Below are 113,610 nucleotides of genomic sequence, written 5' to 3' on the forward strand. Positions count from 1 at the left end.
CAAACCCAAGCTGGCCCGTCGCTTTCACCGACATCGGCAAATCTCCCGCTTCAACAGCAGGGAATCACAACCAGCCAATTTCGCAACAGTCCCCATGAAGGGGAGGGAAGTCCAGAAATTGAGAAGCTCTTGGTTCGACCTAGTGCTTCAGCATGTGCTTGATGTCGCGCATCTGGTCGTGGCCGGACTTGACCGAGGTCCAGGCCTTTTCGATCGCGGCGCGGGTCTGGGGTTGGACGTCGGTGTCCTGCAGGGCCTTTTCGAACTTGGCCTTGATGTAGTCCTCGCCGGACTCGACCTCGTTGACCACGGCTTCGTCGCCCTTGGTCAGGCTGTCCTTCAGGTTGACGAAGGCGCGGTGGGCGGCAGCCAGGATGGTGCCGTCGTCCTTGGCCTCGCCGCCCAGCCGGCGGACCTCGTCCTGCAGCTCCGAGGCCACCGAGCGGCGTTCCTGGGCGCGTTGCTGGAACAGGGTCTTGAAGCGGACGCCGTCGGCGTCCTTGGCGGCTTCGGCATAGCCGTCGGCGCTGTCGATGGTGGTCTCGACCAGGCTGTTGACGAGCTTGATATGGTCTTCGTTGGTGTGGGTCATGGCGGCTCTCCGTCCATTGGGGGATCGGCTAACGCGGGGCGGCGACGAAAGGTTCGAAGCGGGGCCTTACTTGGCCAGCTTGGATCCGAAGAAGCTCCAGGCCGTGGTGGCCGCGGCGATGGCCGGGGCGCGGGTGCGGCGGTTGATCAGCAGGGCGGCGATGACGCCGGCCCCGAGAACAGCGATGGCGACGGGCACCTTGTAGCCGGCCAGGGTGACCTTGCCCTGGGCGTCGGGCCTCAGGGCGTAGTCGGCCGGCGGGGTCGGCGCGTAGGGATCGGCGGGCGCCTTGTTGAACAGACCCGAGACCTTGTCGGACAGGGTGGCGAGCAGGCCTTGCCGCGCGGCGGCGGGCGTACCGTAGGAGGCGTCGTAGGCGGCCATGGGAAGCTCCTTGGAAAGTGGAAGCTTCGATAACGCGGGGCTGCCTGGGTTGATCCCGCACGGTCCCCGTCGGCGGATCGACCGGCGACGGGGACGCGGTGATCGCTAGCGCAGGCCGCCGGAGACGACGATCACCTCGCCGGTCACCCAGCCGGCGTCGGCCGAGGCCAGGAAGGTCGCCACGGGGGCGATGTCGGTCGGCTGGCCCAGGCGGCCCAGCGGCGTCTGGGCGACCAGGTGCTTTTCGAAGTCGGTGCCGATGATCCCGGCGTCATGGACCCCTTCGGTCTCGGTGCCGCCGGGGCTGATGGCGTTGACGCGGATGTTGCGCGGGCCCAGCTCCTTGGCCAGGATCCGGGTGATGGCGTTCACCGACGCCTTGGTGGCGGTGTAGACCGAGGCCGTCGGCAGGTTCAGCTCCACGGCGTTGGAGCTGATATTGATGATGCTGCCGCCCTGCGGGCCGAACTGGCGGGCCGCCTCCTGGCTGGCCAGCAGCAGGCCCAGCACGTTGGTGTCGAACTGGCGGCGGAATTCGTCCTCGGTCACCTCGTCCAGCGGGGCGAAACGATAGACGCCGGCGTTGTTGACCAGCACGTCCACCGCGCCGAACGCGGCCTTGGCCTCGGCGAACAGCCGGGTCACGTCGGCCGCCTTGGACACGTCGCCCTGCACCGCCACGGCCTTGCCGCCGGCGGCGACGATCTCGGCCACCACCTTGTCGGCGCCGTCGCGGCTGGTGGCGTAGTTGACCACCACGTCCGCGCCTTCGGCGGCCAGCGCCTTGGCGATACCGGCGCCGATGCCCTTGGATGCGCCGGTCACCACGGCGGTCTTGCCCTGCAGCTTGCTCACTTGAACTCTCTCCATCGCCCGAGGCATCAGCGCCCGATCGGGTCGATTCGACATTTAGATAATCATCTAATCGTTTCAAGGGGGCGAGGAGCGGTGAGTGGATGGTTCCGCGTCAGATCTCCGCGAGCTGGGCCAGGTAGGCGTTGAGGACGTCGCGCTGCAGCACCAGGAAGGCGAACTTGCCTTCGCGGACGATGCGGATCAGGCCCGCGCTCTCCAGTTCCTTCATGTGGTGCGACAGGGTGGCGGCGGTGATGGGCAGGGACTGGGCGATGCAGCCGCAAGCAGTCGGCGCGCTGTTGGCCCCGATTTCCTTGAGGATCTGCACCCGGCGCGGCTCGGCCAGGGCCTTGGCGATCAGGGTGACCTGTCGCTCGCTCAGCGGGGCGGCCGTCTGGGTGTCCATGATCGACATATGACGACGGCAGGCGGTGGACGCAACGCCGAGGGCGGGAGGGGCGCCGTCAGTCGGGCGTCTCGCGCCCCATCACCGCCCCGACATGGGCGATGCCCAATTCCCGGGCCCGGGTCGCCTGTTTGTGCCGCTCGGCGTAGCGGGCCTTGGCCTCGTCGTCGCGGGCCTCGTGGCAAGCAGGGCAGGAGACGCCTTCGACATAGTGCGGGGAAGCGCGGTCCTCCAGGCCGACCGGCATGCGGCAGCCCCGGCACAGGGCGTGGGTTCCCGGCGCCAGGCCGTGGCCCACCGCCACCCGCTCGTCGAACACGAAGCACTCGCCCCGCCACAGGCTCGCATCGGCCGGCGTGGTCTCCAGATAGTTCAGGACGCCGCCCTTCAGGTGGAAGACCTCCTCCACGCCTTCGCTCTTGAGGAACGCGGTCGACTTCTCGCAGCGGATGCCGCCGGTGCAGAACATCGCCACCTTGGGCGGCGCAGCGGCCGGGTCCCAGGTCTGGCGGAAGGCGTGGAACCAGGCCGGGAAGTCGCTGAAGCTGGCGGTCTTCGGATCGACCGCGCCCTCGAACGTGCCGATCGCAGCCTCGTAGGCGTTGCGGGTGTCGATCACCACCACGTCGTCCCGGGCGATCAGGGCGTTCCAGTCGGCGGGCTCGACATAGGTCCCCGCGTTGTTGGCCGGATCCAGGTCGCCGGCCCCCAGGGTGACGATCTCGCGCTTGATCCGCACCTTCATGCGGTGGAACGGCATCGTCTCGGCGTCGGCGAACTTCAGCTCCAGCGTCTCGCAGCCGGGCAGGGCGCGGATGTGGTCCAGCACCTGGTCGATGGCGTCCGGCGTCCCGGCGATCGTGCCGTTGATCCCCTCGCGGGCCAGCAGCAGCGTGCCCTTGACGCCCAGGCCGCAGCACAGCTTCGACAGCGGCCGCATGACGGTCAGCGGGTCGGCGAAGGTGGTGAACCGATAGAGGGCGGCGACGCGGAAGGTCATGAGGGGCTGATAGGCGCTGGACGCCAAATCCTCAAGGCGGGCTTCTCAAGCGCGACTGGAACTATCGCCGGACGTGGTGGTTAAACCAGCATGAGCATCCTGATCGTCGTCCTCGTCGCCCTCGTCCTGCTTGGCCTGGCGCTCTACGCGGTCCAGCGCAGCCCCATCCCGTCGCCGGTCAACTGGATGATCCAGCTGGTGCTGATCGTGATCGCCATCTGGTTCATCGGGACGCGCGCGGGGTTCTTCCACTAGCTGGACGTTCAGCCCGCCAGCGCCGCCGCGTCCCGCTGGATGCGCGCGACCATGGCCTTCAAGCCGTTCGACCGCTGCGACGACAACGCCTCCGACAGGCCCAGCCGCGCCATGGCGGCGGCGGCGTCGAAGTCGACGATGTCCTTGGCCGGGCGTCCCGAATAGAGCCGCAGCAGGATGGCGATCAGGCCGCTGACGATGTGGGCGTCGCTGTCGCCCCGGAACGTGATCGTGCCGTCGGCCTGGGGCTCGGTCACCAGCCAGACCTGGCTGGCGCAGCCGCGCACCTTGTTGGCCTCGGAATGCTCGGCCTGGCTGAGCGGGGCCAGGTCCTTGCCCAGTTCGATCACGTAGCGATAGCGCTCTTCCCAGTCGCCGAGCAGTTCGAACTCGTCGGCCAGTTCGTCGAGGGCGGCGTCGATGGAGCGTTGCATGGCGCGGGACTTAGTGCGCCGGGGCGAAAAGGGAAAGGCCCCTTAGAACCGGGCCCGTGCCGTCGAGGGGCGCGACGTGGTGTCCGGCAGGGTGACGATGGCGGTGAAGCCATGGCCCGGCGTGGATTTCAGCCGCAGGCCGCCGTCCATCGCCCGGGTCAGCAGGTCGACGATCGGCAGGCCCAGGCCGGCGCCCTCCGACGCGCGGGTCAGGGTGGCCCCGCCCTGTTCGAACGGGCGGATCAGCCGGGGCAGGTCGGCCGGGTCGGCGCCTTCGCCATGGTCGCGGATCTCGATCTCGACCAGCCCGCCGCCCGTCTGCCGGGCCTCGACCACCACCAGCCCGCCCTGCGGCGAGTGGGTCAGGGCGTTCTGCAGCAGGTTGCTCAGGATGGTGCGCAGGCCCCGGCCGTCGGCCCGCAGGCTGGGCAGGGTCCCGGCCTCGGGCACGACGATGCTGACCCCGCGGGCGTTCGCCTCGCCGCGCAGCTGCAGGATCACGTCCTCGACAGCGTCGTCCAGGTTCTCCTCGCCCAGGTCCAGGTCGGTGACGTGGCCTTCCAGGCGGGCGATCTCGACGATCTGGTTGACCAGACGCAGCAGCTTCAGGCCGCTCTCGTGCACCAGGCTGGCGTATTCCTTGTACTGCGGCGCGCCCAGGGGGCCGTAGAGCTCGCAGGACAGGATCTCGGAAAAGCCGATCACCGCGTTCAGGGGGGTGCGCAGTTCGTGGCTGACCATGCGCAGGAACGAGCGCTTCTGGTCGTCCAGCGCCTGCTTGCGCCGCGCGCGCGCCGCCGCCCGCCGGAAGGCGGTGGTCTGAGACATCAGGCCGGTGTCGGCGCCGGCGCTCTCGCGCGGCGTCTCGGCATGGCCCGACGCATCGGTGATCGCCGGTGGCGACATCAGGGACTCCCGGACCTTCTGTCCGTAACTTCGATGGACCAGGATGAACCAAGGCGCTTACGAATCCGTTTCCGTCCACAAGAAGCTCTGGCGTTAACGATCGCCCGCCGATTGTGCGGCCTTGGGCCGGGGGGCTCGCGGCGTTAAGCTTCGACGACGAAGACTCACCGGAAGGGATTCTCGCGGCCTTGCCCATCGACGGCGCCTCGTTCCAGACCGGCCTCGGGCCGGGCCAGGCCTCGTCTCCGACGGGGGCCTTCGGCGCGGCGCATCTGTGGCGGCTGGGCTGGCTGGCGACCGTGATCTTCGCGACCGGCGCGGCGGCCTTCACGCCCGGCGTGGTCGGATTGCCGGTCTGGTTGGCCCTGGCGGCCGGCGCGGTCCCGGCCCTGGCCGCCCTGGCGGTGGGCGATCGACGCGACGAGCGGCTGCAATCCCTGATCCTGGTGCTGTGGGCCACCTGCGGCGCGGGTGCGGCGGTGGTGACTGGCGGCGTCTCCGGCGCGATGAGCGCCTGGATCCTGGCCCCGGTGGCGGCGGCTTCGACCCTGTCCTCCCCGCGACGGCTGGCCGAGGGCGCCAGCCTGGCCCTGATCGGCGGCGCGGTGGCGGCCCTGACCCAGCTGTCGGGCCTGGCGCCGCCCGCGCCCACGGGGCCGCTGGCCTTCGTCCTCGGCTTCCTGTCGGTGGCGACCGTCGGGGTGGGCCTGGCCTCGGGCCTGATCCTCACCCACCGCCGCGCCGGCGAGCGCGACAGCCGTCAGGTCAGCGAGCTGAACACCCTGCAGACCCTGGTCGACGGCGCGCCGCAGCTGCTGCTGGTGGTGGCCAGCGACGGCCGGGTCCGGACCGTGCGCGGGGCCGCGCCGCGCGGCGTGGCGACGGCCAACCTGGCCGACGGCCTGGCCTCCGCCGCCGTGGCCGGCGACCGCCAGAAGGTCAGCGCCGCCTTGGCGACCGCGCTGGACGCCGGCGAGGCCAGCGTCACCTTCGCCCCGCTGCTGGACCCGACCCGCACCGTGTGCCTGGACCTGCGCCAGGTCTCGCCCGACCTGCTGGTGGGCGTGATGCGCGACGCCACGCTGGACAAGGCCCGCGAGACGGCCCTGCGCCAGGCCCGGGCCGAGGCCGAGGGCCTTGCGGCCGGCCGCGCCCGCTTCCTGGCCAATATGAGCCACGAGCTGCGCACGCCGCTGAACGCCATCATGGGCTTCTCCGACATCATGCGCGCCCGGATGTTCGGGCCCCTGACCGACCGCTACGGCGAATATGCCGAACTGATCCACGAAAGCGGCGGCCACCTGCTGGACCTGATCAACGACGTGCTGGACATGTCCAAGATCGAGGCCGAGCGGTTCGAGCTGCAGCGCGGCGAGTTCGACGCCCGCGAGGCGGTGACGGCGGCCATGCGCCTGCTGCGCGTCCAGGCCGACGCGGCCGGGGTTCAACTGCGCGGCGTCCTGCCGCCGGACGAGCTGGAGGTCGACGCCGACCGCCGGGCCCTCAAGCAGATCGTGCTGAACCTGCTGTCCAACGCCCTGAAGTTCACGCCGCGCGGCGGCCAGGTGATCGTGACGGCCGACGGCCACGACGGCGAACTGGAGCTGGTCGTCGCCGACACCGGGGTCGGGATTTCTCCCGAGGACCTCGAGCGCCTGGGCCGTCCCTACGAGCAGGCCGGCGGCGTCGACCAGCGGGCCAAGGGCACGGGCCTGGGCCTGTCGCTGGTGCGGGCCTTCGCCCGGCTGCACGGCGGCGAGATGACCATCGAGAGCCGCCTGGGCGCGGGCACCAGCGTCTCGGTGCGCCTGCCGGTGCTGCTGCGGGCCTCGCGTCCGGCCATGGAGGCCCCGCTGCTGGAGCCGGCGCCCGAACCGCCGGAAGAACCGGAACTGGGCCCGAACGTCGTGAAGTTCGCGCCGCCGAGGTGATCCTCCCCCAAAGGGGGAGGATCTTCGCGAACTACCGCAAAAACGCTCGTCCTGCCGCGAAATCCCCGACCTCCACATAGGCCCGTCGCACCACGTCCACGCCGCTGCGGCTGGTGAACACGAACTCGACGGTCGCGGCTTCGCGCGGGTCCAGGCGGTTCATGGCGTCGGCGGCCTCGCGGGGGAAGCGGAACGACAGGCCCGTCTTGGCGCCGGCCGGCAGCAGGGCGAGGGGCGCCATGTCGCGGGTCTCGGCGGCGAACACCCGGCTGGCGTTGCGCGGCGCGGCGTTGGCGGCCAGGCCCTTGGCGTTGCGGGCGTTCAGGTAGGGCCCCTGGGTGCGCAGGGTGTCGCGCACGACCAGGCGCGCGGCGTAGGGCTGGGCGTCGTCGGCGAAGGTCGCCACCGCCAGCATGTCGTTGGACCGTCCCGACAGGCCGAACACCAGCCGGTCGCGCCCAAACCCCGCCGGCTGCGAAAGCCGCCAGACCGGGATGGTGGCCGACACCGAGCGGTCGGCCTGCCAGGTCGCGCGGTCGCCGGGATAGGTCATCCGCTGCAGGGTCGAATAGCCGTCGAACGCCTGGCGCACGCGGCCGGCGGCGGTCTGCAGGTCGCGGGAGCCGCAGGCTGCGGCGCCGGCCTTCGCCCGGGCCCGCTGCTCTACCGCCTGGACCTGGACCTCGCTGGCGCCCGAGCGCAGGGTCGCGCCGCGCGCCTGGGCGCGGGCGGCGTCCAGGGCCGAGCCGACGGCGGGCCTGAACAGCCGGCAGCGGGCGTCGGCCGAGGTCATCAGCGTGCGTTCGTAGAGCTGGTCGGCGGCCGTGGCGGCATGGGACGCGCTCGACGCGCCGAACCCGGCGGTCATGACAAAAGCCCCTAGCCACCGCGCCATCAAAACCCATAGAGCCTTTCTCCTTCGAACGAGGTTCGAAGGGGACAAAAAGGCTCTACAGTAAGGATCCGAGCGCGCGCTGGCGCGCTTGGGGGTCTTTCTTGACGTCATGATCTCGTATTCTGCGAGAGCGGTTTCAGCAGGCAGCCTTAGGGCGCCGAGGTTGCGGTTCGGTTAGCGATGCTTCTTTCGACGGATATCTGGGTCGGCGCGCTTATCCGCCGCGCGGAGCTGGGCGGGGCCTTCGCCATGGTGGCCCGCAAGGGCGATCCGCGGGCCGGGGCCGTGCTGGTCAAGGCCGTCGACCGCCGCGCCAACACCGCCAGGCTCTACAGCGAGGCCACGCGCGGCGACGGCGAGCGGTTCTGGATGCAGCCGGTCCGTTCGGACTTCGAGCCTGACCTCGACGCCTACGCCGAACGCGCCGCGCGGATCGACCCGGACATCTGGGTGGTCGAGATCGAGGACCGCGAGGGACGGCACTTCCTGACGGAGCCGGTGGAGGGGGAACGGGGCTGACGCCCTGAAACTTCCCGACGACCCACCAGCCGTTGTCATCCCGGAAAGCGCGTAGCGCTTGTCCGGGACCCAGGTGAACCGCACCGCATCAGCCCAGTCCCCTGGGTCCCGGACAGCCTCTGCGAGGCTTCCGGGATGACATCGGATTCAGGCTTTCGACGACTGCCGTAGAAGCGGTTGAACCCCGCTCACTCCCGCCGGAACGTCGCCACCAGGACGTCCCGCCGCGCCGGAGCCCCCGCTTCCAGCGGATGGATCGCCGTCACGCCGTGCATCACGCGGTGGTCGTCGAGGAAGACCGCGTCGCGCGGGCGCTCCAGGGTGAAGGCGCCCAATTGCGCGCCGTCGTTGGCGAAGATGTCTGTGACGCCGCTGGCGACGTTGCGGCGGTCGACCAGCATGACGATCACCCAGTCGACGCCGTCGCGGTGGGCGCCCTCGGGCGTGGGCAGGCCCGTCTCGCCGTCGGCCGCCTCGATGCGGAACTGGTGCAGCTCCACGTGCCAGCTGCGCGGCGGATCGACCGTCAGCGGATGGAACAGCGCCAGCCCCGCGCGAAGCAGGTTCTGCGTCACCGAATGCTGGGCCACCTTGTCGAGCACCGGCTCGAACCAGCGCTGCACCCCGCCGTTCAGGCCGTTGTAGTCGCGGCTCTGGTAGTGCGGCTGGTGCGGCTTGCGGACGATCCCGTCAGAAGAGTCCGGGCCAGGCGAGGCCGAGAAGGCCGCGAACCGCCGCCGGCGATAGCGGCCGCCGTCGGCCATGAAGCGGTCCAGGCCCAGGTCGTTCCAGCTGTCGGCGAAGGCCTTCCAGCCGGCCACGGCGTCGGGGCCGAGCAGGGCGTCGGTTTCGGCGGGGGCGACCCGGCGGAAGCCCGTGTCGTCCAGGGCCGCGGCGATTTCGCGCACCAGCTCGTCGGGCAGGGTCTTGTCAGGGGGAATCAAGCTTTGCCTCCAGCGGAACGAGGTCTCCAGATGGGGCCCCTAGGCCCGCGCGCCAAGCCATGATCGCGTCCCGGAGGTTGCCTGGACGTCTCATATCCCGCCGCGTTAACCGTCCTCCTAAACCGGAGCGAAAGCTCGATGCGGCAGGGTGACGCACGGCTTTCCTTTCGCGCCGATTCCCGTCCGCCGCCGCCAGGCCTCAGCAAGGTTCCGATGCTCTTCCTGCTCAACGACGTCGTTCTCAGCCTCGACGCGGCCGAACTGGCCCCGCCGCTCACCCGCGATCGTTTCGCCAAGGTGTCGCTGAACTACGTCGGCAAGCTGGGCCAGGAACTCTATGCCGCCGAGCCGCTGCTGCATCACAAGGATCTGGAGAAGGCCCAGCGCCTGGCCGCCCTGATCATCGCCAAGGCGCCGGACGTCAACGCGGCCCTGTTCATCGCCCCGTCGCGCGGTTGCCTGGTCGACCAGGTGCAGGTGCGTTACGCCCAGCTGGGCCTGGAGATCATGGGATCGTTGTTCGAGCGCCAGAAGGCCGGCGCCCTGAGCAATGTCGAAGCCGATCGCCAGGTCTGGCGCCGCCTGGCGGCTTGACGGCCACACCGCACGCGCCGAGGCCGGCTTCGACTGGCCGCCTTCGAAAGGCGCCTCCTTTGGGGCCGTGCTCCGGCCCGGAAACCCTGATCGCCTAAAGGAGCAGGTCGATCAGGCCGAACAGCCAGCTCAGCATCATCGCCACGATCACCAGGCCGGCGAACGCGACGCCCAGGCAGAGCGCGTTACCTTGGGGGGTGCAGGCGCCGCGCTTGTGACGCGGCTCGTGGACCATAGCCATTGTCGTTTCCTCTTTCGCGGCGCCCCACTTGCCGGAGGCTGGTCCGCAGTAAGCTCAGCATGACTCTAAAACCCTACACTGACTAGGGTCGTTCCCGCATTTTCGTAGGCCAAGTATGGGGCGTGACGCCGCAGCCGCGGCGCGTCGCCGACAGCTTGGCGGCGCGCCGTTTTCCGCCCTTGCTTCGTCTCTCGCTCGCCGGCATGTTCAACGCGACGTTGTGGGGGAGCGTGAGATGAGCCGGAAGGGCCTCTCGATGGGGCGCAAGGCCCTGATGGGTTTTGCGGCGGCGGCCTTGCTGACGGCCGGGGCGCCGGCCAGGGCGGAATGGCTGCGGGCCGAGAGCGACCACTTCGTGGTCTATGGCCGCAGCGACAGGTCGGTGCGCGAGTACGCGGCCATGCTGGAGGATTTCGACTCCCTGCTGCGCCGGCTGCACGGACGGCCGGAGGACGAGGTCACCCCGCGCAAGCTGCCGGTCTACCTGGTCTCGAACCTCGGGCAGCTGAGGCGCGTGATCCCGAAGGCCAAGGAGGGCATGGCCGGCGTCTATCTGTCGTCCGTGCCCGAGGTGTTCGTGGTGGCGATCCGCGATGGCGACGAATTCGACCAGAACAAAGGCGACGACACGGTGCTGCACGAATATGTGCACCACTTCATGCTGCAGTACTATCCCAGCGCCTATCCGGCCTGGCTGGTCGAGGGCTACGCCGAATATTACATGACCGCCGACCTGGCCAAGACGCGCATGGTGGTGGGCGGGGTGAACCGCGGCCGGGCCTACAGCCTGACCCAGCCGGGCGGCTGGATCCCCATGGAGGACCTGCTGAGCAAGCGTCCTGGCGCCCTGAAGGAGCGCGACGTCTACGCCTACTACGCCCAGGCCTGGCTGCTGACCCACTACATCCTGTCGGACCCGGCGCGGCACAAGCTGCTGAGCCGCTATCTCGAGCTCGTACGCGACGGCAACGATCCGGTGAAGGCGTGGGCGAAGATCTATGGCGACGATCCCGAGGGCCTGCGCCGCAAGCTGCAGACCTACATGAACCGGCCGATCCCGGCCGGGGCGCTGCCGCGGACGGGCTCCGCGGATCCCGTGATGACCGTGACCCACCTGCCGCCGGGCGCCGACGACCTGATCCTGGAGGGCCAGCGCCTGAAGCTGGGCGTGGCCAAGGACGACCGAGCCGAGACCCTGGCCGACATCCGCGCCGCCGCGGCCAAGCGGCCGAAAGAGCGCTTCAGCCAACTGATCCTGGCCAAGGCCGAGACGACGTTCGGCGACCGCAAGGCGGGCGAGGCGATCCTCGAGGAACTGCTGGCCGCCGATCCCAAGGACGAGGACGCGCTGGTGGCGCTTGGCGAAAGCCGTCTGGCCGCGGCTCCGGACGACCCGGCCCAGCGCGCCGCCGCCTTCACCCAGGCCGGCAAGCTGTTCGCCCGGGCCTTCAAGGTCAATCCGGACAACCCCGAGACCCTGCACGGCTATGCCGAGGCCCACGGCCTGGAGCCGCTGACCGACGCCATGGTCGATATCCGCGTCCGGGCGGTGGTGCTGGCGCCGCAGGTGGGCCACCTGCGCCTCGACGCGGCCAGGGCCCTGATCCAGATCAAGGACCTGGACCTGGCCCGCACCCTGCTCAATCCGCTGGCCAGCAGTCCGCACGGCGGCGGCGAGGTCGAGGCGGCCCAGGCCATGCTCAAGGACATCGAGGCCAAGGCCGGCCCGGGCGACAAGGCGTCCGACGGGGCCAAGTCCACCGACAAGGCGTCGGCAGAGGGTGACAAGGCGGCCTCGGGGAGCTAACCCCCGGGGATGAGCACCTCCCTCGCCCTCGAGGCCGCGCGTCGGCGCACCTTCGCGATCATCAGCCACCCCGACGCCGGCAAGACCACCCTGACCGAGAACCTGCTGCTGGCCGGCGGGGCGATCCGCGCGGCCGGCGCGGTGCGGGCCCGCGGCCAGGCCCGCCGCACCCAGTCCGACTGGATGAAGATCGAGCGCGAGCGCGGCATCTCGGTCAGCGCCAGCGTCATGACCTTCGACCACGACGGCCTGATGTTCAACCTGCTGGACACCCCGGGCCACGAGGACTTCTCCGAAGACACCTACCGCACCCTGACGGCCGCCGACGCCGCGATCATGGTGCTGGACGCCGCCAAGGGCATCGAACCCCAGACCCTGAAGCTGTTCGAGGTCTGCCGCCTGCGCGACATCCCGATCATCACCTTCATCAACAAGATGGACCGCGAGGCCCAGGACCCGTTCGAGCTGCTGGACGAGGTGTCCTCGAAGCTGGCCCTGGACCCGGCGCCGCTCTACTGGCCGGCGGGCTCGGGCGGACGGTTCAAGGGCATGCTCGACCTGCGCGGCCAGAAATTCATTCCCTACGCCAAGAAGAGCTCGACCGACGAGGAAGGCCATCCCGACCCGGTGGCCCTGAAGTCGAACGCGGTGGTGCAGTACCTCGACCCCGAGGAGCTGGCCGAGGTGGAAGAGGGGGCCATGCTGGTGTCCGAGGCCGCCAAGCCGTTCGACGTGCAGTCGTTCCTGGAAGGCCACATGACGCCGGTGTTCTTCGGTTCGGCCCTGCGCCACTTCGGCGTCAACGAACTGCTGGCCGGCATCGGCGCCTACGCCCCGCCGCCGCACCCGGCCAAGGTCAGCAAGGCCGGGGTCGACACCCACGTGGCGCCCGGCGACAGCGAGGTCTCGGGCTTCGTGTTCAAGGTCCAGGCCAACATGGACCCCAACCACCGCGACCGCATCGCCTTCCTGCGCCTGACCAGCGGCCGCTTCACCCGCGGCATGAAGCTCAAGGCCCAGAACACCGGCAAGGCGATGAGCGTCAACGCCCCGATCATGTTCTTCGCGTCGGACCGCGAACTGGCCGAGGACGCCTTCGCCGGCGACGTGATCGGCATTCCCAACCACGGGGTGCTGCGGGTCGGCGACAGCCTGTCGGAGACCGGGACCCTGCGCTTCGCCGGCCTGCCCAACTTCGCCCCGGAGATCCTGCGCCGCGTGCGGGTCAAGGATCCGCTGAAGGCCAAGCACCTGAAGAAGGCGTTGGAGGGCCTGGCCGAGGAGGGCGTGACCCAGCTGTTCCGGCCGATGATCGGCAGCTCCGACTTCATCGTCGGCGCCGTCGGCCAGCTGCAGTTCGAGGTCATGGCCGACCGCCTGGCCAACGAATACGCCCTGGACTGCATCTTCGAGGCCGCCCCCTACGCCGAGGCCCGCTGGGTCAACGGCGAGCGCGCCGACGTCGAGGACTTCACCAACAAGCACCGCTCGGCCATGGCCCACGACATCGACGAGCAGCCGGTGTTCCTGGGCAAGTCTTCGTGGGAGATCGGCTATGTCGCCGAGCGCTATCCGAAGGTGCGGTTCGAGCGGACCAAGGAGCGGGGTTAGGGCGGTTCGCCAGATCGGCGGCGTGAGGCGCTGTCACGATCATCGTCGCGAACCTTCTCCAGAAGGCTTTCGATGAAATCGAGGACGACCTTTCGGCGAACCACAAGCGCCTGAGGTTCATATCCAGAATGGCTTCCACTCAGCCTTCTGGCTGGGGCGGTCGGAATACAGGGTGCGCGCTTCGCTCAGGTCATCAAGCGTCCGGTTGTCGACATGGGCGCATGCGGCCTCCATCGCCGCATCCCGGCCGGCCGTCCAGTCCGCGAATCGGAGCGGGACCAGGACGTCGGGCATGGTCCAGATGCGCTTGTCCAAGGGGTCGGAGTCGAACCAGGGGAGGGTCGAGACATAGGCCGGGAACCCGTCGGCCTGGAACGGCATGGCGTCGCCGTAGTGGTTGGGCGCGCCGCCGCTGGGTTCGCCCACGAATACCGCCCAGGTCTCCCGCTCTATCCGCGAGGTCAGGTTCTGGGCTGCGGAAAAGGTCTTCCCGCTGGTGAGCACGTAAAGGCCGCCGGGCCGGTTGAACCGGGACCGCTCGAGGCGCCGCCTCAGGCCCTCGCCCATGAAATTGTTGCCGCCGTCGTTACGGCGCAGGTCCAGAACGACACGTTCGATCTCAGGGGTTTCCATCGCCGCAAAGGCGTCGCGCACGAAAGCCAGGATCGAGTCGCGCTTGTCGCTCAGGCGATCGAAGGCGATGACCAGCACCTTGCCGTCTGCATGGACGAAGTTGGCCTGGGCGCCCGGCCGCCAGGCCTCGACCGGCCAGAGCTTGCGTGAAAGCGCGACCAGCGCATCGCCGCCATCCGGACGCGGCGTCAGCGCGACCTTGACGACTGACCCCTCGACCTCCGCTTCGAGGGTGACCGGCGCTGACACAGCTGCCGGCCCGGCCAGTCGCGCCCCGCGCAGGACCGCGGGCTTCAGGGCGAGGCCGGCGTGGTGATAGGCCCCGGCGGCGTTGTTGGCGGGCCATACGGCTGCGAAGGCGCGCAGGACCTGCTCGACGGCGACCCCGTCGACCCGCACGATCCGGCCGCCCAGCAACGCCGCGCCCTCCGCCTTGGCGGCGGTGACGTAAAGGCCGTCGAAAAAGGGGCTGGCTGTGATCGGCAGGTCGAGGTCGAAGCCTGGGAGCTTGATCATATGCGTGTAGATGGTCGTGTGTCCGTCGCGGAACCAAGCCAACCGAGCCACGAGGCCCATGACCCAGGCCTCCGTCGTCAGGCCATCGGCTTCGGCCGCGAGCCTGTCCCAACCCGACCGCCACGCCGGATCCGCGGCGGCTTCCCACCCGCGCGGGTGGGTCGTCTCGGCGTATTTTTGCAAGCGACGAGCCTCCGCGCGGCGGAGTGCGGGGACCGGGGCCGCCGCCAGCGCTGCCGGAGCCGGAGCCGCCAGGCCGCCGGATAGCAGAAGGGAGAAATTACGCCGTGTGATCATTTGATCAGTCTATGCATGAGCGGCTTTGGCGCGGTACTTAAGGTTCGTTAACGATCGGAAACCACCCTGGGGACGGGCGATCCGGGGCCTTCCTTGATCTCGCCCCAGCCCTGTCGTTCAATCCTGCGCGCCTCCAGGGCTACGGCGGCTTGAGCAAACGCCCTCACCGACGCAAAGGATCGGCTTCCAGGGCCTTCAGGCGGTCATAGACATGGCTGATCTCGACGTGCTCCCGCTCGGCCTCCATGGCCCAGACCCGGGCGGCGACCTGCCTGGCCTTGGCCAGGTCGGACGCCTCGCCGCCCTTGCGCGCGTATCTGTCGAGCCAGGACGCGGCCTCGACCGTCCATAGCTTGGCCTTTTCGTGCTGGGTGGCGCGGAGCGTGCGATCCTCCAGCGTCTCGTGGACGGTCTGGATCGCCGCGACCGGATGGCCCGTCGCGCGCAGGTGGGCAGCCAGGGCCACGGCGATGTCGCCCCACGGCTCGTCCCGGGACGAGGCCAGCCGTCGCCAAACCTTGGCGACCTCGACGGCCTGGTGATGGAGATCGTTGCGCTTGAGGGCGAAGAACTGTCGTTCGCGGGTCTGCTTGTCCGGCAGGAGGTCCTGCCGCCGCGCCATCTCGGCGGCGTGCAGCGTCGGGACGTCCGACGACGACACGCTGAACGGATAGCCGGGGCCGAGGTCCCGCCTCATCTCGGCCTCCCGACGCTCATGCGGCGCCACGAGCGCCTCGATGGCGGCGATCAGGGGGCTGTCGTCTGGGACGTGCAGCCGGCCATTCCGGACCAAGCCCAACGGCACCCGCACCACGCCGTCAGGGCCGTCGCAAATGAGCGACAGGTTCGGCGCCACGCCGGTGATCGACAGCAGCTCCTCGTGCTGGCCGTCGTCATAGTCGCAGCCGACCAGCAAGGCGTGGTCGGAGGACTCCGCCTTGAGCCAGCGCTGGACGAGGTCACCTGCGATTTCCCGGTTCATGGCTGGTCCTCGGAAAGCATGGGCTCGGGATCGGGCGAGAGTTTCAGGAACCCCGCCAGTCGCCCGCTCCTGTCGTCCTGCAGCGCGATCTTCAGTACGCAGTAGGCGCGACCGAGCGGCAGGCGGAACAGCACCGATTCCAGCGCCTGCTCCTGGGTCAGCGCGGCCACGCTGTCGAAGATCGCGATGTAGCGCAGCGCCTGGTGTTTCAGCCGCTTGCCCGCCTCGCCGTCGAAGGCCTCGATGATGCGCCGGGGCTGGATGATCAACTGAGCGAAGGCGGTCCGGTCGCCGGCGTCATAGGCCCTCTGGTAGACTTCCAGCTTGCCCTGGCCGCCGCCCTTCTTCTCCTCCACGACGAGCCGCGCGGTGATGGCGATCGTGCGCGCCTGGGCCCCCAGGTCGCCGCGCGCCAGGTCATAGGCGTTGAGCAGTTCCTGGCTGCGCGCCTGCCGCGCCTGGATGTTGGCGGCATAGGCGATGAAGGCCAGGGCGGCCGCGCTGGCGACCGCGCCGAGGAACTCCGCCAGGTGCTCGCCCATCCAGTCGTCCTTGGACGCGGCCGATTTCCAGGCCACGAAAACCAGGGCTGCGACAGCGATGGCGACAAGGCCTAGGCGCCAGACCAGGGGCAGTTCACGCATACACGGACTCTCGCGCTCGTCGCGCCCCCGTGGCCAACGCCATTCAAGCGTGGCGAGACACCCCCGGGGTCGCGGATCTTCCCAATGCACCTCATGATGTAGGGCGGGTCAAGAGCGACACCCTGGGGCGACCTGGGAAGTCCGCCTTCATAGCCAAGGCGCCTTGCGTCACTCCGTCCAGAAGGTCGTAGGCCCGCTTCAGAGCACCGCGTAGTAGTCCAATGCCGCTTGCTCCACGCCGCGGGCCGGCTCGGCCATCGCCACAGCCTTGCTGTCCATCACCGTCTTGAACGCCGTCTTGAACTTGGCCATCTCCTCTGGCGTGCCGACCGAGACCCGCACGGCGTTGGGCCAGATCGGCCAGGTGCGGCCGATATAGACGTTCTGGGCCTTCATGGCGGCGATCACCGACTTGCCGTCGCGGCCGGTGTCGATCATGAAGCAGTTGGTCTCGGGCGCGCCGATGACCTTGTAATTGTTGGCCTTCAGCCAGGCCAGGGTGTCGCGGCGGGTGTCGCCGATGATCTTCTTGCGGGTCGGGACCAGGGTCGGGTCCTCCAGCGAGGCGCGGGCCGCGGCCGAGCCGGTGATCGGCATGGCGTTCTGGCCGAACGGCGCCAGCTTGGCCAGCAGGTCGGGCCGTCCGACCGCGAAGCCGCAGCGGATGCCGGCCATGCCGTAGATCTTCGAGAAGGTCCGCAGGACGATCAGGTCCTTGCCGGCCGCCACCATGTCCAGCACGTCGCCGGCGTCGGACAGGTGGATATAGGCCTCGTCGACCAGCAGGATCGAGCCGGCCGGTTTGTTGTCCAGCGCCCAGACGATGTCCTGCTTGGCGGTGGTGGTGCCGGTCGGGTTGTTGGGGTTGCAGATATAGATCACCCCCGCCTGCGGGTCGGCGGCGACCATGGCCTTGACGTCGTGGCCGTAGTCGGCGGCCAGCGGCACCTTGACCACCTTGGCCTGGCTGGTCATCGCCGCCCGCATCCCGGCCTCGTAGGAGGGGTCGGCGGTGACGAAGCTGCGGGTCGGCGAGGTGAAGGCCAGCACCGCATAGTGCAGCGGCTCGGACGACCCGGCATAGACGGCGATGTGGTCTTCCTTCAGGCCGTGCTGGGCCGCGAAGGTCGAGACCAGCATGGCGGTCTCGCCGTTGAGGTCGTAGCGGCCGCCCAGCGGGGCGACGCGGACAATGGCGTCGCAGGCGGCCTTGGACGGACCCAGCGGGTTCTCATTGGCGTTGATCAGCACCGCGCCGGGCGGCGGGGCGTTGGGGCTTTGACCGTGCAGGGCCATGCCCGAGGGCGGGGCGGCGCCCGTCTGGGGGGAGCTGGTCTGGGCGGCCTGGGCCAGGTGGGCCTCGGTCAGGATCGGCGTCGCGGCGGCCAGGGCGGCGGCCCGTAGAAACGATCGGCGGCCCATGGCCAGCCTGTCCGACTTTTGCGTGTCCATCGTCATCCCCACTCGGGCCCATCCCACGCCGGCCCTTCGACGGGCTCGGCGGAGCCAAGGACAAGCCCTACGCCGCCGGGGCGCAAGGCGTTGCGCGGCTGAAAAGGCCAACCGGCCGCGCCTGCCCACGCCGAGAGCAGGCCTGCCTCGCGGTGGCCAGCCTCGCTGGCGGCGAGCGCCCTTGTCATTCCGGCGCGGCCGCGAAATGAGTGTCCCCTCGTCGATTCCGGAGCTTGCCCATGTCCGCCACGTCCCTCGCCATCGGCTTGGTCGCCCACGACGACAAGAAAGCGGCCCTGGTCGACTGGGCCGTGGCGCACCAGGCGTTCCTGTCCCGGCACAGGCTCTACGCCACCGGCACCACGGGCGGGCGGATCCTGGACGCCCTGCCGGACCTCGACCTGACCCGCCTGAAGAGCGGCCCGCTGGGCGGCGACCAGCAGCTGGGCGCGCTGCTGGCCGAGGGGCTGCTGGACATGCTGGTGTTCTTCGTCGACCCGCTGTCGCCCCAACCGCACGACGTCGACGTCAAGGCGCTGATCCGCATGGCGACGCTGGCCGACGTGCCCTTCGCCTGCAACCCGGCCACCGCCGACCTGATCGTGGCCGGGCGGTGAGCTTCACGGCGATGTGAGCCGCGACGGGAGGCTTCGCAGGTTGCGAGCAATCTAAGGGTGTGTAGCGTGAGTGGTTCGCGGAGGACTGTTCATGAAGACCCTGATGACCAAGCTGCTCGCCGGCGCGCTGGTGACCGCCTCGCTATTCGCCTGGGCCGAGCCGGCCTCGGCGCGGCGCGTCTTCGCCGTTCAGGCCCAATACTATTCCGGGCCGGACTACAATCAGCTGGTCGGCGAGGTTTATCGCGACTGCGACGGCAATGGGTCGCAGTGGGGCGTGCGCACGCCCTACGTGATCCGCGAGACCACGGCCTGTCCCTAGACGCGCGCCTCTAGCCCGGAAACTTCAGCAGGTTCGGCCTTGGGATCGCGGCCTTGAACGTGCCGCGGGTCTTGGCGGTGTCGAGGCCGAAGTCGGCCCAGGCCTTGAGGAAACCGGCGGCGGGAGCCGTGTCCGGCAAGGGCGACAGGGTCAGCAGCGGACGGGCGGCCAACAGCTTGCGGGCGGCGGTCCAGGCTTCGGGCTCGGCCATGGCGTAGGCCCCGTCGCTGGCCACCAGTTCGGCGGCCAGGACCGGATCGGCGAAGTGCAGGGTCACGGCCGCGTCGGCCGGCAGGCCGGGCAGGGCCGCCAGCGCTTCGATCACCGCGGTCAGCGCCATCCTGGCCCCGCCGACCCGCCGCTCGCCCCCGGCCGCCCCGGCCAGGGTCCCGTCGGCGTTGCGGCGCACATGGGCCCAGCCGCCATAGCCGGGATCGGGTTTGCAGAGCGAGGCGGTCCAGAGGACGACGGAGGCGGTCATGGCCCCTGTTTAGAGACGGGGTCGAAGGCTGGCCAGAGGGGAGGGCGGGCGTCGTGACGAACGGCGTTTGGCGAGGCATGCTCCGCGCCGAAGTCCCTTCCCGTCGCCGAGTCGGAGCGCGCCATGCTGGATCTCGTCCTCGCCGTCCTGCACCACCTGCTGATCCTGTCGATGGCTGGCTTGCTGGCCGTCGAGCTGGCCCTGGTCCGCCCAGGCGTCGGCGGCGCGAGCCTGAAGACCCTGGCCGTGATCGATGTAGGCTATGGGACGACGGCGACCTTGATCGTGGTGGTCGGCGCCGGCCGGGTGTTCTTCGGCGCCAAGGGCTCGGCCTTCTATCTGGAGAACCCGGTGTTCTGGGCCAAGATCACCGCCTTCGTGGTGGTGGGTCTGCTCTCGGCCTGGCCGACCGTGACGATCCTGAAATGGCGCAAGCAGGCCACGGCCGACCTGGCCTTCGCGCCCTCCACCGGCGAGGTGGCGAGGATCCGCCGGATGATGGGTCTGGAGCTGGCCGTCTTCGCCCTGATCCCGATCTTCGCCGCCGCCATGGCGCGCGGCTACGGCCTCTAAAGCCTCGCGAGCCGGCTGTCGGGCGTGCGCTGGGAAGCGCCGCCAGAACAGAAGGTAAACCCGATCTTAAAATCTATGGTTAACGTCATTTTCATTTCAGTGAACAATGTTCTAACCTCTGCGGCCGCCCGCATGGTCCAATAAGGATCCATTAAGCAAGAAGTGTGCCAATCCGGCCCAAAAACAGGGGTTTTGGCGCTATTGAGGAACGAAGTGTAAACGCGCTGCAAATATTTATGGTTAACGCCACCTTAAGCTTCGTTAACCACTTGTTAAACGCGTTGGCTCCGGCTTTGCTACGAGGGCGTTGAACCCTTGCCGGACGTCCCGGCCCGGGACGTTCCGTGTCCGGAGTACGCAGCGATGTTCGATTTCGGTCGTGACCTGAAGAGGCTCTTTGGAGTCGACGCCGGGGCTCCCGCGCGGGCCGCGGCGCATCGCGACGGATTGACCGGCGGCGACACCTCGCTGCTGGAACTGCTGGACCTGCGCCTGCTGGTCAACGAGGCCCGCTCGGCCGATGTCGCCGCCGGCCGGATCGGGGCCAAGGACCGCGGTCACCGCCTGCTGGAAGCCGCCGTCGTCTGGCGCGAGCTGGCCCGCCGCTCGGGCGACGCCGCCGCTCTGCGCAAGGGCGCGGCCCAGGCCGAGGCCGCCGCCAAGCTCTTCGAAGCCGAACACAAGCTGGAATGCCTGGCCGCCGCCCGCTGCGAACAGGCGACCCTGGCGGTGCTGGGCGCCGACCTGTTCGGCGACGAGGGCCTGCACGCCGCCGCCGGCGCCACCCTGACCCTGGCCAAGACCGCGCCGGGCCACCGCTGCGCCATGGTCGAGGCCCTGCTGGCCGGACTGGAAGGGCGCGTGGCCCTGGGCGCAAACGACCTGGACCGCGCCCTGGCCGCCGCCGAGGCCTTCGAGGCCCCGCTGCGGGGACTGTCGGCCGCGCGCCGCGTCAAGGGCGGGGCCTCGCGCCTGCTGCTGGCTGACCAGCGCGCCGCTCGCGTGGAACTGCTGCTGTCCTGCGCGGCCCGGCTGAAGGACCGCGCTCTGACCGAGGTGGCCCTGGCCGAGGCCAAGGAGGCCGAGTCGGGCCTGGATCCCGACTTCGAACCCCTGGCCTGGTCGCGGCTGGAGTCGCTGCGCGGGACCGCCCTGGTGCAGCTGGGCGAACTGGACGGCGAGATCAACTTCATCGCCGACGGGGTCGAGGCCCTGGCCCAGGCGCTGGAACCGGTCACCGCCGACCACAGCCCGATGGACTGGGCCCGGGCCCAGGCCGCTCTCGGCGCCGGCCTGCAGGCCATGGGCGAGGCCACGACCTCGGAGCGCTGCTTCGAGCGGGCGGTCACCTGCTACGACCGCGCCTCGCACATCCTTAAGACCCAGCCGGCCCTGGCCCTTCGCGCCGTGGTCGCCAACAACCGCGCCCTCAGCCTGGCCCGCTGCGCCGAGCTGACCGCTGACCTGGCCGTGCTGGACGCCGCCGAGATGGCCTTCAAGGCCGAACTGGCCGCGACCCCGGGCGCCCGCGACCCGGCCGCCTGGGCGGTGATCCAGATGAACCTGGCCCGGCTCTACGAGGCGCGGGTCGACATCACCGGCCGCGACGACGGCCGCCTGGATCGGGCCGCCACGGCCCTGGCCAGCGCCTTCGACATCTTCGCCGAACTGGGCCTGCGGTCGCTGACCGATCTGGCGGCCCAGGGGTTGCAAAGGGTCAAGCAGGCGCACGCCGCCTGACCCAGAATGAAACCGGACGGTCCCGAACGGGCCGGACCCTAAGACCAGTAGGGAAGACCCAGTGATCGCTTCGTTGCTCGCCGCCGCCGCTGTCTCGATCGTTCCGACCCCGATCGCCCAACCGGCCGTCACCCAAGTTAATAACGTCCAGCCGCAGATCGCCGAGGCGCTTCTCAGCTGCATGGTCAAGCGCGACGGCGGCCTGACGGATTGCTCGGTGCAGAGCGAGTTTCCGGCCGAGATGGGCGTGGGCAAGGCGGCCCTGACCATGGCGTCCCAGTTCCAGGTCGACCTGATGGGCCCCGACGGTAAGAGCCGCGCCGGCTCGTTCATCGACGTCCCGGTCCGCATCCGCATCCGCTAGAGCATCGCGCGGAAAAGTGGATGCCGGTTTTTCCGCAAAAGCGATGCGAAAAAAAATCTAGAGCAAGCCGTGCGATTCCTACATCGCGCGGCTTGCTCTAGCCAAGGCTCGACCCGAAGCGCGACGCGGCCTAGCTTGGCGGCGCGGTGTTTCGGGGGCGACATGGGCGAGAGTTTCAAGGACGTGGACGTCTCGCGGGCGCTCTACCTCGTCCTCTATCTGTTCATCGTCATCATGGGGCTGCGCGGCCTGCCGTCGGCGATCCGTCGCCGGATCGAGCCGCCGCGCTGCGAGACCTGCGAGACACCGGTCGACACGAACGCAGCGCCGCTCGGCCCATGGGGCGGCTGGACCTGCGGCGCCTGCGGCGGCCCGATCGAACCGACACGCGAACCCGAACCACGACCCGGCCTGAGGGGCTGGGTGGACCAGTATCCCTGGGCGGTGCATGGCGCGGTCTGGGGCCTGCTCGTCTGGGTCCTGCTGACTGGCCGGGACCTGTGGATGCACGAACCGATCCCGAGTTGGCCGACCCTGCCGCTGACGGTCGCTGGCGGCCTCGGCGTCGGCTGGCTGCTGACCCTGATGCACCGTCGGCGCGGCTAGGCGCTCGCCGCAAGCCGGGCGTCACCAGTTTGGCGGCGGACGATCGTCAATCGGCGCGGGCGGGGGATCGTAGCGGTCGTCATAACGCTGCTCGTCATAGCGGTCGCGTTCGCGGGCGTCGTCCCAGCGCCGACGGTCGCGCTGATCCTGGTCCCAGGCCGCGCGGCGCTCGCGTTCGCGCCGGGCCTGCCGTTCCTCCTCCCACCGCTGCTGGGCGAGTTCGTCGCCGCTTTCGGCGCGGTCGCGGTCCCACCGGTCCTCGGTTGGCTCGGTCGACGGCGCGAGATCTTCCTCTTCGTCCGGCTGCGCGACCTGGGCCGGCGCCGGGCGCACGAGAGGCGGAGCGGGCGCAGGTGTCCCGGCGAACAGCGCCTCGCGACCCTTGGCCATGGCCTGGGCCGCCTCCGGCAGGCCCACGTCCAGTGGACCGGCGCGAGCGACCGACGTCTTGGGCGGCTCGACCACGCGGATGCGCAGGCCGTCGTCGCCGGCCGCCTCGGCCGGCGGATCCGGACGTGTCAGGGCGGGCCAGACGGCCATCCCCAGGGCGACCGTCGTCACGGTCGCGGCCACGGCGACGCTGGCGGCCAGAGCGGTCTTGTTCTTGGGCAGGTCCACTAGGGCGCTCCGGAAACGGAAGGCCCCTCGACGGAAAGGGAACGGGCGCCGGGCGGCGACAGTTCCGCGCGGGCCTCGGCGGCGCCTTAAGCCGCCGCCACGTCGCCCGTCGTGCGGCGCATGCGCCAGAAGCGGATGGTGCGCAGGGCCGCGTCGCGGGGCAGGGCGGCGTAGAGCTCGCCATAGGCCTTGGCCTTGCCCATGGCGTTGTCGCTGGGGTCGAGGATCAGCAGGGCGAAGGTCAGGAACAGGGCGCGGTCGAAGTCGGCCGCCTTGCAGACCACCGACAGGGCGTCCAGCTCGCGGCGCTCGATGATCTTGCGGGCGGTGTGGAAGTCGATGTCGGCCAGCTCGGCCAGGGCGACCAGGAAGATCGTGGTGCGGTTGGCGCGCAGCATGCCGACCAGGGCCTGGGGCGTGATGGCGCCGCGAGCCTTCAGGGCGACGATCTCCTTGACCGCCGCGTCGTAGTCGGCTGGCAGGGCGCCGTCGCTGGCGGCGACGCGGTTGCGGCCGGCCTTGAGCGCCGCGTCCAGGATGGCCGGATCGACATTGGCGTTGCGCTCCATGATCCGGTCGCGCAGGCGCGCCTCGGCCACGAAGTACATCTCGTTGAGCAGGTCCATCGGCAGGGCCTGGCGGTCGATCACCGCCTCATGCAGCTCAGGATTGGCCGCCGCGCGGTCGACCGCCGCCTCGTGGGCTTGGCGCGACAGCACCGCGCCCTCGTTGCGCAGCAGCACGCCCAGGGTGGTGTCGTCGCCACGCTGGACGATGGCGTCGGACACCAGGCTGGGCACGACCGGACGCTGCGAGATGGCCCGCAGGTGGTCCTGGCCCTGGGTGCGGGCCACGTGCAGCAGGTCAGCCTCGCTGAGCTGGGGCGCGCCTTGCAGGATCGGGCGGGCGACGGCGATGCTGTCGCTGGCCAGGGTCCGGGTCAGGGATGGCGGCGGGGCGGCGCTCGCGCCCAGGCGCTCGGCCAGCTCGATGCGCACGGCCTCTTCCATCTCGCCGGCCAGCTGGCCCATCACGTCGTCGAACAGGCCCAGCTCGACGTCGCCGTGGCCCTCGACGGTGAAGAACAGGTCGGTGACGCCGCGCAGCAGCTCGCGACGGCGCGAGCTGGACGGCTCATCGGCCAGGGCGATGAGGTCGTGGAGACGCGACTGGATCAAAGGCCTTCGTTCCGGGTCTTGGCGCGACGGGTCGCGCTGTCGTCATCGTCGTCGCCGCGCGCGCCGGCCGCCAGCCAGTCGGCCGAGCCGTGCGCCGGCGCGGCGTCCTCGGCTGGCGCGGACGCTGCGTCGGTGGTGATCAGCACCTGACGGTCGGGACCGGCGGGCGGGATCGGGTCGGGGGTCAGGCCGGACTCGCGGGCCACCGAATAGAAGCGGGCGCCGGTCACGCCGGGGCTGGCGGCGGCCATCTGGCGGGGCGGCGGAGGCGCCGCCGCCGGAGCCGGTGCGGGCGTGGCCGCCTGAACGCGAGCCGGCGCGGCTGTTGGGGTTGGAGCCGGAGCGGAAGCGGCGGTCGCCATGCGGACGCTGCGATAGCCCGACCAGTCCCTGGCGGGGCCGGGGGTCGCGGCGGCGACCGGCGCCGGGCGCGGCGGGGCGTAGAGGCTGGTCGGCAGGGGCTTGGCGCGGGCGGCGGGCGCAGGCGGCGGCGCCGGCACCGGCGTGTAGGCGACGGGCGCGACAGGCCTGGGCGGCGCGGGCGGCGCATTGTAACCGGCCCAGGCCGCGACTGGCGCGGGTTGGGCGGGCGCGGACGCGACGGGAATGGAAGCGGCGACATCGGCCGAAGGCTGGCGCTTGTTGGCCCAGCTCAGCATAGGACCGTCGTAACGCACGACGGGGGTGGCCGCCGCGATGGCGGGGGCCTGGCGAGGCGTGGTCGGACCGTAGCGGCTCTCGCGCGCCCCCTCGGCATGGGCGGGCGCGGCGACGCAGAACAGCACGGGCAGGAGCAGGGCGAGACGCATGAACCGGTCCGACAGTGCGCGGGATCGGTACGATTGATAGACGTCGGGACTTAATCTTGACCTAACGCCGTCGGCTCTCGCCGGAAGATTGTGGGTTTTATGTCGAGTTTTCGACATGGGTCCGCGGCTCAGCGGCCGCGCCACCAGGCCAGCAGGCGGCGTTCGGCCAGGCTCAGCACGCCGTGCAGGGCCACGCCCAGCACAGCCAGCACCGCCAAGGCGGCGAACACCCGCGCGGTCTGCAGGCGGTTCGAAGCCTCCAGGATCCGCCAGGCCAGGCCCTGGTTTCCGCCGGATCCGGCCACGAATTCGGCCACCACCGCCCCGACCACGGCCAGGCCGGCCGCCACCTTGTGGCCCTCGAGCAGGGCCGGCACGGCCGAGGGGAGGCGCAGCCGCCACAGCCGCTGGGTGCGACGGGCGCCATAGAGATCGAACAGCCGCGCCAGGTCCGGATCGACCGCCTTGAGGCCGGTCAGGACGCCCGAGAAGATCGGGAAGAACGCCGCCACCGCGGCCAGGGCGACCACGGCGCGCTGCGGATGCTCGATGCCGGCCCAGATGGTCATCAGCGGTCCGATGGCCACCAACGGCGTGACCTGCAAGGTCACGGCGACCGGGCGCACGGCGTCCTCGACCGTGGGGTTCAGGCTGACCGCCAACGCCAGGCCGCAGGCCAGGACGCTGGCCAGGGCCAGGCCGACCAGGGCGGTCGACAGGGTGTTCCAGGCGCTGGCCAGCAGCAGCGGCCAGCCCTCGGCCAGGGCCGTCCCGATCGCCGAGGGGGCGGGCAGCAGATAGACGGGGAGGGCCAGCAAACGGCAGGCGGCTTCCCAGAGGGCCAGCAGCAGGACGATCAGGATCAAGGGGGCGAGGAGGCGGGTCATCCGCGACAGACCCTCCCCCTGTGGGGGAGGCGGCCCGAACGGGCCGGAGGGGGGAGTGATCTCGCGTCAGGCGTATCCCCCCACCGATCGCTGCGCGATCGCCTCCCCCACGGGGGCAGGGCTATCGCATATGAAGAACGAAAGGTGGACGGCCTGAGCCGTGCGTCCAATCGAGACCAAAAAGGCAGGCTCGTGAGTCTGTTTGGATTCGTTTTGTTCGCCTTTTGGTAGAGCTTGCCTCGATCCAACGCGGGCTCTCGATAGGACGAATCCATATGCGATACCCCTGCCCACGGGGGGAGGGCCTCTTCGAGCCAGGCGCTCATGCCGCGACCCTCTCCGCCAGCAGCCGCGACACCTGCTCCGCCGTCTCGCGGAACGCGGCGGTGGTGCGAAAGCCCGGCGGGCGCGCGACGGGGCCCTCGACCGCCACTTCGCCGATGATGCGGCCCGGTCCGGCGCTCATCACCACCACCCGGCGGGCCATGTAGACGGCCTCCTCGACATTGTGGGTGACGAAGACCACGGCCGGCGCCAACTCGGCGGCCAGCACCAGGACGTCGTCGGCCAGGGCGCGGCGGGTGATCTCGTCCAGGGCCGCGAACGGTTCGTCCAGCAGCAGCAGGCGCGGGCGGGTGACGAGGGCGCGGGCCAGGGACGCGCGCATGGCCATGCCGCCCGACAGCTGGGCGGGCCGGGCGTTCTCCGCCCCCTTCAGCCCGACCTTGGCCAGGGCGTCGACCGCCTGGGCGCGGGCGTCGGTCCTGGGCGTCCCGGCCAGTTCCAGCGGCAGGGCGACATTGGCCGCCGCGCTCATCCAGGGGGCCAGGGTCGGGGCCTGGAACACCACCGAGGTCTGGCCCTTGCCGGCCGCGCGGGTCACGGTCCCGCGGGTGGGGGCCTCCAGCCCAGCCAGCAGCCGCAGGGCCGTGGACTTGCCGCAGCCCGACGGCCCGACCAGGGCGACGATCTCGCCGGGGCTCAGCGCCAGGTCGACGGGACCCAGCGCACGGCCGCGGCCGGGATAGTCGACCTCGACGGCCGAAAGGCTGGCCAGCACGCCCGTCACTTGCGGCGCAGTTCCAGGATGAAGAGCGTCGCCCCGAGCAGGGCGAAACCCAGCTTGAAGAGGCACACGCCCCAGAAGATGGCGGGACTCCTGGCGCGTTCGACCACGCCGAGGTTGCGCAGGCGAACCTCGCCGGTCCAGAGCGAAAAGGTCAGCCACCCGCCCATGAACAGGGCCAAGCCGAGCATCAGCAGGGGATCGCCAGCGTGATGAGGGGCGGCGGGGTCCATGGCGGCTACTGGCCTTGAGGCAGGAACTGCAGCGTGTAGGCGCTCTTGTAGTCCATGTCCTTCGGATAGACCCCCTGCTCGGACGCCACCTTGAAGAACTCGGCCCAGCGCGCGTCGTCCATCCGGCCCACGCCCTGGCGTGGCACGATGCCGTACGAGCGCATCTTCTCGCGGGCCTGGTCCAGGACGTCCTGGCTCATTTCCGGATTGTCCTTGAGGATCAGGGCGTCGCCCGGCTTGGGATCGCCGTAGAGATAGCTGGTCCAGCCGGCCGCGGTGGCCTCGACGAAGGCCTTCACGGCCGCGGGGTTCTTGTCGATCAGGGCGGTCGGGACCAGGGCGAACGAGGCGTAAGCCGGATAGCCGTCATCGGCCAGCAGGAAGACCTTCGGGGTGACCTTGCCCTCCTTCTCGATCAGGTAGGGCTCGGAGGTGGCGTAGCCCTGCTGGACCACCGACTTGTCGGCCAGGAAGGGCGCGGCCGAATAGTTGTACTTGCGCACCTGGTCGTCGGTGAAGCCGTGCTTGGCCTTCAGCCAGACCCAGAAGGCGGTGATCGAGGCGTCCGACAGCAGGATCGGATGGCCCTTCATGTCGGCGATGGAATTGATGCCCTGGCCCTCATGGGCGATCAGCACCTGGGGGTCCTTGTCCATGAACGCGGCGACCGCTTTGACCGGGACCTTCTCCTTGGCCAGGTTCAGGACAATGAAGCTGTTGGAGCCGACGCCGACGTCGACCGCGCCGGTGGCCAGCAACTGGGGCACGTTCACGCCCGGGCCGCCCTGGATCAGGGTCACGTCCAGGCCGCGCCTGCTGTATTCGCCCGTCGCCAGCGCCTGGTAGTAGCCGCCCAGCTCGGCCTCGCCCTTCCAGTCGGTGGCCAGCTTCAGCGCGGTGCGGCCGGGGGCCTCGGCCGCCTCCTTCTTGGCCGGCGCGCAGGCGGCCAGGACGGCGCAGACGGCCAGCACGGCCAGGCGCAGGATCTTCATCGTCGTCTCCCCGAGGTGCGGGGCGGAGGTTAGTGGGGGAGGCAGGGCGTGGGAAGCCCAAGTTCCTCCCCCTTTGGGGGAGGCGGCCGAAGGCCGGTGGGGGGAGTTTTAGGTCGTCGATCCGGGTGGGGTCCTGCCGAACACTCCCCCCTCCGTCGGCTTCGCCGACACCTCCCCCACAGGGGGAGGACCTTTTACCTTCGCGCCAGCCACCGGCTGACCTTGGCGTACAGTACCTCGCGCTGCACCGGCTTGGCCAGGTGGTCGACCATGCCGGCGGCGTAGCAGCGCTCGACCTGCTGGGGCAGGGCGTCGGCGCTCATGGCGATGATCGGCACGTCGCCGATCCCGCCGTTGAGCGCCTTGATGGCCCGGGTGGCGGCCAGGCCGTCCATCTGCGGCATGTGGATGTCCATCAGGATGATGTCGAAGCCGCCGCGCGCCGCCTTGGCCACCGCCTGCTCGCCGTTGTCGGCCGTCTCGACCTGGCAGCCGACCAGGGCCAGCAGGGCCGCGCCGATTTCGCGGTTCATCGGGTGGTCGTCGACCAGCAGGATGCGGGCCGCGCCGGGGGCGGCCGCTGGCCGGGGCTCGCCGGCGTCGTAGGCCTCGACCTGGGGCGCCTGCAATTCCAGCCAGAAGGCCGAGCCGTGGCCTGGGGCGCTGTCGAAACCGATCCTGCCGCCCATCAGCTCGACCAGCGCCTTGCTGATCGCCAAGCCCAGGCCGGCGCCGCCATAGGGTCGGCTGGCCGAGCTGTCGACCTGGCTGAAGCGCTGGAACAGCCGGCCCTGCCGCTCGACGGGAATGCCGACACCGGTGTCGATGATTTCGAACTTCAGCCTGTCCTCGAGCTCGCCGGGCTCGACGGTCAGGCAGGCACGGATCCGGCCGGCCTCGGTGAACTTCACCGCGTTGTTCAGCAGGTTCAGCAGCACCTGGCGCAGGCGCAGGCCGTCCAGGTCGTGCAGGCCGCCCACCGGGTCGACGACCTCGACCTCGACGGTCAGTCCCTTGTTCTCGGCCTCGGGCCTGACGATGCCGACCGCGTCGTGCAGCACCGCCGCGGCCGAGGTTGGCTGGAACAGCAGCTCGACCTGGCCCGCCTCGACCCGCGAGAAGTCGAGGATGTCGTTGACCACGGTCAGCAGGGCCGTGCCGGCGCTATCGATCAGGCCCAACTGGCGGCGCACGTCGGCCGGCAGGTCCTGGCGTTCGACCAGCAACTGCGAGAAGCCCAGCATGCTGTTCAGCGGCGTGCGGATCTCGTGGCTCATGGTGGCCAGGAACTCGGTCTTGGCCTCGTTGGCGGCCAGGGCGCGGGCGCGGGCGGCGCGGGTCAGCTGCTCGCGGCGCACCAGCAGGCGGCGCAGGCGCTCCTGCTGGGCCAGGGCCAGGCCGGCGGCCAGGCTGGTGACGAACAGCACGCCGACGAACACCTGGACCAGCCGGTTCTGGTGGGCCTGGGACCAGCCGGTCTGGATCTGCGAGTTCCACAGGCCGTTGACGGTCAGCGGGATGGCCACGCAGGCGACGATCAGCGAGGCCAAGGCTGCGCCGCGCGGACCCAGGCGGAAGGCGACCAGCAGGGCGACAGGGAACAGGATGAACGGCGCAGGCACGCCCTTGGCGTGGAACACCAGCGCCGACAGGGCCGCCACCAGCAGGGCCAGGCCCAGCTGTTCCAGCACCGGGCGCTGGAAGGCGCGGCGATGCTCGCCGTCCAGCAGGACCAGCACGGCGGGCAGCACGATCGCCATGCCCAGCACCCCGCGCACGAACCACTCGGTCAGCACGATCACGAAAGGCAGGCCTTGGGTCAGGGCCAGAACGGCGGCGGCGATGAGCGCCATGGCCAGGGTGACCGGCGCGGTCAGGGTGGTCAGCAGGGCCAGCTGCCGCATGGTCCGCACCCGCGGCGGACCGCCGAAGAAGCGCCGGGTCACCCACCAGATCAGCACGGCCTCGCCGGCATCGACCAGGGTGTAGAGGACCGCGCGGCCCAGGCCGTCGCCGACCATCAGGTCGATGGCCAGGTGGCTGATCACGGCGACGGCCGTCAACATCGCGCCGCGGCGAGGGTTCAGCAGCAGCAGTCCGCCCGCCAGCAGGGCGTTCGTCGGCCACAGGGTGGCTATGTCGAGCGCGTTGCGGGTCAGGAAGTCGCTGAACGCCTGGCTGGCCAGCAACGCCATCGCCAGGACGAACAGGATACGATCCTGTCGCCGCTGTTCCTGATAGGCGACGTTAGCCTGCATGGGTGTTCCCGATCCCCGGACGGGAGGAATACGCGAACGGGGCCTCTGCGGTTCTCCGATACGCGGCGCTGTGACGCTTTGCCGCATCCTGGGGTGCAGCGCAATCCCGTCACGGTTGCGCTCCCCAGACCGCGGCGGGCCGACCTGGATGTCGGAGGCCAGTACCGGGTCGGTGGGAGCCAGGGCGCCGCCCAGCAACCGGGCCAAGGCCGGTCCAGACCGTGCACGCCCATCAGCGTCACCGCCAGGATCCTGAGCAACGCCCGGCGCGCCCGGGCCGAACTTGCGCCGACCGAACCCAGCGGCGCCGCTGGGCGTTATGGCGCTGGGCCATCGGGTCCAAGCAGGAGCGTCATGGACAAGCTGTTCGCCAAGTTCGCCAACGCCACGGCGCGTGCCACGGGCAGTCCGCAGGCCTTTCTCGTCTGCGTTCTGGTGGTTCTCGCCTGGGCGGCCAGCGGGCCGGTCTTCAAGTTTTCCGAGACCTGGCAGCTGGTGATCAACACCGGCACCACGATCATCACCTTCCTGATGGTGTTCCTGATCCAGAACACCCAGAACCGTGACGGCGCGGCGGTCCAGACCAAGCTGGACGAGCTGATCCTGACCTCGGAAGCCGAGAACGACTTCATGGGCATCGAGACGCTGACCGAGAAGGAACTGGCGGTCATGCACGCGCGCTGCGTCGAGCACGCCAAGGTCGCCCAGGAGCGTCTCGACAAGGTGTCGGCCGTGCGCGAATCCCGCAGGAACGCCCAGGCGGCGCCCAAGGCCAAGCGCGCCCGGCCCAAACGCCCGCCGCCGGCCAAGAACGCGCCGGCGCGGCGGGTGAAGACGAGTTCCTAGGCTTCGGACCGCTCTGGAGGGCGCGGCGTAGTCGCTACTTCTTCTCCAGTAGCAACTGCCCCTGCTTCTTGACCTGGCCGGTGATCTTGCCGGCGATCACGCCCAGCAGGCCGGGCAGGACGATGTCCATCCGCACCGACTGGTCGAACACCGTCAGCACGCCGGAGATCGGCTGGCCCATGGCCTGGGCCGAGAAGGTCAGGGCGTCGCCCGCCCACGCCTTCTGAACGTCCTTGACCATGCCGCCCGTCTGGCTGAGCAGCTGGCCGAACCCGTCCTCGATGCGGCGACGCGCTTCGGCGGCCCCCAGTTGGTGGGGAATGGTGATGGTGACCGGCCTGCTCATGCGCCAGGCGCTCCCTGTCTTCTTGCCCGGGGATCTAACGCCCGTGGGCGACATATGGGGGCGAACAGCCATGGTTCATACGTCCGGACCTGACGTATCGAGGGGCGAAGGTCTGGTCATCCAAGGAGGACGCCATGACCGACATCGCCATGCCCAGCCTGTTCCAGCCCCAGTCCCGCTCGGTCCGCTTCACGCGTCCTGGCCGTCCAGGGGGCGTGTTCGGCGCGCTGAACTACGCCGGCGTGCTGCTGGTCTGGGCCGCGCTGTTCGTGGTGCGGCCGGCCCTGGCGATGCAGGTGTTTCGCGAGCGCCGCGCGGACTCGCCGATCCGTCGTCGCCACTAGCCAAACCGGCCGGACGGTGGGATTCCAGGCGGATGCAGCGCACCGTCTCGATCGCCCATGTCAGCCACCGCCTGAAGGCTCCGTTCCGCATTTCGCGCGGGGTCAAGACCGCCGCCGAGGTGGTGGTGGTCGAGATCGTCGAGGGCGAGCTGATCGGGCGCGGCGAGAGCGTGCCCTACGCCCGCTATGACGAGACGGTCGACAGCGTCGTCGTCCAGCTCCAGCCGGCCGCCCAGGCCCTGCGCGAGGGCGCGCGGCCGCATGAGGCCCTGGCCCTGCTGACCCCCGGCGCGGCGCGCAACGCCCTGGACTGCGCCCTCTGGGACCTGCGGGCCAAGCGCGAGGGGCTCAGCGTCGAGGCCCTGACCGCCCTGCGCGTGCCGGATAGCCTGGTCACCGCCGTCACCGTCAGCCTGGACAGCCCCGAAAACATGGGCGCGGCCGCCCGGGCCGTGGCTTCCGCCCCGCTGATCAAGGTCAAGCTGTCCGCCGACGATCCCGCCGCCCGGCTGCTGGCCGTGGCCCGGGCCGCGCCGGACGCCCGGTTGATCGTCGATCCCAACGAGGGCTGGGACTTCGCGACGCTCGACGGCCTCAAGCCGGTGCTGTCGGACCTCAACATCGCCCTGGTCGAGCAGCCCTTGCCGGCCGGCGAGGATCAGGCGCTGGAGGGCTACGACCCGCCGTATCCGATCTGCGCCGACGAGTCGGTGCACACGGCGCAGGACCTGGCCGCGCTGCGTGGCCGCTACCGCGCCGTCAACCTCAAGCTCGACAAGGCCGGCGGCCTGACCGAGGCCCTGCTGATGCTGGAGGAGGCCCGCAACCACGGCTTCACGCTGATGGTCGGCTGCATGGTCGCCTCGTCCCTGGCCATCGCCCCCGCCCTGCACCTGGCCAGCTCCTGCGCCTTCGCCGACCTCGACGGGCCGTGGTGGCTGGCCCAGGATCATCCCGGCGGCTGTCGCGTAGCGGAGGGGCGGCTGACCGCGCCGAAGCCGGGGTTCTGGGGCGATGGCGTGAGCGCGACGGGGCTGTGGCTCTAGACGGGTCGTGTCCTGCAAGGTCGGCCGGCCGCGCCGCGGTTCAACCGCTGGATCTGGGCTGTACTTTTGCGCGACCATATATAACCTTTGATTGAATCAATGGGGAGGTCGCGTCATGCGCAAGCGTTCGATGGTCGTGACAGCCATGGCCGCATCCATCCTACTCGCGCCCCAGGCGCTTACCCCCAAGGCCCAGGCCTTCGGCACCATCCACGGCTTCGGCCAGAACGCCGAGCACGAGCGCATCACGCGCGGCGGCCTGGCCTCGTTCGGCTTCGGATCGGACTCGCTGGCGCAGCTGGCCGGCAAGAACGGCACGTGGGGCGCGGTGGGCGCTCCCGACGATCCGGCGCGCGGCCTGATGAGCAGCAAGGCCGCCCATTGCGACGGCGGCGACGTCTTCACGCCCGGCGCCTATCCGCAGAGCGCCGCCATGGCCCAGGCCATCCTGACCTCGTGCCGGACCTATATCTACAGCAACATCGACGCCGCCGTGACCGACGCGGCGCGCCTGGTGAAGCCGAACCTGCGGCTGGACAGCACCAGCATCTTCGGCGGCTGCACGTTCAACGGCGTCAAGGGCCGGGCCAAGTGCAACGTGTTCGAGGACATGGGCATGGCCTTCCACGCAGCCCAGGACTTCTATTCGCACAGCAACTGGATCGACACGCCGCGCGCCGCGCCGTCGATCGACGATCCCCAGGGCCTGAACCACGCCGCGCCCGCCCCGTGGCTGTCCCCGGCCGGCGCGGCGTTCCCGGCCGGCCTGATCAGCGGCTGCTACGAAGGGTACCCGGAGTCGAGCTACTGCGACGGACGAATCCGGCATGCGGTGCTCAACAAGGACACCACCGGCACGGCGCGCGGCCTGCCGGCCTACCACCGCGCCATGGACGTCGCCGCCCAGGACACCCGCGCCAAGTGGGCCTATTTCGAAAGCCGCCTGGTCGCCGTCTACGGCCCGGCGCGCGGCGCCAAGATGATTTGCGTGCTCAAGCGGGACAATCCGGGGAGCTGCTAGGTCTTCTACGCGACGTGAGTCCGGTCGCGCGGGGCGAAAAATGAACCCGCCGCGACCTGCGCCGTTCTTCCGCCGCGCGAAGCGGTCTAGGTCGTCGGCGAGCGCTCCCCCGCGAGGATCTTCATGCCCTTCGACACGCCGCCTGTTCCCGCGCCCGCCCCCGAAGCGCCCTATGTCGAACAGGTGATCGTCACCGCCGCCCGCCTGCCGCCGGCCGCGGCCGAGGCGGCCTTCTCCACCGTCCACCTGGGCGAGCGCGACCTGGCCAAGGCCCAGCGGGTGGACGAGGCGGTGGGCCAGACGCCCGGCGTGTCGCTGTTTCGCCGCACCTCCAGCCTGTCGGCCAATCCCACCACCCAGGGGATCAGCCTGCGGGCCATCGCCCCGTCCGGCGCGGGGCGAACCCTGGTCACTCTGGACGGCGTGCCGCTGAACGACCCGTTCGGCGGCTGGGTGATCTGGTCGCAACTGGCCCCCGAATCCCTGACCGGCGTGGACATCGTGCGCGGAGCGGGGGCGGGTCCCTACGGGGCTGGCGCCCTGACCGGCGTCATCGGCCTGAAGGAGCGCGACAGCGGCATCGCCGCCGACGTCTCCCTGGGCGAACTGGGCAGTCAGCGCGCCTCGGCGGCGGCGACATCGACCCTGGGCCGGTTCGAGCTCTTCGGCGCGGCGTCCTACGACAAGTCCGACGGCTATGTGCCGGTGCGCGGCGACGCCCGGGGCGCGGCCGACACCCGGACCGACCTGGAGGCTAAGAGCATCTCCGGCCGCGTCGACATGGCCACTGGCCTGGGTCTGCTGTCGCTGCGCGGCGGGTTCTTCGAGGAAGACCGCGGCGCCGGCCTGGCCGGGGCGCGGGCCAACGCGTCGGGCAACGTGTTCAGCGCCACCCTGGTCAAGGCCCCGCGCGGCGCGGCCTTGGGCTGGAAGCTGCAGGCTTGGCGGCGGACCAGCGACCTGTTCAACAGCTCGGTCGCCGTGGCCGCCGGTCGCTCGGCCACGACGCCGGCCAACAGCCAGGACAAGACCCCGGCCACCGGCTGGGGCCTGAACGGCGCGCTGCGTCGCAAGGTCGGCGGACTGGAATGGGAGCTAGGCGCCGACGCTCGCCTGAACGACGGCGAAGAGCGCGAGCGCTACAGCTATTCGGGCGGGACCTACACCCGCAACCGCGTGGCGGGCGGTAAGACCTCGGTTGTCGGCGCCTATGCCGACGGCTCGTGGACGACCGGGCCGTGGCTGCTGGCCGGGGGGCTGCGGCTGGACCATTGGCGCAACACCGACGGCTTCCGCGTCGAGCGCAGCGCCTTGACCGGGGCCGTGCTGCTGGACCAGCGCCCGGCCGATCGCGACGGCGAGGTGGTCAGCGGCCGCCTGGGCCTGACCCGTGACCTGGGCCACGGGACGACGGCGCGGCTGGCCGGCTATACCGGCTTCCGGCCCGCCAGCCTCAACGAGCTCTACCGCCCGTTCCGGGTGGGCAACGACGTCACCGAGGCCAACGCCGCCCTCAAGCCCGAGCGGCTGCAAGGGCTGGAGGCGGGCGTGTCGCGCAAGGGCGACAAGGGACTGGTCGAGGCTACGGTGTTCTGGAATCGGATCGACGACCCGATCGTCAACGTCACCCTGGGCGCGGGACCGGGGACCTTCCCGATCGGCGGCTTCATCCCGGCCGGCGGCGTGCTGCGCCAGCGCCAGAACGCCGGGACCATCGACGCGGTTGGGCTGGAAGGTCGCGCCGAGCGCAAGGTCGGCGCCGCGACCCTGAGCTCGGCCCTGTCGGTCACCGACGCCCGGGTGGACGGCGGTTCGACGGCTCCGCAGCTGACCGGCAAGCGCCCGGCCCAGGCCCCGGTCTGGAGCGCCGTGGCGGGCCTGGCGGCCGAGCTGACCGAGCGCCTGACCCTGGCCGGCGACCTGACCTGGGAGGGCAAGCGGTTCGAGGACGACCTGAACAGCCGGGTCCTCGATCCGGCTTGGCGGCTGGATGCCCGGCTGGACTGGCGGGTGCGGCCGCTGGTGACCCTGTACCTGGCCGGCGACAACCTGCTGGACGCCAATATCCAGACCTCGCGGACGGCGGACGGCGTGGCGGGTTATGCCGCGCCGCGCGTGGTGCGGGTGGGGTTGAGGGTGGCGATCTGATCACCTTCTCCCAGAGGGAGAAGGAGGGGCCCGCGCCGTAGGCGTGGGAGGATGAGGGGTTACGCCCTCAACCGGCGTGCCGGCACGCCGTCGACCGTCCCTAATCCCTCACCCTCCCAACCGCTTCGCGGTCGGGCCCCTCCCTCTCCCGCCGGGAGAGGGTTCGATCTATCGCACCGGCTTGCCTTCGAACACCACCTTCGCCCCCTTCTGCACCGCCGCGCCCAGTTCGGCCGCATCCCAATTCGTCAGCCGCACGCAGCCGTGCGAGGCCCGCTTGTTGACCAGCTTCGGGTCGGGCGTGCCGTGGATGCCGTAGGTGTCCTTGGTCAGGTCGATCCAGGTCGAGCCCACCGGATTGTTCGGCCCGGGCTTGATGGTGAGCTTCCCCGTCGGCTTGCCGAACGTCAGGCGCGAGGGATCGTAGGTGTAGGTCGGGCGCGGGGCCACGGTGTTGACGGCCCACTCGCCCACCGGGGCGGGGCGCTCGGTGCTGCCGACCGTGGCCGGATAGACCGCCAGCAGCTTGTCGCCCTCGGCATAGGCCTTGAGCACGCCCCTGGCGTTGTCGATCTCGATCCGCGTGACCTTGCCGTCCAGGCCGTCGGGGCCCAGGGCCGCGACGATGATCGTGGTCCCGGCCCGGGAGAAGTCGACGCCGGGATTGAGCGCCTGCAGCAGCGGCTCGTCCATGTGGAACCTCTCGGCCAGGGCCTCCAGCGGCGAGCCGTAACCAAGGGCGGGCAGCCTGGCCATCGCCTCGTAGTCGTCCTTGGGGATGTCGGGCGTGAACGGCCCGGCGACGTCTTCCGGCGTGATCACGTAGTCGGTCAGGGCCGGGCCGGCGTCGGCGACCAGGGCGTCCCAGACGGCGGGGCTCAGCTTGCCGTCGACGGTCAGGCGGCGGGCTTCCTGGAAGGCGCTGATCGCCAGGGTCAGGTTCGAACCCTCCCGGCCGTCGATCACGCCGGGCGAGAAGTGGGCGCGGTCCAGCAGCACCTGGGCGCGGGTCAGATAGGCCTGCTTGGCCTCCGGCGTCGTGGTGGCGGGATCGAAGGCGGCGGCGTTCACGGCCTGGGCCAGGGGCGAGGGCGCGGCGGGGGCCACGGCCGGGGCGGCGACCACGGGCGTCTGGAGCTTGGCAGGCGGGGCAGCGGGCTTCGACGCGGCCGGCTTGTCCGGCTTCGGGGCGGGGTCGGAACAGGCGGCCGTGGCCGCCAGGCAGCCGAGCAGCAGGACGACGGGACGCGGGGGCAAGGGCATGCAAACGACTCCGGGGCGGGAACGCCTTGCCCCTCTCAAGCCTTGAGCCATGGCGAAGTTCCACCACCGGCCTCCCGTGGCCAAGGAGCCCTGTTTGAAGATCCTGCGTCGGCTGATCTGGGTTCTGGGCGGGCTGGCGGTGCTGGTCGCCGCGTTCGTCGCGTGGGTGATGTGGCCGGGCAAGCGCCCCGCGCCGGCCTTGCCGCCGCCCTCGGCCTCGGCGCCGCGCGAGCCGGCGCAGTACGCGCCGCCGACCTATCTGCCGTCGAACGATCCGCCGTCCAGCCCGACCCTCGGGGCGGCGGCCGACGGTTCGCCCGAGGACTGCAACGCCGGCGGCGCCTCGGCCAGCGCCGCCCCGGTCAACGCCGCCTCGCTGACCACCCTGACCTGGGCGCCGTTCGGGCGGGCCGAGACCGGCTGGGAGATCTACGCCCCCCGCGTGGCCCACGAGATCCAGACCGCCTGCGCCCCGGGCACGCCGCGCTTCGCCGCCGCCCTGGCGCGCTGGCAGGGCGGCCATGGCCTGAAGCCGACAGGGACCTTCGATCCCGAGACCTTCAAGGTCATGCTGGTGCGCTGGCACCGCGCGCGGCCGTTCGTGAAGGTCAACGGCGAGGGGATCTGCCCCGGCGCGCCGTCGGTCGCCCTGCTGTCCACCGCCAAGCCCGAGGAGAGCTACGGCGGCAAGGCCATCCAGCTGCGGCCCGGCGCCCTGGACGCCTACCGCCGCATGGTCGCCGAGGCCAAGGCGGCCGGCGTGGTGCGCGACCCGCGCGCCCTGACCCTGTTCTCCGGTTTCCGCGATCCGGTCGCCGACGCCGTCCGCTGCGCCCGCGACAACAACTGCCAGGGCGTGTCGCGGACCATCTGCTCGGCCCACCGCACCGGCCTGGCCATGGACCTGTTCATCGCCGCCGCGCCGGGCTTCGGCCCCGACTCCAGCGCCGACCCCAACCGGCTGGCGATGAGCCGGTCGGACCTCTATCGCTGGCTGGTCGCCAACGCCGGCCGGTTCGGCTTCGTCAACTACGTGTTCGAGCCCTGGCACTGGGAGTGGACGGGCGAGCCGATGCTGCCGGGCGTGCCGATCGCCAGCCTGCCGCTGGCTGGGTCCGGCCGTCCGGGCGACCCGCTGCTCACTCCGCCCGCAGCACCGGCGCCGGCCGTTGCGACAGCGCCAAGGCCGCCGCCAAAAGGCCCCCCGCCGTCGAAAGCCCCGCCGCGCCGGCCAGCAGGATCGTGACCCCGCCCCAGTCGACGCTCCAACTGGCCTCGAACACCTTGACCACCACGGGCCAGGCGGCGGCGAAGCCAAGGGCCACGCCCGCCGCTCCGGCGATCAGCCCGACCGCGCCGTATTCGATGGCGTAGGCGGCCAGGATCTGGCCGCGCGTGGCGCCCAGCACCTTCAGGGTCGCGGCCTCGCGCGCCCGGGCCCGCGCCCCGGCGGCGATGGCCCCGGCCAGCACCAACAGGCCAGCCAGGCCCGCCACCGCGGCCGCGCCGCGCACGGCCAGGGCCAGGCGGTCGAACAGGGCGGCGGCGGCGTCCAGCTGCTCGCGGACGCTGATCACGTTGACCTCCGGAAAGTTGTCGCCGAGGCGGCGGGTCAGGACGGCCTCCCGCCCTTTATCCAGCCGGGCGATGGCGACGTTGCGCAGGTCCGCCCCCTCCAGGGCTCGGGCGTCCAGCACAACGTTGAAGTTGGGGCCGAAGCCGCCGAACTCGATCTTGCGCAGCACCGCGATGCGAGCCTCGATGTCGCGGCCCAGGATGGTCAGGGTGACGCTGTCGCCGACCTTCAGCCCCGCGCCCTCGGCCAGTTCGGCGTTCAGGGCCAGCAGCGGCGGGCCGGCGTAGGCGGGCGTCCACCATCGGCCGGCGGTGGTCCCGCCATCTTTTGGCGCGCCGGGCAGCAGGGTCATGCCGATGTCGTTGTCGAACGCCCAGCGCTGGCCTGGCTTGATTTTGTCCTTGTCGACCGGCCGGCCCTTCAGGCCGCTGATCCGGCCGGTGACGAACGGCAGGCGTAGATAGGTCTCCGGGGTCAGCGGCATGACCTGGGCGACCTCGGCGTCGAAGGCGGCGGCCTGGCCGCCGGGGATCTCGGTGAACACCATGGCCGGGGCGGTGCGCGGGGCGGTGGTGGTGATCTGGGCCAGCAGGGCCGACTGGATCAGCACCACGCAGGCCAGCAGGGCCACGCCCAGGCCGATGGCGGGGCTGGCGGTGCGGGCGGCCGAGCGCGGTCCGGCCAGGTTGGCCAGGCCCAGTTTGGCGGGGCCGCTGACCAGGCGCCGGACCTTGCCCGCGCCCCAGGCGGCGGCGCGCCCCAGGACCCAGAGGACCGCGAACGAGACGGCCACCCCGGCGATCATGATCGCCGCGGCGATCGGCGTCGGGGCGGTGGCCACGGCCAGGGCGGCCAGGCCCGCGCCGGCCAGCACCGCGCCCAGGGTTTCCAGGCTCAGGGGAAGGCGGCCGCCCAGGCTGCGGCGGAACAGGGCCGACGGCGGCGTGCGGCGCGCCCGGGCCAGCGGGACCAGCGAGAAGGCCGCCGCCGCCAGCAAGCCGAACAGTCCGGCCTTGGCCAGGGGCAGGGGATAGACGGCGAACAGGGCGGGGATCGGCAGGGACGAGCCGGCCAACTGTCCCAGGACCAGTGGCGCGACGGCGCCGATCGCCAGGCCTATGGCCACGCCCAGGGCGGCCAGCAGGCCGATCTGGATCAGGTAGAGGTTGCGGATCAGCGCGCCATCGGCGCCCAGCGCCTTGAGCACGGCGATCGACGGCTCGCGGGTGGCCAGATAGGCGCTGACCGCGCCGGCCACGCCCAGGCCGCCCGCCACCAGCGAAGCCAGGCCGATGAAGCCGAGGAAGTATTCCAGCTGGTCGATCAGGCGCCGCGCGCCGGGGGCGGCGTCCAGGCGGTCGCGAACCTCGAAGCCCGCATCGGGAAACCGGGCCTGAACCGCCTTGCCGACGGCGCGCGGATCCTGGCCGGCGGGCAGGGCGACGCGGACCGCGCGACCGGACAGGCCGCCGGGCGCCAGCAGCCCCGAGCGCTCCAGCACCTCGCGGCGCACGAGCACGCGCGGCCCCAGGGCGAAGCCTCGCGACAGGCCGTCCGGCTCGCTGACCAGCACGGCGCTGGCCCGCAAGGTCACGGGACCCGCCGTGAAGCGGTCGCCAAGCTTGAGGTGCAGGCGATCCAGCAAGGCCGGCTCCACGGCCGCGCCGGGCGCGCCGTCGCGATCGGCCAGGGCGGTCTTCAGGTCGGGTGCGCCGTCCACCTTCACCGTTCCGGCCAAGGGGAAGCGGCCGTCGACGCCGCGCAGGCTGACCAGCCGCCGCTCGCCGCTGGACGCCTCGGCCATGGCCCGGGCGGCGGCGGTGTAGGTGGTGGTTCCCAGCCGCTCGAAGGCCGCCCGCTCGGCGGGGGTGAAGTCGCGGTTCTCGACCGAGAAATAGAGATCGCCGCCGAGGATCTCGCGGGCCTGGCTGGCCAGGCCGTGGCGGAAGGCTTCGGCCGTGGAGCCCGCGGCGGCGATGGCGGCCACGCCCAGGGCCAGGCAGGCCAGGAAAATGCGGAAGCCCCTCACCCCGGAGCGCAGCTCGCGGGCGGCCAGGCGAAACGACAGGGCGGCCATCAGGCGAGGATCTTTCCAGTATCGATCTGGCCGTCGGCCATCCGCACGATGCGGTCGGCGCGCTCGGCCAGGACCGGGTCGTGGGTGACCATGACCAGGGCCGCGCCGACCTCGGCCACCAGGGCGAACATCAGGTCGGCGACCGTGGCGGCGGTCTTGGCGTCGAGATTGCCGGTCGGCTCGTCGGCGAACAGCAGGGCGGGGCGGGCGGCCAGGGCGCGGGCCAGGGCCACCCGCTGCTGCTCGCCGCCCGACAGCTGGTGCGGATAGTGGGTCAGGCGGTGGGGCAGGCCCACCCGGTCCAGCCACTGGCGGGCCGTGGCCAGGGCGTCCCGGCCGCCGGCGATCTCCAGCGGGGTGGCGACGTTCTCCTCGGCGGTCATGTTGGGCAGCAGGTGGAAGGCCTGGAAGACCAGGGCGGCGCGGCCTCGGCGCAGGCGGGCCCGGCCGTCCTCGTCGAGCCGCGCCAGGTCCTGGCCGAACAGGCGCACGACCCCCGACGTCGGCTGCTCCAGCCCAGCCCCGACCGCGATCAGCGAGGACTTGCCCGAGCCCGACGGGCCGATCACCGCCAGCCGTTCGCCAGGCGATACGGCCAGGTCGACGCCGCGCAGGATGTTCACCGGCCCCGCCGCCGAGGGCAGGGTGAGGGTCACGGCCTCGAGAGCCAGGACGGAGGTGGAGCCTTCAGCCATGAAACTTCCTGATTTCCTGGTCATTGTCTGGATGAAACTCAGCCTACATAGGAAGCCATGAGCCCCAATGCGGCGACGACCCGATTGCCTAGGATTTCCGGTGCAGCAAGACAGCGGACTTCGCGCTCAGCGGCGTCGCCTCCGAACGTCGCCGATGGACGAATGATGAGCTTCACCGCGCGTCTGCCGGACCGCCGCGCCGTTCTCGCGGGGCTGTTGCTGGCCACCCAGGCCGCGGCCGCGCCGCGCGCCCAGCTCAAGCCGCCGCTCAAGCCGCCGCCCAAGCCGCCGGTCGTCACCGTGCTGGGGGATTCCATCACGGCCGGTCTCGGCCTGCCGGCCAGGGACGCCATGCCGGCCCAACTGCAGACGGCCCTGACCCGGATGGGCGTCGTGGCCACGGTGCGGGCGGCGGGGGTGTCGGGCGACACCAGCGGCGGCGGTCTGGCGCGGGTCAATTTCAGCGTGGCGCCGGACACCGCCCTGTGCGTCGTGGCCCTGGGCGGCAACGACCTGCTGCAGGGGATCGAGCCCCGCGTCACCAAGGCCAACCTGCGGGGCATCCTGCAGAACCTGCGCCAGCGCCGGATCGCCGTCGTGCTGGTCGGGGTCGGCGCGCCGCCGCTGATCGGCGCGGCCTACGCCCGCGAGTTCAACGCCCTCTACCCGGCCCTGGCCCGCGAGTTCTCGGTTCCGCTCTATGCGAACATCCTGGCCGGGGTCGGCGGGTCGCGGCAGCTGATGCAGGGCGACGGCATCCATCCCAACGCGGCCGGGGCGCGGATCATCGGCGGCAAGCTGGCGCCGTTGGTGGCCCAGGCGCTGAAGACGATCCCCACCCAGCCGGCGGCTAGGTGAAGAACTCCACCGCCACCAGCACCACGCCGGCGATCCACACGGTCTCGAAGACCATCAGCGCCACGGGCCGCCAGCCGGCGGTCATCAGGTCCTTGAACGAGGTCTTCATGCCCAGGCCCGCGATGGCGGTGACCAGGCACCAGCGGGAGATCTCGTTGGCGGCGTCGGTGACCGGCTTGGCCAGCCAGCCCAGGCTGTTGACGATGACCAGGGCCGCGAAGCCGAGCAGGAACAGCGGCACGGTCGCCTTGGCGCCGCCGCTCGCGCCCGGCCCCATGCGCGCCACGACGAAGGCGATGGTGAAGACCACCGGCAGCAGCATGGTCACCCGCAGCAGCTTCACATAGGTGGCCACGTCGCCGGTATGGGGCGAGATCATGTAGCCGGCCCCGACCACCTGGGCGACGTCGTGGATCGTGCCGCCCAGGAAGATCCCCGCCCGGGTATGGTCCAGGTGCAGGGCCGCGGTCAGCAGCGGATAGGTGATCATGGCGATGGTCGACAGGGCCGTGACCGTGACGACGGCCAGAATGGTGTCGCGCTCGGCGTCCTTGCCGCGCGGCAGGACCGAGGCGATGGCCAGGGCCGCCGAGGCCCCGCAGATGCCGACCGCCCCGCCCGACAGCACGCCGAAGCTGGACCTCAGGCCCATGCGCCTGGCCAGGAACGCGCCCAGGGCGATGGTCGAGCCGATGCCGACGATGACCGTGACGATCGGCGTCAGGCCCAGGCCCAGGATCTGGCTGGCGGTGATCCGCGCGCCCAGCAGGGCGACGCCGAAGCGCAAGACGGCCTTGGACGAGAACTCGATACCGGGGATGCAGCGGCCTTCCTGGTGCAGGAAGTGGAAGGTCATGCCGAACAGCAGGGCGAACAGCATCACCGGCGCGCCGTAGTGTTGGGCCAGCCATTGCGAGGCCAGGGCGATGGTCACCGCCACCAGCACGCCGGGATAGAGCTTGATCAGCGCCGCCTGGCCCGGGAAGCGAGCTCCGGCCTTGGCGCTCACGGCCGGCTCTGGCCGCGACAGCCCCTCCATCCCCTCCAGAGACTGGAAGAGGGCCCGCGCGGCGGCGGTGTCGGTGTCGAGGTCGGAGTTCATGGTCGGGCCCTGAGCCGGCGAGTCGCGCCGGTCACCCGGGATCGAGACCCGATGCGCGGGAAACGGACAAGGAAAATCGGCGCCGAACGCTCTCGCCCGTCCGGCGGAACAGGGCTTGGGTCCGTTTCTGAACGGCGGCTAACGAAAGCCTCACAACGCGTTCAGCCGCCGCCCCGCAAAAGGTGACCGTGGCCGCAAGATCCGCGGCGTGGAACGGAATGATGGTTATGTCGGCATCTCTTCGCGTGGTTACGGCCGGTCAGCGGGCGAAGGTGGCGGTGGAGTCGACCGCCGGCCTGAGCGAGCGGGTCCAGCACCTTCAGGCCGAGGCCAAGCGCCTGGCCGCGGCCCATATCGACGCCCTGCGGGCCAGCATGCTCGAGACCCAGCGGATCGCCGACGAAATCGCCAATGGCGGCGAGGCCTATCCCGCCGGCGTCCGCGACATCGCCCGCCGCCTGGGCGAGGACAACGCCGCCCGGGCGATGACCATCCAGGGCATCGTTTCGCGGCTTTGAGGCCGGGCCCCTCGATCGTCGCGCCGGACTCGTGGTCCGGCGCGACGGGGAGGACCGCCTAGAGCTCCCGGCCGCCGCCGGTGACCGGCTCGGGCTGGCCGAGGGTCGCGTGGCTGGGCGCCGCATGCTGGTGGCGGAACATCCGGTCGACGATCTTGCCGGACCAGTTCTTCAGCATGTCCATGAACACGAACACCACCGGAATGTAGAGCAGCGACAGGAAGGTCGAGGTGATCAGCCCGCCGATGACCGCGATGGCCATCGGGGCGCGGAACTCGACGTCGGCGCCGAAGCCGACCGCGACCGGGAACATGCCTGCGGCCATGGCGACCGTGGTCATGATGATCGGACGGGCCCGCTTGTGGGCGGCGTCGAGCAGCGCCTCGCGGCGGGTCATGCCGCCCTTCATGGCCATGATCGCGTACTCGACCAGCAGGATCGAGTTCTTGGCCGCGATGCCCAGCAGCATCAGGATGCCGATCAGGGTCGACATCGAGAAGCTGCTCTTGACCAGAACCAGCAGGCCGAACGCGCCGCCGATCGCCAGGGGCAGGGCGGCCATGATGGTCACCGGGTGGGCGAAGCTGCGGAACAGCAGCACCAGCACGACGTACATCAGCAGGATGCCGGTGATCAGGGCGGCGGCGAAGCCGGTCATCATCTCCTGGATGAACTCGGCGTCGCCGGCGGCCACTTCCTTGACGCCGGCCGGCAGGTTCTTGACCGAGAACAGGTCGTGGACCCGCTTGCTGGCCTCGCCGACGACGATGCCGTCGAGTTCGGCGGTGATCTCGGCCACCCGGGCCCGGTCCTGGCGCGAGATCTGCGACGGACCGGCGCCGTAGCGCACGTCCGCCACCGCGTTCAGCGGCACCGAACCGCCGTGGCTGGACGGGACCTTGAGGGTCTCCAGCACCGACATGTTCTCGCGCGCGTCGTCGGTCAGGCGCAGGCGGATCGGCACCTGGCGGTCGCCCAGATTGTACTTGGGCAGGGACTGGTCGATATCGCCGATCGTGGCGACCCGCACGGCCTGGGAGATCGCCCCGGCCGAGACGCCGGCCCGCGCGGCCTGGTCGGGCTTGGGCGAGACGATGATCTCGGGCCGGGCGATGGCCGCGGTGTTGACCACATTGGCCAGGCCCGGGACGGTGCGCATCTGGGACTCGACCGCGCGGGCGGCGGCTTCCAGCTGCGGGCCATTGTCGCCGACCAGCCGCAGGGTGTAGCTGGAGCCGTCGCTGGGACCGCCGCCATTGTTGCTGCCGGCCCCGATCCGCGCGCCGGGGATCGCCTTGAACTGGTCGACCATCAGGCGGCTGAAGTCGCGCTGGCTCATCCGCTCGCCCTTCGGCGTCAGGTCGGCGGTCAGCTCGGCCTTGTTGACCCCGTCGTTGCCGACCGAGGCGTAGACCCCGGTCACCTCGGGACGGGCCAGCAGGTCGCGGGTCATGCGCTGGGCGATGGCGTCGGTCTCGTTCAGCGTCGCGCCCGGGGGCAGCTCGACGCTGAACGGCGCGCGGCCGCGGTCGGCCGCTGGCTGGAACTCGAACGGCAGGCGGGTGGCCAGGAAGCCGGTGCCGACCAGCATGGGAATGGCCAGCAGGGCGACGAAGATCTTGTGCGACAGCGCCCAGTTCAGGCTCTTCAGATAGGGACCCATCCACGGCGGGTCCTTGTCCGGCTTGTGGTGGGCCTTGAGCATGTAGGCGCCCATCAGCGGCGTCAGCATGCGGGCGACCACCAGCGAGAACAGCACCGAGACGCAGGCCGCCAGGGCGAAGGCCTTGAAGAACTGGCCGATGATCCCGGGCATGAAACCGACGGGCGCGAACACCGCCACGATGGTGAAGGTGGTCGCCACGACCGCCAGGCCGATCTCGTCGGCCGCCTCCATGGCCGCGTGATAGGGCGACTTGCCCCCGCGCATGTGGCGGACGATGTTCTCGATCTCGACGATGGCGTCGTCGACCAGGATGCCAACGGTCAGCGACAGGGCCAGCAGGGTGACGCCGTTCAGCGACTGGCCCAGCGGCGCCATGACCGCGAAGGTCGGCAGCAGCGACAGCGGAATGGCCACGGCGGCCAGGAAGGTCGCGCGCCAGTCGCGCAGGAACAGCAGCACCACCAGCACCGCCAGCAGGGCGCCCAGACCCAGGGCCTCCAGCGAGGCGTAGTAGCTCTCCTCGATATATTTCACGTTCGAGGTCAGTTCGACGATCTTCAGCTCGGGGTGGGCTTTGTCGAGCTTTTCCACCTCCTTGCGGACCTTCTCGGCGACCTTGACCTCGGAGGCGCCGCGCGAGCGGACCATGTTGAAGGTGACGACTTCCTGGTTGTTGAACCGCGCCTGGTTGCGCGGCTCGGCCCAGTGGTCGGTGACCTCGCCCAGGTCGCCCAGGCGCACGGTCTCGCCGTTGTTCAGCTGGACGCGGGTCTCGCGCAGCTGGTCGACGGTGTTGGCCGCGCCTAGCGTGCGGATGGCCCGCTCGGAGCCGGAGACGGTCACCCGGCCGCCGGGCAGGTCGGCGTTGGCCGATTGCAGGGCCTGGCTGACCTCGGCCGCCGTCACGCCGCGGGCGGCCAGGCGGTCGGGGTCGAGGGCCACCTGGATCTCGCGGCTGACGCCGCCCTGGCGGTTGACCTCGCCGATCCCCTTGATGGCCAGCAGGGCGCGGCTGACGTCGTGGTCGACGAACCAGCTGCGCTGCTCGGGCGTCAGGGTCGGCGCCTGGACCACATAGGTGATCAGCGGATTGCCCGAGATGTCGATGCGGGTGACGTTGGGGATCTGCATGTCCTGCGGCAGCGAACTCTGCAGGTTGGACATGGCGTTGCGGACGTCGTTGGTGACCCGCTCGTGGTCGACGCCCAGCTCGAACTCGATGAAGGTCGACGAGAAGCCGTCGCCGACCGTCGAGCTGATGTGGCGCACCTGGCCCAGACCCGCGATCGAGTCCTCGATCAGCCGGGTGACCTGGGTTTCCAGTTCGGTCGGCGCGGCGCCGGGTCGCGAGGCGTTGACCACCACCAGCGGCAGGTCGACGTCCGGGTTGTCATTGATCCGCATGCTGCTGAAGCCGGAGATCCCGGCGATGGTCAGCAGCACGAACAGCAGGAGGACGGGGATCGGGTTCTTGATCGCCCAGCGCGAGATGTTGTTGTGGTTGGGGCTCGGATTGTCCATCGCGATCCCCTAGCGGTTGGCGGCGACGGCGGGCGCCGTCCGGGGAGCCGGCGCGCCAGCGATGCGCACCGCGTCGTTGTCGCCCAGGAAGCCGGCGCCCTCGACCACCACCCGCTCGCCGGCGTTCAGGCCTTCGGCCGAGGTCTGGTCGGTGTTGCGCGCTAGGATGTCGATGCGGCGGAAGCGGGCATGGTTGCTGGCGTCGACCACGAACACGCCGGGTTGGTTCTGGCGATAGAGGATGGCGGCGGTCGGGATGGTCGGGGCCGGGCGGTTGCCCGCCGCGATCTGGGCGCGGGCGAACATGCCCGAGCGGAAGCCGCCGCCGGGCGCCAGGCTGATGCGGGCCAGGCCGACTCGGGTCTGGGCGTTGACCTCGGAGGTGACGATGCGGACCGTGCCCGTCGTCCGCCCGACCTGGTCGGAGGAGACCGTGGCCGGCATGCCGGCCTTGACGGACAGCAGGTCGGCTTCGGGAATCTCGGCGTCCAGCTCCAGCCGGCCGTCGCGGACGATGCGGAAGAGCTCGGTTCCCGCGGTGACGATCTGGCCCTTGGTGACGCTGCGGCGACTGATCAGGCCCGAGACCGGCGCGCGGATGGCGGCTTGGCCGAGGCGGGCGATCGTTTCGTTCCGGGAAGCGTCAGCGGAGGCCAGCTGGGCGGCGGCGGTCTGCTGGCGGGCGGTCGCGGTGTCCAGCGAGGACTGGGACAGGTAGCCCTTGGCCTGCAGCTCGCGCGAGCGGCCCAGCGCGGCCTGGGCCTCGGCCAGGGTGGCCTTGGCGCTGGCCACGGCGGCTTCCTGCTGGTGCAGCTGAGCGCGCAGCATGGTGTCGTTCAGGGCGACCAGGATCTGGCCCTGGCGAACGGTCTGGCCTTCCTCGGCGTTGACCGACACGGCGGTCAGGCCGCCGGTCTCGGCGCCGACCGGCACCTCTTCCCACGGCGTGACGGTGCCCGAGGCGTTGATGATCCGCGGCAGCGACTGGATGGTCACCGGGGCGACGCTGACGGTCTGGCTGGCGGTCAGGGAGGGCTTGGGCGTCTTGGCCTTGGCCTTGTCGCCATGGTCGCAAGCGGTCAGGCCCAGGACGCCGATGCAGAGCACCACGGGTAACGCAGTCGAACCCAGGCCGCGTTTGTTGTTCCGATGATGCACGACCACCTCAGCTCCGATAAGTTGAACAGCCACGCCTTCTAACCGAGAAACGCCGTTCACCGGATTAAATGATCGTAAGGAGACCGAACGGCGTCAGGCGAACTCGCCCGGGGCCGGTTTGGCGCGCCGGCCCGCGTTCCAGGCGCCGACCAGAAGCGCGCCCATCACCAGGTAGCTGATCAGGCTGCCGGCCACGTAATAGGCGCGGGGGAAGATCTGCCGGTCGATCGCCGCGGCCAGATGAATCAGGGCGGTGACCCCCTGGAACGCCGTCGCCGCCATGGTCCACCAGCGATCGGCCGTGAGGGCCAGGTACAGCAGGACCAGCAACAGCGACAGGTCGACGACGAAGACGCCGCTCTGAACGCCCAGGGTCTGCTGGGCGTCCTGCATCAGGGGGCTGGCGAACCAGGCCATGGCCATGGCCATGGCGGCGATCCGCTCAACCCAGCGTCCGCGCCAGACGGCGAGGCCGCAACACGCCAGCAGCATGGCCAGGCTGAACAGCTGGTCGGGAGTCTGGACGTACATCGGCGGGGTTCCGAAGCGGCTTCGGCGGAGCGTCGAGAGCACAGGATATCCCCATTCCCGACGCAAACCGATCCACGAAGTCGCGGGCCCGATCACATGTGGGGGTGCATGATCGGGCCCGCGGCGCGAGGCCTGAGCGGGGAGGGGTCAGGCGACTTCGCGCGTCGTCGGCACGGCCCGGAGGCTGCCGATCAGGCTGGGCGGCGGCTTGACGCCGCCGCCGCCGAACGAGACGGCCGAGAGGCCGATGTCGTGCTGGGCCTTGCTGAGGCCCTGATGGGTTTCCAGGATGTTCTGCCGGGCCACGCCCAGGGCGCGCATCGTCTCGATCGCGCTGATGAGCGCGTCCTGGCCGATCATCACCGACAGGTTGGCGGCCTCCCGCGAGGCCGGCATCAGGGTGGTCAGGGCGGCGGTGCTGGCGATGGCCGCGTCGATGGCCTTTTCGGCGGCGAACAGGGCCTCGGCGACGGCCTCGGCGGCGTTGCGGCGTTCCTTGAGCATGACGGTTCTCCTGGCGCCGCGCGGGTCTTGGGGGCGGCGCCTCATCGGGGTGAAGCTTGAGGCGCGGTCGGGGCCGGTCGGCCTAGAAGAGACCCCGAAGGGCGTGCAAGCCGGCGAGCAGGGAGCCGAACGCGAAGGTGGTCGCGAGCATCACGGCGGCGATGAAGGCCAGCCGCTGGCCGAGCGTCAGGTCATTGGGGCCTCCCCAATGTCCAAACGGCCGGGAGACAGGAAACTCTCGTCCATCAAGGCGCCCGCCACGCAGAGGATCTCGCGCAGCACCATCTCCGGCGGCTTGAAACTCGCCTGCTTGCGCGTCGCGCTGACCAGGTCCGAAGCCATCAGGGCGCTCTGGGTCGACGCCGCCAGGCTGGCGAGCTGTCGCTCCAGCTCCGTCCAGGTGAAGCCCGGAACCGGCTCGTCCTGCGAATTGAGCGTCGGCCAGGTCTTGTGAAAGTTCAGGGCGTCGCGGCGCAGGCCGATGGCCTGGTCGATCGCGTCCTTCTGCGAGTCCGTGAGTGGTGGCACGTGCTGTTCCTTCCTCGATGTCGCGATCTTGGTCACGATCTGGGGCCCACGGGCCGGGTGATCGCGAAACCTCGACGAGGTCAGGAAAGCTGGAGGAAGGCGCCGGGGCTAGCCCCGTCGCGTCGGACCCCGACGCGATCGGAGGGGGGGCGGCGGAGGCCTGGCCGCGCGGCGAGACCAGGCGGGCGGCCTCGTAACGGTCCGCCGCGCCCAGACGCCGCCGGGCCTTGTCCAGGTGCCAGTCGACCGTGTGCTTGGATAGGCCCAGACGGCGGGCGATCTCCTTGGAACTGAGATGTTCGTCCACCAGGCGCAGGCAATCGCGCTCGCGCGCGGTCAGCCGGTCCATGCCGCTCACTGTCTGGTCCAAGCCATCGGCCCCCACGGTCATGGAGCGATTGTATTACGACGGCGTTCGACCGCAAGATGCAGCTAGGCTTGCGGCAGGTCCGAGGCCGCCAGGCTGGACGAGACCTTCCACAGGTCGATCGCGCCCTCGGTCGCGTGGCGGTCGATCTCGCTCAGCTCTTGGGCCGTGAAGTCCAGGGTGTTCAGCGCCGCCAGCGAGTCCTCCAGCTGGGCCACTGTGCGCGCGCCGATCAGGGCCGAGGTGACGCGCGGGTCGCGCAGCACCCAGGCCAGGGCCATCTGGGCCAGGCTCTGGCCGCGGGCCTTGGCGATCGCGTTCAGCGCCTGGATGCGGGCCAGGTTGTCGGCGCTGAGCAGGTGGCCGCCCAGCGAACCCTCGCGGGCCGCGCGGGAGTCCTGGGGCACGCCGCCCAGGTACTTGTTGGTCAGCATGCCCTGGGCCAGGGGCGAAAAGGCGATGCAGCCCACGCCCAGATCCTCCAGAGTGTCGAGCAGTTCGTCCTCGATCCAGCGGTTCAGCATGGAATAGGACGGCTGGTGGATCAGCAGCGGTACGCCTTCGGACTTCAGGATGGCGGCGGCCTGGCGGGTCAGCTCCGGCGAATAGGACGAAATCCCGACGTACAGCGCCTTGCCCTGGCGGTGCAGGTGGGCCAGGGCGCCCATGGTCTCTTCCAGCGGCGTCGTGGGGTCCACGCGGTGCGAGTAGAAGATGTCGACATAGTCCAGCCCCATGCGCTTGAGGCTCTGGTCGCAGCTGGCGATCAGGTACTTGCGCGAGCCGCCGATCTTGCCATACGGGCCTGGCCACATGTCCCAGCCGGCCTTGGTCGAAATCACCAGCTCGTCGCGATGAGCCGCGAAATCGCTGGCCATCACCTTGCCGAAGTTCTCCTCGGCCGAGCCGTAGGGCGGACCGTAGTTGTTGGCCAGGTCGAAGTGGGTGACGCCCAGGTCGAAGGCGCGGCGCAGGATGGCGCGGCCGGTCTCGAACACGTCCGCGCCCCCGAAGTTCTGCCACAGACCCAGCGAGATCGCCGGCAGGTCCAGCCCGCTGCGGCCGGTGCGGCGGTAGGGCATGGCGTCATAGCGGTCGGCGGCGGCGACGTAGGGCTTCTGCACGGGGAGGTTCCTGTGTGGGAGAGCACGGGGCGGAAAAGGGAATGGCGCGGAATCCGGTCGTTGTCACCAGGGCTGTTCCACCGCTCATAAGGTTGTCATCCCGGAAGCCTCGCAGAGGCTGTCCGGGACCCAGGGGACTGGGCGAAGGCCTTGCGGTTCACCTGGATCCCGGACAAGCGCTGCGCCCGTCCGCCGTTAGCGGGTCGCTTGCGCGACCCGAGGCCGGGATGACAACGGAGGGAATGGGCTACCGCGGAACCAGCGCCTCGTGGATCGGCGCCACCCAGCCGTCGTTCTTGACGTCGTAAGCGATGAAGTCGCTGTCGAACTGCCAGTAGGCCCAGGCCCAGCCGCGGGCCTCGGCCTCGCGAGCGGCGGCGGCGGTGTAGGCAGCGCGCGAGGCCATGTCGCCCTTGTCGTAGGCGCCGAACTCGCCCAGCAGCATGGGCCGGTCGTGGGCCTTGGCCCAGGCCTGGACGCCGTCGAAGTCGGCCTTCATCCGCTGGTGCTCGGCCTGCGTTCCCCACGTCACGCCGGTCTTCGGCGTGCTGGGATTCCACGGCGCGCCCTGGTGGGTGAATTCCATCGGCAGGTAGTAGTGGACGGTGACGATCAGGTGGCGGTCCTGGGCCGGCAGCCGCAGGGCGTCGAGATGGGCGATATTGTTCCAGAAGGCCGGGCCGACGACGACGTTGCGGGTCGGGTTCGTGGCCCGGACCACCGGCAGCAGCTCGGCGACCCAGCCGTTCCAGACCGCATCGTCCAGGCCCTTGTTCGGTTCGTTGAGCAGCTCGAACACCACCCGGTCGGGCGCTGTCCTGTAGTGTTCGCCGATCTGCCGCCAGAAGGCGGTCAGACGCGGCTTGCAGGCGGCGGGGTCTTCGCCGCAGGGGCCGAAGTCGTGCTCGTCGAGAATAACGGTCAGCTTCTGGGCCAAGGCGGCCTGAACCACTTGGTCCAGCGTCTTCAGCCAGGCCGGGTCCAGCCGGTTATCGGCGTCCATGTGCGAGAAGGCGTGCAGGTTCAGCCGCACCGCGTCGAAGCCGCCGTCCTTGATGGCCTTGAAGTGCCGCATCTGGAAGCGGGCCTTGGCCGGGTCGTTCCATAGCGGATCGTAGCCGAGGACGTTGATCCCCCGGGCCATGGCCTTGACCTGGTCCTGGGGCGAGATCTCGCGCGCGGCGGCCGGCGTGGCGAGCAGGGCGCAGACGGCCAGGGCCTGGAGGGCTTTGAGCATGGCGTTTCCTCGGTCAGCCTCTGCGGGCCTTGGTTTGACAACGTTGTCAAACCTTAGCGGGAAGCGACGCACGCGCAAGCCCGATCGTGCGCGGCCGACAGGTCAGGCGTCGCGGCGCGCGGCTTCGGACTCGGTGCTGGGCGAGGCGGCGCGGATCAGCTCCAGCACGTCGACCAGGATCACCTGCATGGCCTTCTGCGCCGCCTCGGCGTTGCGGGCGAAGATGGCGTTCGCCACGTCCTCGTGCGACGGGATCGAGGCGGTGCGGCCCTTGATGCGGTTGGTGAAGCGGATCGAGATCCGCAGGGCTGTGTTCACCAGCTCGTGCAGGTCGCGATAGAACGGGTTCTTGGTGGCGTTGAGGATCGCCACGTGAAAGGCGATGTCGGCCGTCAGCGGGTCGTCCTCGCCTTCGGCCGCGACCTTCATCCGATCCAGCGCCTTGCGGATGCCGTTCAGCCCGGACTCGTCTGCGTTGCGGGCGGCCAGGGCGGCGGCGGCGGGCTCGATGCCCAGCCGCATCTCGGTGAATTCGGCCAGCAGGCGCAGGGAGAACTTGCGCTCCAACATCCAGCGCAGGACGTCGGGGTCCAGCAGGTTCCACTCGGTCTCGGGCTCGACCACCGTGCCGTGGCGGGGACGGGCGCTGAGCAGGCCCTTGGCGGTCAGCATCTTGACCGCCTCGCGCGTCACCGTGCGGCTGGCCCCGAACTGCTTGGACAGCTCGCCCTCGGTCGGAAACCCGACCTGGGCGTATTCCCCTGTGACGATGGCCTGACCCAGGGACTCGACGAGCCCATAGGTCAGACTGAGGCCTGGCTGCGTGCGGATCACCAAGTTGTCGCCCCCAAAACGCTTCTCTAGTTGGTCGTCGTCGAAATAGGTCAGACCTTGTGTAGCGTGCTTCGTCCACGCCCGGAACAATCATGTCAAAGACGAGAGCCCCGCCACGACAACCGTGACGAGGCCTTCGAGCTCAGGTCTGGGCGGTCGTCGGCGCGAACATCGTGCCGGTCCTCACCACCAGGTGGCGTAGAGGGCGATCAGGATCAAGATCACGCCCAGGCCGGCGATGTTGAAGCCGGTGGTGGTCTTGTAGCTGACCCCCTCCAGGGTGACGACGTTGACCTCTTTCTTCTGCGGCGCGACCAGCGAGACGATGATCGCCGCGGCCAGGGTCAGCAGGAACACCAGGCCCACGCGGTTCATGAACGGGATCACGAACACCCCGGCCTTGTCGGCGACGAAGAAGGCGCCCGACAGGGCCGCGCCGCCGATCGCCGCGACCAGGGCCGAGGCGGTGGTGGCCCGCTTCCAGAACAGGCCCAGGATGAAGATCACCACGATGCCGGGGGTGAAGAAGCCGGTGAAGTCCTGGATGAACTGGAAGGCCTGCTCGGCCTTGCCCAGCAGCGGCTTGGCCATGAGGATGCCGACGATCACCGCGACGACGGCGGTGATGCGGCCCACCGTGACCAGGTGGCGCTCCGAGGAGCCCTTCCGGACCTTGGCGTAGACGTCCAGGGTGAAGATGGTGGCGATCGAGTTGATCTTGGCGGCCAGTGACGCGACGATCGCGGCGACCAGCGCGGCGAACACCAGGCCCAGCACGCCGGGCGGCAGCAGCTTCATCATCTCCGGATAGGCCTGGTCGGGCTTGGCCAGACCGGGCACGAGCACCAGGGCGGCGATGCCCGGCAGCACGACGATCACCGGCATCAGCAGCTTCAGATAGGCGGCCAGGGCGATGCCCTTCTGGGCCTCGGCGATGTCCTTTGCGCCCAGGGCGCGCTGGATGATGTACTGGTTGAAGCCCCAGTACGAGACGTTCATCACCCACAGGCCGCCGAACAGCACGGAAAGGCCCGGCAGGTCCTTGTAGTGCGGATTGTCGCGCGACAGGATCATGTCGAACTTCTCGGGGAACTGGGTGGTCAGCTGGTTGAAGCCGGCCAGCAGGTCGCCGTGGCCGATCTTGCTCAGCGACAGGAAGACGATGATCAGGCCGCCGGTGATCAACAGGGCCACCTGGACGATGTCGGTCAGGGCCACGGCCTTCAGTCCGCCCCACAGCTGGTAGGCCAGGGCGAAGACGCCGATGATCACCAGGGCCTGCATCTGGTCGATGCCGGCCACGGTGTGGATGGCGATCGAGCCCAGCCACAGGATCGAGGTCAGGTTCACGAACACGTAGAGGACCAGCCAGAACAGGGCCATCACGTTGCGCACGCTGGGGCCGTACCGCTGTTCCAGGAACTGCGGCATGGTCGAGATGTTGTTCTTCAGGAAGATCGGCAGGAAGAACTTGCCGACGATCAGCAGGGTCAGGGCCGCCATCCACTCGTAGGAGGCGATGGCCAGGCCCAGGGCGTAGCCCGAGCCGCTCATGCCGATGATCTGCTCGGCCGAAATGTTGGCGGCGATCAGCGAGGCGCCGATCGCCCACCAGGGCAGGGCCTTGCCGGCCAGGAAGTAGTCGGTGGAGTCCTTCCTGTGTCCACCCTTGTCGCGGCTGACCCACTGGGCCAGGCCGAAGATGGCGACGGCGTAGATCGCCAGGATGACGAAATCGATGGTTCTCACTGGGGTCCCCCCTTTAGGGCCGGCTTCTTTGTCGTTGCAGTACGATCGCTAGCGCGCGGTCTGTTCCGCCCAGGCGGCGACCAGGGTCCTGGCCCGCTGGCCAACCTCCTCGGCCGTGTAGCCCGGGCGGTAGAGCTCGCCGCCGACGCCGATGCCGGCGACGCCGGCCTCGATCCACGGCTTCAGATTGGCAGCACCCACGCCGCCGACGGCGTAGACCGCGATGTCCTTGGGCAGCACGTCGCGTACGGCCTTGATGTGCCCAAAGCCGTAGGTGCCGGCCGGATAGAGCTTCAGCGCCTTGGCCCCGGCCTTGACGGCGACGAAGGCCTCGCTGGGCGTGGCGAAGCCGGGCATGACGGTCAGGCCCAGGCCCACGGCGTGGCTGATCACCGCGGCGTCGGTGTTGGGGGTGACGATCAGCTTGCCGCCGACGCCGGCCACCTGGTCGACCGCTTCCGGCGACAGGACCGTACCCGCGCCGCAGAGCACCTGGTCGCCGAACGCGGCGCACAGCTTGCCGATAGTCGTCAGCGGGTCGGGCGAGTTCAGCGGCACCTCGATGGCCTCGATCCCGGCCTCGACCAGGGCCGCGGCGATGTCGAGGATCTCGTCGTGCTTGACGCCGCGCAGGATCGCGACGATCGGCGGAGTCGCCTTGGGGGTGGTGTTAGGCAAGGACGTGAACTCCACTGTTTTGGGGCGACGACAAGGTCGTGAGTCCGGCCAGGACGGCGGCGTCGCCGTCGACGGCCACGCTGGAACCGCCATTGGCGGCGATGGCCTGGGCGTAGAGAGCGCCGAGGGCCGGGGCTCCGATCAGCGACACCGAACCCAGGTCGCCGAACCAACTGGCGGTGGCCGCGACATCGCTTCCGATCAGCAGGCCCGACAGGAAGCCCATGGCCTCGTCCTTGGGCAGGCCGTCCAGCAGTTGCCGGCTGCGGGTCTCGAAGATCAGGTGCGGCAGGCGCGCCGGGCCCTGTTCGACGATCCGGGCGACGCCGCGGGCGAAGCCCTCGGGCGATTCCGGCCCGTCGCCGGGCGCGGCCTTGGCCAGGATCGAGTGCTCGCGCAACAGGGCGTAGAGCTCGCCGACCGGGGCGGTCAGGAAGCTGGCGATCGCCCCGTCCTCGACCACCACCCACTTGGTGTGGGTGCCGGGCAGGGCCAGCAGATGGCGGCCCCTGGCCAGGTCGGGGTTCAGGGCCAGGGCGCCCAGGATCTGGGTCTCCTCGCCGCGCATCACGTCCGGTCCGCCCAGGGCGTTGCGGCAGGACAGGCCCGGGACGATGGCGACCGGCAGGCCGTCGGCGTCGAGATGCAGCAACCGCTCGCGAATGTCGGCGGCGTTGGCGGGGCAGGGGGCGTAGGCCGCCTCGGCCCAGCCGTTGCGCGACCCGACCATGCCGCACAGCAGGGCCAGGAAGGGCTTGGCCTCGCGCCAGTCGCCGACCAGGTTCAGGAAGGTCTCGCGCGGCGAGGCCTCGAGCGCGCCGATGCCCGGCCCGTCGCGGCGGTCCAGCACGCTCTTGCCCTGGCGCAGGTAGAGCCGCAGGCGCGAGGTGCCCCAGTCGCCGAAGATCGTGACGGAGTTGTCCATGGGGTTCATCTAGTGCGACTCGCGGGTGACGACCGAGCCGCTGGCGCCGACCAGGAAGTCCAGGTCCGCGCCCTTGTCGGCGCCCAGCACGTGGTCGATGTAGAGCTTGGCGTAGCCGCGGGTGGCCTTGGGCGCTGGCGGATTTGCCCGCCAGGCGGCCAGGCGGGCGGCCAGTTCCTCGTCGGAGATCAGCAGGTTCAGCGACCGGGTCGGACCGTCCAGTTCGATCTCGTCGCCGTTCTGGACCACGGCCAGCGGGCCGCCGGCGTCGGATTCGGGCGAGACATGCAGGATGACCGTGCCGAAGGCCGTGCCGCTCATTCGGGCGTCGCTGATGCGGACCATGTCCTTGACGCCCTTTTCCAGCAGCTTGGTCGGAAGCGGCATGTTGCCCACTTCCGGCATGCCGGGATAGCCCTTGGGACCGCAGCCCTTGAGCACCAGGATCGAGCTGGCGTCGACATCCAGGTCGGGATCGTCGATGCGGGCGCGGAAGTCCTCGATGGTCTCGAACACCACGGCCTTGCCCCGGTGGCTGCACAGCTCGGGGCTGGCGGCGCTGGGCTTCATCACCGCACCGCCGGGGGCCAGGTTGCCGCGCAGCACCCAGATGCCGCTGTCGGGCTTCACCGGCGCCTCGACGCTGCGGATGACCTCGGCGTTGAACACCTCGGCCTTCTCGTACTGCTCGCCGATCCGCACGCCCGAGACGGTGGGGGCCTCGGGGTTCAGGAACGGGGCCATCTGCTTCATCACCGCCGGCAGGCCGCCGGCGTAGTGCAGGTCTTCCATCAGGAAGCGGCCCGAGGGCTGCAGGTCGACCAGCAGCGGTACGTCGCGCGACAGGAGGTCGAAGTCCTCCAGGCTCAGCTCGACGCCCAGCCGGCCGGCCAGGGCCAGCAGGTGGACCACGGCGTTGGTCGAGCCGCCGATCGCCGCGTGGACGCGCAGGGCGTTCTCGAAGGCGGCGCGGGTGGCCACCTGCGACATGGTCAGGCCGTCATGCACCATGCGCACGATGGTGCGGCCGGTCTGGTGGGCCATGGCGGCGCGGCGGGCGTCCACGGCGGGAATGGAGGCGTTGTAGGGCAGGCTCATGCCCATGGCCTCGACGATCGCGGCCATGGTCGAGGCGGTGCCCATGGTCATGCAGGTGCCGGGCGAGCGGCTCATGCCGCTTTCGGCCGACATGAACTCCGGCAGGGTCATCTCGCCGGCCCGCACGGCCTCGGAGAACTTCCATACGTCGGTGCCCGAGCCGATGTCCTTGCCGCGGAACTTGCCGTTCAGCATCGGGCCGGACGAGACGACGATGGTGGGCAGGTCGACGCTGGCCGCGCCCATCATCTGGCCGGGCGTGGTCTTGTCGCAGCCGCCCAGCAGCACGACGCCGTCGATCGGGTTGCCGCGGATCGACTCCTCGACGTCCATGGCCAGCAGGTTGCGGAACAGCATGGCCGTCGGCCGCATCTGGGTCTCGCCCAGCGAGATGGCCGGGAATTCCAGCGGCAGGCCGCCGGCCTCCCAGACGCCGCGCTTCACGTGCTCGGCGATGTCGCGCAGGCCCGCGTTGCAGGGGGTGATCTCAGACCAGGTGTTGCAGATGCCGATCACCGGCCGGCCGTCGAACACGTCGTCGGGAAGGCCCTGGCTCTTCATCCAGCTACGATGGATGAACCCGTCGCGATCCAGCTTTCCGTAGCTGTGACCGCTGCGGAACCTGCCGCCCCCGTTTCCCTGACTCATAACCAGCCCTAACGCCGCGGTCGAAGCCGCTCAAAAACCCATTTAGCGCATTTATAGTATTATACTGGTGGTCGCAAACACCTGGGGCGCCGTGACGCATTGCGCAAACGACCTGAGGCTGTGATTCTCCTGACGTGACGCGGGTTTGCTGCAAAACCTGTGGCGCAAAAGTCGCCCTCCACGCCGAAATGATAGCGCTATCAATTTCGACTTGTAAGTCGGAATTATATGACTAAAGGTCCCGGTCAGATCGTGTGACCGCCGTGCGCGGCGCACGTCACCGACGCCTTTGAAGAGCGTCGGGACGGATCTCACCTCGGGGAAGGAAACCACAATGTCGCCTCATCATCATTCTCGTCGCAAAACCATGTTCTTGGGCGCGTCAGCGCTCGTCATCTGCGCCGCTCTGCCCGCCGTCGCTTCCGCTCAGACGGCTCCGGCCCAACCCGTGGACACGGTCGAAGAAATCGTGGTCACCGGCCAACGCGCCGCCATCCAGTCCGCGCAAAAGCTGAAGCAGAACGCCGAGCAGATGGTCGATTCGATCACCTCGACCGACATCGGCGCCCTGCCCGACCGCAGCGTCACCGAAGCCCTGCAACGCATCTCGGGCGTCACGATCGGCCGCACCGCGGATCCCCGCGACGCCGACCGTATTTCGGTCGAAGGCAGTGGCGTGCAGGTTCGCGGCCTCAGCTGGGTCCGCGGCGAACTGAACGGCCGCGACAGCTTCTCGGCCAAGGCCGGCCGCGTCCTGAGCTTCGAAGACGTGCCGCCCGAGCTGATGGCCGGCGTCGACGTCTACAAGAACCCGGCGGCCGACATCATCGAAGGCGGCGTTGGCGGCACGGTCAACCTGCGCACGCGCATGCCGTTCGATTCCAAGAAGCGCATCCTGGCCTATTCGCTCGATTCCAGCTGGGGCGACCTGGCCCGCAAATGGGAGCCGAGCGGCTCGATCCTCTACAGCAACCGCTGGGACACCAATATCGGCGAGGTGGGCTTCCTGGTCGACCTGTCCGACTCCAAGCTCTCCAGCCGCACCGACACCATGTCGGTCGACCCCTACAACGTCCGCACCGACCTGGTTCCCGGCAAGACGGTGTACGTCCCCGGCGGCTACGGCTACCGCACCCTGGACTTCGAACGCGAGCGCAAGGGCATCGACGCCGTCCTGCAATGGCGCCCGAACGAGCAGTGGGAAGGCACCCTGCACTTCCTGCGCTCGTCGGCCTCGCAGGCATCGACCGAACGCGCCAACGGCTTCAATCCTGGATCGGGCAATGGCCCGATGGCCGGGACCAGCTTCACCTACGATGATGCCGGCCACTTCATCAAAGGCACGATGGCCAACGCGCCCAACGGCACGGAACTTGGCTCGTCGCTGATCGACACCCGCTTCGCCGATCGCAGCTCGGTGACCTCGGACTACTCGCTGAACCTGAAGTACAATCCCAACGACAAGTGGTCGTTCACCGCCGACGTCCAGTACATCTACGCCAAGACCAAGACGGTCGATAACACCGCGTTCAACGCGCTGAACGGCGCGACCCGGCCCGCCACCCTGGACCTGACCGGCGACCTGCCCCAGATCACGGTCAACAACGATGCGGCCTATCTGGCCAATCCGGCCAACTACTACCTGCAAGCGGCGATGGATCACCACGACCGCAACGACGCCGCCGAGTGGGCCGAGCGCTTCGACGGCGAGTACAGCTTCGACGAAGGCAGCTGGCTGAAGTCGTTCCGCTTCGGCGTCCGTCACCAGTATCGTCAAGCGACCACCCGCGAGACCACCTATCGTTGGGACACGGTGGCGCCGAGCTGGACGGGGTCGAAAACCATCGATCAACTCGAAGGGTACCAGGGCTATTACGAGCTCTTCCCGTTCGACAACTACTTCCGCGGCAAGACCAAGCTGCCCGCGCCGTTCGTGATGCCGACCGCGGCCTTCGTGAACAATTACGGCGACACCTCGCAGGTGCTCGACCGAATCTCGCGAGCGAACGGCGGCGGCTGGCGTGCGTTCAACGGCGTCTTCGACGAGCAAACCCCGGCCGGCGGCAGGGGCAGCATCAACCATCAGAAGGAAGAGACCCTGGCGGCCTACGGCCTGCTGCGGTTCGGCCACGACGTGTCGCTGTGGGGCGACCAGCGCGAGATCGACGGCAACATCGGCCTGCGTGTCGTCAAGACCGAGGGCAAGGGCCAGGGCACCCTGACCTTCCCGGTGAACAACGGCAGCAGCAGCGTCAACTTGCCGGCCGCCGACCAGGCGTTCGGGAACGGGGCCTCCAGCCCCAACAGGGGCGGCCGCGACTATGTGAGCCTCCTGCCCAGCCTGAACGTGCGTCTGAAGCTCAGCCCGGAGATGTTCATCCGCTTCGCGACGGCCAAATCCATCGTCCGTCCTGACTTCCAGCAGTTGGCGCCGAACTACTCGATCGCCGCCACCAACGGCTTCATCAACGGCGGGGTCTGCACGACCAGCATCCCCACCGACGCCAACGCCAACTGCGTTTATCAATACAAGGCCAACGCCGGCTCCCCGGACCTGAAGCCGATCCGCTCGACCCAGTACGACCTGTCGTACGAGTGGTATTTCAACGCGACCGGCAGCGTGACGGCGACGGCGTTCTACAAGGACGTCTACAACTTCATCGACAACGTCGCGACCAACATCGACTTCACCAACAACGGCGTGACCCGCACCGTCCAGGTGACCAAGCCGTACAACGCCGGTCACGGCAAGGTTAAGGGCTTCGAAGTCGCCTATCAGCAGTATTACGACTTCCTGCCCGGCGCGCTGCGTGGTTTCGGCGTGCAGGCCAACTTCACCTATATCGACAGCAAGGGCACCCGTAACGCTTCGGCCAACCCCTACGACAACACTCAGATCATCAACGCGCAGGTCAAGGACCTGCCGCTCGAGGGCATGTCGAGGACCAGCTATAACGTCGCGGCGCTCTATGACCTGGGCAAGGTCTCGGCGCGCCTGGCCTATAACTGGCGCGAGCGCTACCTGCTGACCACCACGGCCGCCAACATCAACATCCCGGCCTGGTACGACGACTACGGTCAGCTGGACGGCTCGGTGTTCTACACCGTCAACGACGCCCTGAAGATCGGCTTCCAGGCGGCGAACCTGGCCAACGCCAAGACCAAGATCCTGGTCAGCTATCCCGGCCGGCCCGAAGAGGGCCTGACCGGCCACAACTGGGTCACGGCGGATCGTCGCTACTCGGTCGTGCTCCGCGGCACCTTCTAGGATCGCTTCGGCGAGCTCCTGAACAGGCCCCCGCCTCGTCCCGGCTCCGCCGGGAAGGGGCGGGGGCTTTTTTATTCCGCGCGCGAGGCGAAGGCGTCTAGCCTGCCCGTTGCGACGCCTGACGGATATTCCGCGACATGACCGATAAAGCGCCCAAGAAGTTCGTCGTCGTCGGCGGCGGAACCGCCGGCTGGATCGCGGCGGCGACGCTCGCCCATGCCATGAAAGGCCAGATCGGCGAGATCTGCGTGGTCGAGTCCGACGAGATCGGCACGGTCGGGGTCGGTGAGGCCACCATCCCGCCGATGCAGTTCCTCAACAGCCTGCTGGGCATCGACGAGATCGACTTCGTCAAGAAGACCCAGGCGACCTTCAAGCTGGGGATCGAGTTCCGCGACTGGACCCGGCAGGGCCATACCTATTTCCACCCGTTCGGACCGCACGGGCAGACCATCGAGGCGGTGTCGTTCCACCACTACTGGATGCGACTGCGCCAGCACGGCGACACCAGCGCGATCGACGACTATTCGCTGGCGACGGTCGCGGCGCGCATGGGCAAGTTCGTCATCCCGCCCCGCGATCTGCCGCCGGAGCTGCCCCAGCTGAGCTACGCCTATCATTTCGACGCTGGTCTCTACGCCCGCTACCTGCGCGACTACGCCGAGAAGCGCGGGGTCCGGCGCATCGAGGGCAAGATCGTCGAGGTCAAGCAGCGTCCCGCCGACGGCTTCATCACGGCCGTGGAGCTGGAGGGCGGCAAGACGGTCGAGGGCGACTTCTTCATCGACTGCTCGGGTTTCCGCGGCCTGCTGATCGAGCAGACCCTGAAGACCGGCTACGAGGACTGGACCCACTGGCTGCCTTGCGACCGGGCCCTGGCTGTGCCCTGCGACAGCGTCTCGCCGACGACGCCCTATACCCGTTCGACCGCCCGCAAGGCCGGCTGGCAGTGGCGCATTCCGCTGCAGCACCGGATCGGCAACGGCTATGTCTATTCCAGTCCGTTCATCAGCGACGACGAGGCCGCCGCCACCCTGATGGCCAATCTGGACGGCGCGCCGCGCGCCGAGCCGCGGCTGCTGCGTTTCACCACCGGCCGCCGCAAGAAGGCCTGGAACAAGAACGTCGTGGCCCTGGGCCTGGCCAGCGGCTTCATGGAGCCGCTGGAATCGACCAGCATCCACCTGATCCAGACCGGGGTCTTCCGCCTGCTGTCCCTGTTGCCGGTGGGCGACCGTCCGGACGAGGCCACGATCGAGGAATACAATCGCCTGTCGAAGATCGAATACGAGCAGATCCGCGACTTCATCATCCTGCACTACAAGGCCACCGAGCGGGACGATTCCGAGCTGTGGCGCTACTGCAAGGACATGGCGATCCCCGACAGCCTGGCGCACAAGATCGAGCTGTTCCGGGCCCGCGGCCGGATCGCCCGCTTCGACGACCAGCTGTTCGTCGAGCCCAGCTGGCTGGCGGTGTTCATGGGGCAGGGGATCGAGCCCCGCCACCACGATCGGATGGCGGACGTGCCGCCCTTGGCCGACATCGAGCGCCGACTAGGCGGGATCCGCCAGACCATCGCCCAGATTTGCCAGGGCCTGCCGACCCATGACGAGTTCATCGCCCGCAACTGCCGCGCCGAACCGCTGGGCTGATGTTAGGGGGAGCAGATCGCTTGCCAGCTTATTTGTCGGAGTATATAAGCTTGGGTGAGGGCGAGGTCGCGTGGCGATCTCCCGTCTCCGAACGCCACAAGCACGGGATCATATCTCCCCGAATCCGTGCGGATTCTCCCCCGCGCATCGTTCCCCTGCGGGCGATGCGCGGATTTTTTTGCCCGGACGGGGCGTTTTCGTGTTCATCCTGGCGGAGAGCCTTCCGCCTTTCCAGACAAGGGTGAAACGGTTTGCAAAGCCGGTTGCCTCGTCTAATTGTCCTATTTATATGTTAGCGGTAACGAAGCCGTCGCGGCGAGTTTTGCGAGACAGGCGGCCAGCGAGGGGAGGGGACGGTTTGCGGTTCCACGACAGGATGGCCGGCGACGGCGTGAAGACTTCCGTCCGCGCCGCTGCCTGCGCGCTGATCGCCTCGTGCGCGGTGGCCGTCCTCGGCTCGGGGCCGGCCCTGGCCGCCGACGCCCCCGTTCCCAGGCTGATCGAAAAGGACGGCCGTCACGCCCTGATGGTCGACGGCGCGCCGTTCCTGATGCTGGGCGTCCAGGCCAACAACGCCGCCAACTATCCCTCGCAGCTGCCCAAGGTGTGGCCGGCCGTGAAGGCGCTGCACGCCAACACCCTGGAGATCCCGGTCGCCTGGGAGCAGATCGAGCCGGCCGAGGGCAAGTTCGACTTCTCCTATGTCGACGTGCTGCTCAAGCAGGCCCGCGACAACGACGTGAAGCTGGTGCTGCTGTGGTTCGGCACGTGGAAGAACAACGGCCCGCAGTACGCCCCCGAATGGGTCAAGCTGGACAACAAGCGCTTCCCGCGGGTGATCAACGCCAAGGGCGAGGTCAAGAACTCGCTGTCGCCGCACTTCCCCGCCACGCTGGAGGCCGACAAAAAGGCCTTCGTCGCCCTGATGCGCCACCTGAAGGCGGCCGATCCCGACCACACGGTGATCATGGTCCAGCCCGAGAACGAGGTTGGAACCTACAGCGCCATCCGCGACTTCTCGCCCACGGCCCAGAAGCTGTTCGACGGCCCGGTTCCAGCGCCGCTGGTCAAGGCGATGAAGAAATCGCCGGGGACCTGGCAGGCGGTGTTCGGCAAGGACGCCGACGAGTTCTTCCACGCCTGGTCGATCGGCCGGTTCGTCGACGAGGTCGCCGCGGCCGGCAAGCGCGAGCTGCCGCTGCCGATGTACGTCAACGCCGCCCTGCGCGACCCCTTCAAGTACCAGGACCCGTTCACCTATTCGTCGGGCGGGCCGACCTGGAACGTGCTGGAGGTCTGGAAGACCGCCGCGCCGTCGATCGACGCGCTGGCGCCCGACATCTACATGCGCGAGAGCTCCAGCGTCCGGAAGACGCTGGAGCAGTACGGCCGTCCCGACAACGCCCTGTTCGTGCCCGAAATCGGCAGCGACAAGGCCTATGCCCGCTATGTCTACGACGTGCTGGGCCGCCACGGGATCGGCTTCTCGCCGTTCGGCCTCGACTACACCGGCTATTCCAACTACCCGCTCGGCGCCAAGCAGGTGGACGCCGAGACGCTGGAGAACTTCGGCGTCCACTACCGTTTGCTGGCCCCCATGGCCCGCGAGTGGGCCAGGCTGTCGTTCACCAGCGACGTCTGGGGCGTGGGCGAGGCCGACGACCGCAAGGCCGAGACCCTGAAGCTGGGCGACCGCTGGACCGCCACGGTCTCGTACGGCGAATGGCAGTTCGGCTCGATCGAGGCCCCCTGGATGTCCAAGGCCGAGAAGCAGCCGAACCGCGAGATCCCGGACGGCGGCGCCCTGATCGCCCGCCTTTCGGCCAACGAGTTCCTGGTCACCGGCTATCGCGCCCGCGTCACCTTCGGCTCGGCCAAGGACGAGCGCTTCATGCTGGCCCGCGTCGAGGAAGGCCACTTCGAGAACGGCCAGTGGGTGTTCGACCGCGTGTGGAACGGCGACCAGAGCGACTACGGCCTGAACCTGACCACCCTGCCGCAGGTGCTGAAGGTCAAGCTGGCCACCTACTAAACCTCCGTCACTCAAACGCCGATCCCGGGATCCACCCGGATCGGCGGCGATAAAAATCAAAGATCCTAGGGGAAGAACGATGCGCATGCTGCCCAAGGCCCTTCTCGCCGGCCTAACGCTCACCCTCTTGGCCTCGACCAGCGCCTTGGCGCTGGACGGCGCCTTCGAGAAGACCGCCGACGGGGTGGTCGTCACCCCCGCCTCGGGGCCCGCCAAGAAGGTGCGGCTGCAGGTGATGGGCGAGCGCATCCTCCACGTCACGGCGACGCCGACCGACAGCCTCGACACCCCGCCCAGCCTGATGGTGACGGCCAAGCCGGGCGGCGCCTTCACGGTGACGGAGGCGGGCGGCAAGGTGGTGGTCAAGGCTGGCAAGGCCTCGGCCGAGGTCTCGCTGGCCGACGGCAAGGTCAGCTTCCGCGACGCGGCCGGCAAGCTGGTCCTGGCCGAGAACGGCCGGCGTCCGTTCAAGACCGAGACCATCGACGGCAAGACCTTCTACAGCGTCAGCCAGCAGTTCAATCCGGGCACGGACGAGGCCTTCTACGGCCTGGGCCAGCACCAGAACGGCCAGATGAACTACAATGGCCAGGACGTCGAACTGGCCCAGTACAACCGCGACATCGCCGTGCCGTTTGTGCTGTCCACCCGCAACTACGGCCTGCTGTGGGAAAACAACGGCATCACCCGGTTCGGCGACCCGACGCCTTATGACGTGGCCTCGCGCGACCTGAAGATCTTCGACGCGGCCGGCAAGGCGGGCGGCTTCACGGCCAAGTACTACGTCAACGGGGCGCTGAAGCTGACCCGGACCGAGAAGGACATCGACTACCGCTTCCTGAAGGACCAGCCCAACTGGCCGGCCGAGCTGACCGGTCCCGACAAGAAGCCGGTCAAGGGCGCCACCGTGGTCTGGGAAGGCTCGGTCGAGCCCTCGGTCAGCGGCGTCCAGAAGTTCAAGCTCTATTCGTCCAGCTACGCCAAGGTCTATGTCGACGGCAAGCTGACGATCGATCGCTGGCGGCAGAACTGGAACCCGTGGTTCCACAACTTCACCGCCCCGATGAAGGCCGGGACCCGTCACAAGATCCGCGTCGAGTGGGATCCCAACGAGGGCTATATCGGTCTGCTGCACAACAACCCGATCCCGGCGGCCGACCAGAAGTCGCTGACCATGACCTCGGACGTCGCCCATGCGGTCGACTACTATTTCGTGGCGGGCGACGACCTGGACCAGGTGGTCGGCGGCTATCGCCAGCTGACCGGCAAGGCCGTGGCCCTGCCGCGCTGGGCCTACGGCTTCTGGCAGAGCCGCCAGCGCTACGAGACCCAGGACCAGATCGTCGGGGTGCTCAAAGAATACCGCGACCGCAAGCTGCCGATCGACAACGTGGTCATGGACTGGCGCTACTGGAAGGACGACGCCTGGGGCAGCCACAAGTTCGACGAGACCCGCTTCGCCGACCCCAAGAAGATGGTCGACGACATCCACGGGATGAACGGCCACATCATGATCTCGATCTGGCCGAAGTTCTATCCGACCACGGACCACTTCAAGGAGTTGGACGCCAAGGGCTTCATGTACAAGCGCAACATCGAGCAGGGCGCGCTGGACTGGGTGGGACCGGGCTATCTGAACTCGTTCTACGACCCCTATACGAAGGAGGCGCGCGACATCTACTGGCGCCAGGTCAAGGACGGCCTGAAGGGCTTCGGAATCGACGCCTGGTGGATGGACAGCGACGAGCCGGACATGCACTCCAACCTCGACATCCCCGAGCGCACCCTGCGCATGGGTCCGACGGCGATCGGCCCGGGCGCGGAGTTCTACAACTCCTATCCGCTGATCCACACCCAGGGCGTGTTCGACGGCGAGCGCGCGCTGAACCCCGACAAGCGCAGCTTCATCCTGTCGCGCTCGGGCTTCGGCGGCATCCAGCGCAACGGCGTGGCCCTGTGGAGCGGCGACGTGGTCGCGCGCTGGGACGACCTGAAGGACCAGATCTCGGCCGGGGTGAACCTGTCGATGTCGGGCGTGCCCAACTGGACCACCGACATCGGCGGCTTCTCGGTCGAGGACCGCTACACCAACAAGGACCCGGCCCACTGGGCCGAGTGGCAGGAACTGAACCTGCGCTGGTTCCAGTTCGGCGCCTTCAGCCCGCTGTTCCGCAGCCACGGCGAATTCCCGTACCGCGAGATCTACAACCTCGCCGACGAGGGCACCGACATCTACAAGGCGCTGGCCTGGTACGACGAGCTCCGCTACCGGCTGATGCCCTACACCTACACCCTGGCGGCCGACACCTATCAGCGCGACGGTGTCATGATGCGCGGCCTGGTGATGGACTTCCCGTCCGACACCACCGCGCGCGACGTCAATGACGAGTACCTGTTCGGCAAGGCGTTCCTGGTGGCGCCGGTGACGCAGTTCAAGGCGCGCTCGCGGTTGGTCTACCTGCCGGCCGGGGCCAGCTGGTACGACTTCGAGACCGGCAAGGCGTTCAAGGGCGGCCAGACCGTCAAGGCCGACGCGCCGCTGTCGCGCATGCCGCTGTTCGTGAAGGCCGGCTCGATCGTGCCGACCACGGTGGTCCAGCAATATGTCGGCGAACAGCCCGACGCCCCGCTGACCGTGGTGGTCTACACCGGGGCCGACGGCAAGTTCGAGCTCTACGAGGACGACGGCCTCAGCAACGGCTACGCCCGCGGCGCCTGGAGCCGGATCCCGATGAGCTACGACAACGCCACCGGCCGCCTGACGATCGGCGCCCGGTCGGGCAGCTTCAAGGGCATGGTCGAGAACCGGACGATCAAGGTCCGCTTCATCGGTTCGGGCGCCAAGCCGGTCGATTTCGACGCCGTGGACGACACCGTGGCCTACAGCGGCCAGCCGGTGGTGGTGACGCGGAAGAGGTAGGGCGACCCAAGCGCCTCGAATAAAGAACCCCGGCGCCGTACAGCGCCGGGGTTTTTCGTCGTCAAAGCCCGGCCGGGTGGGAGGACAGCCAGTCTGGCCACTGTGCTTTGGCCCGAGAGGCCTCATCGGCCGTAGGCAGGAAGAGATCGGCGCCGCCGTCATAGGGCGCAAAGACGCCGCCGGTCGCTTCCGAGATCCAGAGCGTCGGCCCTTCCAGGTCATCCGCGCAGCGCCTGAGCAGAGGCGTGAACCGATCCGCGACCCATTGAACCCGGGCGGCATAGGGCCGCCACGCCGGCTCGTCCTCGTCGCCTTCTGGATAGATATGAGGGGACGGTTGCAGGCCGAATTCACGGATTGTCGCGTGGCTATCGCTCAACTCGATGATCGGCTCGTCCATGTCCGGCCATTCAGCCCGCCCCTGCACCAGCCAGGCCGGAGCATCGCCGAGCACCAGATCGGCCATGGCGCGGGACCGCTGAAGAACGACGGCCACCTCGTCGTCGTTTTCGGCATAGCGTTTGGATTCGGGGAGCGAATGGAAGCGGACCCAGTGCTTGGCTCCGGCATGGCGCATCAGATGTGCGACGGGAGCGTGACCATTGTGGAACTGGTTCCAGATCGTGTCGAAATCAAGCAAGCCGTGATCCTCGTTTCGCCGCTTCCTATCAGGATTGCAGCCGCCGAACGAGACCAGGGCGTCGTCAGGCTTGAGCGACCAGCTTCCGCGTGATCCACTTGGCCCAAGTCGAGACGCTCGCTACCGCGCGAGCACATTTTTCACGGTCGATCAAACATGGGAAAGCATGAAGGCGCGCCAAAGCACCTATCCCCTTCGTCTTCCGACGTCGGTGCGGGCCGAGGTCGAACGCCGGGCCAAGGCTGAAGGCTCGAGTGTCAACCAGTTCGTGGCGACGGCCGTGGCGGAGAAGTTGGCGGTCATGAACACCGCGGCTTTCTTCGCCGAGCGGCGATCGAAGGCTGATTTCGCCGCCTTCGACCAGATCATGTCGCGGCCCGGCGGCGCCGAGCTCGATGACGACGACCGCTTGCCTTAAGCCTGAACCACCAGTTTGCGCGTGATCAACTCGGCTGCGTTGATGCGTTCGCCACCGGGCTGCATCACCTCCAGGTGGACGTGGTCGGTGATGCCGGGATAGTGGCCCTGCAGGCTCTGGTCGACGCCGATCGTCTGGCCCAGGCGCACGGTCTGGCCGACCTTGACGCCGGGCTTCACGTAGAAGGCGCGGGCGACGTAGCCGAGGGCCGGATTGGTGATCTCGACGAAGGTCAGGCCGCTGTCGCCAGCGTAGGCGTAGCCGATCTTGGTGATGTAGCCGGAGATCGGGGCCTTCACATCCTGGCCAGCCGTGGCCACGTAGTCGACCCCCTCGTGCTCGCGCGCCCCGCCGTCGCGGCGGGCGCCGAACTGGCCGTCGCCGAAGTCGTCATGGCCGCGCGGGACGCCGCCGGTCGGGTTGGCGAAGTCGGGGGAGCCGTCGCCGTCGATGTCCGCGCCGCTCCAGACCAGTTCCTTGCGGACCGGCTTCTGCGGCTTGGCGGCCATCTCGGCCAGCAGGCGTTGCATGACGGGCGAAGGCCCCCGGGGCGCGTTGTGCGGGTTCTCCATCGCCGCAACCACCATCGGAGCGAAGACCAGGGCCAGGCCCAGCGCGCCGCGCGCCCAGGGGGCGAGTTTGTGCGGGGCGAGTTTCTTCGCAGCCGGTGCTTGCATCACATCGTCCTGAAGTTGTCGGCGGGATCGTTTCGGCGGGTTGGGCGTTTGGGTTGGTTAATCGCCAGATAAGGCGAAGACATGGCAAGCCAAGTGCGGCCTGCGGTCGCGTACGCCTGTGGCTATGCTTGAAGCTCTACTGAACGTTGTCAGTCGAGGATTGGCGAGGTCGGCCGCAGGGTGACGGTCAATGCTCTGGCTTCGGCGGGAAGATCAAGCGTCTCCGTCGCGCCAACGTCGAGGAAAATCCCGTCCAGCGCAGCGAAGTCTTCCGCGTCTTGCAGCAGCACCACCAGCACGGGGCCGTCCGAGGCCATGATGCGACCGCCGCGCCAGGGCTCGACCGTCGCCGTCCAAGCGCTGCGCCGGACCATGACGTTGAGGTCGCGGATCGGGCCGGCGGTCAGGCGCGCCATGACGACCGCCTCGCCTGGAAAGGCCAAGGGCGCGCCGGGCTCAAGACGCATCGTTCGCCCATCGATCTCCAGCACCAAGCCGTCGCCGGCGATCGCCGTCAGGATCCGGTCAACGCCCGGAAAGGCCGAGAACGGCCCGTCGGCCGCGACGTCGGCCAGGCTGACCCGCCAGTCGAAGGCGTCCAGGCCGGCGCCGGGCGGCCAGGCGGCGACCTCGCGGGTCACGCCGCCGCCGTTCTTCCATGGCGTGGCGATCCGGTCGGCGGCGCGCAGGATGCGCACTAGAGAATGCCCGGCAGGTCCAGCCCGTGCTCGTGGGCGCAGTCCTTGGCGATCTCGTAGCCGGCGTCGGCATGGCGCATGACGCCGCTGGCCGGATCGTTCCACAGCACCCGCGCGATGCGCTTGGCGGCGGCGTCGGTGCCGTCGCAGACGATGACCATGCCGGCGTGCTGCGAAAAACCCATGCCCACTCCGCCGCCGTGGTGCAGCGACACCCAGGTGGCGCCCGAGGCGGTGTTGAGCAGGGCGTTGAGCAGCGGCCAGTCCGACACTGCGTCCGAGCCGTCGACCATCCCCTCGGTCTCGCGATTGGGCGAGGCCACCGAGCCGCTGTCGAGGTGGTCGCGCCCGATCACCACCGGGGCCTTCAGCTCGCCGCTGGCGACCATCTCATTGAAGGCCAGGCCCAGCCGGTGGCGGTCGCCCAGCCCGACCCAGCAGATCCGGGCCGGAAGGCCCTGGAACTTGATCTTCTCGGCCGCCATGTCCAGCCAGTGGTGCAGGTGCGGATTGTCGGGGATCAGTTCCTTGACCTTGGCGTCGGTCTTGCGGATGTCTTCCGGATCGCCCGACAGCGCCGCCCAGCGGAACGGCCCAACGCCCCGGCAGAACAGCGGCCGGATGTAGGCCGGCACGAAGCCGGGGAAGTCGAAGGCGTTCTTGACGCCTTCCTCCAGGGCCATCTGGCGGATGTTGTTGCCGTAGTCGACGGTGGGCACGCCAGCCGCCTGGAAGTCGAGCATGGCCTGCACATGCACCGCCATCGAGGCGCGGGCGGCGCGGTTGACCGCTTCGGGCTCGCGCTCCTTGGCGGTCGCCCACTGGTCCAGGGTCCAGCCGGCCGGCAGGTAGCCGTTGATCGGGTCGTGGGCGCTGGTCTGGTCGGTCAGCAGGTCCGGGCGGACGCCCGCCGCGAACATCGCCGGCAGCAGCTCGGCGGCGTTGCCCAGCAGGCCCACCGAGATCGGAGTCCGGTTTCGCTGGGACTCCTCGATCCAGGCCAGGGCTTCGTCCAGGCTCTCGGTCGCCTTGTCCAGATAGCCGGTGCGCAGCCGCATTTCGATCCGCGACGGCTGGCACTCGATGGCCAGGCACGAGGCCCCGGCCATCACCGCCGCCAGGGGCTGGGCCCCGCCCATGCCGCCCAGGCCCGCCGTCAGCAGCCACTTGCCCGCAAGGTCGCCGCCATGATGCTGGCGGCCCATCTCGACGAAGGTCTCGTAGGTGCCCTGCACGATGCCCTGGGCGCCGATATAGATCCACGAGCCGGCGGTCATCTGGCCGTACATGGCCAGGCCCTTGCGATCCAGCTCGTTGAAGTGCTCCCAGGTCGCCCAGCGCGGCACCAGGTTGGAATTGGCGATCAGCACCCGCGGCGCATCGGCGTGGGTGCGGAACACGCCCACCGGCTTGCCGGATTGGACCAGCAGGGTCTCGTCGTCCTCCAGCCGGCGCAGGGTCTCGACGATCTTGTCGTAGCTTTCCCAGTCGCGGGCCGCGCGGCCGATGCCGCCATAGACCACCAGCTCCTCCGGCCGCTCGGCGACGTCGGGGTGGAGGTTGTTCATCAGCATCCGCAGCGGCGCTTCCGTGAGCCACGACTTGGCTGTGAGTTCCGTGCCGGTGGCGGGGCGGATGACGCGGGTGTTGTCGAGGCGGGTCATGGTGAGGTCCAGGGCGGGAGGGCGGTTGTTCTTCTCCTCCCCCGCATCGCGGGGGAGGTGGCGCGATGCGAATACGCATCGTGACGGAGGGGGCGTCGTGCGGCGGCTGGACGCCCCCTCCGTCCGCTTCGCGGCCACCTCCCCCGTTTCACGGGGGAGGAGCGGTTGAAGCAAAGGCGAGGCAGGCCTTCAGCACGTCAGCGAGCGCGGCCTGGAGCGGCGCGGCGCGCGCGGGCGCATAGGGCGTGGGCCAGGTGTCAGGCGTCAGGACCGGCGGCTCGTCGATATAGCCCCGGCAGGCCAGTTCCATCTGGACGGCGTGGACTCCCTGGTCGGGTCGCCCGTAGCGCCGTGTGATCCAGCCGCCCTTGAACCGGCCGTCGGTGACCCGCGGCAGCCCCGTGGCGTCGCAGGCGGCCTCGACCGCGCGGGTCAGGCCCGGATCGCAGGCCGCGCCGTTGTTCGTGCCGATGTTGAACTGCGGCAGCTCGCCGGCGAACAGGCGCGGGGCCCGCGAACGGATCGAGTGGGCGTCGTACAGCACCGCCTTGCCGTGGAGGCCGCGCAGCCGATCGAGTTCGCCGCGCAGGGCCGCGTGATAGGGATCGAAGAACCGCTCGCGCCGGGACGCGATCTCGGCGCCGGTCGGTTCCTGGCCGGCCTGGTACAGGGGCTCGCCGTCGAAGGTGTCGGTGGGGCACAGGCCCGTCGTCGCCTGGCCCGGATAGAGCGAGACGCCCGACGGGTCGCGATTGACGTCGATCACCGTGCGCGACACGCCGGTGCGGACCACGGTCGCGCCCAGCGCGTCGGCGAAGTCGTAGAGCCGCTCCAGCCACCAGTCGGCGTCCTTGCGGGCCAGCCAGGGCGAGACGAGGCGGGGTTCGAGGTCGGCCGGGATCATCGTCCCGGCGTGCGGGATGCTGACGACCAGCGGAGCCTGGCCGCGGGTGACGTGGAGCCGGTGGGTCAAGTTCCCACTCCCGTTGTCATCCCGGAAAGCGCGCAGCGCTTGTCCGGGACCCAGGTGAACCGCACCGCATTCGCCCAGTCCCCTGGGTCCCGGACAGCCTCTGTGAGGCTTCCGGGATGACAACGGTGGAGGGGCCCGCTCACGCCGCCACCCCCGGCAACACGATCGCCGCCGCCGCCGCCGCCACCACCACCGCCCCCGACCGCACCAGGGCGTTGGCCGCCTCCATGTCCGGATGGAAGTGGCGGTCGTCCGACAGGTGCGGCACCTCCGCCCGCAGGATCCGCCGCACGGCCTCCAGCGGAGCGCTCGACGCCAGCGGCGCGTGGAAGTCGCAGCCCTGCACCGCGGCCAGCAGTTCGATGCCGATCACCGCCTCGGCCGCCTCGACCATGGCCAGCAACCGCCGCGCGCCGTGGGCGGCCATCGACACGTGGTCCTCCTGGTTGGCCGAGGTCGGGATCGAGTCGACGCTGGCCGGATAGGCCTTCTGCTTGTTCTCCGAGACCAGGGCGGCGGCCGTGACCTGCGGGATCATGAAGCCGGAGTTCAGGCCGGGTTTGGGCGTCAGGAAGGCCGGCAGGCCCGAGCAGGCGGGGTCGACCAGCATGGCGATCCGGCGCTCGGCGATCGAGCCAATCTCGCAAACGGCCAGGGCGATCATGTCGGCGGCGAAGGCCACCGGCTCGGCGTGGAAGTTGCCGCCGGACAGGGCCTCGTCGGTTTCGGGGAAGATCAGCGGGTTGTCCGAGACGCCGTTGGCCTCGGTGGACAGGGTGACCGCCGCCTGGCGCAGCACGTCCAGCGCCGCCCCCATCACCTGCGGCTGGCAGCGCAGGCAGTAGGGATCCTGCACGCGCGTATCCCCCTCGCGGTGGGAGTCGCGGATCGCCGAGCCGGCCATCAGGGCGCGCAGGGCGGCAGCGGTCTCGATCTGGCCGGGCTGGCGGCGCAGCGTGTGGATACGCGGGTCGAACGGCGTGTCCGAGCCCTTGGCCGCCTCGGTCGCCAAGGCGCCGGTGACCAGGGCCGACTGGAACAGGCGCTCGGCGTCGAACAGGGCGGCCAGGGCGTTGGCGGTCGAGAACTGGGTGCCGTTCAGCAGGGCCAGGCCTTCCTTGGGACCTAGGGCGAGGGGGCTGAGGCCGGCGTTGGCCAGCGCTTGGGCAGCCGGCAGGCGCTGGTCGCCGATGAAGATCTCGCCGACCCCGATCATGGTCGCGGCCATGTGGGCCAGCGGCGCCAGGTCGCCCGAGGCGCCGACCGAGCCCTGGCAAGGGACGACGGGCGTCAGGCCCTGGACCAGCATGGCCTCCAGCAGGTCGGTGGTCGCCGGCCGCACGCCCGAGGCGCCCTGGGCCAGGCTGGCCAGCTTCAGGGCCATCATCAGGCGGATCACCGGGACCGGCGACGGCGCGCCCGTGCCGGCGGCGTGCGACAGGACGATGTTGCGCTGCAGGGTCTCCAGGTCGGCGTCGCCGATCCGGACGCTAGCCAGTTTCCCGAAGCCGGTGTTGATCCCGTAGACCGGCGCGCCCTCGGCCAGGATGCGCTCGACCGCCGCCGCGCTCTCGGCGATCACCGCGGCGGCGCTTTGCGGCAGGCGGGCCGGCGCGCCGCGATAGACGGCCTTCCAGTCGGCGAGACTGACTTCACCGGGGTTGAGAACGACTTCGGTCACGCGATTTCACCCTTCCAGACGCGCGCATGGAGCGGATTGAAGCCCATGCGGTAGACAAGTTCGGCCGGACGCTCGATGTCCCAGACGGCCAGGTCGCAGGCCTTGCCGGCCTCCAGCGTGCCGACGCTGTCGAGACGGCCCAGCGCCCGCGCGGCCTCGCGCGTGACGCCGGCCAGGCATTCGTCGACGGTCATCCGGAACAGGGTGGCGGCCATATTCATGGTCAGCAGCAGGCTGGTCAGGGGCGAGGTGCCGGGGTTGCAGTCGGTGGCCAGGGCCAGCGGCACGCCGGCGGCGCGCAGGGCCTGGATCGGCGGAAGCTTGGTCTCACGGACGAAGTAGAAGGCCCCCGGCAGCAACACCGCCGTGGTTCCGGCCTGGGCCATGGCGGCGACGCCGGCCGCGTCCAGGTGTTCCAGGTGATCGGCTGACAACGCCCCGAAGGCGGCGGCCAGGGCCGCGCCGTTCTGGTTCGACAACTGTTCGGCGTGCAGCTTGACCGGCAGGCCATGCTCGCGCGCCGCCTGGAACACCCGCCGCGTCTGGGCGGGGGTGAAGCCGATGCCCTCGCAGAAGGCGTCGACCGCGTCGGCCAGCCCCTCGGCGGCGACGGCGGGGATCATCTGGAAACAGACATGGTCGATATAGTCGTCCGGCGCGTCGGCATATTCCGGCGGCAGGGCGTGGGCCCCGAGGAAGGTGGTGGTCACCGACACCGGGCGGACGTCGGCCAGGGCGCGGGCGGCGCGCAGGCTCTTGAGCTCGTCGTCCAGCGACAGGCCATAGCCGGACTTGATCTCGATGGTCGTCAGGCCCTCGGCGATCAGGGCGTCCAGGCGGGGCAGGGCGCCGGCGACCAGCTGATCTTCCGAGGCGGCGCGGGTGGCCTTCATGGTCGAGACGATGCCGCCGCCGGCTCGGGCGATCTCCTCGTACGAAGCGCCGGCCAGCCGCAGCTCGAACTCGTGGGCCCGGTCGCCGCCGAAGACGAGGTGGGTATGGGGATCGATCAGGCCGGGGGTGATCCAGCGGCCTTCGCAGTCGATGGTTTCCCGGGCCAGGAAGGCCGGTGCCTCGGCGGCGGGACCGGCATAGGCGATGCGGCCGTCCAGGGACGCCACGACGCCATCCTCGACCGCGCCGATACCCGCGCGATCGGCGGCGAAAGTGGCCAGGCGGGCCTTGCTCCACACCCGATCGCAGCGCATGGCCTGGGATCTCCCGACGCCGGTCCGGTCTCTTGCCGACGGCTTCAATATGTATAGACATATTCGCTCGACACGAGGATTGTCCAGTGACCGATGACGCGTTTCCGCCGGAACCCGAGGCCGACCCGCCGACCTACACGCCGCCGCACGAGGTCGAGGCGGAGGTTGCGGCCGCGCGTGAACCCGAGCGCGCCGCGTCCGCCGGTCCCCAGACCCTGTGGTTCGAGCAGGCCCTGCTGGCCGACGGCTGGGCCAGGGACGTGCGATTCACGATCATCGACGGCATGATCGGCCGCATCGACACCGACGTCGCCCGCCAGCCGGGCGAGGTCGCCCACCGCCCCTGCCTGCCGGGCCTGCCCAACCTGCACAGCCACGCCTTCCAGCGGGCCATGGCGGGCCTGACCGAGACGCGCGGACCGACCGGTGACAGCTTCTGGACCTGGCGCGAGCTGATGTACCGCTTCGTCGACCGCCTGGGTCCCGACGAGGTCCAGGCCATCGCCGCCCTGGCCTATATGGAGATGCTGGAGACCGGCTCGACCCGGGTCGGCGAGTTCCACTATCTGCACCACGACAAGGACGGCTCGCCCTATGGCGACCCCGCCGAGATGGCGGCGCGGATCGCGGCGGCGGCGGACGAGACGGGGATCGGCCTGACCCTGCTGCCGGTGTTCTACGCCCATGCCAGCTTCGGCGGCGTCGCGCCCGGCGAGGGGCAACGGCGGTTCGTCCACGACGTCGACGGCTATGGCCGGCTGATCGAGGCCAGCCGCGCGGCGGTGGCTGGCCTGCCCGATGCGGTGGTCGGCGTCGCCCCCCACAGCCTGCGCGCGGTGACCGGCGAGGAACTCGCCGCGATCCTTCCCCTGGCCGGCGCCGGTCCGATCCACATCCACATCGCCGAGCAGACGCAGGAAGTCGACGACTGCCTGGCCGCCACCGGCGCGCGCCCCGTGCGCTGGCTGATGAACAACGCCCCGGTCGACAAGCGCTGGTGCCTGGTCCACGCCACCCACCTGAACGCCACCGAGACCGAGCGCCTGGCCAGGAGCGGCGCTGTCGCCGGCCTGTGCCCGATCACCGAGGCCAACCTCGGCGACGGAGTCTTCCCGGCGCACGACTACCTGGCGGCGGGCGGGGCGTTCGGCATCGGCTCGGACAGCAACGTGCTGATCGACGCGGCCGAGGAGCTGCGGACCCTGGAATACGCCCAGCGCCTGACGCGGCGGGCGCGAAACGTGCTGGCCAGGGCGCCGGGCGGCTCGACTGGCGGCGATCTGTTCCGCGCGGCTGTGAGCGGCGGGGCCCAGGCCCTGGGCGTGGTCGGCGCCCTGCGGCGCGGGCGTCCCGCCGACTTCGTGACCCTGGACCGCGCCCATCCGGCGATGATCAGCCGCGACGGCGACGCCTTGCTGGACAGCTGGGTGTTCGCGGGGCGGCACGGGACGATCGACGGCGTCTGGCGCGGCGGTCGGCAGGTGGTCCGCGGCGGCCGCCACCATGCGCGCGACGCCATCCTCGAACGCTACCGAACCGCCCTGGCTCGGGTGCTGGCGTGAGCGTGACCGAGGGGACGCTGTCGCAGCGCATCCGGAGCGAGGTCGAGGACCTGATCCGCTCGGGCGCTTGGGCGCCGGGGCGCAAGGTCCCGTCCGAGGCGGAACTGATGGCCCGGTTCGGCTGCTCGCGGATGACGGTCAACAAGGCGATGTCGGCCTTGGCGGACGAGGGGCTGATCGTTCGCCGCCGCCGCGCCGGTTCGTTCGTGGCCCGGCCGCGCGTGCATTCGACCGTGCTCGACATCCCCGACATCCAGGCCCAGATCCTGACGCGGGGCGAGGCCTATCGCTTCGATCTGCTGGACCGGCGGCGCCGCAAGGCCAGGGCCGGCGACGCCGACGAGATCGCCCTGGCGGCCGGCGGCGCGCTGCTGGCGCTGCGGGGCCTGCATGTGGCCGGCGACCGGCCGTTCGCCCTGGAGGACCGCCTGATCAGCCTGACCGCCGTGCCCGAGGCGGCCGAACTGGATTTCGCCGAGGAGTCGCCGGGGGCCTGGCTGCTGCATCACGTCCCCTGGACCGAGGCCGAGAACCGCATCAGCGCCGTCAGCGCCGACGCGGCCGTGGCCGACCTGCTGGCGTTGGACGCGGGCGCGGCGCTGCTGGCCGTCGAGCGGCGCACCTGGCGGGCGGGCCAGCCGGTCACCTGGGTGCGCCAGCTGTTCCCCGGCGAGGCCTACGACCTGGTGGCGCGGTTCGGCCCGGCGCGGTGATCCGGGCTTGAGCCGTTCGGGCCGGGGTGGACGGCGGACATGCTGATCGTTTGTTTGGGTGGTGTTGGGCTTAAGGTTTCCTCTCCTCACCCGCATCGCGGGGGAGGTGGATCGGCGCGCAGCGACGAGACGGAGGGGGCGTCGTGCGGCGGGGGGACGCCCCCTCCGTCACGATGCGTATCCTCATCGCGCCACCTCCCCCGCGTCGCGGGTGAGGAGAAGCGTGCGACTCCAGGGTCCGCAGCGGTCGAAAGCCGTCATCCACGACGGTAGACCGCCACAACCGCTTTACGTATCCAAATTGTCTGAGTAATGTCCCGGACGCCTGAAGGCGACCCCCGGGGGAAGTGGATGAAACGAAGTCTGTCTCTTGCGTTCGCCTGCTCGGCGGCGCTCGCCGCCTGCGGCGCGCCGTCGGTCGGTTGGTCGGTCGGTCCCGAGCCGGTCATCGTCTACCGGGGCAACCCGATCGTCCGCGACCGGTTCACCGCCGATCCCGCCCCGCTGGTCGTCGGCGACACGCTGTATCTCTACACCGGCCACGACGAGGCCCGGGGCGACGAGATGTTCACCATGCGCGACTGGCTGGTCTTTTCGACCAAGGACATGAAGACCTGGACGCCGCACGCCCCGATCATGAAGGCCACGGATTTCAAGTGGGCCAAGGGGGACGCCTGGGCGTCGCAGGCCATCGAGAAGAACGGCAAGTTCTACTTCTACGCCGCCGTCTCACACGACGACAGCCATCCGGGCATGGCCATCGGCGTCGCCGTTTCGGACAGTCCGACCGGTCCGTTCACCGACGCGCGGGGATCGGCCCTGATCACCAACCAGATGACGCCCGAAGGCACGCACAGCTGGGAGGACATCGATCCCACCGTCTTCACCGACGATGACGGCGTGACCTGGATCGCCTGGGGCAATCGCGACTGCTACATCGCGAAACTCAAGGCCAACATGACGGAAATCGACGGCCCGATCCGCAAGATCACCCCGCCGCATTACGAGGAAGGTCCCTGGCTGCACAAGCGCGGCGATCTTTACTACCTCATCTATGCGTCGTTCGACCGCAAGACCCAGAGCGCCGAACACACCTCCTACGCCACCGCGACCTCGCTGGACGGCCCATGGACCTATCGCGGCGAACTGACCGCATCGGCCAAGAACAGCTTCACGATCCATGCCGGCGTCGCCGAGTTCAAAGGCCAGACATACATCTTCCTGCACAATGCGACGCTTACGATCGGCGACCAGGGCGGCGCCGTCGGCCGCCGCGCCGTGACGGTCGAGTACCTGCAATATAACCCGGACGGCACGCTCAAGCCCGTCGTCCAGACCGAGGCCGGCGTGTCCGTGCCGCCTCCGCCAGCCAATTAATCAGACAAATGACCGCGCCGTAGCATGGCGCGATAGTCCACCTGGGATACCATCAATGCGTCTTCTGACATCCGCGGCCGTGATCGCCGCCGCCCTGATCCTGCCTGTCGCGGCCCATGCCGCCGAGGCCCCGGTTCAGGTGACACTGGATGCGTCCAAGCCCGGCGCCGTGATCGACCGCCACGTCTTCGGCCAGTTCGCCGAGCACCTGGGCAGCGGGATCTATGGCGGCATCTGGGTGGGCAAGGACTCCACGATCCCCAACACCCGCGGCATCCGCAACGATGTCGTGACGGCCTTGAAGGCGCTGAAGGTCCCCAACGTCCGCTGGCCGGGCGGCTGCTTCGCCGACCAGTACAACTGGCGCCGCGGTATCGGCCCCGAGCGCAAGGCGATCGGAGCGGGCGAGCCCAACACCTTCGGCACCGACGAATTCATGGACTTCGCCCAGCAGATCGGAACCGAAGCCTATATCTCGGTCAATCTCGGCTCGAGCACCGCGCAGGATGCGTCCGAATGGCTCGAGTACATGACCGCGTCGACCGACCATGCTCTGGGCGCCGAGCGGGCTAAAAACGGTCATCCCGAGCCGTACAAGGTCTCGATTCTCGGCCTCGGCAACGAATCCTGGGACTGCGGCGGCGCGATGTCGGCGGACTTCTACGTCAACGAAATGAAGCGCTTTTCGCACTTCGTGCACAGCTACAATCCCGCCCAGCCGATGAAGCGCGTGGCCGTCGGCCCGAGCGGCAGCGCCGAAGACTATACCGAAGAAGTCATGAAGGCGTGGAAGGGCCGTTCCTGGTCCTGGGACATCGACGCTCTGTCACTGCATTTCTATGCGACGGGCGGCTGGCCGCCGCATATGGCGGACACCGGCTTTGACGAAAAGGACTACGCCGTCCTGCTGAAAGACCCGACGGCCATGGACGACCTGATCAAGACGCAGTCGGCGATCATGGACAAGTACGATCCCGAAAAGAAGGTCGCCCTGGCGGTCGACGAATGGGGCGCGTGGCTGGCGCCGACGCCGGGATCGAGCCCGGGCGCCCTGGCGCAGCAGAACACCCAGCGCGACGCCGTGCTGGCCGCGCTCAGCCTCAACGTCTTCGCGCGCCACGCCGACCGCGTCCGCATGGCCAATATCGCCCAGATGATCAACGTGCTGCAGGCCATGATCCTGACCAAGGACGACAAGATGGTCCTGACGCCGACCTATCACGTCTTCCACATGTACGTGCCGTTCCAGGACGCGACCTTCGTGCCGCTGACCTTCGACGCCGGAACCTATACGACGAACGGGATCACCCTGCCGCGCGTCGACGCCGTCGCGGCCAGGGACAAGGCCGGCAAGGTGTGGATCGCCGTCACCAATATCGACGCGAAGTCGCCCGCGACCTTCAGCGTTTCACTGGCCGGCGTGAAGGCCACCAAGGCTTCGGGCCAAACCCTTTCGGCGCCGAAGGTCAGCAGCATCAACACCTTCGACGCGCCCAACACCGTCGCCCCCAAGGCGCTGTCGGCCAAGGTCGCGGGCGGCAAGCTGACCGTCACCGTGGCGCCGGCGTCGGTGACGGTGCTCGGCCTGGATTAGTCGGACCAACCGGCGGGCCCCGGCCCGCCGGCCGACCGGTAAGGTGGATAAAGCGCTTCGACGAGATCCAGGCGCAGGCCCTGACGCGAGAGCTTGTCCCCGGCGCGGACGTCGATAGGTCCTCCCCCTGTGGGGAAGGTGTCGGCGAAGCCGACGGAGGGGGGAGAGCTCGGCTGGCGGCCACAACCCGGATCGAGCCGTCTACAACTCCCCCCACCGATCGCTGCGCGATCGCCTCCCCCAGAGGGGCAGGGCTATTGCATATGGATTTGCCCTATCGAGAGCGCGTATTGGATCGACGCAAGCTCTTCCAAAAGGCGAACAAAACGAATCCAAACGGGCTTGCGAGCCAACCTTCTGGCTTCGGCTGGATGCACGGCTCAAGCCGTCCACCCTTCGTTCTTCCATATGCGATAGCCCTGCCCAGAGGGGGAGGGCCTTTAGGCCAGCCCAGGCCCCGAGATTCTGACCACCGGCGTGAACGCGGGCCGGGTCTCGGGCAGGGTTACGTGCAGGCCCTTGTCGTCGCGCTTGAACGCCAGATCGCCGCCGCCCAGCAGCTCCACCCGCCGCACCTGGCCGGTGCTGGTCGGGCCCGAGGCGGCCAGGCTCTGGATCACTAGCTCGCCCGTCGGCCAGGCCATCGGCAGGGCGTAGAGGTCGCCGCCCTTGGTGGTGAAGCGGATGTCGGCGGCCTCGAACGGCTTGGCGTCGCCCTCGTTCTGCATGCCCTCGACCAGCCTGGTCGGGCCCTCGCCATAGATCCGCCAGGGCCGCGAGGCGTAGATGGCCGGGCCGTTGACGGCGATCCAGCCGGCCATGCCCTCCAGCACCTTTTCTTCCTTGTCGTCGATCGTGCCGTCGCCGCGCTGGGGGATGGAGACCATCAGGCAGCCGTTCTTGCTGACCACATCGATCAGGCGCTGAATCACGTCCTTGGCGCTCTTGTAGCCGTCGCGGTCGTAGAGGCCGCGGTCGTAGTGCCAGTTGCCGATGCAGGTGTCGGTCTGCCAGGGCTCGGGCCGCAGGCGGTCGGAGAAGCCGCGCTCGACGTCCTCGACAACGCCCCGCCGCTGGAGAGCGTTGAGCTTCTTGCCGGTCACCACCACGTCGGTCGCGCCGCGCGCGGCCAGGGCCTGGTTGTAGTAGTGGGCCGTGGCCGCCAGGCCCGCCTGGCCCAGCGGCAGGGTGTAGTTGTCGAAATAGACCATGTCGGGCCGGTAACGGTCGACCAGATCGTTCTGCCGCGCCAGCCAGCTGGCGACGAAGGCGGGATTGGTCGGCGGCGGGGTCTCCAGCCACTCGCTGTCGTGCTTGTCGTGCCAGGCGTTGGCGGCCTTGATGCTGTCGATCCCGTCGGGGATCAGCATGTTGGGACCGGTATAGAGCTGTTGCGGGTCCAGCCCCTGCCACCACTTTCCCTTGCCGTCGGCCTTGGTCAGGCGGAAGGCGTCGTAGCGCCGGCCCTTCAGAGGGCCCTCGGCGTCGTAGCCATAGGCGGTCTGCCACCAGTGCCAGGCGTGGGCCGAGTGGTTGGAGACGCCGAACCGCATGCCGTGCTGGCGGGCGACCTTCTCCCAGGTTCCGACGATGTCGCGTCCCGGTCCGACGCGCAGCGTGTTCCAGGCGTGATGGCGGCTGGCGTACATGTCGAGGTTGTCGTGGTGGTTGGCCATCGACATGAAGTACTTCGCCCCGGCGGCCTGGTACTTCTTCATAAGCCCTTCCGGATCCCAGTTCTGGGCCTTCCAGCGCGGGATGAACTCCATGAAGCCGAACTGGGTCGGATGGCCGTAGGTCTTGACGTGGTGCTCGTAGACCCCGTTGCCCTGGATATACATCTGCCGGCCGTACCAGTCGCCGTATTCGGGCACGCACTGCGGGCCCCAGTGCGACCAGATGCCGAGCTTGGCGTCGCGGAACCAGTCGGGGACCTTGTAGCCCTGAGCCAGGGACTCCCAGCTGGGCTGGAAGCCGCCCTTGCGGGGGGCGGCCAGGGCGGGCGCGGCCGAGGCGGCGGCCAGGCCGGCGCCGAGGTTCAGCAGGTGGCGGCGATTGAGGCTCATGGCAGTCCTTAAGGCTGAACCGGCGACGGGTCGCCATAGAGGATGCCCCGGCCGTGAACGGCAAGATAGACGCGGCCGAAGCGGTTGGGATCGCCGGTCAGGGCGGACAGCCCGGCGAAGCCCCAGCGCTCGTCGTGCAGCTTGATCCAGGTCTTGCCGACGTCGTCGGAGCGGAACACGCCCTCGACCCCGCCGACCTTGCCCCAGACGAACACCGCCGGATGGGCCTGGCCCGGCGCGGCCTTGCCGAAGCCGACCAGTCCCGCCTCGTCGACGCCGCCGACGGCCTTGAAGCTGTCGCCGCCGTTGGTCGAGCGCATCAGGCCCTGGGCCGTGGGCAGCCACAGCTCGCCCTCGATCCCCGGGACGGTCTTAAGCGGCCTGCCATTGGGAAGGTCGCGGGCCGTGACCTTGAAGGTTTCGCCCCCGTCGGCGCTGGCCAGCACCGCGCCCTGGACGGCGTCGTAGACATAGAAGCGCGCCGGGTTCACGCGGTCCGAGGCGGGGGTGAAGTCGGCCCGGTCGCCCTTTTCCACGCCCTGCACCGGCCGCCAGGTCTTGCCGTCGTCGCTGGAGACGTAGGGCGGCGCGTCGCGCAGGGCCCAGACCATGCGCTGGCCGTCGGCCGACAGGGCGATGCGGCCGGTGTGGACTTGAGCGCCGCGCGGCGGCGAGCCGGCGAAGGCCTTCCAGGTCTTGCCGCCGTCGGTCGAGCGGAAGCCGCCGGTGGGCGTCGGGTCGCTGGTCCGGACCAGGACGTCGGGCGCCAGAGCCGCATAGTCGAGACCGCGATTGGTGCCGCCGTGCGGGTCGAAATAGCGGCTGCCCGCGGCGCGATCCAGGTCGTCGTGGCGGAAGCCCCCGATGTCGCCGATCACGCTGACCAGCGGCGCGGCGCCCGAAGCGCTGTTGGGGGGCGAGACCAGCTCCAGGGCCGCCGTCTCCTCCAGGCCCTCGTCGTCGAACCGCCAGTTGGTGCGGCCCGAGCGGTCGGCCTCGGTCAGGTTCCGGGTTCGCCACAGGCCATAGCCGGTGACATAGATCGCCTCGTCGGGATTGGTCGGGTCGATGTCGACGTCGCCGATCCAGTGGCCCATGGCGCGGCCGGTCTTGCCCTCCAGGCCGCGCACCCAAGGCGCGCCGCCAGCGTCGTGCTCGGACTTTTCGCGCAGCCCCTTCCAGGTCTTGCCGCCATCCGTGCTGCGGAACAGGTCGTCGCCCGCGCCCCAGCGGTCGAGGGTGGAGACCACGACCACGCCCGGATGGGCCGGGTCGAGGCTGAGGCCGCCATAGCCGAACGCGTCCGGCCCGCTCGGCTTGACCGGCGAGATGTCGGTCCAGGCCCCGCTGTCGGGATCGAAGGTCCAGACCGCGCCGTCGGTCACGCCGTTCGGGCCCAGGCCGTCGCCGTAGGCGATGTACAGCACGCCCTTGGCGTCCAGGGCCAGGTGATGCGGGACCAGGCCCTTCGGCTGGCCCTCGACCAGGCCCCAGGTCGCGCCGGCGTTGGTGCTGACCAGCAGGCCGCCGCCGCGCGCCGTGGCGAAGCCGGCATAGACGATCGCCGTCTCGCCGGTCTTGGTCTTCTCCACCGGATCGAAGGCCAGCAGGGTGACGTGGACCTTCGGGAAGGCGTCGATCCGCGACCAGGTCGCGCCGTGGTCGGCGCTGCGGTAGAGGCCGTCCTTGGCGCCCAGGAACAGCACCGCGCCCTGGGCCGGGTCGACCATCAGCCGCTCGCCGGTGTTGCGGCCGTCCTCGTTGCCGCCGATCTTGACCGGCAGCTCGGTCTTGGCCCAGGTCGCGCCCCGGTCGGTGGAGCGCAGCAGCGCCCCGCCGCGCGCGTATTGCCCGGTATACTCGCCGGCCGCCATGTAGAGACGGTTCGGGTCGTGGGGATCGACCGCCAGGCTCAGCGCCCCGGCCAGCTGGCCGTCGGCGCGCTTGAGGTCGTCGTTCAGCGCCACCCAGCGGTTGGTCGCCCGGTCAAGGCGATAGGCCCCGCCGATGTCGGTGCGGATATAGACCAGCCCCTTCTCGGTCGGGTGATAGACCACGCCGCTGACGAAGCCGCCGCCCAGCACTTCGACGGGTTTCCAGCTGTAGGGTTGCACGGTCGGCGAGGCGGCCAGGGCGGGCGCGGCGAGGGCCAACGCCCCGGCGGCGACCGCCAGGGCGAGCATGCGTCTGAACGAGGACAAGCGGGATCTTTCGTCTAGCGGGCGGAGGTCAGGCGGACGGCCGCGCCGCCGCTGGGGGCCAGTTTCAGGGTCAGGACGTCGCCGGCCTTCACCTTGCGCTGGGTGGCGACCAGGTCGGTCGGCGCCGCGCCGTCCTGGCGGATGTCGGCGCTGAAGGTCCCCGCGCCCAGGAAGGTCAGCGGGACCGTCACGGTCCGGCCCGTCTCGTTGGTCATGGCGCCGATCCACCAGTCCGCGCCCTTGCGGCGGGCCAGCACGATCGACTGGCCGACCTCGCCGGTGATGAACCGGGTCTCGTCCCAGGTCGTCGGCGCGGCGCTGACGAAGTCCAGGCCGGCGGGGCTGCCCCGATAGGTGTCGGGGCTGTCGGACACCAGGCCCAGCGGGCTGTCATAGACCACGTACATGGCCAGGGCCTGGCCGCGCGTGGTCTGGACGAACGGCAGGTCGTTGCGGGGATTGAACGTCGCCGGGGCCACGTTGCGGAAGCCGCCGGGCGTGTAGTCCATCGGCCCCAGCAGCATGCGGGTATAGGGCAGGGTGACGTTGTGGGTGGCGGTGATCCGCCGGCTCCACTTGTTGTACTCCGCGCCCAGCACGCCTTCCTGGGTCAGGTAGTGCGGATAGGTGCGGACCAGGCCCGTGGGGTGCTCGGCGCCGTGTAGGTCGACCATCAGGTGGTGCTCGCCGGCCTTGGTCAGCAGGCGGTGGTAGTAGTCGACCATCTGCTGGTCGTCGCGGTCCATGAAATCGACCTTGATCCCCTTCAGGCCCCACTTTTCGTAGAGCGCCAGGGCTTCGTCCATCTGGGCGTCCATCGACTTCCAGTGGGCCCAGACCCACAGCCCGACCTTGCGCTGGGCGGCGTAGGCGACGAGGCCCGGCATGTCGATCTCGGGGATGGTCCGGGTGATGTCGGCGCCCGGCTTCACCGTGCCAGCGCCGCCGCTGTTCTTGTACCAGCCGTCGTCGATCAGCATGTATTCCAGGCCGTTGGCGGCGGCGAAGTCGATATAGGCCTTGATCGTCGCGTCGTTCATCCCGGCCTTGGGCACGCCCGAGACGACCGGGCCGTTCCACCAGTCCCAGGCGGCCTTGCCCGGCTTGATCCAGCTGGTGTCGGCCAAGGCCGTCGGCGGATTGAGCGTGGCGACCAGGTTGCTCTCGATCAGCTTGCCGGCGGTCGGCGCGACCATGATCACCCGCCAGGGCGAAACGATGTCGGCGCCGGGCTTGCCGCGCACGGCGATCGCGCCGTCGTCCAGGCGCGGCGACAGCTTGGCCTGCAGGCCAAGCCCGCCGTCGCCCCGGCCGGTCAGGTAGAGGCCGGCATAGTCCTTCAGGTCGGCCTCGGCGACGGCGAACGCGGCATTGGCGCCCTGGCAGACCAGCGGGGCGTCGTAGAGATTGTGCTCGCGGATCTTCGAGGCCTGGACGGGATCGAACTCGCCCTCATGGCTGGAGCCGAACTTGCCGAGGTTCAGGCCCCAGCAGCGGTAGTCGGCCGGGAAGTCGAAGCGGGTCTCCTCGTTGCGGACATTGACCGCCTCGGCGCCGGCCTGCCCGGGCAGCACGTAGCGGAAGGCGACGCCGTCGTCATAGGCGCGGACGATGACCTTCAACTGGCGCTTCTGGCCGCCAGGCTCCTGAAAGTCGACACTGAGCTGGTTGTAGTGGTCGCGCACGGTCTTGGCCTTGCCGGCCACCAGCTCGTAGGTGGTGTCGCTGGCCGCCTGGCTGGCGCCGGCGATCTTCAGGCCGTGGGACAGCGATCCGCCCGTCACGGCCAGGCCCAGGGGGGAGGGCGCCAGCAGCGGCCGGCCCTTGTAGGCGACGGCGTAGCGGGCCTGGCCGTCGCTGTCCGAAACCGTGACCTTCAAGGCGCCGTCGGGCGAGGCGAGCACGTGTTGGGCGGCGCTGGCCGTGTCGGCGGCGACCAGCGCCAGGACCGTACTTGCCATCAGGCTGGCCATCCGGCCCGCCGCAAATCCACGCATATTGTCGCTCCCCGGACGTTTCTATTTGTCACACAAATTAGACGGTGTATGGATCGCCGTCGAGCCTTAGATACCGGTACCAGCGAACGAAGACCGGATTGCCGAGCACGCTTTGGCATGCCAATGACAGCGTTGTCGGAAATTCAACGATAATGATGCGGGGAGTTATGAACACCAAGGCCTTTTGCGCAGCGCTGCTGGCGACCACCCTCCTGACGGGCGCCGCCTCGGCCGCCGAGACCAAGAGCACCGCTCATCCGGCCCTGTGGCCCGCGGCCAAGAGCCAGGGCCTGGTCGATCCCCAGACCGAGGCCTTCGTCGATTCCCTGCTGGCCAAGCTGACCCTCGAGGAGAAGGTCGGCCAGATGATCCAGGCCGACATCGCCTCGATCAAGCCGGAAGACCTGAAGACCTATCCCTTGGGCTCGATCCTGGCCGGCGGCAGCTCGCCGCCGCTGGGCGCCCCCGACCGCTCGCCGATCGGCCCGTGGCTGAAGTCGGTCGAGGCGTTCCGCGACGCCGCCGCCCAGCGCCAGGGCGGCACGCAGGTGCCGCTGATGTTCGGCATCGATTCGGTGCACGGCAACGGCAACGCCGTCGGCGCCACGCTCTTTCCGCACAACAGCGCTCTTGGCGCCACCAGGGACCCCGAGCTGATCCGCAAGATCGGCGCGGCCACCGCGCAGGAAACCGCCGCCGCCGGCTTCGACTGGGCGTTCGGCCCCACCCTGACCGTGCCGCGCGACGACCGCTGGGGCCGTGCCTATGAGGGCTATTCGGAAGATCCCGAGATCGTCCGTAGCTATGCCGGCCAGATGATCCTGGGCCTGCAGGGCGCCGTCAGCCAGGGCCACGTGATCCAGCAGGGCCATGTGGCGGCCAGCGCCAAGCACTTCCTCGGCGACGGCGGCACCCACGGCGGCAAGGACCAGGGCGACACCCAGGTCTCCGAGGCCGAGCTGATCCGCCTGCACGCCCAGGGCTATGTGCCAGCCATCAACGCCGGGACCATGACCATCATGGCGTCATTCAACAGCTGGAACGGCGAGAAGATGCACGGCAACAAGAGCCTGCTGACCGACGTGCTGAAGGGCAGGATGGGCTTCGACGGCTTCATCGTCGGCGACTGGAACGGCCACGGCCAGGTGGCCGGATGCACGCCCAAGAACTGCCCCCAGGCCGCCAACGCCGGCCTGGACATGTACATGGCGCCCGATAGCTGGAAGGACCTCTACGTCAACACCCTGGCCCAGGCCAAGTCGGGCGAGATCCCGATGGCCCGCATCGACGACGCCGTGCGCCGCATCCTGCGCGTGAAAGCCAAGCTGGGCCTGTTCCAGGCCGCGCGGCCGCTGGAAGGCAAGGAGGCGGTGATGGGCTCGGCCGAGCACCGAGCCATCGCCCGCCAGGCCGTCCGCGAGTCGCTGGTGCTGCTGAAGAACAACGGCGTGCTGCCGGTGAAGGCCTCGGCCAACATCCTGGTGGCCGGCTCGGGCGCCGACGACATCGGCCAGCAGGCCGGCGGCTGGACCCTGTCGTGGCAGGGCACGGGCAACACCAAGGCCGACTTCCCCAACGCCCAGTCGATCTATTCGGGCCTGAAGGAAACGGTCGAGGCCTCGGGCGGCTCGGCGACGCTCAGCGTCGACGGTTCGTTCGAGAAAAAGCCGGACGTCGCCATCGTGGTGTTCGGCGAGACGCCCTACGCCGAGGGCGTGGGCGACATCAAGACGCTGGAATACCAGCCCGGGAACAAGACCGATCTGGCGCTGCTGAAGAAGCTCAAGGCCGCCGGCGTGCCGGTGGTGGGCGTGTTCCTGTCGGGCCGCCCGCTGTGGGTCAATCCCGAGATCAACGCCTCGGACGCCTTCGTGGCCGCCTGGCTGCCCGGCTCGGAAGGCGGCGGGATCGCCGACGTGCTGATCGGCGACAAGGCGGGCAAGCCGCGCACCGACTTCCACGGCAAGCTGGCGTTCAGCTGGCCCAAGACCGCCGGCCAGTTCACCCTGAACCGCGGCGACAAGAACTACGATCCGCAATTCGCCTATGGCTACGGCCTGACCTACGCCTCCAAGGTCCGGGTCGGGACGCTGTCGGAGAAGCCGGGCTTCACGATCGCCACCGACAATGTCAGCAACTACTTCGTCGGCGGCAAGACGCCGGCCCCGTTCGAGTTCCGGCTGACCCCGACCACGGCCGTCCAGGTCCGTCCGGTGGACGCCGGCAACGTGCAGGAGGCCGGCCGCCAACTGACCTTCTCGGGCGACACCGCGGCCACCGCGGCCCTGGCGGCCGACAAGGCCTTCGACCTGTCGTTCCAGGCCAATGCCGACATCGACCTGCTGATCGACTATCGCGTCGACGCCAAGCCGACCGCGCCGGTGGCCCTGTCGATCGGGGCGGGCAAGCTGGACGTCACCCCGGTGCTCGAGTCCTCGCCGATCGGCGAGTGGAAGAGCCTGAAGGTGTCGCTCAAGTGCTTCCAGGCGGCGGGAACCGACGTGACCAAGGTCACCGCGCCGTTCGCGCTGTCGACCGCCGGCAAGCTGGTGGTCTCGCTGCAGGGCGTGAAGCTGACCACGGATCCGGCCGGCGCGGTCTGCCCGGGCAAGGCTCAATAAGAAACGCCGCTCATCCCGGCAAAAGCTGGGATGAGCGGACATTAGGGTTGGGAAATCATGCGCTCGAAGATCCTTGGCCTACTGGCCGCCACCGCCCTGACCGCCCTGGCCGGAGCCGCTTCGGCCGCGCCGCTGCTGGCCCCGGTGTTCACCGACCACGCCGTCCTGCAGCGCGGGCAGCCCATCCGGGTGTGGGGCGCGGCCAAGGCCGGCGAGGCGGTGGAGCTTTCGCTGGGCGAGGCCAAGGCCAGCGCCACGGCCGACGCCCAGGGGCGCTGGTCGGCGACCTTGCCGGCGCGGGAGCCGGGCGAGCCCCTGACCCTGACCGTCCAGGCCGGCGGCGAGCGCCAGACGATCTCGGACCTGCTGGTTGGCGACGTCTGGCTGTGCTCGGGCCAGTCGAACATGGAATACCCGCTGCGCCGCTCCCTGGGCGGCGAGGCCGAGGCGGCCAATTCGGCCGATCCGAACATCCGCCTGCTGCAGACCGGCCGCGTCAGCCTGCCCGAGCCGACGACGGCCCTGCCCAAGGAGGCGGTCTGGCGTCCGGCCACGCCGGAGTCGGCCAACAATTTCAGCGCCGCCTGCTTCTTCATGGGCCGCGAGATCAAGAAGACCACCGGCGCGCCGGTCGGCCTGATCGACGCCACCTGGGGCGGTTCGGTGATCCAGGACTGGATCAGCCGCGACGGCCTGCAAGCCCTGGGCGGCTATGACGAGGGCCTGGCGATCCTGGCCGACTACGCCAAGTCGCCGGAAACCGGCATGGCCCGCTGGATCGCCCAGTTCGACCGCTGGGCCGCCAAGGCCGAGCCGCAGGCCGCAACCTGGAGCCGCCCGGACTTCGACGACCGCGACTGGAAGACCATGCCGGCCGAAAAGCTCTGGGAGACCAATCCCGGGTTGGAGAGCTTCGACGGCACGATCTGGTTGCGGGCGACGATCGTCCTGACCGCCAAGCAGGCCAAGCAGGGCGCCTTCCTGGCCCTGGGGCCGGTGGACGACCTGGACATCACGTTCGTCAACGGCCGCCAGGTGGGCTCGACCCAGGGCTGGGACAAGCCGCGGGCGTACAAGATCGCGCCGGGCGTGCTGAAGGCGGGACCCAATGTCGTCGCGGTGCGGGCCATCGACACCGGCGGCGGCGGCGGGGCGTGGGGCCCGGCCGCCGAGAAGGGGCTGAGATTCGACGACGGTGCGTTCGCGCCCCTGGGCGCCAGCTGGCGCTACAAGGTCTCATCCACGGTCGCCCAGAGCGGCGTGCCGCCGACGCCGCCATGGGTGGGGGCCAGCGGCCTGTCGACCCTGCGCAACGGCATGATCGCGCCGCTCGCTCCGTATGGCCTGAAAGGCTTCGCCTGGTATCAAGGCGAGGCCAATGTCGCCGAGCCCCAGAACTACCAGCGCCTGCTGGCCGCCCTGGTCGGCGACTGGCGCCAGTCGTTCGGCGGGTCGGACCTGCCGTTCCTGGTGGTGCAACTGGCCGATTTCGGGCCGCGCCAGACCCGTCCGGTGGAATCGGGCTGGGCCGGCGTGCGCGACGCCGAACGCCGCGTGGCCGCCGCCGATCCCAAGGTCGGCCTCGCCTCGGCCGTCGACATCGGCGACGTCTACGACATCCACCCGGCCAACAAGCAGCAGGTCGGCCATCGCCTGGCCCTGCAGGCCCGCAAGCTGGCCTACGGCGAGACGACCCTGGTCGCCGCCGGCCCGGCCCCGCTGTCGGCGACGCTGTCCGGCGGGGCGGTGGTCGTTGGGCTGGACCAGCCGGCGGTGGTGCAGGCCGACGCCCGGCCGGTCGGGTTCGAGCTGTGCGACGCGACCGGCGCCTGCCGTTTCGCCGACGCGGCCCTGGCCGGCGACCGGGTCAGTCTGGCGGTCCCCGCCGGCTTCACGCCGGTCAAGGTCCGCTTCGCCTGGGCCGACAGCCCGATCCTCAACCTGTATGGCGCGACAGGCCTGCCGGCGACGCCGTTCGAGCTGGCCATCGCGCCGTAGGCGGATCGACGTTCAAGGCCTTGTGGTCCTCGTCCCTCGACAAGCTCGGGATGAGGACCATTTGCAGGCACGGCGCGCTGAGAACCTCATCATGAGCTCGTCGAAGGACGAGGGCGCGCCGTTAACCGGCAACCCCTGGCGCGCGACGGCATTGTGTTGCGTCGAGGAGACCGCCGAGTGCCCGACGCCGCGTATCAGGAACTGGCCAAGCTATGGGAAGCCGTGTTCGGCGAGCAGCCGCCGGTCGTCGCCGAGCCGGGCCTGACGGCGCGGATCCTGGTCTCCTGCCTGCCGCCGGCCGAGCCGTACAGCTTCGTCGCGAAGGACGAGGATTAGGTTCTGTGACAGTTGACGGTTCTTGGGCCGAATTCCTCGTCCTTCGACAAGCTCAGGATGAGGAATTCTACTCAACCGCTTTACCAGTAGCCCTCATCCTGAGCCTGTCGAAGGACGAGGGCGACGTCCCGGCGCCGAACGCCTAACTGTCCACGGAACCTAGACCGCCAGCGCCTTGAGCCGCTCGCGCAGGTCGCCCAGTTCGTCCAGCTGCAGGTTCAGCTTGCAGAACAGCTGCTCGGGCACGGCCTTGGCCTTGTCGCGCAGGGCGGCGCCGGCCTCGGTGAGGGTGACGACCACCCGACGCTCGTCTTCGGGATCGCGGGTCCGCGCCACCAGGCCCTGGGTCTCCAGGCGCTTGAGCAGCGGGGTCAGGGTGCTGGACTCCAGGTCCAGCGCCTCGCCCAGGGCGCCCACGGTGCGGGGGCTGGCCTCCCACAGCACCAGCATGGCCAGGTACTGCGGATAGGTCAGGCCCAGGGCGTCCAGCATCGGCCGGTAGAGCCGGGTCACCCGGTTGGCGGCCCCGTAGAGGGCGAAGCACAGCTGGCGGTCGAGGCGCAGGGCCTCGACCGGTTCGCCGCTCGTCTTGTTGGTCTTGGCGCTCATGCGGCCCTTGTGGTGATCGCGACGTCGACATTGCCGCGCGTGGCGTTGGAATAGGGACAGACCTTGTGCGCCGTCGCAACCAGGGCTTCAGCCTCGTCCTGGGTCAGGCCCTGGGTTTCGACCTCCAGCGCGACCTCCAGCTTGAAGCCGACCTCCAGCGGGGCCAGGCCGACGACGCCGGTCACGGTCGAACCGGTCAGGCCGATCTTCTGCTGGCGGGCCACGAAGGCCATGGCGCTCTGGAAGCAGGCGGCGTAGCCGGCCGCGAACAGCTGCTCGGGATTGGTCCCCTGGCCGTTGCCGCCCAGCGCCTTGGGCAGGGCCAGCTGCACGTCCAGCAGGCCGTCGTCGCTGCGGGCCTTGCCTTCGCGGCCGCCGGTGGCCGTGGCGCGGGTTTGGTAGAGGGTGGTCATCGGATGCCTCCTTGGCGCTGTTCGATGTGAACGATTTAATCGTGCGCGATATAATCGCAAGGGATGTGATGAAATTTTTTATCACGCGCGATCTATCGGGTTGGCCGCGCTACCCGGCTGGAGCCTTCGCGGCGCTGACCAACGCCCCCAGCGCCTCCATCGTCGTGAGGTCGCCGAGCAACTGCCGCACGATGCTCAGCGTGTCGGAATAGATCCGTTCGCAAACCAGGGTCTCGCCTTCGAACAGGAAGAAGGCGGCCATCTGGCAACTGAACGGGCGGCCGGTGGCGGGCAGGGGGCCGAGGGGACCCAGCTGCGTGCCCTCGAGGATGAATTCCACCACGATCCCGTCGTCGACATGACGCAGGGACAGCAGGGTGTTGCGCTGGTCGGGAAAGGTCTGGCGTGAGCTTTTGTAATAGCGCTCGACGTCGGGCCGGCCGTCGTGGACCGCGCCGGTGGCGATGATCTCATAGCGGGGGTGAGGAAAGGTCGCCAACACCTTGTCCCAGGCGTGGTCGATCTCGTCGGCCATGTGCTCGCGCACGATCGTCTCGCGCCGGGCGCACAGTTCGTCCTGGGTCATGATCGCTCCTCCCGTCGCTCTTCGGCGGCGTCGAAGACAGTAGAACCGTCAGGTCCCGACTTGGGAAGCCTCTACGCCGCCCAGGCGGCCGCGAAGCGCTTCAGTTGCGAGCGGGCGGCGCTTTCGGCGCCGTCGCCGAGGGCTTCCAGGCGCAGGAACAGGTCGCCGGCCCGATGCGGGCCGCGGGCGGGCAGGCCCTGGCCGGGCAGGCGCACCAGGCCGCGGGCGGCGGCCTTAGTCGAGATCCACACCAGGCGCGGACCCAGGGCGGTGGCGACCTCGATCCGGCCGGCCTCGGCCAGGGCCCGAGCGTCCAGCCGCGCGGTCAGCCACAGGTCGTCGCCGCGCACCAGGGCGTCGGGATCGTGCGCGAGTGCGACGCGGAAGGTGACGTTCTCGACCCGCACCTTGTCGCCCTCGCGCAGGCCGGCCGGCAGGGTCAGGCGCAGCTTGCGGCCGTCGAGCGCCAGCTCCAGCGCGCCGCCGGCGAAGGCCAGGGCGGTGTCGATCCGCAGGGTGGCCTGCTCGACCCGGGCGGGCTCGGCGACGGCGGGCGGAAAGTGGATCTGGCGGGCCGGGGCGTCCTGCAGCAGGCGGTAGGCGGACAGCACGTCGCGGAACAGGGCCGCGTCGCCGCCGGGACGGTCGGGGTGGGCGCGCTTGGCGGCCTCGCGATAGGCGGCTCGCAGCTCGCGCTCGTCGGCGCCGGGGGCGACGCCGAGAATGGCGCGGGCGGCCTGGAGACTCAAAACGGAAGAAGCGCCGGCGGTCATGCCGCCGACCCTGCCGCCGTTTGGTCAACGGGGCGTTAAGTTAACGAATCTGGCCGCTCAGCAGCCAGACCAGGCCGAACACCCCGAACACCCCGGCCGCGAAGACGATCACCGCCCACGAGCCGCTCTTGCGATGCCAGGTGACCGGCTCGTCGACCTCGGGGCCCTCGACCCGCGCCCGCTCGGCGGCCTTGGCCCGCACGCGCCAGAGGTTCCAGGCTCCGGCCGCGAACAGGAACAGGCCGCCGGCCGCCAGGATGATCCAGTCCTGGACGTCGTCGCCCTTCCACTTGACCGCCTCGCCATAGCCGATCCACAGGCCGGCCGCGCACCACAGCGCCAGGGGGATCCAGGCCAGTCGCGCCCGCGTGCCGAGTTTCATGGGGTGTCCTTCATGTCGCGCGGCAGATGCGCGCGACCGGCCATCCGCGTCAAGCGTGGCCCGCCGCGCCGCCGTGCCCTATATCCATTCCATGACCGACGCGCCCCTGATCCCCGCCTCGCCGTCCGAGGACGACTATGTCCGCCAGGTGACCGAGGCTGTGCCGCCGCCGCTGCTGCCGGAGGGCGACCCGATCCGCCTGTTCGAGGACTGGCTGGCCGAGGCCGGCAAGGGCGAGCCGAACGATCCCAACGCGGTGGCCCTGTCGACCGTCGACGCCGACGGCCTGCCGGACTCGCGCATGGTGCTGCTCAAGAGCGTCGATGCCCGGGGGTTCGTGTTCTACACCAACACCCAGAGCGCCAAGGGCCAGGAACTGGCCGTCCAGCCCAAGGCGGCCCTGTTGTTCCACTGGAAGTCGCTGCGCCGCCAGGTGCGGGTGCGCGGCGCGGTCGAGCCGGTAACGCAGGCCGAGGCCGACGCCTATTTCGCCAGCCGCGCCCGCCACAGTCAGCTGGGCGCCTGGGCCAGCGACCAGTCGCGGCCGCTGCCCGACCGCCTGGCCCTGGAGCGCCGGGTCGCCGAGATGGCGCTGAAGTTCGGTCTGGGCAAGGTGCCGCGCCCGCCGCACTGGTCGGGCTATCGCGTCGTTCCCCAGGTCATCGAGTTCTGGCGCGACCGGCCGTTCCGCCTGCACGAGCGGCTGGTCTACGAGCGCACGGGCGAAGGCTGGGAGACGAAGCGCTTGTTTCCGTAGGCGCGCGGCTCGGCGGCTCGCCAGCGCTTCAGGTCCGTTTGACCTTGCTTTGGCCGTTCGGCGTGCGTGCCGGGACTTGCTCCACCGCGCTTGGGTCGACGCGTTTCCGGGGACGGCCGCCCAGCCTTCCGTTCGCCGCTGACGAGGCGGCCTTGACGGCGCTCCTGGCCTTGCCGCCCTCGCGACCCAGTTGCTGGGCCATCCAGCGCTTGGTTCCGGTCAGGCCCTGCAGCAGGCCGGGAATGTAGATGCTGGCGTCCAGCAGCGGGAAATAAATGGCCGACCCGCGTCCGGAAACCTCGACCTGGGCCAACTGTTCGGGCTTGGCGCCGACCAGCTCCTGGTGCCGCCCGGGGTCGAACGTGACCTCCAGCCCATTGTTCATCTCGATCCACACGCGATGGCGCTCGGGCAGGAAGGCGACATCGATGGCGCGGGGGCGGAGCGCGTTCTCCTCGGCGGTGCGCGTCGCGACGGCTTCGAATTCGGCTTCAGAAAGCGCCATGCATCTGTCTCCAGGCCCGGCACAGCATCGCCAGATGGTCGGCGACGAAGGCGATGATCGCGTTCAGCTCCGCGAGGCGATAGCCGTCGACTTCACGAACGCTGACCGGTCCGTGCCGCCCCTCGTCGGCCTCGCAACAGTTCAGCAGCAGGACCGCCTCCGCGTTCACCCCGTTCACGTGCACATGAGAAGGCGCATGATCCTGGGTATAGATCTCTATGCGCGTCCTGCCCGCCTTGTCCGGGTATCGCAGCAAGGTGGGCATGGGGTTCCTTTTAGCAGAAACCTAAGCGGTTTGGAAGTTGAACCCGTCAGCTACAGGGAAGCGCCGGACGACTTGGCCCCGTACCGCGCCAGGAACGTCTCCACCGCCTCATCCGCGATGTCCCTCAGAGGACGGGCCGGGCGGGCCTCGTCGCCGGCCGCCAGGCCCAGCACCAGGGTGGCGTGGTCCAGCATGCCCAGCAGCTGGCCGGCGGCTCCGGCCGGGCGGCCGACCGCCAGTTCGCCGGACGCGACCAGTTCCTCGATGATCTGGATCGCCGTTCCGCCCAGGGTCTTGTGGGCGCCCTGCAGGACATGGTCGGCCACCGCCTCGAAACGCCGGCGCTCGCTGGCGACCATCCGGAAGATCGCCCGGGTGGCGGGCTGCGACATGAAGGCGGCGTAGGCCAGGGCCAGGCCGGTCAGGCGCGCGCGGGCGTCGCCCTTGGCCCGCCCGCTGGCGCGCACGGGCTCGGCCATGTGCTCGACGGCGTCATGGACGACGATCTCGAACAGCTTGGCCTTGCTGGGAAAGTAGGCGTACAGCGTCGCCGTGGACACGCCCGCCATCCGGGCCACCGTCTCCATGCCGGCGGCCGAATAGCCTTCGCGCAGAAAGACGCCGCGCGCCGCGGCGAGGATCTCGGTCTTCTTGCGTTCCGACCGATTGAGGACTGCGCCGATCAGCATGTGGTGCGACTCTAGTCAAGGTTATCGCAACCATAGGCGCTCAACCAAAGCGTAAGCAAGCGGCGCACGCGACGCGGCCTGATCTTTCCGCTATGGGACGCCCGCGCCCGGACTTCCGGCGCGGCTGACGAGGTTGGGGCGTGATCAAGGACGCGGAGACGGTTCGCGAGCAGGAAGTGGCCGCCTGGATGGGCGAGCGGGCCGATCGGGTGATCGAGACGTCCTGCGCCCGCGTGTTCCTGGTCGGCGAGGCGGCTTGGAAGGTCAAGCGCCCGGTCAATTTCGGCTTTCTGGACTATTCGACCCTGGAGCTGCGTCGCTGGTCGCTGGAGCGCGAGCTGAGTTTCAACCGCGCCGCCGCGCCCGACATCTACCGCGCCGTGCGCCGCCTGACCCGCACCGAGGCCGGGGGAGTCGAGATCGACGGCGCGGGCGAGACCGTCGAATACGTGCTGGAGATGCGCCGCTTCGACGAGCAGGGCGTGCTGGCCCAGCAGCCCTGGGCCATCGACGACGCGCTCGAGGAGTCGCTGGGCCGCACCATCGCCCAGTTCCACGCCGGCGCGCCGTTGCGGCCGCAGGGCGGCGGGGTGGGGGCCTTGGGCTACACCATCGCCTCCAACGCCAACCTGCTGCGCGGCCTGGCCCCGCGGCTCGGCGCCCAGGCCGTCGAGCGGCTGATCGCCGAGACCGACCTGGCGCTGGAGCGCCTGGGTCCGCTGCTGAACGCACGGGCCGGCCAGGGCTTCGCCCGCCACTGCCACGGCGACCTGCACCTGGGCAACATCCTGGTCGAGGAGGGCAAGCCGATCCTGTTCGACTGCATCGAGTTCAACGACTCGCTGTCGGACATCGACATCCAGTACGACCTGGCCTTCCTGCTGATGGACCTGGACTTCCGCCGTCGCCGCGACGCGGCCGGCCGGGTGCTGAACGCCTATCTGGACGAGGCCGCCCGCACGTTCGGCGAAGGCCTGTGGACGGGCCTGGCCGCCCTGCCGCTGATGCTCAGCGTCCGCGCCGCGGTGCGCACCCACGTCTGGGCCTACAGCAATGACGACGAGGCCGCGCGGGCCTATCTGGCCACGGCCCTGGAGCACCTGGCCCCCAAGCCGGTCAGCCTGGTGGCCACCGGCGGCTTCTCGGGCTCGGGCAAGTCGACCTTCGCCCGGGTCTGTGCGCCCGGCCTGGGGACGGCCCCCGGGGCGGTGGTCCTGCGCACCGACGAGATCCGCAAGCGCCTGTGCGGCGTGCCCTCGCTGCAGCGCCTGCCCAAGGAGGCCTACACGCCGGAAATGAGCGAGCGGGTCTATGGCGAGCTGTTCCGCGACGCGGCCCTGACCCTGGCCGCCGGCCGATCGGTGGTGGTCGACGCGGTGTTCCTCAAGCCCGAGCAGCGGGCCCGCGCCGAGGCCCTGGCCAAGTCGGTCGACGTGGCCTTCCAGGGCGTCTGGCTGGAAGCGCCGCCCGAGGTTCTGCGCGCCCGCGTCGCCGCCCGCGTCAACGACGCCTCGGACGCCGACGTGGCCGTGCTGGAAAGCCAACTGGCCCGCGACACCGGCGGGATCGCCTGGCGGCGGGTCGACACCGTCAGCGCCTTCGAGGACGAGGCGCGGGCGCTGGCGGAGACGATGGGGTAGGGGATGGCCGCTTCATCGCCGCCCGCCCAATTTCGGGCGCCGTGATCCTGAAGGTCAGCTTGCCGGCGTGAAGAGTAGGGTGAGTTTCGACCCTTGGCGGACGCTACCCTGGAACCCTCTCTCTTAGAGAGAGGGAGGGGCCCGCCGCGAAGCGGTGGGAGGGTGAGAGGTTACAGCCTGTCAGATCGAAGCACCGCCAGGATTTCGTCCGCCGTTCCGTCCGGATCGGCCAGGACCCGCTCGTTGCGATACCGCACCACGACGTACCCGAACAATTCCAGGGTTTCGGTGCGGCGGGCGTCATAATCCTCCCGCCCGTCGTGGGCCGGACCGTCCAGCTCCACGATCACCTTGGCCGCCTCGCAGACGAAATCGGCGAAGTAGCGGTCGATCGCCACCTGTCGCAGGAACTTGAATCCGCCCAGGCGGCGATTGCGCACCGGGGCCCAGAGCGTCCTTTCGACGAGGGTCTGATCCCGGCGAAGGCGACGGGCGGTGGCGGTCGTGTCCATGGTCGGAGCCTGGCTGGCCGGACTGGGCCGATCAACGACAGGAATCGGGATCTTCCGGCCAGCGGTGAAACCTCTCACCCTCCCACCGCCTGCGGCGGCGGGCCCCTCCCTCTCTCAAAGAGAGAGGGTTCCAGGGCGCGCCGGCTTCTCGCTGACTCCCGGCTGGCCTGGTTGTCGAAGGTCGCATCCGCCCAGCGGATTTAGCCGCGCCCATCTTGATCCGTTCATCCCGGCGAACGCCGGGACTCAAGGTCTCGACACCCTGCGTTGGCAGGGGCGGGTGTGGACCAATCCCTACGACCGCGCCGCCTCCGCGCACCGCCCGGGCTCACCCCGAACCGCGCCGTCGATCGCCGCCAGCAGGTCCAGCGGCCGGATCGGCTTGCCCAGGTGGTCGTCGAAGCCCAGGGCCAGGAAGCGCTCGCGGTCGCCGGACATGGCCGAGGCGGTCAGGGCGATCACCGGCGTCGACGGATCGCCGGCCGCGCCGGCCCGGATCGCCGCCAGGGCGGTGATGCCGTCCATCACCGGCATGTTGATGTCCATCAGCACCGCGTCGAAGGCGCCGACCTTGAGGGCCTCCAGGGCCGCCCGGCCGTCGTCGACGATGGTCAGGGCCACGCCGGCCGCCTCGAGCATGGCCCGCACCACGATCTGGTTGATGGCGTTGTCCTCGGCCACCAGCACCCGCAGGGCGTCGAGGCCCGCGCCGGCCTCGTCATCAGGTTCCGGCTCGACCGCGACCGGCGGCGCGGCGACGGGCGCGGCGGCCAGGGTGAACAGGAAGGCGGCGCCGGCGGCCGGCTCCAGCACCAGGTCGCCGCCCATCTGGCGGGCGAGGGCGCGCGAGATGGTCAGGCCCAGTCCGGTGCCGCCATGGCTGCGCGAGACGGCGTTGTCGGCCTGGGTGAAGCTGTCGAAGATGCGCTCGTGGAAGGCTTCCGGCACCCCGACGCCGGTGTCGACCACCCGCAGGTGAAGGTCGCGCAGACCGTCGGGCCGCGCGGTCGCGGGGCTGGTCAGCCGCAGAGTGACGCCGCCGGCGCCGGTGAATTTCAGGCTGTTGGAGATCAGGTTCATCAGCACCTGGCGGATGCGCAACGGGTCGGCCAGGATCCAGGCGGGCGCCTGCGGATCGATCTCGACCCTCAGCCATAGGCCCTTCTCGGCGGCCGCGTCGCGCCAGGCGTCGCCGGCCGCCCGGAGCAGGTCGTGCAGGTTGACGGCGGCCCGCTCCAGATCGACCCGGCCGGCCTCGATCTTCGACAGGTCGAGCACGTCGTTGAGCACCTGCATCAAGGTGTCCCCGGACTTGATCATCAGCCGCACATGCTCGCGCTGGGCGGCGTCGAGCGGGGAGCGGTCCAGGGCGTGGGCCATGCCCAGCAGGCCGTTCATCGGCGTGCGCAGCTCGTGGCTGGTGACGGCGACGAAGGTCGACTTGGCGCGGTTGGCGTCCTCCGCTCGCTCGCGTTCCTCGCGCAGGCCGCGGGTCAGTTCGTCCATGCGGCGGGCCGCCGCGCGATTGGTCAGCATGACGCCGATGGTGGTCAGCACCACCAGCATCAGGCTCCAGCGCGCGGTCTCGGGCCCGATGCCCGACAGGTGGAGGAAGGCCGTCGGAAACAGGATCAGGCTGGCCAGGGGCGGGGCGGCGCTGATCGCCAGCAGGGTCGCCGGCTGGTGGCGGAAGTTCTGGGTGTAGATGATCTGGCCGGCCCAGACGCCGACCGCCGCCAGCTTGAAGTCGGCCTCCTGCGACAGCCACAGCACCGCGCCCAGCCCGGCCCAGGTCAGGTTGATCGGCAGGGCGGCCAGGACGAAGCCGGCGCGCAGGCTACGCGGCGCGGAGACGCCGGGCTTGAACCGAGCGGTCACCAGCCGCGCCAGGCCCTCGCCCAGCAGCAGGAGCACCAGCCACGACAGGGCCAGGCCCAGGCTCAGGGCGTGGGCGACCCCCGCCGTCACCAGGGCGGCCGGGATCAGGCGCGAGGGCAGAAGCCGATGGGTGTCGAGCGCCACCTCGTCCAGCCGGTCGTCGGCCCACGGGGACCAGGAGGAAGCAAACCTTCGCACGTGATACGGTCCCGTTCGTCGATCGGCGTTTTCTGATCCGCAGACTAACCGATCGCCGCTCTCAGGACTTGAACGCGCGCTGCGGCTGATCAGCGCGGCCAGACTCGTCCTAAGGTTCGCCCGAGGCGGGCGCCGCGTTGCCAGGCGGCGGCGGCCCCGCTAGCCTCGCCTGAACAACGATAATGATCCGGGAGAGCGTGGCCGATGCAGGGCTTGATGCAGCACGGGGCCTTGACGGTCGACAAGATCATCGACCACGCCGCCCAGTGGCACGGCGCGCGCGAAGTCGTCACCCGCTCGGTCGAGGGGCCGATCGTTCGCACCACCTACGCCGCGATCCACGAGCGCGCCAAGCGGGTGTCCAACGCCCTGCTGGCCCTGGGCGTCAAGCCGGGCGACAGGGTCGGGACCCTGGCCTGGAACACCGCCCGCCACATGGAGGCCTGGTACGGGATCATGGGCATCGGCGCGGTGTGCCACACCCTGAATCCCCGCCTGTTTCCCGAGCAGATCGCCTGGATCGCCAACCACGCCGGCGACCGCGTGATCTTCGTCGACCTGACCTTCATGCCGATCATCGCCGGCGTCCTGCAGCACCTGCCCAGCGTCGAGCACGTGGTGCTGTTCACCGATCGCGACCACATGCCCGCCGACTTCCGGCCGACCGGCGAGACGCCGAACTTCAAGGGCCTGCTGTGCTTCGAGGACCTGGTCGAGCAGCACAACGCCGACTGCGCCTGGGGCGGCTTCGACGAGGGCACGGCGGCCGGGCTCTGCTACACCTCGGGCACGACGGGCGACCCCAAGGGCGTGCTCTATTCGCACCGCTCCAACGTGCTGCACACCCTGATCACCCTGCAGCCGGACGTGATGGGCCTGTCGCAGAAGGACGTGATCCTGCCTGTGGTGCCGATGTTCCACGCTAACGCCTGGGGCGTGGCGTTCTCGGCCCCCGGGACCGGGGCCAAGATGGTGATGCCCGGCGCAAGGATGGACGGAGCCTCGATCTTCGAGCTGCTGGACAGCGAGGGCGTCACCTTCTCGGCCGCCGTGCCGACCGTCTGGCAAATGCTGCTGCAGCACCTGAAGGAGACGGGCGCGAAGCTGCCGGTGTTGCGCAAGGTGGTGATCGGCGGGGCGGCCTGTCCCGAGCACATCATCCGCGCCTTCCACGACGACTACGACGTCGAGGTGGTCCACGCCTGGGGCATGACCGAGACCTCGCCGGTGGGCACGCTGTCGGTGATGACCGACGAGCTGGAAAAGCTGCCCTATGACCAGCAGATGTCCTATCGGCTCAAGCAGGGCCGGCCGCCGCTGGGGGTGGAGCTGAAGCTGACGGACGACGCCGGCCGGCGCCTGCCGCACGACGGCAAGAGCTTCGGCAACCTGAAGATCAAGGGCCCGATCATCGCCGCCGAATACTTCCGCGGCGCCGGCGGCAGGATCCTCGACGACGAAGGCTTCTTCGACACGGGCGACGTGGCGACGATCGACGACCACGGCTTCATGCAGATCACCGACCGGGCCAAGGACGTGGTCAAGTCCGGCGGCGAGTGGATCAGCACCATCGACATCGAGAACATCGCCCTGGGCCATCCCAAGGCCGCGATGACGGCGGTGATCGGCGTGCCGCACCCCAAGTGGGACGAGCGGCCGATCCTGCTGGTCAAGCTGAAGGACGGCGAGACGGCCACCAAGCAGGACTTCCTCGACTTCCTGCACGGCAAGATCGCCAAGTGGTGGACGCCGGACGACGTCGTCTTCGTCGACGACATCCCGCTGGGTGCGACCGGCAAGATCGACAAGAAGCTGATCCGCCAGCGCATGAAGGACTACGCGCTGCCGGCGCTGGCTGTCGCAGGCGCCGCCGAGGCCGTGGCGGATCCCGACCCGGAGCCCGAGCCGCCGGCCGCCATCCTGGCCGCCGCCGACGGGGCGCAGGCCGCACGGATCTACGCGCCCGAGCCCGAGGATCCGCTGTCGGAACCGCCGCCGCTGGCCGAGCCGCGGGTGGTCGAGGCCCTGGCCCATGCCGACGCCGAGCCCCTCTCGGAATCCGACGACCCGGAAGCGCGGTTCCCCCTGGATCCGCTGGAGACCCCCGACGCCGTGCCGCCCCTGGGGCCCGTGCCAGAGGAGGCCTTCCACGCCGAGCCGGTGTTCGTCGCCGAACAGGCGCCGCTGGTCCTGCCCGCCGATCGCCAGGAGGACGGCGGCAAGGCCAGGGCCGAAAAGGCGGTCCCGCCCAAGGGCGGCGTCGCCTCGCGCCTGCTCGACGGGGCGGTGCTGGTCGCTCTGGCGCCGGCCGTGCTGGTGGCGGTCGCCGCGCTGGGGGTGAAGCTCGGCCTGCTGCCCCAGGGGCTCGGCTATGACCGGATGACCCTGGACTGGGCCCCCAAGGCCGCCGTGCTGGGCGTCGCCACCGGCGTGGCGGGCCTGTTCGTCGCGGTGTTCGGCGGTTTTTCGCGGCATTGGAAGAAGGCGTTGGGGGCGGTGGCGATCACCGTCGTCACCCTGGCGGCCATGGTCGCGGCCAATCTCGTCGGCGGCCGCGCGCCGCCGGTCCACGACGTCGCCACCGACTGGACGACGCCGCTGACGCTGTCCGACGCCGGCCTGGCGGCTCGCGGCGCCGGCGCCGCGTCGATCGAGGCCGATCCCAGCCTGCCGATCGGGTCGCTGAGCTTCGCCGGCCGCCGCGTCGCCGACGTCAACGCCGAGACCTGTCCGGCCGCCCGGCCGCTGGTCCTGGCGCGCCAGCCCGCCGACGCCTATGACGCGGCCAAGGCGGCGGTCCAGGCCGCGGGCCTGTCGATCGTCACCGACGACCCGGCGGACGGGCGACTGGAGGCCACGGGTCGGAGTTTCTGGTACGGCCTGGAGGACGACCTGATCGTGCGAGTGCGCCCCGACGCCGCCGGCGCTCGGGTCGACCTGCGCTCGGTCGGCCGCAAGGCCGGCGGCGACCTGGGCCGCAACTGCCGCCGGGTGGGGGATCTGCTGGCGGCGGCGAAGGGGTAGAGGCCAGCCGTCAGGCCAGCCGATACTCGGAATCTAGCCCCGGCTCGCCGTCGCACGTCACCCGCCCCTGCTTCACCAGCAGCAGCACGTGGGCCAACACCGACATGGCGGCCGCCGGGTGCAGGCGGGGATCGACGGCGGCGTAGAGGGTGGGGACCATGGCCCTGATCGTGGTCGGCCCCGCCGCCAGGGCCGCCAGCACCTGGGCCTCGCGCGCCCGGCGATGGTCGGCATAGGCCTGGAGGAACGGGTCCACGTCGCGAACCGGCGCGCCGTGGGTCGGCCACAGGGTGTCGAACCCCTCGGCCCGCACCTTTTCCAGGCTGGCGAAATAGTCGCCCATGTCGCCGTCCGGCGGGGTGATCACCGTGGTCGACCAGCCCATGACATGATCCCCCGAAAACAGGGCGTTCTCCTCCTCCAGCGCGAAACAGACATGGTTGGAGGTGTGGCCCGGCGTGGTCACGGCGCGCAGGGTCCAGCCCGGTCCCTCGAAGACGTCGCCGTCGGCGATCTCGACGTCGGGCCGGAAGCCCTCGTCCTCGCCGGCCTCGAGCGCCAGCCCGGGGGCCAGGTCGCTGAGATGCGGCGCGCGACGGCCGAAGATCGTCGCCCCCGTCGCTTTCTGAAGCGGGCGGGCGAGGGGAGAGTGGTCGCTGTGGTGGTGGGTGACCAGGATGTGGCTGACCGTCTCGCCCTCCAGCGCCGCCAGCAGCGCCTTGAGATGGCCGTCCAGGTCCGGGCCGGGGTCGATCACCGCCACGGTCCCGCGCCCGACGATGTAGGTCCCGGTGCCGACATAGGTGAAGGGGCCGGGATTGTCGGCGATCACCCGGCGGATCGACGGCGAGACCGGGTCGCAGCGGCCGTATTCGAACTCGATCTCGCGGACGAAGGGGATCATGGCGGCCTCTGGGGCGATCGGATGCTGGGCGGGCGCCGCGCCGGCGCCGGTCTTGCGGTAAACGGTTCGTAAACCTTCCGGAGCACGGATCATGACCGCCGACGCAGCGATTTTTGTCTCAAAACGGCTCCAGCGCGCGGCCTTCGCCATCCTGTGTCTCATCGCAGCTCAGTTCGTGCTGGCCAGTTGCGAGCCCGAACCGTCGCCGATGGCGGCCCGGGTCGCCCTCAGCCACCGCTACTAGCGGCCCGCCCGGATCCGCTCCTAGGCGCCCAGCACGCCTGACAGGTCATAGCCGGCCTCCGCGCCCTGGCGCACCAGGGTGGCGCGGTCGGCCGCGCCCGACGCGGCCTGGCCCAGGGACCAGGTGACGATCGAGCGCGTGCCCGAGCGGCAGAAGGCCAGGACCGGCCCCTCGGCGCCCTCGACCGCGCGCCGCACGGCCTCGACCTGGTCGGGGGTCGGCCCGCCCCGCACCGGAACATGCAGATAGTCCAGGCCCGCGGCCCGGGCCGCCGCCTCGACCTGGGCGCTGGACGGCTGGCCCGGCTCCTCGTCGTCGGGTCGATTGTTGATCACCAGCACGAAGCCCTCGCCGGCGGCGCGGTCCAGGTCGTCGAGTCCGATCTGGGGGCTGACCGAAAGTGAGTCGGTTACACGTCGGAACGCTGTCATGGGCTTTGATCGCTCGTGGAAAGGTGTCGGGGCGCCGCCGAGGCGGGAGGGCCTCATCATCCCGGCACTTGGGCGCCCACGCAACGGTCGGCCCCCGCCAAATGTGTTGGAAATTTGAGCGATAGATGGGGAAAATCTCCCAGGGATCGTCAGTGTTCGACATTTGATACCGATACCGACGCGGTTTCGAGGGGTATTTTCTCGAATGTCAACGGGATGAGGGGCGTTTTGACCGGCAAAATCGACCGTGTCGATCCGCGGCGTTCGTCAGCTTGGCACGGGTGGAATTTGCCTTGCAGCCCAACGACATACGGCAGAAGGGACCTGTTCTACCGACCGGTTTGGGGGGAATCTGAGCGGTGTTCGTCAGAAATGAGGCGATCGTGTTGCGATAATGCGACAGCCTTGGGCGATGTGATTACGGATCGGTAATGGGAATTGACCGGCGCGCGGCGCGCCTCCTAACGTCGGCGCAACCGGGGAAATGTTTTCCGGGACACCTAAGTTCTCGTGGTGGAGTTGGGGCGAAAATCCAGACAGACCGAACGTAACGTCCCCGAAAGGGGCGCGTGCGGGCGGCTGGAATGCTTCACCATGCAAGAGGGGATACGATGAAGATGATTTCCACCAAGGGCGGCGCGCGCGCGCGTCTCTTGACGTCGACGCTGCTGGCCGGCCTGGCCACCGTCGCCGCGCCGCTGGCGGTCACCGCGGTCGCCACGGCGATCCCGACCCTGGCCAGCGCCCAGGACTACAGCTCCGGCTCGCTGGTCGGCACCGTGAAGGATTCTTCCGGCGTCACCGTTCCGGACGCGACGGTCACCGTGAAGTCGCTGGACCAAGGGTTCACCCGCACCGTCACCACCGACGGCTCGGGCCAGTTCCGCGTTCCCCTGATCCCGATCGGCGGCTACTCGGTGTCGATCGCCAAGGAAGGCTACCAGCCGACCAGCGACGGCAACGTCCGCGTCGGCCTGGGCGGCCAGACCGCCTATTCGTTCACCCTGGCCTCGGCTGACTCTTCGGTCAGCGAAGTGGTCGTCACCGCGACCGCCAACCCGCAGCTCGACTTCGCCCAGACCACCAAGGGTCTGACCGTCGACATGGAAACCCTGACCAAGCAGGCGCCTGTCGGCCGCTCGCTGACCGCCGTCGTGCAACTGGCGCCTGGCGCCCTGACGGGCAGCACCAGCGTCGTCTCGACCTCGCCGGCCACGCCGGACTTCAGCACCCAGCCGTCGATCGGCGGTTCGTCGATCGCCGAGAACGCGTTCTACGTGAACGGCCTGAACATCACCAACTTCAACACCTATGTGGGCGGCGCCGCCGTTCCGTTCGACTTCTACAAGTCGATCGAGGTGAAGACCGGCGGCTACCCCGCCGAGTTCGGTCGCGCCACCGGCGGCGTGATCAACGCCGTCACCAAGTCGGGCTCGAACGACTTCAAGGTCGTGCTGCACGGCAACTTCGAGTCCGACAGCCTGCGTCAGGACTCGCCGGACACCTACGAGTACGCCAACCACCGCGGCGGCCGCTCGAACAACAGCGGCACGGTCGAGCTCAGCGGCCCGATCATCAAGGACCACCTGTTCTTCTACGGCCTGGCGCAAAGCCAGCAGGAAGTGGTCAAGACGGCGCAGATCGCGAACGGCCAATACGTCCGCGACACCACCAACGACCCGTTCTACGGCCTGAAGCTCGACGGCTACATCACCGACAAGCATCGCCTGGAATTCACCTATTTCGACACCACCCGCACGACCCAGCGCAACGCCTGGAGCTATGACGGCGACGCCGATGAAATCGGTTCCGCCCTGCCGTCGACCCAGTACGAACTGGGCGGCGAGAACTATGTCGGCCGCTATACCGGCACCTTCACCGACTGGTTCACCTTCTCGGCCGCCTACGGCAAGAGCAAGGATCGCGTGAACACGTTCCCGCAAGATACGACCAGCCCGCGGGTTCGCGATAACGTCGACCGTACCGATCCGAACAACCTCGTTCCCGGCACCACGAACATCATCAGCCAGCAAAAGCAGAGCACGGTCGCTACGCTGAACACCACTCGCGAGTTCTATCGTTTCGACGGCGACTTCTACTTCAACCTGTTGGGATCGCACCACGTTCGTACGGGTTACGATCATGAGAAGACGACGCTGAACCACACCACGGTGCTGCCGGGCGGCATTGGCTACTTCTATCACGTCGGCTCGGCTAAGGACGCTCGGGGCGTCGCGCCGGGCACTGAGTATATCGAAGTGTCGACCCAGCGTCTGGGCGGCGCGCCAGTTCACGGCGGCAATACGTCCTACTATATCCAGGACGCCTGGGACATCACGCCGACGGTCAGCCTGCAACTCGGCATCCGCAACGACAAGTTCACGCTGGACAACCTGGTGGGCGAACAGGTTCTCAACCTGAAGAACAACTGGGGTCCGCGCGTCGGCCTGACCTGGGATCCGGTTGGCGAAGGCAAGGATAAGATCTCGGCCTCCTACGGCCGTTACTTCATCCCGCCGGCCTCGAACCTCAGCTACCGCGGCGCCGATCTGGGTTACAGCACCTACTTCTACGCCCCGGCTGGCGGCTTCGTGATGGCCCCCGGCACCCGCGTGCCCGCGGCTCTGGGCGCGCAGATCACCAAGACCACCAACCCGACCGGCAACTTCACTTACTGCCCGCTGAACAATCCGATCGCTGGCACTGCGGGCGTGCAGGGCTGTTCGGTTCCCTTCGGCGTGGGCGTGGCCGAACCGGCCGCCTCCAAGACCGCCGTCGGTCTGAAGGCGACCTACGAGGACGAGTTCGTGATCGGCTATCAGCGTCAGCTCGACTCGCTGTGGAAGGTCGGCGCCTCGCTGACCTACCGGTCGCTGCACCGCGTGTCGGAAGACACCACGCTCGACCCGTACGTCCAGGCCTATTGCGCCGCTCACCTGACCGGCGCGGCTCTGACGGCCTGTAACACGGTGTGGAACAACTCCTGGCAGTACATCGTGTTCAACCCGGGTGAAGATCTGACGATCAACCTGCGTCAGCCGAACTCGGCCGTCCACTCGCCGGAAACCATCGCGGCCCTGGCCGCCAGCGGCCTACCCAAGACCCTGACCTTCACCAAGCAGGAGCTGGGCTTCCCGACCGTGAAGCGCGAATATATCGGCCTGGAGCTGAACTTCGAACGCGCCTTCGACGGCAAGTGGGGCCTGCAAGGCTCGTATGTGCTCTCGGAATCCAAGGGCAACTACGAAGGCACGGTTCTGTCCGACAACGCCCAGACCGACGCCGGCAGCACCATCCTGTTCGATTTCCAGGGTCTGGCCGACAACCAGTACGGCCTGCTGCCGAACCATCGTGCTCATCAGTTCAAGCTGTTCGGCACCTATGCCGTTACGGATAACCTGATGTTCGGCGCGAACTACAGCTTGCTGTCGCCGCGTCACCAAGGTTGCCTGGGCGTTCATCCGACCGACCTGGCGGCTCAGGACTACGGTGCGTCGTCGCGTTACTGCCAAGGCAAGCCGGCGCCGCGCGGCGTGGGCCTGAAGACCGACTGGATCAACACCCTCGACCTGTCGGTTCGCTATACGGTTCCGGACAAGATCATTCCGCTGAATGGCAACCTCGTCCTGCGCGCCGACATCTTCAACGTGTTCAACGCCGACGGCGTGAACTCGTTCGAGGAGGCCGGCGACACCGACGAAGGCGGTCCGAACCCGGATTACGGCAAGCCGATCGCGTACCAAGCGCCGCGTTATGTCCGCTTCGGTTTCGATCTGGCCTTCTAAAGCCGGCGCGAAAACAAGCACTAAGAATGGCGGCGGGCTCCTCGGAGCCCGCCGTTTTTCTTTGGGCGATCGCCTGCTCCGGGAAAGGCGCGGGCTTGAACCTTTATGCTCGGCGGATCACAAGTGAAGCCCAGCGGAATCAAAGCCTTAAACTTTCTCGACCCCAATCTATCCTCACCCCTTCCGACCGCCCTTATCCTGATCCCACCTGAAAGCACGGGAAGGGCGCACGTACGGCGACCGATGCGGCTCTCAGGGGTGGTCGAGCGGGAAGCGCTCGCCGGCGGTCCTTTACTGGACGCCGTGGTCGGTCCGAGGCAGGCGCTCCGATGCAAGGAGCCGAAACCTCGGCGCCGCGGTGGCGGGCAAGCGCAGCAGGCATGGGCTGAAATCGCCCATGCGGTCCAGGGAACGCCAATTCCCTGCCCGTCGGGGGCCTCCATCGGAGCGGGTTAAAAATCCGCGACCCGAAGGCTTCCGGATAACGGCTCCACGCGAAGCGCCTGAACTTCGTCGAAACGGTACAAACATCAAAGCTATTCCGGGCGAGGCCCGGGCGCTTCGCACCCTTCCCACCAACTCGGCCGCGAAAGGCCGAGGTCGCCGCCTCATGGCCGGGGACAGGCGCATGCGCCTGTCCCCGGCCGCGTCCAAGATCCTCCCCCTGTGGGGGAGGTGTCGGCGAAGCCGACGGAGGGGGGAGTGATCGGCCGATGGCCAGATCCTGCACCTACGATCCCAAAACTCCCCCCACCGATCGCTGCGCGATCGCCTCCCCCACAGGGGGAGGGGTCTTGATCCCCCGAGCGGCAAGGCCGCACGAAAAAGGGCCGCCGGTCGCCCGGACGGCCCTTGGTCTTGCCCGTGAAGCCGGAGCTACCGAACCGGCGTGTCGGCCAGCACCGAGGCCCCGCTGGGCGTCGAGCGCAGGCGGGCCTTGGCCATCTCGTCCAGGATCGACTGCGAGCGCGGGTCGCCCAGCAGCCAGGCCGAGGCGGCCAGGGTGCGCACCGAGGTCTCGCTGACGCCCAGCACCTTCTCCAGCGCCTCGAACGGCGAGTTGGAGCCGCCGACCTTCTTGAGCTTCACCTCGCCCTTGATCCCGGCCAGGCTCTTGGCCTTGTCGACGGCCTCATAGAAGCCGCCCAGCTCGTCGACCAGGCCCAGCTGCTTGGCCTGGACGCCGGTCCACACCCGGCCCTTGGCGATCTCGCGCACCCGCTCCTCGGGCAGCTTGCGGCCCTCGGCGACGCGGTGGACGAAGCCGGCATAGATGCGGTCCATCCAGCCGGCGAACCGGGCCCGCTGGTCGGGCGTGAAGCCCTGGCCCGTGCCGAACGCGCCGGAATAGTCGCCGCCGACATGCACCTGCTTCACGTCGACGCCGAACCGCGCCAGGGCGTCGCCCAGGGCGAACTTGCCGCCGAACACGCCGATCGAGCCCGTCAGGGTGGTGGGCTCGGCGACGATCGCCGAGGCCTCCGAGCTGATCCAGTAGCCGCCCGACGCCGCATAGGCGCCCATGCTGACCACGATCGGCTTGCCCGCCTTCTTGGCCGCCTTCACGGCCGCCAGGATCTGTTCGGACGCGGTGTCCGAGCCGCCGGGCGAGGAGACCCGGAAGACGATCGCCTTGACGTCCTTGTCGTCGATCGCGTCGTACAGGGCCTTGGCGACCTGGTCGGAATAGATCGTGCTGTCGCCGCCGAACGGCGAGCCGCCTTCGCCGCTGCCGGTCATGATCGCGCCCTCGGCCGAGACGACGGCGATGGTCGGGCCGGTCTTGGCCGGAGCCTTCTTGGAGCGCGAGGCGTAGTCGTCGAAGTCAAGCAGCTTGGCGCCCTTGCCGGCCCGCGACAGCATGGCGTCCTGGGCGTCCTTGACCTGGCCGACCCGGTCGATCAGGCCCTTGGCCTTCGCCTCCTCGGCGCTGTAGGGACCGGCCTCGATGGTCTTGATCAGGGCGGCCGGGTCGATCTTGCGGTCCTGGGCGGCCGTGGTCAGGGCGGTGGCGTAGACCGAGCCCATCCACGACAGGGTCGATTCGCGGTGGGCCGGGGTATAGTCGCTATAGAGGTAGGGATTGACCGCGTTCTTGTACTCGTAGCGCTGCTCGTAGTCGGCCTTGACGCCGTACTTGTCGAAGAAGCGCTTGAAGAACATCTCCTCGCTGGCCGCGCCCACGGCCTGCAGCGAGCTGTCGGGCTGCATCCAGAACTCGCTGGCCGCCGAGCCGAGCATGTAGGTCGAGGTGACCAGGCCCGAGGGATAGAGCCCCTGGCTGTGGGCGAAGATCGGCTTCTTGCCGACCGCGCGGAAGTGCTTGAAGGCCAGGCGCAGCTCGTCGGCCGAGGCCGGGGCCATGCCGCCCTCAGGCAGGCGCACCAGCACCGCCTCGACCTTGTCGTCGGTCTCGGCCCGGCGCAGCGTCTCGATGATCGACATCACCGATTGGCCGCCGCCGCCGCCCAGGGCCGCGAACGGGTTCCGCGGCTCCTGGTCGGACAGGCCGCCGCGCAGGTCCAGCTGCAGCACCGTATGGGTCGGGATCGGGGCAGGACGGGCGGCGCTGGCCGCCATGACGATCAGAAGGAAGGGGACGCCGACCAGGAACAACACCAAGCCGACGAAAACGCCGGCCACGGTCATGAGAAACTGCTTCATCG

99 protein-coding genes and 2 pseudogenes are annotated in these 113,610 nt (G+C 69.5%); 37 read left to right on the forward strand and 64 right to left on the reverse strand.

The window, feature by feature from the left end:
* Positions 1–139: 139 nt before the first annotated feature.
* The 5 genes from J2X41_RS20390 to J2X41_RS20410 all read right to left on the reverse strand — a co-directional run bounded on the left by J2X41_RS20390 (position 140) and on the right by J2X41_RS20410 (position 3,237).
* Positions 140–592, reverse strand: a complete 453-nt coding sequence (locus J2X41_RS20390) for a PA2169 family four-helix-bundle protein (RefSeq protein WP_310085082.1) — start codon at positions 590–592, stop codon at positions 140–142.
* Between the two features lie 66 nt (positions 593–658).
* Positions 659–976: a hypothetical protein gene (locus J2X41_RS20395; protein WP_310085085.1), complete on the reverse strand. Its 318-nt coding sequence runs from the start codon at positions 974–976 to the stop codon at positions 659–661.
* Positions 977–1,081: 105 nt separating this feature from the next.
* Entirely contained in the window at positions 1,082–1,831 is a 750-nt protein-coding gene (locus tag J2X41_RS20400; RefSeq protein ID WP_310085089.1) for a glucose 1-dehydrogenase, read from the reverse strand.
* 112 nt (positions 1,832–1,943) lie between these two features.
* Entirely contained in the window at positions 1,944–2,237 is a 294-nt protein-coding gene (locus J2X41_RS20405) for an ArsR/SmtB family transcription factor (protein WP_404979963.1), read from the reverse strand.
* 58 nt (positions 2,238–2,295) lie between these two features.
* Entirely contained in the window at positions 2,296–3,237 is a 942-nt protein-coding gene (locus J2X41_RS20410) for a rhodanese-related sulfurtransferase (protein WP_310085094.1), read from the reverse strand.
* Positions 3,238–3,327: 90 nt separating this feature from the next.
* Between J2X41_RS20410 and J2X41_RS20415 the strand changes: the two genes are divergently transcribed.
* Positions 3,328–3,492 (forward strand): hypothetical protein, encoded by a 165-nt coding sequence (locus J2X41_RS20415; protein WP_310085095.1) that lies wholly within the window; start codon positions 3,328–3,330, stop codon positions 3,490–3,492.
* 8 nt (positions 3,493–3,500) lie between these two features.
* Here J2X41_RS20415 and J2X41_RS20420 read toward each other — a convergent pair whose 3' ends face one another.
* Entirely contained in the window at positions 3,501–3,926 is a 426-nt protein-coding gene (locus tag J2X41_RS20420) for a SufE family protein (protein WP_310085100.1), read from the reverse strand.
* Positions 3,927–3,968: 42 nt separating this feature from the next.
* Positions 3,969–4,832 (reverse strand): HAMP domain-containing sensor histidine kinase, encoded by an 864-nt coding sequence (locus J2X41_RS20425; protein WP_310085103.1) that lies wholly within the window; start codon positions 4,830–4,832, stop codon positions 3,969–3,971.
* Between the two features lie 188 nt (positions 4,833–5,020).
* Here J2X41_RS20425 and J2X41_RS20430 point away from each other — a divergent pair, with 188 nt between their 5' ends.
* Positions 5,021–6,763, forward strand: a complete 1,743-nt coding sequence (locus tag J2X41_RS20430) for a HAMP domain-containing sensor histidine kinase (protein WP_310085106.1) — start codon at positions 5,021–5,023, stop codon at positions 6,761–6,763.
* 31 nt (positions 6,764–6,794) lie between these two features.
* On the opposite strand, the gene J2X41_RS20435 is transcribed toward J2X41_RS20430, so the two are convergent.
* Complete coding sequence (locus tag J2X41_RS20435) at positions 6,795–7,631, reverse strand: hypothetical protein (protein ID WP_310085108.1); 837 nt, start codon at positions 7,629–7,631, stop codon at positions 6,795–6,797.
* Between the two features lie 207 nt (positions 7,632–7,838).
* Here J2X41_RS20435 and J2X41_RS20440 point away from each other — a divergent pair, with 207 nt between their 5' ends.
* A complete protein-coding gene (locus J2X41_RS20440; protein ID WP_310085111.1) occupies positions 7,839–8,177 on the forward strand; it encodes a DUF1491 family protein in 339 nt (112 codons plus the stop codon).
* A gap of 188 nt (positions 8,178–8,365) precedes the next feature.
* On the opposite strand, the gene J2X41_RS20445 is transcribed toward J2X41_RS20440, so the two are convergent.
* Complete coding sequence (locus J2X41_RS20445; protein WP_404979964.1) at positions 8,366–9,121, reverse strand: 2OG-Fe dioxygenase family protein; 756 nt, start codon at positions 9,119–9,121, stop codon at positions 8,366–8,368.
* A 213-nt stretch (positions 9,122–9,334) separates the two neighbouring features.
* Here J2X41_RS20445 and J2X41_RS20450 point away from each other — a divergent pair, with 213 nt between their 5' ends.
* Positions 9,335–9,715: a hypothetical protein gene (locus tag J2X41_RS20450; protein ID WP_310085114.1), complete on the forward strand. Its 381-nt coding sequence runs from the start codon at positions 9,335–9,337 to the stop codon at positions 9,713–9,715.
* A 94-nt stretch (positions 9,716–9,809) separates the two neighbouring features.
* Here J2X41_RS20450 and J2X41_RS20455 read toward each other — a convergent pair whose 3' ends face one another.
* On the reverse strand, positions 9,810–9,956 hold the full coding sequence (locus J2X41_RS20455) for a hypothetical protein (RefSeq protein WP_310085116.1): 147 nt from the start codon (positions 9,954–9,956) through the stop codon (positions 9,810–9,812).
* A 235-nt stretch (positions 9,957–10,191) separates the two neighbouring features.
* Here J2X41_RS20455 and J2X41_RS20460 point away from each other — a divergent pair, with 235 nt between their 5' ends.
* Complete coding sequence (locus J2X41_RS20460) at positions 10,192–11,763, forward strand: hypothetical protein (protein WP_310085119.1); 1,572 nt, start codon at positions 10,192–10,194, stop codon at positions 11,761–11,763.
* A 9-nt stretch (positions 11,764–11,772) separates the two neighbouring features.
* Complete coding sequence (locus J2X41_RS20465; RefSeq protein WP_310085121.1) at positions 11,773–13,374, forward strand: peptide chain release factor 3; 1,602 nt, start codon at positions 11,773–11,775, stop codon at positions 13,372–13,374.
* Between the two features lie 117 nt (positions 13,375–13,491).
* Here J2X41_RS20465 and J2X41_RS20470 read toward each other — a convergent pair whose 3' ends face one another.
* The 4 genes from J2X41_RS20470 to J2X41_RS20485 all read right to left on the reverse strand — a co-directional run bounded on the left by J2X41_RS20470 (position 13,492) and on the right by J2X41_RS20485 (position 17,898).
* The gene (locus tag J2X41_RS20470; protein WP_310085123.1) at positions 13,492–14,820 is read right to left on the reverse strand and encodes a hypothetical protein; all 1,329 of its coding nucleotides are present in this window, start codon (positions 14,818–14,820) and stop codon (positions 13,492–13,494) included.
* Between the two features lie 163 nt (positions 14,821–14,983).
* Positions 14,984–15,802 (reverse strand): hypothetical protein, encoded by an 819-nt coding sequence (locus J2X41_RS20475; RefSeq protein WP_310085126.1) that lies wholly within the window; start codon positions 15,800–15,802, stop codon positions 14,984–14,986.
* The gene (locus J2X41_RS20480; protein WP_310085129.1) at positions 15,799–16,446 is read right to left on the reverse strand and encodes a hypothetical protein; all 648 of its coding nucleotides are present in this window, start codon (positions 16,444–16,446) and stop codon (positions 15,799–15,801) included. Before J2X41_RS20480 ends, J2X41_RS20475 begins: the two co-directional genes overlap by 4 nt.
* A 198-nt stretch (positions 16,447–16,644) precedes the next feature.
* The gene (locus J2X41_RS20485; protein ID WP_310085131.1) at positions 16,645–17,898 is read right to left on the reverse strand and encodes a pyridoxal phosphate-dependent aminotransferase; all 1,254 of its coding nucleotides are present in this window, start codon (positions 17,896–17,898) and stop codon (positions 16,645–16,647) included.
* A 239-nt stretch (positions 17,899–18,137) separates the two neighbouring features.
* On the opposite strand from J2X41_RS20485, the gene J2X41_RS20490 reads away from it, so the two are divergent.
* Together J2X41_RS20490 and J2X41_RS20495 are read left to right on the forward strand one after the other, a co-directional pair.
* The gene (locus tag J2X41_RS20490; protein ID WP_310085134.1) at positions 18,138–18,515 is read left to right on the forward strand and encodes a methylglyoxal synthase; all 378 of its coding nucleotides are present in this window, start codon (positions 18,138–18,140) and stop codon (positions 18,513–18,515) included.
* Between the two features lie 91 nt (positions 18,516–18,606).
* Entirely contained in the window at positions 18,607–18,837 is a 231-nt protein-coding gene (locus tag J2X41_RS20495; RefSeq protein ID WP_056762762.1) for a DUF6289 family protein, read from the forward strand.
* A 10-nt stretch (positions 18,838–18,847) separates the two neighbouring features.
* On the opposite strand, the gene J2X41_RS20500 is transcribed toward J2X41_RS20495, so the two are convergent.
* Complete coding sequence (locus J2X41_RS20500; protein ID WP_310085137.1) at positions 18,848–19,318, reverse strand: ribonuclease H; 471 nt, start codon at positions 19,316–19,318, stop codon at positions 18,848–18,850.
* Between the two features lie 123 nt (positions 19,319–19,441).
* Here J2X41_RS20500 and J2X41_RS20505 point away from each other — a divergent pair, with 123 nt between their 5' ends.
* The 4 genes from J2X41_RS20505 to J2X41_RS20520 all read left to right on the forward strand — a co-directional run bounded on the left by J2X41_RS20505 (position 19,442) and on the right by J2X41_RS20520 (position 22,601).
* Positions 19,442–19,891 carry a DUF2214 family protein gene (locus tag J2X41_RS20505; protein WP_310085140.1) on the forward strand — a complete coding sequence of 150 codons (450 nt, stop codon included), beginning with the start codon at positions 19,442–19,444 and terminating at the stop codon, positions 19,889–19,891.
* Between the two features lie 363 nt (positions 19,892–20,254).
* Positions 20,255–21,631, forward strand: a complete 1,377-nt coding sequence (locus tag J2X41_RS20510; RefSeq protein WP_310085143.1) for a hypothetical protein — start codon at positions 20,255–20,257, stop codon at positions 21,629–21,631.
* Positions 21,632–21,692: 61 nt separating this feature from the next.
* The gene (locus J2X41_RS20515; protein ID WP_404979965.1) at positions 21,693–21,995 is read left to right on the forward strand and encodes a hypothetical protein; all 303 of its coding nucleotides are present in this window, start codon (positions 21,693–21,695) and stop codon (positions 21,993–21,995) included.
* Positions 21,996–22,157: 162 nt separating this feature from the next.
* A complete protein-coding gene (locus J2X41_RS20520; RefSeq protein WP_310085146.1) occupies positions 22,158–22,601 on the forward strand; it encodes a hypothetical protein in 444 nt (147 codons plus the stop codon).
* A gap of 21 nt (positions 22,602–22,622) precedes the next feature.
* Here J2X41_RS20520 and J2X41_RS20525 read toward each other — a convergent pair whose 3' ends face one another.
* From J2X41_RS20525 to J2X41_RS20560, 8 genes are all read right to left on the reverse strand, one after another.
* Positions 22,623–23,219, reverse strand: a complete 597-nt coding sequence (locus J2X41_RS20525) for a hypothetical protein (protein ID WP_310085149.1) — start codon at positions 23,217–23,219, stop codon at positions 22,623–22,625.
* A gap of 86 nt (positions 23,220–23,305) precedes the next feature.
* Complete coding sequence (locus J2X41_RS20530) at positions 23,306–24,397, reverse strand: DUF2336 domain-containing protein (protein ID WP_310085152.1); 1,092 nt, start codon at positions 24,395–24,397, stop codon at positions 23,306–23,308.
* Positions 24,394–25,206, reverse strand: a complete 813-nt coding sequence (locus tag J2X41_RS20535) for a hypothetical protein (protein WP_310085156.1) — start codon at positions 25,204–25,206, stop codon at positions 24,394–24,396. The genes J2X41_RS20530 and J2X41_RS20535 overlap by 4 nt, the downstream gene beginning before the upstream one ends.
* Before the next feature lie 128 nt (positions 25,207–25,334).
* Positions 25,335–26,093, reverse strand: coding sequence for an ABC transporter permease (locus tag J2X41_RS20540; protein WP_310085158.1), 759 nt, complete (start codon positions 26,091–26,093; stop codon positions 25,335–25,337).
* Between the two features lie 322 nt (positions 26,094–26,415).
* Entirely contained in the window at positions 26,416–27,162 is a 747-nt protein-coding gene (locus tag J2X41_RS20545; protein WP_310085163.1) for an ABC transporter ATP-binding protein, read from the reverse strand.
* The gene (locus J2X41_RS20550; RefSeq protein WP_310085167.1) at positions 27,159–27,392 is read right to left on the reverse strand and encodes a hypothetical protein; all 234 of its coding nucleotides are present in this window, start codon (positions 27,390–27,392) and stop codon (positions 27,159–27,161) included. The genes J2X41_RS20545 and J2X41_RS20550 overlap by 4 nt, the downstream gene beginning before the upstream one ends.
* A gap of 5 nt (positions 27,393–27,397) precedes the next feature.
* Positions 27,398–28,384 (reverse strand): ABC transporter substrate-binding protein, encoded by a 987-nt coding sequence (locus J2X41_RS20555; protein ID WP_310085169.1) that lies wholly within the window; start codon positions 28,382–28,384, stop codon positions 27,398–27,400.
* A 194-nt stretch (positions 28,385–28,578) separates the two neighbouring features.
* Entirely contained in the window at positions 28,579–30,642 is a 2,064-nt protein-coding gene (locus J2X41_RS20560; protein ID WP_310085172.1) for an ATP-binding protein, read from the reverse strand.
* A 354-nt stretch (positions 30,643–30,996) separates the two neighbouring features.
* Between J2X41_RS20560 and J2X41_RS20565 the strand changes: the two genes are divergently transcribed.
* Positions 30,997–31,488: a low affinity iron permease family protein gene (locus J2X41_RS20565; RefSeq protein ID WP_310085175.1), complete on the forward strand. Its 492-nt coding sequence runs from the start codon at positions 30,997–30,999 to the stop codon at positions 31,486–31,488.
* A gap of 34 nt (positions 31,489–31,522) precedes the next feature.
* On the opposite strand, the gene J2X41_RS20570 is transcribed toward J2X41_RS20565, so the two are convergent.
* The gene (locus J2X41_RS20570) at positions 31,523–31,834 is read right to left on the reverse strand and encodes a polyhydroxyalkanoic acid system family protein (protein WP_028041547.1); all 312 of its coding nucleotides are present in this window, start codon (positions 31,832–31,834) and stop codon (positions 31,523–31,525) included.
* 134 nt (positions 31,835–31,968) lie between these two features.
* Here J2X41_RS20570 and didA point away from each other — a divergent pair, with 134 nt between their 5' ends.
* From didA to J2X41_RS20590, 4 genes are all read left to right on the forward strand, one after another.
* On the forward strand, positions 31,969–32,178 hold the full coding sequence (gene didA / locus J2X41_RS20575) for a DNA damage-induced SOS-independent cell division inhibitor A (RefSeq protein ID WP_310085178.1): 210 nt from the start codon (positions 31,969–31,971) through the stop codon (positions 32,176–32,178).
* Positions 32,179–32,210: 32 nt separating this feature from the next.
* Positions 32,211–33,224, forward strand: a complete 1,014-nt coding sequence (dgcA, locus tag J2X41_RS20580; RefSeq protein ID WP_310085181.1) for an N-acetyl-D-Glu racemase DgcA — start codon at positions 32,211–32,213, stop codon at positions 33,222–33,224.
* 115 nt (positions 33,225–33,339) lie between these two features.
* On the forward strand, positions 33,340–34,245 hold the full coding sequence (locus tag J2X41_RS20585; protein WP_310085183.1) for a hypothetical protein: 906 nt from the start codon (positions 33,340–33,342) through the stop codon (positions 34,243–34,245).
* A gap of 123 nt (positions 34,246–34,368) precedes the next feature.
* Positions 34,369–36,393: a TonB-dependent receptor domain-containing protein gene (locus tag J2X41_RS20590; protein WP_310085186.1), complete on the forward strand. Its 2,025-nt coding sequence runs from the start codon at positions 34,369–34,371 to the stop codon at positions 36,391–36,393.
* Between the two features lie 168 nt (positions 36,394–36,561).
* Here J2X41_RS20590 and J2X41_RS20595 read toward each other — a convergent pair whose 3' ends face one another.
* Positions 36,562–37,656, reverse strand: coding sequence for a L,D-transpeptidase (locus tag J2X41_RS20595; protein WP_310085188.1), 1,095 nt, complete (start codon positions 37,654–37,656; stop codon positions 36,562–36,564).
* Positions 37,657–37,750: 94 nt separating this feature from the next.
* On the opposite strand from J2X41_RS20595, the gene J2X41_RS20600 reads away from it, so the two are divergent.
* On the forward strand, positions 37,751–38,902 hold the full coding sequence (locus tag J2X41_RS20600; protein ID WP_310085190.1) for a M15 family metallopeptidase: 1,152 nt from the start codon (positions 37,751–37,753) through the stop codon (positions 38,900–38,902).
* Here the strand turns inward: J2X41_RS20600 and J2X41_RS20605 are convergent.
* A complete protein-coding gene (locus J2X41_RS20605; RefSeq protein ID WP_310085193.1) occupies positions 38,796–41,309 on the reverse strand; it encodes an FtsX-like permease family protein in 2,514 nt (837 codons plus the stop codon). The two genes, J2X41_RS20600 and J2X41_RS20605, sit on opposite strands and share 107 nt — an antisense overlap.
* Positions 41,309–42,004, reverse strand: a complete 696-nt coding sequence (locus J2X41_RS20610; protein ID WP_310085196.1) for an ATP-binding cassette domain-containing protein — start codon at positions 42,002–42,004, stop codon at positions 41,309–41,311. The genes J2X41_RS20605 and J2X41_RS20610 overlap by 1 nt, the downstream gene beginning before the upstream one ends.
* 165 nt (positions 42,005–42,169) lie before the next feature.
* Here J2X41_RS20610 and J2X41_RS20615 point away from each other — a divergent pair, with 165 nt between their 5' ends.
* On the forward strand, positions 42,170–42,862 hold the full coding sequence (locus J2X41_RS20615; protein ID WP_310085198.1) for an arylesterase: 693 nt from the start codon (positions 42,170–42,172) through the stop codon (positions 42,860–42,862).
* Here the strand turns inward: J2X41_RS20615 and J2X41_RS20620 are convergent.
* Positions 42,855–43,964 (reverse strand): YeiH family protein, encoded by a 1,110-nt coding sequence (locus J2X41_RS20620; protein ID WP_310085201.1) that lies wholly within the window; start codon positions 43,962–43,964, stop codon positions 42,855–42,857. The genes J2X41_RS20615 and J2X41_RS20620 overlap by 8 nt on opposite strands.
* A gap of 227 nt (positions 43,965–44,191) precedes the next feature.
* Between J2X41_RS20620 and J2X41_RS20625 the strand changes: the two genes are divergently transcribed.
* Entirely contained in the window at positions 44,192–44,482 is a 291-nt protein-coding gene (locus J2X41_RS20625; RefSeq protein WP_310085203.1) for a hypothetical protein, read from the forward strand.
* Between the two features lie 58 nt (positions 44,483–44,540).
* On the opposite strand, the gene J2X41_RS20630 is transcribed toward J2X41_RS20625, so the two are convergent.
* The 13 genes and pseudogenes from J2X41_RS20630 to J2X41_RS20690 all read right to left on the reverse strand — a co-directional run bounded on the left by J2X41_RS20630 (position 44,541) and on the right by J2X41_RS20690 (position 59,050).
* Complete coding sequence (locus J2X41_RS20630; protein ID WP_310085206.1) at positions 44,541–47,669, reverse strand: efflux RND transporter permease subunit; 3,129 nt, start codon at positions 47,667–47,669, stop codon at positions 44,541–44,543.
* A 9-nt stretch (positions 47,670–47,678) separates the two neighbouring features.
* Positions 47,679–48,779: an efflux RND transporter periplasmic adaptor subunit gene (locus J2X41_RS20635; RefSeq protein WP_310085209.1), complete on the reverse strand. Its 1,101-nt coding sequence runs from the start codon at positions 48,777–48,779 to the stop codon at positions 47,679–47,681.
* A gap of 141 nt (positions 48,780–48,920) precedes the next feature.
* Complete coding sequence (locus tag J2X41_RS20640; RefSeq protein WP_310085211.1) at positions 48,921–49,358, reverse strand: hypothetical protein; 438 nt, start codon at positions 49,356–49,358, stop codon at positions 48,921–48,923.
* A gap of 147 nt (positions 49,359–49,505) precedes the next feature.
* Positions 49,506–49,862, reverse strand: a complete 357-nt coding sequence (locus tag J2X41_RS20645; protein ID WP_310085214.1) for a hypothetical protein — start codon at positions 49,860–49,862, stop codon at positions 49,506–49,508.
* A gap of 186 nt (positions 49,863–50,048) precedes the next feature.
* Complete coding sequence (locus J2X41_RS20650) at positions 50,049–50,390, reverse strand: hypothetical protein (RefSeq protein WP_310085217.1); 342 nt, start codon at positions 50,388–50,390, stop codon at positions 50,049–50,051.
* A 190-nt stretch (positions 50,391–50,580) separates the two neighbouring features.
* A pseudogene (locus J2X41_RS20655) lies at positions 50,581–50,781 on the reverse strand (helix-turn-helix transcriptional regulator); the annotation flags it as partial.
* A 41-nt stretch (positions 50,782–50,822) separates the two neighbouring features.
* On the reverse strand, positions 50,823–51,839 hold the full coding sequence (mgrA, locus tag J2X41_RS20660) for an L-glyceraldehyde 3-phosphate reductase (RefSeq protein WP_404979967.1): 1,017 nt from the start codon (positions 51,837–51,839) through the stop codon (positions 50,823–50,825).
* Positions 51,840–52,128: 289 nt separating this feature from the next.
* Positions 52,129–53,118 carry a glycoside hydrolase family 5 protein gene (locus J2X41_RS20665; protein ID WP_310085222.1) on the reverse strand — a complete coding sequence of 330 codons (990 nt, stop codon included), beginning with the start codon at positions 53,116–53,118 and terminating at the stop codon, positions 52,129–52,131.
* A 102-nt stretch (positions 53,119–53,220) separates the two neighbouring features.
* On the reverse strand, positions 53,221–53,949 hold the full coding sequence (locus tag J2X41_RS20670) for a FadR/GntR family transcriptional regulator (RefSeq protein ID WP_310085377.1): 729 nt from the start codon (positions 53,947–53,949) through the stop codon (positions 53,221–53,223).
* Between the two features lie 186 nt (positions 53,950–54,135).
* Entirely contained in the window at positions 54,136–55,701 is a 1,566-nt protein-coding gene (locus J2X41_RS20675) for a sodium/sugar symporter (protein WP_310085225.1), read from the reverse strand.
* Positions 55,702–55,749: 48 nt separating this feature from the next.
* Positions 55,750–56,379 (reverse strand): 2-dehydro-3-deoxy-6-phosphogalactonate aldolase, encoded by a 630-nt coding sequence (locus J2X41_RS20680; RefSeq protein WP_310085227.1) that lies wholly within the window; start codon positions 56,377–56,379, stop codon positions 55,750–55,752.
* Positions 56,372–57,304, reverse strand: a complete 933-nt coding sequence (locus J2X41_RS20685) for a 2-dehydro-3-deoxygalactonokinase (protein WP_310085230.1) — start codon at positions 57,302–57,304, stop codon at positions 56,372–56,374. The genes J2X41_RS20680 and J2X41_RS20685 overlap by 8 nt, the downstream gene beginning before the upstream one ends.
* Positions 57,305–57,313: 9 nt before the next feature.
* Positions 57,314–59,050, reverse strand: coding sequence for an IlvD/Edd family dehydratase (locus J2X41_RS20690; protein WP_310085233.1), 1,737 nt, complete (start codon positions 59,048–59,050; stop codon positions 57,314–57,316).
* A gap of 448 nt (positions 59,051–59,498) precedes the next feature.
* On the opposite strand from J2X41_RS20690, the gene J2X41_RS20695 reads away from it, so the two are divergent.
* The 4 genes and pseudogenes from J2X41_RS20695 (at position 59,499) to J2X41_RS20710 (ending at position 68,925) form a co-directional block, all read left to right on the forward strand.
* On the forward strand, positions 59,499–62,318 hold the full coding sequence (locus tag J2X41_RS20695) for a TonB-dependent receptor (RefSeq protein WP_310085236.1): 2,820 nt from the start codon (positions 59,499–59,501) through the stop codon (positions 62,316–62,318).
* 137 nt (positions 62,319–62,455) lie between these two features.
* On the forward strand, positions 62,456–63,973 hold the full coding sequence (locus J2X41_RS20700) for a tryptophan 7-halogenase (protein WP_310085239.1): 1,518 nt from the start codon (positions 62,456–62,458) through the stop codon (positions 63,971–63,973).
* Between the two features lie 376 nt (positions 63,974–64,349).
* Positions 64,350–66,005 (forward strand): DUF5597 domain-containing protein, encoded by a 1,656-nt coding sequence (locus tag J2X41_RS20705; protein WP_404979968.1) that lies wholly within the window; start codon positions 64,350–64,352, stop codon positions 66,003–66,005.
* A pseudogene (locus J2X41_RS20710) lies at positions 65,906–68,925 on the forward strand (TIM-barrel domain-containing protein). Before J2X41_RS20705 ends, J2X41_RS20710 begins: the two are co-directional and overlap by 100 nt.
* 61 nt (positions 68,926–68,986) lie before the next feature.
* Here J2X41_RS20710 and J2X41_RS20715 read toward each other — a convergent pair.
* Positions 68,987–69,565 carry a hypothetical protein gene (locus J2X41_RS20715; protein WP_310085244.1) on the reverse strand — a complete coding sequence of 193 codons (579 nt, stop codon included), beginning with the start codon at positions 69,563–69,565 and terminating at the stop codon, positions 68,987–68,989.
* Between the two features lie 70 nt (positions 69,566–69,635).
* Here J2X41_RS20715 and J2X41_RS20720 point away from each other — a divergent pair, with 70 nt between their 5' ends.
* Positions 69,636–69,983 carry a YlcI/YnfO family protein gene (locus J2X41_RS20720; RefSeq protein ID WP_310085247.1) on the forward strand — a complete coding sequence of 116 codons (348 nt, stop codon included), beginning with the start codon at positions 69,636–69,638 and terminating at the stop codon, positions 69,981–69,983.
* Here the strand turns inward: J2X41_RS20720 and J2X41_RS20725 are convergent.
* The 6 genes from J2X41_RS20725 to hutI form a co-directional block, all read right to left on the reverse strand.
* The gene (locus J2X41_RS20725; RefSeq protein ID WP_310085250.1) at positions 69,980–70,660 is read right to left on the reverse strand and encodes a M23 family metallopeptidase; all 681 of its coding nucleotides are present in this window, start codon (positions 70,658–70,660) and stop codon (positions 69,980–69,982) included. The genes J2X41_RS20720 and J2X41_RS20725 overlap by 4 nt on opposite strands.
* A 149-nt stretch (positions 70,661–70,809) precedes the next feature.
* Positions 70,810–71,358 (reverse strand): HutD family protein, encoded by a 549-nt coding sequence (locus J2X41_RS20730; protein WP_310085253.1) that lies wholly within the window; start codon positions 71,356–71,358, stop codon positions 70,810–70,812.
* Positions 71,358–73,022 (reverse strand): urocanate hydratase, encoded by a 1,665-nt coding sequence (hutU, locus tag J2X41_RS20735; protein WP_310085256.1) that lies wholly within the window; start codon positions 73,020–73,022, stop codon positions 71,358–71,360. The genes J2X41_RS20730 and hutU overlap by 1 nt, the downstream gene beginning before the upstream one ends.
* Positions 73,023–73,170: 148 nt before the next feature.
* Positions 73,171–73,995 carry an N-formylglutamate deformylase gene (gene hutG, locus J2X41_RS20740; protein ID WP_310085259.1) on the reverse strand — a complete coding sequence of 275 codons (825 nt, stop codon included), beginning with the start codon at positions 73,993–73,995 and terminating at the stop codon, positions 73,171–73,173.
* Positions 73,996–74,134: 139 nt separating this feature from the next.
* A complete protein-coding gene (gene hutH, locus J2X41_RS20745) occupies positions 74,135–75,676 on the reverse strand; it encodes a histidine ammonia-lyase (protein ID WP_310085262.1) in 1,542 nt (513 codons plus the stop codon).
* The gene (gene hutI / locus J2X41_RS20750) at positions 75,673–76,884 is read right to left on the reverse strand and encodes an imidazolonepropionase (RefSeq protein ID WP_310085264.1); all 1,212 of its coding nucleotides are present in this window, start codon (positions 76,882–76,884) and stop codon (positions 75,673–75,675) included. The genes hutH and hutI overlap by 4 nt, the downstream gene beginning before the upstream one ends.
* Positions 76,885–77,099: 215 nt before the next feature.
* Here hutI and J2X41_RS20755 point away from each other — a divergent pair, with 215 nt between their 5' ends.
* The 4 genes from J2X41_RS20755 (at position 77,100) to J2X41_RS20770 (ending at position 82,130) form a co-directional block, all read left to right on the forward strand.
* Positions 77,100–78,446 (forward strand): formimidoylglutamate deiminase, encoded by a 1,347-nt coding sequence (locus J2X41_RS20755; RefSeq protein ID WP_310085379.1) that lies wholly within the window; start codon positions 77,100–77,102, stop codon positions 78,444–78,446.
* Positions 78,443–79,159 (forward strand): histidine utilization repressor, encoded by a 717-nt coding sequence (gene hutC / locus J2X41_RS20760; RefSeq protein WP_404979966.1) that lies wholly within the window; start codon positions 78,443–78,445, stop codon positions 79,157–79,159. Before J2X41_RS20755 ends, hutC begins: the two co-directional genes overlap by 4 nt.
* Positions 79,160–79,510: 351 nt before the next feature.
* A complete protein-coding gene (locus J2X41_RS20765) occupies positions 79,511–80,536 on the forward strand; it encodes a glycoside hydrolase family 43 protein (RefSeq protein ID WP_310085266.1) in 1,026 nt (341 codons plus the stop codon).
* A 55-nt stretch (positions 80,537–80,591) separates the two neighbouring features.
* The gene (locus J2X41_RS20770) at positions 80,592–82,130 is read left to right on the forward strand and encodes an alpha-L-arabinofuranosidase C-terminal domain-containing protein (RefSeq protein ID WP_310085269.1); all 1,539 of its coding nucleotides are present in this window, start codon (positions 80,592–80,594) and stop codon (positions 82,128–82,130) included.
* A 440-nt stretch (positions 82,131–82,570) separates the two neighbouring features.
* Here the strand turns inward: J2X41_RS20770 and J2X41_RS20775 are convergent, their stop codons facing one another.
* Genes J2X41_RS20775 through J2X41_RS20785 form a run of 3 tightly spaced genes read right to left on the reverse strand, consistent with a single transcriptional unit; the run spans position 82,571 to position 88,394 of the window.
* Entirely contained in the window at positions 82,571–84,196 is a 1,626-nt protein-coding gene (locus J2X41_RS20775; protein ID WP_310085271.1) for an alpha-L-fucosidase, read from the reverse strand.
* Positions 84,197–84,204: 8 nt separating this feature from the next.
* Positions 84,205–86,397, reverse strand: coding sequence for an exo-alpha-sialidase (locus J2X41_RS20780; RefSeq protein ID WP_310085274.1), 2,193 nt, complete (start codon positions 86,395–86,397; stop codon positions 84,205–84,207).
* Between the two features lie 14 nt (positions 86,398–86,411).
* Entirely contained in the window at positions 86,412–88,394 is a 1,983-nt protein-coding gene (locus tag J2X41_RS20785) for a glycoside hydrolase family 97 protein (RefSeq protein WP_310085276.1), read from the reverse strand.
* Positions 88,395–88,549: 155 nt separating this feature from the next.
* Here J2X41_RS20785 and J2X41_RS20790 point away from each other — a divergent pair, with 155 nt between their 5' ends.
* From J2X41_RS20790 to J2X41_RS20800, 3 genes are all read left to right on the forward strand, one after another.
* Positions 88,550–91,015: a glycoside hydrolase family 3 N-terminal domain-containing protein gene (locus tag J2X41_RS20790; RefSeq protein ID WP_310085383.1), complete on the forward strand. Its 2,466-nt coding sequence runs from the start codon at positions 88,550–88,552 to the stop codon at positions 91,013–91,015.
* Positions 91,016–91,072: 57 nt separating this feature from the next.
* Positions 91,073–93,013 (forward strand): sialate O-acetylesterase, encoded by a 1,941-nt coding sequence (locus tag J2X41_RS20795; RefSeq protein ID WP_310085278.1) that lies wholly within the window; start codon positions 91,073–91,075, stop codon positions 93,011–93,013.
* A gap of 177 nt (positions 93,014–93,190) precedes the next feature.
* On the forward strand, positions 93,191–93,349 hold the full coding sequence (locus J2X41_RS20800; protein ID WP_310085284.1) for a hypothetical protein: 159 nt from the start codon (positions 93,191–93,193) through the stop codon (positions 93,347–93,349).
* Positions 93,350–93,508: 159 nt separating this feature from the next.
* Here the strand turns inward: J2X41_RS20800 and J2X41_RS20805 are convergent, their stop codons facing one another.
* The 5 genes from J2X41_RS20805 to J2X41_RS20825 all read right to left on the reverse strand — a co-directional run bounded on the left by J2X41_RS20805 (position 93,509) and on the right by J2X41_RS20825 (position 96,112).
* Positions 93,509–93,958 carry a MarR family transcriptional regulator gene (locus J2X41_RS20805; protein WP_310085287.1) on the reverse strand — a complete coding sequence of 150 codons (450 nt, stop codon included), beginning with the start codon at positions 93,956–93,958 and terminating at the stop codon, positions 93,509–93,511.
* Positions 93,955–94,371, reverse strand: a complete 417-nt coding sequence (locus tag J2X41_RS20810) for an organic hydroperoxide resistance protein (RefSeq protein ID WP_310085289.1) — start codon at positions 94,369–94,371, stop codon at positions 93,955–93,957. The genes J2X41_RS20805 and J2X41_RS20810 overlap by 4 nt, the downstream gene beginning before the upstream one ends.
* Positions 94,372–94,480: 109 nt before the next feature.
* Positions 94,481–94,957: an ester cyclase gene (locus tag J2X41_RS20815; RefSeq protein WP_310085292.1), complete on the reverse strand. Its 477-nt coding sequence runs from the start codon at positions 94,955–94,957 to the stop codon at positions 94,481–94,483.
* 71 nt (positions 94,958–95,028) lie between these two features.
* Positions 95,029–95,730 carry a DnaJ domain-containing protein gene (locus J2X41_RS20820; protein WP_310085293.1) on the reverse strand — a complete coding sequence of 234 codons (702 nt, stop codon included), beginning with the start codon at positions 95,728–95,730 and terminating at the stop codon, positions 95,029–95,031.
* A gap of 40 nt (positions 95,731–95,770) precedes the next feature.
* Positions 95,771–96,112 (reverse strand): hypothetical protein, encoded by a 342-nt coding sequence (locus tag J2X41_RS20825; protein WP_028041594.1) that lies wholly within the window; start codon positions 96,110–96,112, stop codon positions 95,771–95,773.
* Between the two features lie 91 nt (positions 96,113–96,203).
* Between J2X41_RS20825 and pdxH the strand changes: the two genes are divergently transcribed.
* Positions 96,204–96,869, forward strand: a complete 666-nt coding sequence (gene pdxH, locus J2X41_RS20830; RefSeq protein ID WP_310085386.1) for a pyridoxamine 5'-phosphate oxidase — start codon at positions 96,204–96,206, stop codon at positions 96,867–96,869.
* A gap of 28 nt (positions 96,870–96,897) precedes the next feature.
* Here pdxH and J2X41_RS20835 read toward each other — a convergent pair whose 3' ends face one another.
* Genes J2X41_RS20835 through J2X41_RS20845 form a run of 3 tightly spaced genes read right to left on the reverse strand, consistent with a single transcriptional unit; the run spans position 96,898 to position 98,328 of the window.
* Positions 96,898–97,374 (reverse strand): DUF2442 domain-containing protein, encoded by a 477-nt coding sequence (locus tag J2X41_RS20835; protein ID WP_310085298.1) that lies wholly within the window; start codon positions 97,372–97,374, stop codon positions 96,898–96,900.
* Positions 97,361–97,639 carry a DUF4160 domain-containing protein gene (locus tag J2X41_RS20840; RefSeq protein ID WP_310085300.1) on the reverse strand — a complete coding sequence of 93 codons (279 nt, stop codon included), beginning with the start codon at positions 97,637–97,639 and terminating at the stop codon, positions 97,361–97,363. Before J2X41_RS20840 ends, J2X41_RS20835 begins: the two co-directional genes overlap by 14 nt.
* 50 nt (positions 97,640–97,689) lie before the next feature.
* Complete coding sequence (locus J2X41_RS20845) at positions 97,690–98,328, reverse strand: TetR/AcrR family transcriptional regulator (RefSeq protein ID WP_310085302.1); 639 nt, start codon at positions 98,326–98,328, stop codon at positions 97,690–97,692.
* 140 nt (positions 98,329–98,468) lie between these two features.
* Between J2X41_RS20845 and J2X41_RS20850 the strand changes: the two genes are divergently transcribed.
* On the forward strand, positions 98,469–99,968 hold the full coding sequence (locus J2X41_RS20850; protein ID WP_310085305.1) for an AAA family ATPase: 1,500 nt from the start codon (positions 98,469–98,471) through the stop codon (positions 99,966–99,968).
* A 170-nt stretch (positions 99,969–100,138) separates the two neighbouring features.
* Here the strand turns inward: J2X41_RS20850 and J2X41_RS20855 are convergent, their stop codons facing one another.
* Together J2X41_RS20855 and J2X41_RS20860 are read right to left on the reverse strand one after the other, a co-directional pair.
* Positions 100,139–100,480, reverse strand: coding sequence for a DUF559 domain-containing protein (locus J2X41_RS20855; RefSeq protein WP_310085306.1), 342 nt, complete (start codon positions 100,478–100,480; stop codon positions 100,139–100,141).
* A 294-nt stretch (positions 100,481–100,774) separates the two neighbouring features.
* Complete coding sequence (locus J2X41_RS20860; RefSeq protein WP_310085309.1) at positions 100,775–102,556, reverse strand: ATP-binding protein; 1,782 nt, start codon at positions 102,554–102,556, stop codon at positions 100,775–100,777.
* 204 nt (positions 102,557–102,760) lie between these two features.
* On the opposite strand from J2X41_RS20860, the gene J2X41_RS20865 reads away from it, so the two are divergent.
* Positions 102,761–105,580 carry a long-chain-fatty-acid--CoA ligase gene (locus J2X41_RS20865; RefSeq protein ID WP_310085312.1) on the forward strand — a complete coding sequence of 940 codons (2,820 nt, stop codon included), beginning with the start codon at positions 102,761–102,763 and terminating at the stop codon, positions 105,578–105,580.
* A gap of 10 nt (positions 105,581–105,590) precedes the next feature.
* Here J2X41_RS20865 and J2X41_RS20870 read toward each other — a convergent pair whose 3' ends face one another.
* A complete protein-coding gene (locus tag J2X41_RS20870) occupies positions 105,591–106,484 on the reverse strand; it encodes an MBL fold metallo-hydrolase (protein WP_310085315.1) in 894 nt (297 codons plus the stop codon).
* A 91-nt stretch (positions 106,485–106,575) separates the two neighbouring features.
* On the opposite strand from J2X41_RS20870, the gene J2X41_RS20875 reads away from it, so the two are divergent.
* Positions 106,576–106,728, forward strand: coding sequence for a hypothetical protein (locus J2X41_RS20875; protein ID WP_155856947.1), 153 nt, complete (start codon positions 106,576–106,578; stop codon positions 106,726–106,728).
* 20 nt (positions 106,729–106,748) lie between these two features.
* Here the strand turns inward: J2X41_RS20875 and J2X41_RS20880 are convergent, their stop codons facing one another.
* The gene (locus J2X41_RS20880; protein WP_310085320.1) at positions 106,749–107,159 is read right to left on the reverse strand and encodes a TIGR01244 family sulfur transferase; all 411 of its coding nucleotides are present in this window, start codon (positions 107,157–107,159) and stop codon (positions 106,749–106,751) included.
* 611 nt (positions 107,160–107,770) lie between these two features.
* On the opposite strand from J2X41_RS20880, the gene J2X41_RS20885 reads away from it, so the two are divergent.
* Positions 107,771–110,944 carry a TonB-dependent receptor gene (locus J2X41_RS20885; protein ID WP_310085322.1) on the forward strand — a complete coding sequence of 1,058 codons (3,174 nt, stop codon included), beginning with the start codon at positions 107,771–107,773 and terminating at the stop codon, positions 110,942–110,944.
* Positions 110,945–111,820: 876 nt separating this feature from the next.
* On the opposite strand, the gene sppA is transcribed toward J2X41_RS20885, so the two are convergent.
* Positions 111,821–113,608, reverse strand: coding sequence for a signal peptide peptidase SppA (gene sppA / locus J2X41_RS20890; RefSeq protein WP_310085325.1), 1,788 nt, complete (start codon positions 113,606–113,608; stop codon positions 111,821–111,823).
* Between the last annotated feature and the right edge of the window lie 2 nt (positions 113,609–113,610).

It is taken from the genome of Caulobacter sp. BE254, from assembly GCF_031457295.1.
GTDB lineage: Bacteria > Pseudomonadota > Alphaproteobacteria > Caulobacterales > Caulobacteraceae > Caulobacter.

Bases quoted from the DNA above. Each gene is read 5' to 3' on its own strand.
- J2X41_RS20390 (WP_310085082.1), bottom strand. From the start codon at position 592: ATGACCCACACCAACGAAGACCATATCAAGCTCGTCAACAGCCTGGTC.
- J2X41_RS20395 (WP_310085085.1), bottom strand. From the start codon at position 976: ATGGCCGCCTACGACGCCTCCTACGGTACGCCCGCCGCCGCGCGGCAA.
- J2X41_RS20405 (WP_404979963.1), bottom strand. From the start codon at position 2,237: ATGGACACCCAGACGGCCGCCCCGCTGAGCGAGCGACAGGTCACCCTG.
- J2X41_RS20410 (WP_310085094.1), bottom strand. From the start codon at position 3,237: ATGACCTTCCGCGTCGCCGCCCTCTATCGGTTCACCACCTTCGCCGAC.
- J2X41_RS20415 (WP_310085095.1), top strand. From the start codon at position 3,328: ATGAGCATCCTGATCGTCGTCCTCGTCGCCCTCGTCCTGCTTGGCCTG.
- J2X41_RS20420 (WP_310085100.1), bottom strand. From the start codon at position 3,926: ATGCAACGCTCCATCGACGCCGCCCTCGACGAACTGGCCGACGAGTTC.
- J2X41_RS20425 (WP_310085103.1), bottom strand. From the start codon at position 4,832: ATGTCGCCACCGGCGATCACCGATGCGTCGGGCCATGCCGAGACGCCG.
- J2X41_RS20435 (WP_310085108.1), bottom strand. From the start codon at position 7,631: ATGACCGCCGGGTTCGGCGCGTCGAGCGCGTCCCATGCCGCCACGGCC.
- J2X41_RS20440 (WP_310085111.1), top strand. From the start codon at position 7,839: ATGCTTCTTTCGACGGATATCTGGGTCGGCGCGCTTATCCGCCGCGCG.
- J2X41_RS20450 (WP_310085114.1), top strand. From the start codon at position 9,335: ATGCTCTTCCTGCTCAACGACGTCGTTCTCAGCCTCGACGCGGCCGAA.
- J2X41_RS20455 (WP_310085116.1), bottom strand. From the start codon at position 9,956: ATGGCTATGGTCCACGAGCCGCGTCACAAGCGCGGCGCCTGCACCCCC.
- J2X41_RS20460 (WP_310085119.1), top strand. From the start codon at position 10,192: ATGAGCCGGAAGGGCCTCTCGATGGGGCGCAAGGCCCTGATGGGTTTT.
- J2X41_RS20465 (WP_310085121.1), top strand. From the start codon at position 11,773: ATGAGCACCTCCCTCGCCCTCGAGGCCGCGCGTCGGCGCACCTTCGCG.
- J2X41_RS20470 (WP_310085123.1), bottom strand. From the start codon at position 14,820: ATGATCACACGGCGTAATTTCTCCCTTCTGCTATCCGGCGGCCTGGCG.
- J2X41_RS20475 (WP_310085126.1), bottom strand. From the start codon at position 15,802: ATGAACCGGGAAATCGCAGGTGACCTCGTCCAGCGCTGGCTCAAGGCG.
- J2X41_RS20480 (WP_310085129.1), bottom strand. From the start codon at position 16,446: ATGCGTGAACTGCCCCTGGTCTGGCGCCTAGGCCTTGTCGCCATCGCT.
- J2X41_RS20485 (WP_310085131.1), bottom strand. From the start codon at position 17,898: ATGGACACGCAAAAGTCGGACAGGCTGGCCATGGGCCGCCGATCGTTT.
- J2X41_RS20490 (WP_310085134.1), top strand. From the start codon at position 18,138: ATGTCCGCCACGTCCCTCGCCATCGGCTTGGTCGCCCACGACGACAAG.
- J2X41_RS20495 (WP_056762762.1), top strand. From the start codon at position 18,607: ATGAAGACCCTGATGACCAAGCTGCTCGCCGGCGCGCTGGTGACCGCC.
- J2X41_RS20500 (WP_310085137.1), bottom strand. From the start codon at position 19,318: ATGACCGCCTCCGTCGTCCTCTGGACCGCCTCGCTCTGCAAACCCGAT.
- J2X41_RS20505 (WP_310085140.1), top strand. From the start codon at position 19,442: ATGCTGGATCTCGTCCTCGCCGTCCTGCACCACCTGCTGATCCTGTCG.
- J2X41_RS20510 (WP_310085143.1), top strand. From the start codon at position 20,255: ATGTTCGATTTCGGTCGTGACCTGAAGAGGCTCTTTGGAGTCGACGCC.
- J2X41_RS20520 (WP_310085146.1), top strand. From the start codon at position 22,158: ATGGGCGAGAGTTTCAAGGACGTGGACGTCTCGCGGGCGCTCTACCTC.
- J2X41_RS20535 (WP_310085156.1), bottom strand. From the start codon at position 25,206: ATGCGTCTCGCCCTGCTCCTGCCCGTGCTGTTCTGCGTCGCCGCGCCC.
- J2X41_RS20540 (WP_310085158.1), bottom strand. From the start codon at position 26,093: ATGACCCGCCTCCTCGCCCCCTTGATCCTGATCGTCCTGCTGCTGGCC.
- J2X41_RS20550 (WP_310085167.1), bottom strand. From the start codon at position 27,392: ATGGACCCCGCCGCCCCTCATCACGCTGGCGATCCCCTGCTGATGCTC.
- J2X41_RS20555 (WP_310085169.1), bottom strand. From the start codon at position 28,384: ATGAAGATCCTGCGCCTGGCCGTGCTGGCCGTCTGCGCCGTCCTGGCC.
- J2X41_RS20560 (WP_310085172.1), bottom strand. From the start codon at position 30,642: ATGCAGGCTAACGTCGCCTATCAGGAACAGCGGCGACAGGATCGTATC.
- J2X41_RS20565 (WP_310085175.1), top strand. From the start codon at position 30,997: ATGGACAAGCTGTTCGCCAAGTTCGCCAACGCCACGGCGCGTGCCACG.
- J2X41_RS20570 (WP_028041547.1), bottom strand. From the start codon at position 31,834: ATGAGCAGGCCGGTCACCATCACCATTCCCCACCAACTGGGGGCCGCC.
- didA (WP_310085178.1), top strand. From the start codon at position 31,969: ATGACCGACATCGCCATGCCCAGCCTGTTCCAGCCCCAGTCCCGCTCG.
- dgcA (WP_310085181.1), top strand. From the start codon at position 32,211: ATGCAGCGCACCGTCTCGATCGCCCATGTCAGCCACCGCCTGAAGGCT.
- J2X41_RS20585 (WP_310085183.1), top strand. From the start codon at position 33,340: ATGCGCAAGCGTTCGATGGTCGTGACAGCCATGGCCGCATCCATCCTA.
- J2X41_RS20590 (WP_310085186.1), top strand. From the start codon at position 34,369: ATGCCCTTCGACACGCCGCCTGTTCCCGCGCCCGCCCCCGAAGCGCCC.
- J2X41_RS20595 (WP_310085188.1), bottom strand. From the start codon at position 37,656: ATGCCCTTGCCCCCGCGTCCCGTCGTCCTGCTGCTCGGCTGCCTGGCG.
- J2X41_RS20605 (WP_310085193.1), bottom strand. From the start codon at position 41,309: ATGGCCGCCCTGTCGTTTCGCCTGGCCGCCCGCGAGCTGCGCTCCGGG.
- J2X41_RS20610 (WP_310085196.1), bottom strand. From the start codon at position 42,004: ATGGCTGAAGGCTCCACCTCCGTCCTGGCTCTCGAGGCCGTGACCCTC.
- J2X41_RS20615 (WP_310085198.1), top strand. From the start codon at position 42,170: ATGAGCTTCACCGCGCGTCTGCCGGACCGCCGCGCCGTTCTCGCGGGG.
- J2X41_RS20620 (WP_310085201.1), bottom strand. From the start codon at position 43,964: ATGAACTCCGACCTCGACACCGACACCGCCGCCGCGCGGGCCCTCTTC.
- J2X41_RS20625 (WP_310085203.1), top strand. From the start codon at position 44,192: ATGTCGGCATCTCTTCGCGTGGTTACGGCCGGTCAGCGGGCGAAGGTG.
- J2X41_RS20630 (WP_310085206.1), bottom strand. From the start codon at position 47,669: ATGGACAATCCGAGCCCCAACCACAACAACATCTCGCGCTGGGCGATC.
- J2X41_RS20640 (WP_310085211.1), bottom strand. From the start codon at position 49,358: ATGTACGTCCAGACTCCCGACCAGCTGTTCAGCCTGGCCATGCTGCTG.
- J2X41_RS20645 (WP_310085214.1), bottom strand. From the start codon at position 49,862: ATGCTCAAGGAACGCCGCAACGCCGCCGAGGCCGTCGCCGAGGCCCTG.
- mgrA (WP_404979967.1), bottom strand. From the start codon at position 51,839: ATGCCCTACCGCCGCACCGGCCGCAGCGGGCTGGACCTGCCGGCGATC.
- J2X41_RS20665 (WP_310085222.1), bottom strand. From the start codon at position 53,118: ATGCTCAAAGCCCTCCAGGCCCTGGCCGTCTGCGCCCTGCTCGCCACG.
- J2X41_RS20685 (WP_310085230.1), bottom strand. From the start codon at position 57,304: ATGGACAACTCCGTCACGATCTTCGGCGACTGGGGCACCTCGCGCCTG.
- J2X41_RS20690 (WP_310085233.1), bottom strand. From the start codon at position 59,050: ATGAGTCAGGGAAACGGGGGCGGCAGGTTCCGCAGCGGTCACAGCTAC.
- J2X41_RS20700 (WP_310085239.1), top strand. From the start codon at position 62,456: ATGACCGATAAAGCGCCCAAGAAGTTCGTCGTCGTCGGCGGCGGAACC.
- J2X41_RS20705 (WP_404979968.1), top strand. From the start codon at position 64,350: ATGGCCGGCGACGGCGTGAAGACTTCCGTCCGCGCCGCTGCCTGCGCG.
- J2X41_RS20725 (WP_310085250.1), bottom strand. From the start codon at position 70,660: ATGCAAGCACCGGCTGCGAAGAAACTCGCCCCGCACAAACTCGCCCCC.
- hutU (WP_310085256.1), bottom strand. From the start codon at position 73,022: ATGACCCGCCTCGACAACACCCGCGTCATCCGCCCCGCCACCGGCACG.
- hutI (WP_310085264.1), bottom strand. From the start codon at position 76,884: ATGCGCTGCGATCGGGTGTGGAGCAAGGCCCGCCTGGCCACTTTCGCC.
- J2X41_RS20765 (WP_310085266.1), top strand. From the start codon at position 79,511: ATGAAACGAAGTCTGTCTCTTGCGTTCGCCTGCTCGGCGGCGCTCGCC.
- J2X41_RS20770 (WP_310085269.1), top strand. From the start codon at position 80,592: ATGCGTCTTCTGACATCCGCGGCCGTGATCGCCGCCGCCCTGATCCTG.
- J2X41_RS20775 (WP_310085271.1), bottom strand. From the start codon at position 84,196: ATGAGCCTCAATCGCCGCCACCTGCTGAACCTCGGCGCCGGCCTGGCC.
- J2X41_RS20785 (WP_310085276.1), bottom strand. From the start codon at position 88,394: ATGCGTGGATTTGCGGCGGGCCGGATGGCCAGCCTGATGGCAAGTACG.
- J2X41_RS20790 (WP_310085383.1), top strand. From the start codon at position 88,550: ATGCGGGGAGTTATGAACACCAAGGCCTTTTGCGCAGCGCTGCTGGCG.
- J2X41_RS20795 (WP_310085278.1), top strand. From the start codon at position 91,073: ATGCGCTCGAAGATCCTTGGCCTACTGGCCGCCACCGCCCTGACCGCC.
- J2X41_RS20805 (WP_310085287.1), bottom strand. From the start codon at position 93,958: ATGAGCGCCAAGACCAACAAGACGAGCGGCGAACCGGTCGAGGCCCTG.
- J2X41_RS20810 (WP_310085289.1), bottom strand. From the start codon at position 94,371: ATGACCACCCTCTACCAAACCCGCGCCACGGCCACCGGCGGCCGCGAA.
- J2X41_RS20815 (WP_310085292.1), bottom strand. From the start codon at position 94,957: ATGACCCAGGACGAACTGTGCGCCCGGCGCGAGACGATCGTGCGCGAG.
- J2X41_RS20820 (WP_310085293.1), bottom strand. From the start codon at position 95,730: ATGACCGCCGGCGCTTCTTCCGTTTTGAGTCTCCAGGCCGCCCGCGCC.
- J2X41_RS20825 (WP_028041594.1), bottom strand. From the start codon at position 96,112: ATGAAACTCGGCACGCGGGCGCGACTGGCCTGGATCCCCCTGGCGCTG.
- pdxH (WP_310085386.1), top strand. From the start codon at position 96,204: ATGACCGACGCGCCCCTGATCCCCGCCTCGCCGTCCGAGGACGACTAT.
- J2X41_RS20835 (WP_310085298.1), bottom strand. From the start codon at position 97,374: ATGGCGCTTTCTGAAGCCGAATTCGAAGCCGTCGCGACGCGCACCGCC.
- J2X41_RS20840 (WP_310085300.1), bottom strand. From the start codon at position 97,639: ATGCCCACCTTGCTGCGATACCCGGACAAGGCGGGCAGGACGCGCATA.
- J2X41_RS20845 (WP_310085302.1), bottom strand. From the start codon at position 98,328: ATGCTGATCGGCGCAGTCCTCAATCGGTCGGAACGCAAGAAGACCGAG.
- J2X41_RS20855 (WP_310085306.1), bottom strand. From the start codon at position 100,480: ATGGACACGACCGCCACCGCCCGTCGCCTTCGCCGGGATCAGACCCTC.
- J2X41_RS20865 (WP_310085312.1), top strand. From the start codon at position 102,761: ATGCAGGGCTTGATGCAGCACGGGGCCTTGACGGTCGACAAGATCATC.
- J2X41_RS20870 (WP_310085315.1), bottom strand. From the start codon at position 106,484: ATGATCCCCTTCGTCCGCGAGATCGAGTTCGAATACGGCCGCTGCGAC.
- J2X41_RS20875 (WP_155856947.1), top strand. From the start codon at position 106,576: ATGACCGCCGACGCAGCGATTTTTGTCTCAAAACGGCTCCAGCGCGCG.
- J2X41_RS20880 (WP_310085320.1), bottom strand. From the start codon at position 107,159: ATGACAGCGTTCCGACGTGTAACCGACTCACTTTCGGTCAGCCCCCAG.
- J2X41_RS20885 (WP_310085322.1), top strand. From the start codon at position 107,771: ATGAAGATGATTTCCACCAAGGGCGGCGCGCGCGCGCGTCTCTTGACG.
- sppA (WP_310085325.1), bottom strand. From the start codon at position 113,608: ATGAAGCAGTTTCTCATGACCGTGGCCGGCGTTTTCGTCGGCTTGGTG.